Source organism: Streptomyces sp. NPDC002018 (genome assembly GCF_042890865.1).
Classification (GTDB): domain Bacteria; phylum Actinomycetota; class Actinomycetes; order Streptomycetales; family Streptomycetaceae; genus Streptomyces.
On sequence record NZ_JBIASO010000004.1, the window covers coordinates 286,647 to 400,833 of the forward strand.

Here is a 114,187-nt window from a genome sequence, read left to right on the forward strand (position 1 = left end):
TGCGACCGCGTCGTGGCTGGCGTCGGTGAGCAGGTCCACCGGGGTGCGGTCGGCGGGTGAGGCGAGCCAGGCCAGGACGTCGGTGATCGGGCGGTGGTGGCCGGCGGCGGCCAGGAACAGCGCGCCGAGGGTATTGCTGGCGGCGGTCGACCAGAAGTCGGAGCCGCTGGACTCGTCCACACTGGCCGCGACAAAGTGCCCGGCCAGACGCTTCGCCCCGGCGAGATCCTGGGCGTCGGCCAGGATGTCCCACCACATCTCCCGTGGATGGTGGGCGATCTGCTGCGGATCGAGCGTCCACACCGTGCCGACCTCGGCGCGGGCGTCGACCGTGGCGGTGAAGGCGTCGTTGGCTGCCTTGTTTGAGGTCAGCAGGACCGGGCCGGGCGCGGCGAGGATTGCGGGGATCGCGAGACCGGAGGTCTTGCCGGAACGCGGCGCCATGATCGCGACAAGAACGTCCTCCCAGGAGGCGCGGACCTCGGCGCGTCCCGGCGAGAGAGTCCCGACGAGGATCCCCCGGTCCGCCGGGGCGATCTCCTTTGTCTTGAGCTTGGCCAGGGTCGGCCGCAGGCTCTTTGCCTTGGCGGTGATCTCTTTGTCCAGCAGTGGCGCGAGATCCGCCTTGCGGGCAAGGCCGTTGCGTGGACCCCGCCACCGTGCCCACAGGACCAGCCCGGTGACGGTGAGGGAGAGGGCGAGTAGACCGGGGACGATCCGGGCGCCGATCAGTAGAGCACCGGGGCTCAGGTGGGGCCACAGCTCGTGGGGGTGCAGTAGTGCGTCGGTGGCTGCGAAGGGCACCCAGGGGCCCGTACCGGCAAGGGAGTTGGTGAGGTTGCCGGTCAGCCAGGCGAGCGAGCCGACGGCCATGGCGGCGCCGAGAACGCCGAAGAGGAGGTAGAGGAGCGCGTCGGTCCCGGTGGTGGCCGAGGGCGCGCGGGTACGCGGAGCGGGCATGGCAGATCCAGGAGTTGGCGGCGGGCAGCGGACGGGGGCGGTGCGCGCGGCGCTCTTGTACTGGTCATCACGGGTGTCTCCTGTTCAGGCGGGTCGGGCAGAGGGGCTATCGGGTCCGGGGAGGCCGGATCGGTGAAGCCGCCGGCGGCTGGGCTTCGGTACGCACAGCGGCGGAGGGAGTGACACCCTGGGCGGCGGACCTGGGGGAGGCGGCGTCGGCGGCTCGCTGCTGATTGGGCTCGGCGTGTGGGCGCCCGACAGCAGTTGACTCGGCAGGGGCGCCGGGTGCCGGGAAGGTGTCGTCGTTGCCTTCCCGGGTGCGCAGGATGTGGACCATGTCCTGGTGTTTCGGGTCGCTGAGGGCGGCCGGGCACGCGGCGATTCCGGCGTAGGCGTCGTCCAGTTCCTCTGCCGCTTCCCGCAGCAACTGGGTGCAGACGGCGAGGCGTTGCCACACCTCGAAGACCGGGTTGTGGAAGGGGTTGTCGAAGTTCAGCCGCGACCGGGTCCAGTCAGCGGTGGTGGCGACGAGTTCCGTTACCTGGGGGAGGGCTCCGAAGAGAGGGCTGGTGATCTCCTCGACCATCCGTGCCACATCGGCGGGTGCGGTGGTCTCGGTGAGACGGATGAGCATTCCCGGCACGGAGTATGGGGCGGGCCTGTTGGGTGGTGAGGCTGTGGTGGGTTCATTGCTGTGGGCGAGCCGGATGTTGTGGGCCATGGCGGCGCCGATCGCGTCGCCGATAGTCGGGTGAAACTCGGGCACGGGTCCTCCTTGGTCGGTACGGGCTGTGGGTGTGGGGGTAATGCCGAGAGGGTGAGGAGCGCGGCGGAGCCCTCCTGGCCCGGGGCGGTTGCGGGCCGGCGGCGGTTCAGGCGGCGTGGGGCTCGACGGCCAGGGTGAGCTGTTCGGTGATGGACGCCAAGCGGCTGCGTGCGTCACCGGGACTGTCGGCGGTGACGATGAGGAACCCGATGCGGGCGGCGCCGGGGAGTGCGGTGGGCGGGAGACATACCTGGTCGCCGATGTCGCGCAGCCAGGTCACCTGGTGCAGCCACGGATGTGACGGGCCCGGTACGGCCGGGAGATGGCGGGCGGTGAGGGTGCCGGCGACGGGGGGATAGAGCAGTGTGATCGCGGCGGTGGTGTGCGCGGTAGGGGTGAGGTCAGGGGCGTTTCCGCAGGCGATGTCGGCGGCGATGCGGGGCAGGTCGAGGCCGGCGGCGAGACGGACGAGTTCGCCGATCATGTCGCCGCCGATACGCGCGTTGACCTCGACGATCCTCGGCCCGGTCGCGGTCAGGCGCATCTCCACATGCTGCACCCCGTCCGTCACACCGAGGGCCCGCAGCGCGCGGGCGGCGACCGGGGCGACGTCGGGCAGGAGCGGGTCGCCGGCGGTGACGGTGTGACCGACTTCCTCGAAGTACGGCGCGAAGCCAACGTCCTTACGGGTGACCGCGATGACGGTGGTCACGCCGTGCTGGGTGACGCACTCCACGGATATCTCCGGCCCGTCCAGATACTCCTCGACCAGTACGCCGCTGCCCTCCCGCCCCTGCTCCCCGGCCCCGGATACAGCGAACTCCCACCCGGCCGTGAGGTCTTCGGGGCTGTCGATACGGATGACGCCGATGCTCCCCGCGTGGGAAGAAGGCTTGAGCACGACAGGGAAGCCTGTGCGGTGCGCGGCGGCGGTCGCCTCCGGCAGGGTATGCACGCGGGTGGATGTCGCGGACGGCACGTTGTGCTGGGCGAAGTGACGGCGGCTGGCCGCTTTGTCCCGGGAGGCGTTCATCGACGCGACCGTGTTGCCCGGCAGCCCGAGCCGGGCGGTGAGGTGCGCGGTCGCGACGAGGGCGTATTCGTCCCAGGTCAGGACTCCGGCGATGGTGTGGCGTTCAGCGAGCGCGAGTCCGGCGGCGATCACCGATGTGGGGTCGCGGGGGTCGGCGACCTCGTGGTCGACGACCAGGTCCTGCTGCCAGGTCGGCGGCTTGGCGTCGATCAGCGCGACCGGGTACGCGGCGGCAGTCTGTTCCATGCAGTAGCCGCGCAGCACCGGGTCCGTACCACCGACCACGATCAGAACCGGATCAGCGACAAGGGTGGACCGTGACATGGAAAGGCCTCCGTGGAAGGGGAGTTGGGCAGGAAGGTGAAGGAGGACCGGCCGGGGGCGCGGTCGTGTGAGGGTGTTCACGGGGTATCGACCGGTACGGCGGGATCGCTGGCCTGCGTATCGGCCGGAGCCGTGTGAGCTGGGGCCGGGCCGGATGCGCGGACCGGCGACGGCGGTGGATTGCCCTCGGCGCGGTGTCGGCGCAGGCCGGCGAAGCACGCGCCCAGCACGACGCCCTGGACCACGGCGCACGCCAGCAGCAGGTGAGGAAGGCCGGCGGCGGGCACGGCGGCAATGAGGATTCCGGCGGCGGGGAAAGGCAGGAGGAGCAGGATGATCGTGACCGCAAGGGTGGAGCCGAACGCGCGGGCGGGGATGAGACGGCCGCGCAGCGTGCGCAGGACCACGGTCAGCACACCGTCGGCGGCCATCAGCACCGCGACCACCACGGTGTAAGAACGGAAGCCGGGCACGAAAGCGATGGCCAGGCACGCCGCGGTGGAGAGGGCGGCGGCTGCCGCGCCGACCGGCCACACCTGCCAGCGGCCGATGGCACGGTGGGCGGCCCAGACGGCGATCAGGGACGCAACGGCCGCCAGACTCCACATCCAACCCACGTCCACAGCGGACCGGTGGTACTGGTGAATCACGGTGATGGGTGTGGCGGCCTGGAGGACGCCGAGGGAGAGGTTGGAGGCGGCCAGACCGCCCACCAGCCAGGCCAGCGCCGGGATGTGGCGCAGGGTCCGCCAGCCGGTCAGCAGGCTGCTGGGAACCGGACGGTGATCCACCGGAACACCGTGACCCCGCGCACCGACCGCCGCGGTCACGGCCAGGGCGGCGATGACCGCCATCAGCACGGGCGGACCGGCCAGCAGCACCAGACCACCCAGGAGCGGTCCGAGCAGCAGGGCACCCTGGTCGATACCCGTCTGCACCGCCTGAACCCGGTGCGCCCGCTCACCGGGCCGGCGGCCGGCTGCGGCGCCGAGGGTCTCGACCGCGACGAAGGACACCTCCGCCACCAGCCCCCACACAGACCCGAAGGTCATGACGACCCAGGTGGTCGCCGTACCGGTCGCGGGCAGTGCCAGCAGCACCCCGCCGACCACCACGACCACGGCGGCCCGGACGAGGTTGGCGGTACGGAAGGCCCGGCCGGCACCCCACCGGTCCACGAGCGACCCGGCGAACGAGAAGGACACCAGGCGCGGTACCCACTGCACAACGAACGCGACGCCCGTCAGCGTGGTCGAGTTCGTGGTGAGGAGCACCAGAAGCGGGATCGCGTACGAGGTAGTCATGCTCGCCAGGCCATCAGCGGCACGGATGAGGTAGGTACGCGTCAGGCCCGGTGAAGAGGAACGGGAGGAGAGCATCACGGTTCACCGGGTCCGCGGGCTGGGGCCCTGCGAGGGCGACGCGGGCGTGATGGACGCGGGCACCGACGCGCAAAGCGTGGGCGGCACGTTGGCCGAAGCGGGTGACGTGGCGCGGGCCGCGCCGGCGACGGCGCCCGCGCTGTGGGCGGCGGTCCTGGACCGGTCGCTGCTCTCCCGTTGCGGCGGGCTGTCGAGGATGCGTATCTCCGCAGCCGTTCCGGCCAGTTCCTCGCCGACGCTGGCGAGTTGCTCCGAGGCGGCGGTCAAGCGGTCGGCGAGTTCCCAGGCATCGTCGTCAAGGTCGGTGACCTGTTCCCCGGCGGCTTCGAGGGCCTCCTGAAGCCGGACCAGAACACCGTCGGCCGAATCGAGGAGCTGGTCGACCGCATGGGCGGCCTCGGCAGCGTTCGCGGCACCACGGATGTTGTCCGTCAGCCGCAGGACCTGCGCTCCGGCGACATAGGCCCCGTACGGGTCGGCCGGGGTGGTCAGTCGGCTGGTGTCGAGGGCGGGATCCAGCTCGACGCTGTACCGGGCAGCGCGGAGCATCTCAGCCGCGTGGGAGGCGACGGAGGCGCGGTCAGTTTGGGGTGTGGTGGTCTGCAGCCGGTGGCGACGGCCGTACCAGTCCTCGATCTGGCGGAAGCCGGCGTGGGTGAGGAGCGCGGCGGACAGGTTGTCGCTGGCGCCCTTGGCCGTGACGCTGCCGCTGGGCTCGATGCTGAAGGTGATATTGGGGGCAGGCACGCGCAACTCCTGGAAGCGGGGTGTTGGGTGTGGGGATGGGGGCAGGTGGCCGAGTTCGGTGGCGATGCGGTGGCATTCGGCCTGGACGCGGAAGGCGTCGCGGTAGGTGTTGTGGAGGCTGCCGTCCTCGCGGGCGAGGGTGGCCACGACGTAGACCCGGTGGGGCTGGTTGCGCAGGGCGATCCAGCGGCAGGCGTCGGGATCGCCGTGCGGGGCGATGCCGGTGGTGATCACCATGCGGTGAGCGACCTTGGCCCACTGGGTGTCGGTCAGGTCGGGGTGGCGGGGGTCGGCACGGACCGAGCAGACCCACACCGGGTGCCCGGGTGCCCGGGTGCCGAGGCGTTCGACGGGCGCGTCGAGGGCGCGGGCCAGGTACGGCAGAGCGTCGCCTTGCGCGGGGACCTCGACCGGGGTGTCGTGGCAGTCACCCGTGATCAGGCGAGGGTTGATGTGCTGGCCGCGCTCGCCCGGCCTGTACAGATAGGCGAGCAGGCCGGCGGTGTGGCCATAGCGCTGCAGGCGTGCGAGCACGGCGTCTACCTCGAACGGTGAGTAACGGGCGCGAGCCCGGTGGTCGGACGGTCAGGAAGAGGATCCGGAGGTTCCGCGGTTTGGCCCGGCCGGAGATGAGTGGTAGACGCCCGCGGTCAGGGCCGCCCGCCGAGGCGGTGGTCGTAGGCAAACCTCGTGCAGGCGGAGCGCGCGGAGAGGGCGTCGTTGTGCAGGCGGGCCCAGCGGCCGTCCGCGCGGATGACGGTGGCGACGATGTCGAGCCCGTCGGCGGTGTTACGCAGGGCGACGGGCCCTCCCGGGGCGGGGCACCGGGCGGTGTCAGAAGTGGGGGTTCTCGGCGGACCGGTCCCGGTCGGTGGCCGCCTGGAGCAGTCTCAGCGTGTCCTGCGGATGGCGTCTGTGGCCGCCGTGGCGATGGCGGCGGGAGCGCTGGAGGGCTGGGGCAGGTGCAGCAAGGTGGTTCCCGGCAAGTGGTGGGACTTGGCGGTGAGGGTGAGCTGGAGTACGGCGCAGCCGGCGGTCGTGAGCTGCTTGACGCGGGTGACGGCTTGAGCGGTTTCGTCGCTGCCGTACCGGGCGTCGGTGACGATCACGAGGAGGCGGCCGGCGCCGGGGCGGCTGAGTGCGAGGCCGTGGTCGAGTGCGTCGATGGCGTCGCCGAGGTTGTGGTGGCCGCCGTTGGCATCGAACGTGGTCACGCGCTCTGGTGCCCGGTGGGTGGGTCGGGTCAGTGCGGTCAGGTGCCTGTCGTAGGCGATGGTGGCGGTGAAAGAGTCGGGGCCGGTCAGGGCTGCTGCGCGTGCCACGATCCAGGCGGCGGACGCGACGGGCGCGCAGGCGGCACGCATGGAGCCGGAGACGTCGACGGCGATACCCACACGCAGCGGTGGGGTGGGGGAGTTCCGGCGGCGGGTGTGGGTGAACGGTTCCGCGGTGGGGACCGACCCGGCCGCGCGCTGAGCGTCGCGGGCGAGGGCCGCGCGCATGTTGAGGCGGCCGGGCGGGGTGGGGCTGGTGGTCCGCTCCTCGGTCCGCTCGCGGTAGGCGGCGGCGCGCAGGGCGCGGCTCAGGCGCGCGGCGGCACTCTGCTCGGCGGCGGTGGGCCTGCGGGTGCCGGTGACCGGGTTGCTGCCGTAGGGCGCCGGTGTGCCGTCGGGAGCGACGGTGGTGCCACGGGCGTTGAAGACCGACTTGGCGGTGGCGGCGGCTTTGCGTCGCTGGCCGGCCCGCTGGGCGCGGTCCTGAGCCTGCGTCTTGGACTGCGCGGCCATGGCGTTGGCCGCTGCGGCCTGTGCCGCGAGGTCGGCGGCGTCGGTGGCTGCCGTGCTGTCCATGACGACCCCCACGGCGCCGGACAGCAGATCGGTGAGGTTCTCCGGCACGGGCAGGGCGGGGGCTGCGGCGTCCAGAGCGTCGCACCATTGTTGAGCGTGCGCGAGCATGGTCGTGGCGTCGTGGTCGGCGCACTGATGGGCTGCGGTCCAGATGCGGGTGAGTGTGGCCAGCAGGTCTGCGCCCAGCACCTTTTCGCACAGATCGGCGACGGCCCGGGTCTCGCCGGCGTCCAGGATGCCGACGTCACGGCGGCCGAGGATCAGGGCCGCCACGGCGGCGGCGTGCTCGATGCCCTGGAGGGTGGGGTGGGCGATGTCGGGCATGACCAGGGTTCGGGTACTGGTGCGCAGGTACGTGCGGTCCGTGGGCCGCGTGATCAGGTGTGCGCCTTCGACGCGGCTCTCCTCCAGCAGGAGCGCGGCCTCGACGACACGGGGGTCCGCTCCGGCAGGCTGTGTCCAGACGGAGTGGGCCGCGTGCGCGGCCTCGTGGACGAACACTCCCCAGGCGGCGGGATACCGCTCCTCGTCGCCCACGATCCGCGGATTGATCTCGTGGGGCTGGAGCGGGGCGAACAGGCCGGCGTCGAACTCGACCTCGCCCAGAGTGGGGAAGAACGCGGCCGGTGCGCCGCTGCGCGTGCCGGGGCGGCAGGTGACGAGGAGGTCCTGGCGGCCGGAGAGGGCGACCAGCCGGTCGCCGAGTTCGGCTCCCACGCGCAGCCACAAGTGCGGGGAGGAACGGGGTCGCGCGGGCGGGGCGCCGTCGTCGTCCCAGCGCGCGAGGTCGGCGTCGTCGTCCGGCGTGGTGGCGGGGGACTGGACGTGGTGGTGGGCGCTCATCGCGAGCGGCCCGGGTGTGCGGAGCCGGCGTGGCCCGGGGGCTGCCGGGCGGCTGAGGCGGGGAGCTGCTTGCCGAGGGTGAGGGGCGCGACCTCCTTGACGCCGACAGTCTTGATGACGGCGGCGGCGACGGCGTCGCGATCCTCCACAGGAGCGATGCCGACCAGGTTCGCGAGCGCGGCGTTGGTGCCGAGGACGGCCTCGGTCTTCTGGTAGCTGAGCAGTTCACGCAGTTGGGGGGCCCAGCCCAGCTCGCCGAGTTCGACCTGGTGGGCGAGGTGTCGGGCGACCCGGACCACCCGTGCATCGATCCTCAAGGCCAGGGCGAGGTCATAGTCCGTGCCGATCTGGATCTGCACGCTGAACCGGCTCGCGAGCGCCTCCGTCAACACCGCGCCGTGGACGCCGGGATTGTGGCCCGCCACCACGTAGAAGCCCGGCTCGGCCTTGATGGTCTCGCCCTTGTGGGCCTTGACCTGGATCTGCCTGCGCCCGTCCATCGCGGGATACAGCGCCGCCAGGACCTTCGGTGAGATCAAGGTGGCATCGTCGATCAGCAGGGCTCGGCCCTCGGTCATCGCGGTGACCAGCGGACCGTACTGGAAGACGTAGGCCCCCGCGTCGTCCTGCGTGTACTCGCCGATCAAATCGCCGACCGTGGTGTCGCCGTCACCGGCGACGGTGAGCAGGTCCGGGAACGCCGCCTCGACCAGACTCGTCTTGCCGGTGCCCGGAGGGCCGTAGAGCAGCACCGGCACCTCCGCGTCGCGCAAGCGATTCAACGCCTCGACGTCGGGCAGATCGGCCAGCTCCCGGGGGTGGTAGACCTGGCCCCCCGCGCGGCGGATCGGGCCGGCCTGCCTGGGCGTGGCTGCTGCGGGAATGGTCGTGCGGGCCGTGGCCGCCTGGGCGCGGGAAGAGTGGGTGCCCGGCGGGCTGATCACAGCGGTCTGCGCGGCTGCGGCGGTTTTCGCGTTCGCGCGGAACTCCGGTTGTCCGGTTCCGCTTTGGTCGGCCTCGCCGCGTCGCACCAGGGTGAGGGCGGCGTTGCGGACGGCGCCGTGGGAGTGGCCCAGCTGCCTGGCCATGTCCCCGATGGTGAGCGTGTCCGCCGGCCGGTCGGCCAGCAGCCGGGCCACCTTGGCCCGTAGTTCGCCGCCCTTGGTGCGCACTGGACTGGTAGGCGTTCCGGGTGTGGTCAAAACGGGCTCCCTTCAACAGGTGCGGGTGCGGGTGCGGGCGGGGCTGGCGACGTGCTGGAGAGGCCGGCCGCTCTCGGCGCGGATCACAGACTGTGCCGACATCGGCGACCGGGCCAACCGGGGCATACCGTCGGCGCTCACCGGCCGACCGAGGGCTCGGTCCAGGTGCAGGGGATGGCCGGCGACGAGCAGCTCGCCGGCTGCCGAGCAGGCCCGTGCGTCCGCTCCGTACCGGGTTCCGTCGCTCGGCATGCGCAGCCTGGTGTCTCTTCGAAGCCGGCCTGGAGCAGGATCCGCCGGGCGGCGGCGTTGTAGCCGGTGGTGGTGATCTCGCCGGTGATGGCGTGCCGGATCGTCATGAACGCCTCTGCTGGTGCCTCGGACAAGGCGGATCTCCTATCGGTGGTGGCGGGAAAGCGGTGGGGTGTTGGGCGAAGCCGAGCGGGCCCGGAGCTTCCAGCACATCGACGGTGCGTGGCTGGACCACGAACGATGGGCAATGACTGCCGACATGCCCAGGGCGGGCCTCACCGCCCCGCAGCTACCTGACTCGCCTCTCCGCACGTTCTGATAGCCGGGTGTACCAACAACGGCCATGGGAACGTCCCCATAAGGGAGTTGAAAGTCAGCGGTTGCGGGTGAACGCGATGCGCGGATCCACCGGGCGCGCCGCCGGGGCAGGGACGCCGGGTGCGGGGAGCGGCGGCTTGGCGGGCAGACCGGCGCGAGTGGGGCCGGCGGCGCGCGCGGCAGTGCTGACGCGGGACGTGGTGCCGACGAAGCCCTGGCCGCGCTCGTTGTGCGCTGCCGTCGTGGGCACGGACGGCCGACGCGCGGCTATCTCCTGGGCGAGCCGGGGGTGCAGGGCCACCTGGAGGCCGGCGCGTTGCATCGCCACGGTGGCCTGGGTGACCTTGCCGAGTGCTTCGCTGCGGTCGGTGGTGGCGGGCAGGGTGTAGATGTCGAGGCGGGTGTTGTGGCGCCATCCGTGTTCTTCGAGGGGCTGGCCGCCGATGCGGGCGTCGTCGTCGGCGGTGGCGGCGATGATGCCGAGCTGGGGATGTTCGGCGAAGGCGACGTCGGGCTCGACGCGCGCGGGCCGATCGTGCCGGGGAGCGGGGCGACGGTCCGTCAGGGGTTCGAACGCGGCGTCCGCGTCGACCCGGTAGCCGGCCCTGCGCAGATAGGCGACGGCTCGTGTGGCGCGGTCCTGCCCCCAGCGGGCCTGGTCGGTGAGGACATACAGGGTGGGGTGGCCGGGGACGGGGCGGAAGTCGAGGCGTTCGAGCATCCACTGGCCGGCAGGCAGGCGCTTGGGGTTGGCGGCGGTGATGCCGTACTGGGGGTGGTGCCCGATCGCGATGTCGGGAAGGGGGTGGTGCTCGGTGGCGGGCATGGCGGATCCATCCGGGACGGGCGGGAACGAGGGGACAGTCAGGCGCGGTCCCGGATCTGCGGGCAGAGGTCATCGGGGGTCTCCTGAGAGGCGGCGGTCAGCGGGAGCGCCGGGACGCCGACGGTGTGGCCAGGGCCGTGGCGGCGGACGGCGTGAGCACGGTGGCCGGGGCGCCTGCGTTTTGTGGCGGGGCGGTTTCGCGATAGGCGGTGAGCTGGGCCTGCCAGTTCGGTACGACGGGCGGGCCGAGGGCGCGCAGCCGCTCACTGGCGACGTGGAGGTCCTCGCTGATCTCGGTGACCCGCCTGGCGGCATCGGTGAAACGGCCGCCCAGATCCAAGCCGTCCTCGTCGTCGGCGGCGCTGGCCTGTTCGGCGGCGGCGTCGAAGAACTCGCTCAGCCTCGCCAGTACACCATCGATCGGATCGAGGACCTGCTCGGTGAGGGACGCCACCGTGTCGTACGTGTCCGCCGCCTTGAGCTGCTCGGTCAGGGACAGGACGTGCTGGCCGTGCACGCGGGCGCCGCGCGGATCGCTGGGGGCGGTGACGGGTGAGGCATCGAGGCGGGGGTCGAGATCGACCTGGTAACCGACTGCGGTGAGCATCCGGGCGGCGTGGCTCGCCATCTGGTTCTCGCGTTCTTCGCCCATGTCCCACGGCAGCCGGTACCACGGTGCGAAGCGGGGCGCGGTCTGGACATCGAACCCCGCCCGTTGGAGAAGGGCGGCGGCCAGTTCGTCACCGCCTTCAGCAGTGACGTTTCCGCTCTGCTGACGTGCGATCACGACATCAGGAAGCGCAGACATGGAGGGCCTCCAAAGGGCAGAGGGCCGATGATTCAGCCCGTGGCCTTGAGGATCCGGAGTTCTGGCGGTTTGGCTGCGCCGGGAACTGGTGGTAGGGACGGTCAGCGCGAGCGGTGCGCCGCAGGGGACACTGACGGTGGCGGCCTCGCCGGTCGGGTCTGGAGCGCATCGTGCTACCGGGTCGTGGACCCGTTCACCGGGCGCGGGCGGGGATGCGCGGGCAGGCACTCGTCGGCGTGGCGCCAGTGCCCGGCCGCTGAAGCTCAGCTCGTCGGCATAGTGCCAGTCTTCGACGTTGTGAAGCTCCACTGCTTGTTCCTAGTGGATTTCCCGCACGCGGGGCGGCTAGACAGTCAGGAGCCCGGCGACCTGTTTCCCAACGCTCACCTGTAGTTGAGCGTTGGTGCGCATCCTCGTTGTGTCACGACTGACGTGCCCCAAACGAGGCGTGACCCTAAGTGCCAGACAGTGAGTCATTGAGTGCCAATTCGTCGGCCGGTGAGACAACCTGTACGCGTACAGGACATACTTGACCACCACGTCCCAAAACTCTAGGCGCAGCGGGGGATCCTATGCATGCCAGTCCGGGCATTCACCTATTGGAACAATTGGTTTTCCCTGCTCGATATGAGGCTCTGTCTGCAAGGCTTGGGGCCGACCTTGCCTCACTGCTCGTGACTCCCGAGATTGAAACCCAAAACCTACTGGAGGATGCTGCGCGCGGACTTATGGCCAGAGGAGAAGGCCTTTTCCTTCCCATCTATGCTCCATCGGGAACCGGTAAAACAACTCTCGCTAATAATCTCGACAAATTCCTCCCTGGCCTTTTCCTGTCGACTATCGCTTTTTCTGGTAGTGTCAATGCGGAGGCTCTCCAGCGCGAAACCGTGCAGCATCTCAGCAAGTTTGCGGCAAATGACCAGCGTATCGTTCCGATTAATATCGACCACAGGGAAGGAAGCCCGCCGACCGGCGAGGAGCTTGCAGAGATTAAGAGGTTCCTGCGGCACCCCGGGAGTGGGGAGAAGTCTCTGATCCTGTGGCCCGATACACGGCAAGCTCTTTCCGATTCTATGTCCCGCGCGTACACGGACATCGCAGGAAAGCCGCCAGTCGAGTTGCCCGTAGCCATCTCAGGCCCTCCGAAGGAGACTTGGCGTGACATCGCCAAGACAACGCTCCGTCTTGTGAACGCCATCGACTCCCTCGAAGATCTTGGTGTTGAGCCCAACGACTACGACCCCAACGCGTTTACTTCTCTCGGAGGTTTCCTGCGGGAGATATCCGATGACTTTGCAAAGCTTGTAACCAGTATGCGCAGAGAAATGCGCAAGTCCCTTCGCCTGGCGATCCTATTTGCCAGCGAAAGTTCTGATGCCGGCATCCTCACCCATCTGACTAGCAGCAATCAGTTCGGCCTTCTCGATGGAAGTGCACTACTGGACTCTTCCCCCGACAGTGAGGTCGGAAAGTGGTGGAAGAGCAGAAGAGGTCTTCTCACAAGCACAATCGTAAGGCTAGATGCGCGAGCCTTCAGCCTACCGCCAAGCGCCTCTGTTGGAATTCTGCGCCGATATGGGTCGGATGAAATCAAGGATAGCTTGGCAAAGCTTGGCGTGCGACTTTCGGGGGAATCGACAGTAAAGCGCAACATTGAGCGCTGCGATCTAGGGAAATACCTACTGGGGCAGTCGAAGGCTATCCTGGAAACGAAAGGAACACCTACTACCACTTCGCTTCTGGCCTTCCAGTACCTCGCCGAGGCGGGCTTCACGTCGGGACGCGATAAGGTCCTGAACCACGCGATGGCGGATGCCCTAACCGACTTCTCCTCGGCGCTAGGACTCGGCTATACAACGAAATCGGAGAAGCAGCTCGACTTTTGTCCACTAATTCCCGACAATTCACTCAACTTCGAAAGGGAGGCGATTTGCCTGGAGTATACCTGGCGTGCCAGCGATTTCATGATCGCCAAAAATAGAGGGAATATCGCAGCTTATTGCTTGCGGAAGCTGCGGAACTACAGCCGAGAGCTTGGGTGGGCTCCTGAGTAGCGGTCAAGTGCGCTGTCGAGGCGTTGCGCCGTACTCCTTGGTACTGGCGGGTGTGCGGCTCGGGTGGCCATACGGGCGTCGGTGTCGAAGAGGTGGCGCTCGGCGGGGTGGAGGATGTGCTGGGTGATGAAGGAGCGGCCGGCGACTTTCCAGAGGCCGCGGCCTTTGGTGAGGGCGGAGACGGCCTGGGTTTCGACGCCGGTCAGGCCGAGGAGGGTTGCGGCGGCTGCGAGTTGGTCGGGTTCCTGGCGGTAGATGACGCGGGTGGAGCAGTCGGCGAGGAGGCCCTCGGCGAGGACCCGGCCGCGTGATCCGGCGTCGCCTGCGGAGAGCAGGTCGCTGAGGCGGTGGATGATCATGAGGTTGGCGATGCCCAGGCCGCGCGACAACTTCCACTGGTTCTGCATGCGTTCCAGCAGGCCGAGGTGGCGCATGACGCGCCATGCTTCGTCGTAGATGACCCAGCGCCTGCCCCCGTCGGGATCGGCGAGCGCCGATTCCATCCATGCGCTCGCGCAAGTCATCGCCAGCACCAGAGCGGTGTCATCGCCCGCCCCGCCCAGGCGGGACAGGTCGATGGACAGCATGGGCGTGGTGGGATCGAACGCGACGGTCGACGGTGCGTCGAACATGCCGGACAGGTCACCGTGCACGAGGCGCCTCAGGGCGTGCGCCAGATCCTGGGCAGCAGGCCCCATCCGTCCGGCCTGGTCGCCGAGGGCCCGGTCGAGGCGTTCGGGTGAGCCGAGGGTGTGCGCGATCTCGCCGAGCAGCGGCTCGGTGCCGCGCGCTTGGGCGTCGGCGACCACCAGGTCCAGGGCGAGGTCGAGGGCGGTGTGTTCCATGGGCTGCAGGTCGCGGGTGAGGACGGTGCGGGCGAGGGCGGCCAGGAGCAGGAGGCGTCGCTTGCGGACTTCGGTGGCCCAGTCGTCCTCGCTGACCGAGGCGGGGCGGGCGGGGGCGTCGAGGGGGTTGAGCCTGCCGGGCAGGCCGGGGCCGAGCGCGATGGTGTATCCGCCGAGCGCCCGCGCGACCGAGGTCCACTCGCCCTTGGGGTCGCAGGGGACGTAAACCCGGTAGCCGTGCGCGATCGACCTGGTCGCGATGGACTTGGCGAGCGCGGACTTGCCCATGCCGATGATGCCGGCCAGCACCGCGTTGGGGTTGGTGAAGCCCTCGATTCGGCCGCTGCCGTACAGCGAGAACGGGTCGTAGCAGAACGCCGCCTCCGCATGGACGTCACGGCCGATGAAGATCCCCTCCGCACCCAGGCCGCCCTCGGCGAGGAAGGGGTAGGCGCCGGACACGGTGGCGGTCGTCATCCGGTGCGCGGGCATGCGGAGCCGGCCGCCGCGCGCCGAGGCCGGTCCGGGGCGGCCTGATAGCGGATACGCCGGCCGCAGCTCTGATGCGTCGGCCTCCTCGTTGCTGCGCTTCGGCGTTACTCCGGCGAAACGGGCCTGCCGACGAGCCTCGGCGAATCCGGCACGCGCGGCCCGTTGCTCGGCGCGGGAGGTCTTGCGGGGGACGAAGAGGCGAGTGGCGGTGGCTCGGATCCTGGGCATGACGGACTCTCCAGTCGATGGCAGGGGTCAGTGGCGGATGAGGCCGGTGAACGGGGCGTGCAGGTCGGCGGGGGTGGTGCGGCGGCGTACCAGGTGGGCGGCGGCTTGGTGGCGCTGGCAGATCGTCAGCTCGGGGGCGCCTTCGGGCAGGCCGGACTGGCATTCCTCGCGGTCGGGGATCTCACCGGATCCCCTACGAGGGGCTGTGTGGTAGGCGGTGTGGAGGTGGTCGGCGGCCTGCCAGATCCGGGTGCGGGCGGCACGGAGCAGATCACCTTCGACCGGTATGAGCGTGCCCGTACGGACGGCGTGGGCGTCGAGCAGTCCGTGCAGAGTGATGAGGTGGGCGTGGAGGGAGTCCAGCTCGGCGCGGGAGGTGACCAGTGGGCCGCCGGGGATGTTGAGTGCGCGGTGGAAGTCGAGGGCGGCGGTGGCGAAGGGCACGAAGTCCTGCGCTGCTGAAGAAGCGGGGCTGCGGGACATGGCGGTCCTCTTTCAGACGGGGCGAGGGCCGGCATCAGGCGGCGAGGGCGAGCGGCATGGCAGCAGCGGTGAACGCCTCGGCCTGCTGCCAGGTCAGCGGCCGGACATCGAGCTGCGCGCCGACCGCCGCGGTCTCCACCACCGCACATGCCGTCCGCAGCTCCTCCTCGGAGTCGGCCGAGACGGTCAGCAGGCCGGTCATTGCCACATCGGCGTGGCCGGCGATGAGCTGGCGCTCGCGGGATTTGATGTCCTGGTACTCGATCGCGTCGGCCTCGGAGTCGACCTGGCCGCGCCGTGCACGCTCGGCAGCGTCCGCGATTACGGACGCCTTCTTGCGCTGGACATCCCGCAGGGCGGCATCGAGTCCCTTCGGCTCGAAGGACAGCGACAGGGTCCGCCTGACTCCGGCGGTGAACAGAAGCTGGTGCAGGAAACCCGCCGAGGTTTCGGTGCGGGGCCAGTTCTCGATCCAGTACGTGGTGTGGAAGGCGGAGTCGGTGGCGATGTGGTCCGATTTCTCCACAACCACAACCGGGCCGGCGGCGGCAGGATCGGCCTCGGGGCGGCTGGACGAGGCCCAGCGGTCCAGCGCTGCGAGGGACTTGGGGTCGTAGGCGGTCCGTACGACGGCCGCGATCTCGGTGGCGGAGAGCCAGCCGGTGGGAGTGAGGCCGGCGGTACGCGCGGACTGGTCAAAGGTGGAGGTGAGCTGACCCAGGACACTGAATGACCCGGTGAGGCCGCCTCCGGCCTGACTGACCAGCCGACGGGCCGCCCTGGCATCCAGCGACACCGCCACATACGCCTCGTGCGGAGCAGCAGCCGGTCCGGCGGAAGCGATCAGCTCGCTGTAGACCGCGCCCGCGAGCGGGGTGTCGGGATGGCCGTGGGTTTCCCAGTAGCGGCGCAGGGCATCGCCGGAGTCCGGGACCGTCCGCTCGATCACCTGGATCCGGGCCACCTGCCCCGTACGGGCCAGCGCGGCGAGCGCGCGTCCCCACCCGGCAACGTTGGCATTCTGCGTGCCGGGGTCGAGGAGGGCGTAGGCGCGGCTGCTGACCTTGACGACGGCGGTGAGTGTGCCGGTGTGCGGGTTGTGTACCGCGCCGTAGCGGCCGTCTGGGGCGGTGATTACGCGCAGGCTGGCGGCGGTGCCGGGAAGATGCAGCAGCCCTTCACGGACCGGCCGCTGGGAGGGGTGGGTGAGCCAGAGCAACTGACCGCGTATACGTCGGTGTGCGTAGCGGGTGACGATGGGTGTCCAGTCGGCCAGGGACCGGCCCCGGTGACGGACGAAGACGAGCAGTACGAGGGCGGCCCACGCCGGTATGAGTTCGAGGGCGCCGACGACACCGCGGGTGAGGATTACGGCGAGCAGGAGCAGGCCGGTGAGGGCGGCGGTGATCAGTTGCGGGGCTGTCAGGCCGAGGAGGATGCCGCGCTTGGAGCGGTGCGGGAATTTCACCGTGGCGGCGGCTTCGGCCTGGGGGATGTCGGACATGATCGTTCCGTTCACGTAGATCAGGGATGGCAGCGGGATACGGGGCGGGATGTGCACCGGCAGGAGGCACATCCCGCCCCGGCCTGATGGGTGCTCAGGACCCTGACGGTGGCTTGCCGGGGTAGACCCAGCGCGTCGGGCCCGCCGAGCCGGTCGGCGCCGGCCCCGTAGCGGTCGGCGCCGGCCCGGAGGGCACAGCCGGTCCGTCCTTGGCCAAGCTGCCGCTGGGGGCCACGGCGCTGGCGGCTGGAGCGGCGGAGCTGTCCGACCTGTCCTCGGTGGGGCGGGTGATCAGCGGGGGGATGCCGGGGCGCTGGATCAGGGCGCGGCCCTTGTCGCCGGTAGCGTTCGGGTCCTCGCCGTACCGGAAACTGGTCTGGGGCCTGGCGGGTCCGGGGTCGATGCCCTCCTTGCTCAACCGGCCGCCGGTGGGGTCGATGCCGGTGGCGACGCCGTCCGGGCCCGCTCCGGGGACCTGACTGGGGCCTTGCGGAGCGCGGCCACCGGTGCCCACCTGCATGGCCAGGCTGCCCGCGGTCTTCACCGCGCCCGCGGTGACGGCGAGTCCGGCGATGCCGGTGCGGTGGAGGTCGTCCTGGCCGCCGTTGTCCGAGGCCCAGCGCACGAACCGGTACGTCGCGTACGGGCAGAGGAGGACGAGGATCATGATGACGATGCCGGCCAGGGCGTCGGAGAGGGCGGCCATGCCGTCCTGGGGGTCGGACTTGCCCATGGCGCTGACGCCGATGAGGAAGACCACGGTCATCAGGAGTTTGCTGACGACCAGGGTGGCGGTGGCCTCGATCCAGCCCCGCCGCCACCGCTTGGCCACCTCCCACCCGCCGCCGGAACCGGCGAAGACCGCGAGCGCGACGAGGATCAGGACGCCGACTTTGCGGGCGACCATGACGCCCCAGTACAGGAACGCGCCGATCGCGCAGCCCAGGGAGACGAAGGCTGGCACGCCCCAGCCGAGCCCGTACATGGCGCCGAGTTCGTTGACGCTGATGACGCGGCGGATGGCGTCGTCCACCGAGGAGTTGGCCGCCTGGAACAGTCCGGCGGACAGCGCGTCGACGACGGTGAGGGCGACGGTGGTGAAGGCGACGGCGCAGAAGGAGAACAGGATGCCGGTCATGGTGCCGATGGCGGCCTGGGCGAGGGCGCGTTCGTCGCGCCGCCAGGCTGCTGTGATGAGCTGGAGGCAGAACGTGCCGACGGTGATCGCCAGACCGATGGGGAGCAGCAGCTCGTAGTTCGACCGGAACCAGGAGGCGTTGAGGTCGATGGCGGTGGTGGTGTTGACGGCGTCGGCGGCCAGGTCGGCCGCGGTGGCGGCGACCTCGCCCATCGACTTGGCGATCCATGCGCCGATGCCGTCCGTGACGGCGCCCCCGGGATTGGTGACGAAGTCGACGGTGTCACAGACGCTGCCCATCAGCGGAAGGTCACAGACATCCATGGCAGTACCTCCTATTCTGGTGGGTTGGGGTCAGGGCGCGACGGCGGGCAGGACACCGGCCAGAGCGCAGGGCCGGGACGGGCGGCACTGGACGGCGAGGGTGACGGTGCGGGCCTCGGCGCCTCCGCGTGGAGCGCCGGTCCAGGCGATGGACTGCTTGCCCGAGACCGTGACCGCGTAGATGTACGCGGTGGTGATCGCGCCGGGGTCGGCCTGCAGGGCACGGGTGAACGAGTCGGGGAAGTGAGCCTCGTTCACGGTGGCCGTGGCGTACTGGCCGTAGTCGGCCATCCGCCCCCACAACACCGGCGACGGCACCAGCGCATCGACCGAGCCCGGATCCGCATACCTTGACTCGCCGGTGAGCCACGTGTGCAGGGCGGCCAGCCACTCCGGCTGGGAGGAGGCCCGGGTGTCGTAGGACCACAGCGCTGCGGCTGCCGCCCTCCCGAAGGCGATCGGATCGTGCGTGGAAGGGTGAACGGGAAGGGCGCTGTGGCTTCCTCCCGGTGGCGAGGCGGAAGCCGAAGCGGTCGGGGAGGGAGGGGATGCCGGACTCGCCTGCGGTGTGGGAACCTTGGCGGATGTCCTGTCGTCGCGAGTGAGGTAGGCGGTCAGGCCGGCGAGGGCGACGAGCACGGCCAGGACGGCGGCGCCGATCAGTGCCCGGTGGCGCAGGGGCGAGGCGCCGCCGGGGTTCGAGGAACGGGGAGCCATTAGTGGACCTGCGTTCCCAGCGTCGAGAAGAACGCGACCACACCGTTGGCCGCACCCAGCAGCAGAGCGGCGCCGGCGGAGACGAGTACGCCCTTCTTGCCGTTGGCTTCGGCCTGGTGTCCGCCGGAGTGGTGGCCCCAGGCCCACACACCCGCGCTCACCGCGAGCGCGCCGACCACGGCCACGATGCCGAACAGGTTGATTGAGCCGATCACCTGCTTGAGGACCTCAAGGCCCGGCAGCCCGCCCTCGTTCGGCTTGATTCCGGGGTCGTAGGCGAGAGGGACAAGCTTGTCGGCGAGAAACACGTGAACTCCAGTTCGGTTCTGGGTACGTGGAAGTGCGCACGGAGGAGGGCGGGAACAAGGGGGAAGATGCTGGAGGGGAGGGGCCGGTCAGAGGACTCGGCGGGCCGCGAGGATCTGCGGTTTCCAGTCGGCGAGGGTCGCGATACGGACCACGTCGCCGGTGTGCGGGGCGTGGACGATCAGCCCCTGGCCGATGACCATCCCGACGTGCTCCGGGACTTCGGCGGTGCCCCCGGTGAATACCAGATCACCGGGTGCGAGGGCGTCGGCCGGGACCGGCTTGCCCTCCTTGACCTGCGTGGAGGTGGTCCGCGTCAGGGTGACCCCGGCGGCCTTGTACGCCTGCTGCATCAGCGAGGAGCAGTCGCAGCGACCCATCGGATCCGGCCCGTGGGAGTCCGTACAGTTCCCGCCCCACTGATACGGGGTGCCGAGCTGGCCCAGCGCCCACCGGATCGCGGTCCGCACCTTCAGCGGAGCGCCGGCCGGGATCGTGTACCCGGCAGGCAGGGCACCGGCCGGGATCGTCCCGAAGCCGCTACCGTCGCCACCGGCCGCACAGCCGCCCACAGTGCCCGGCGACGAACCGCCAGTGCTGCCAGTGCCGGACGGGCCGGCGCTGGGCGACGTGCCGCCGTCTGTGAGCAGCGGCTCGATCGCCCTCTGCAGGACTATGGCCAGCGGCTCCCACCTGGCATAGGCCTCGGGGAAGCCCGAACGCTGTACCGCCTGGGCGGCCTGGGTGACCGTCAACGACTCCCAGCCCGACACCTTACGCAGCGCCTCGTAGAACTTCGTCGCCGCGTACACCGGCCGCATGATCTGCTCGGCGCTCCCCCAGCCCTGGGAGGGCCGCTGCTGGAACAGGCCCAGCGAATCACGGTCGCCGTAGGCCAGGTTCCGCAGACCGCTCTCCTGAAGGGCGGTCGCCAGTGCCACGACCTGTCCCCGGACCGGGATGTGCATGGCGACGCCGGTGGCCTGGATGGTCCGGGCGTTGGGCACCTGCTCGGCCGGATCGTCCAGCCCCGGTATGGAGACCGGGCTGTTGCCGCCGCCGTCCAGGATTGCCTTCACCTGCGCGGCGACGGCCGCGGTATCCACAGCCTGTGTGCCGCCGGTGGAGCAGGAGGCCGAGGCGCTCGCGGTTGTGACGACCAGGAGCGGGGAGGCCAGCAGCAGTGCTCCGGCGGAGACGAGCCCGACGATGGCACCGGTGGTTTTCTTCACCGCCGACGCCGTTCGCCAGGGCGGACGGCCAGGCAGGGCAACGGGGTTGGGCCGGGGCGTGGGCGTATCAGGGCATGCTGCATCGCAGCGGCTCCTCGGGGTTTGTAGGAGGCGCGGTGCCGGTTCCTCGTGGAAAGCCGCCGGCACCGCGCCGATATGACATCCGCCCCTCGTGGAGGCGGGCCCAGGTCAGGGGAGTTGGTAGCTCCCGGACGCCGGTCTCGGGTTATGCGCGGCAGCCAGCCGCGCTCGTAATCTCAGGCAATACACAAGGGGCCTCCACGCGTCCTCCGGAACAGGGTCAACATGCCTTCCCCGCACCGTGTTTGGACACGACAACACGGATCGGCACAGGTCAGCAGGGGTGGAGCGGGACTCCGCCTCGGTGACTTGGCGAGACAGTAGACGCGAAGTCCGGCCACGCCAAACGACCTGCGAACCGGAAAACCGAGCACGGCTTCGGGCCTGTTGGGTGCGGCCGGAAAACGCGTCTACCCTCCCGCGTATCCCCCTCTGACCGGTCTCCGCCGACCGCCGAGCGGAGCGGGCGGGCCCAGTCCCGCCGCGCCCAGAATGAAGAGGCACCGCGTATGAGCTACATGCTGCACCGAGGCGACGCCCTCACGGTGCTGAAGACCCTCCCGGACGAGAGCGTCAACGCCGTCATCACCGACCCCCCGTACAACAGCGGCGGGCGCACCAGCTCCGACCGCACCGGCCGCACCGCCCGAGCCAAGTACGTCACCACCGGATCGGCCCACGACCTGCAGAACTTCCCCGGAGAGAACCGCGACCAGCGCTCCTATCGGAGCTGGCTGACCGCCCTGCTCACCGAGGCGTACCGGGCCGCGACCAAACACTCCGTCGCCATGGTGTTCGCTGACTGGCGCCAGGAACCGACCACGTCCGACGCCCTGCAGATGGCCGGCTGGACCTGGTCCGGCACGATCCCCTGGATCAAGCCCGCCAGCCGTCCCCGCAAGGGCGGATTCAAGCAGGCCTCCGAGTTCATCACCTGGGGCGTCAAGGGCACCCTCGACCACAGCCGGAACCTGTACCTGCCCGGCTACTTCGTCGCCTCCCAGCCCCGCAAGGACCGCGTCCACATCACCCAGAAGCCGGTCGAGATCATGCAACAGCTCGTACAGATCTGCCCCGAAGGCGGCACGGTCCTCGACCCGTTCACCGGCAGCGGCTCCACCGGAGTGGCCGCACTGCGCGAAGGACGCCAATTCATCGGCATCGAACTCTCCAACCACTACGCCGACGTCGCCGAAGGCAGGCTCCGGGCGGAGCTGACCCAGGACGACTTCGTCCTGGCCGGACCGGAGTGATCATGAGAACAGCGCCGCCGGACCCGGCGGACCGCAGATGCCAAAGGGCGGCAGGCGCACCGGGAAACCAATGCGCCTGCCGCCCTTAACTACGGGTCATGCCGCTTCGAACGCCCTCCGGATCAGCGGCTCGGCTCTGTCCAGGTCAGCGGCGCGCGCGATCCGTACCTCCAAGTCGCCCGTCCCCAGATGACCGATACCGCGCATGTCGCGCGTGAAGCCCTCCTCCAGCGTGACGGTGTCCGGATCAAGGGTCAGGTAGACCAGGATCACCTGGTGCGCGGGACGGAAGAGGACCGACGCACGGTTCACCATCAGCCGGTAGGCCACGTAGTGCCGCAGCCTCCGCACCTCGACCTCACCCCAGGCGGTGAGCAGCTCGTCCAACTCCGCGTAGAGGTCGCGCAGACAGGTCGGTGCCGACCCGGCGGTCGTCTCTGCCGTTTCCTGCCCCCTCGTGTCGCCCGAGCTGCGAGGGGCCATTCGCGACCCTTTCTGGAGCGGCGCCGAACCGGCCGATCCGCTTGCGGACTCGACCAGCGTCAAGCTGAGCAACCCTCCGTCGAAGACGCGGTAGCGCACCAGGTCGACGGGCCGGGGGCTGTCGAGAGCCGCCACCCTGTCGTGGTGGGAGAAGCCGGCGGCGATGCAGACGGCTCGCGGGTTGCGCCAGTCGATCGATTCGACCGCCCCGGACCCCAACCTCTGTCTGACCAGCGCCTCGAACTCGAAGCGCGCGGAGGACAGCCAGGTGAGATAGGAAAGGGCCTGGGAGAGAACTCCGCTGTCTGAGCCCTTCTTGAACTCGATCACCACCGGGATGTTGTTTTCGTCGAGACCCAGCGTGTCGATCCGACCCCGGTGCCACGGTCCCGTCGGGTACTCCGACGCAAGGAAACGGATACCGAGCATCGCCTCCATGCCGGCCTCGACCCGACGCTGAAGCTGAGCCTCCAACGCAACCCTCGAACCGACCAGCTCCACGTCGCGACCGTCATCAGCCTGCCGAAACAACTTCAGGTCCGTCACCGCGCAAGTCCCCTCCCTCGACGCCACAGGGAAGCCAATCGAAATTACCCCAGCGGTATTCCGCACACAGCGGCTCCCGAACCGACGGTGTGCGCACCCGCCACAGGCCATGAACAGCACGTAGATGCTGGCGGCGCGTTCCAGGGTGTCCCAGGGAGACCTAGGCGAAAGGCCCCCTCCTGGCGCTGAGGAGGCCATCGATCGGGTATCCGTGGACGTGCGATGACCGTCGCGAGAGCCGGTCGCCCTACAGACAGGTGCCCACCATGGTTCACGTCGTACGCTCGATGACCGTCAACAGGCCGCTCGGCCCGGTCGTCGCCTATCTCGCCGACTTCTCCAACGCCCTGGAATGGGATCCGGGCACGCGTGAGTGCACGCGCCAGGACCAAGGTCCGCTGCAGGTAGGCTCCCTCTGGCGCAACGTCTCCGAGCTACGCGGCCGGCGCACCTCCTTGACCTACCGGCTCACCCGGATGGACTCGAACCGGCTGACGTTCGTCGGCACCAACGACACGGCGACCTCCACCGACGACCTCACCTTCAAGGACCAGGGAGCGACAACCTTGGTGGTCTACGAGGCCACCGTGACGTTCAACGGTTTCGCCAAGCTCGCCGACCCCTTCATGCGCCGTGTGTTCGAAGGCCTGGGGGACGAACTCGTCCACTCCCTGCCCGCCGCGGTCGAAGCGCGCGCGACCCCTGCCTGAGAACCGCGCCCTCGCGCTGCCACCTGCATGCCCTCCTGGGGATACCGGCCGTCCCCCGGGATCACCCAGCCCTCCCGCGACGCCTGATGGCTCAATGGCACGTCTGAGGTGGAGGTTGAGAGGGCTGTAGCGCTGGTATGGCCGCTTTGAGAGGTGCCGCGGATCTCTATAGCCGTGCTCATCGTTCGGTCCCTATTGGTGTGCATGACAGATGGTGCGTAAGCCTTCTCCGCCAGTGCCTTGCCGGGGTTTACGTTCCTTTGACGGCACTGATGCGAGTAGCGATTGCCGCGTGCAGTTCGGGACGTTTCTTTTCCAACTGATTGTCGAAGCGGCAGAAGAGCATTTCGAGGACTCCGGTTTTGCTCTGGTCCTGCAGTCGGACGCGGGTGCCGCCCTCTTCGGGGGTGCGATGTTGGCGTTGGGAAGGGTTCGGGGCGAAGGGGAGGCCGAAGACGGGATCGGTCAATGCCTCAAGCAACTCGTCGACGCGGTAACTGCTGGCGGGCAAGTGGTCGAGTTCCATCTTCCAGTGGGCGGTGCCTGGCCCGAGGCCGTGCCAGGCGGAAACCGCTTGCGGTACCGCGACAGTGTGGAAGAGGGGGAGTCGTCGGAGCAGTCCGCTGGTCAGCCAGCCGCCTTCCCTGAATCGGGCCGTCCAGGAGTCGCTGCCCCACGTGGCTTTATGCAGGAGTTCTTCCTCGGTCCAGTCGGGGCACCGCCAGCACGGCTTGCAGCCGATTTCGGTGACGTGCAACAGTCTTGCGGCCTCAATACGGCGCCAGGCGGTTTCGGGCGGACCGGTCATCCAGAGCGAGCACGACCGTCCAGGCTGGTGGAATTCGATACCGTCGCGGGAATGGTTCCGAATGCGCAGCCCGCAGACTCCACCAACTTCCTCCTCCGGTCCGTGGACGGGCAACATGAAGGTGAGCATGAGTTCGGCCTGACGTTCGCTCTCGACCTTCAGGCGCAGTGTGTGCGCATCGGGGACGGTACTTCGAATCCCGAAAGGAAACTCGCGGTAGTCAGCACCGCGGTGCACCTCGAGGAAGACATCAGACTCAAATTCTTCTTGGGCGCGACTGCCCGCAGCCGGAAGCGGGCTGCTGCCGTACGGCAGCGCCGCGAGGGCCTGGTGAGCCTGTTCGAAGGTCTCACCGGTGTAGATCTTGCGCCGATGTGCGAGACGGGCGAGCACGGTCTTGGACATGGACTACCCTTCCTCACCGCATGCCGCCGACCCGTCGGCACGGTGAGCGGAGGAAGCAGTCGCAGTCCGTGCCTGTACTTGTGAACGTGGAGTGAGAGCAGGGCTCCACCGTCTCCTCCTTGAGACATCCGCATTTTCGGGCCGGGGACGCCGAGGAGACACGACCACTCCTCAGGCCGCTGGAGGAGATCGTAAGGACAGTTCACTCAGGAGAGCCGAAACGACACGCGACATTCTCGCCGCTCCCGGCGAGCCGACACTGGCCGCTGCGTTCGGATCATCAGCCGACTGCATCGACGCGGCGGGCGTCCGAGCAGGTAGGGATGGTTGGGCGGCTTTCAGCGCGGCCTGGCGGCTGCGCCAAGCGGTACGTCGGGAGTGAAAGATCCACTGCGTTCGAGCCAACGATCGACCCATGCGGGCACGCGGAGGGCGAGCTGCTGCTGGGCCGCGTAGAGCGTCGGGTCGTACTCCTGAATCCACTTCAGGCGGTTGCCGTGGCGCTGAATGGTGCGAACTTCCAGCACTCCGGGCCGGTCGCCGATCCCGCCGGTTACGGTGATGCACTGGTCGCCGTAGCCGGGCGGCAGATGGCAGTTGCAGTGTTCGTCCAGCGTCGTGACGGGCAGACCCCACCCGGGTGCCGCGAGCAGCGCCATCAGCCGCCGATGTCCGACGGCGCCATAACCTTCCGCGAACGTGGGGTCGATGATCCAGCGCTCACCACCAGCGCTTTCGTAGTGGCCAAACCAGCCCGTCACGTTCAGCGGCACCCCCAAGGTGCGGATCAGGCCGACCCTGCGCAGCAGCCCGCTGGTCAGCCAGGCGGATGCCGCGGTGCCCCGGCGACCCGGCCGCCGGTAGGGACGCTCGGCCGGATGCCACTGTGCCGGCATGTCGCGATGGCACAGCGTCATTCCATAGCTGGCCATTCGCTGGTCCTGGATATCGACCGCGCGCAGCCACTCCTCGGGGTCAAGACCCAGCAGGGTGACGGACGCGGACGTGTCCAGCACACGCAGCACCACCTGCCCGTCCTCAATGTAGCTACGGGCGCCGGGCACTCCCTTGACATCGCCGTACTCCTCGGCGCGCGGTAGCAGCACCTCGGCCAGGTCCAGGGCCTGAGTCTCGTCCGGGTCGGGCCGCTCGGCGTGGTCGGCCTCGAAACGGATCAAGAGGCGATCGAAGCGCGGGTCGACGTACTCGATTCCCCAGGGGTACAAAGTGGTGATCCCACGCCACGCAAGTGCCGCCATCATCCTGGCCTCCAGCAGCAACTGGTCGGCGTCCGGCTGCAGGATCAGCGTGGAACCAGGCGCAGCGGCCTCAACCCGGCGCCGGGCAGACTGCCAGGGCAGCCCGGTGTACAAACCAAACAGTTCGGCGCGACGTTCGATGACACTTGACTTCATGACTCGGAGCCCCTCTTCACCGCGGAGCTGTCCCGACACAGCGCGCGGCAGAGAGCCACGAGGAACGTATGGACCGTACTGCGGTGCCGGCCAAGTTGGCTTCTCCACGGCGCGCTCGATGTCGGGTCGAGCACGGGGCAGGGGCCCCGCCGGGCCCACCGACCAAATTGAACCACATCGATCGGGAGGGGATCCAGACACCAGAGTGACGCGCTGCCGCGTCCCGCACAAGCCGCGCGCTACCAAACCAGCCGACGAACTCACCTGGCGGCCAGCCCGGGTGATGCGCGGCCTGGCCGCGCCCGTCGTACGGACCTGAACCCGGCCACCCGCCCCACCGGAACCCCCGCGACCCGGAGAACACCCCGATGGACAGCAGCCACGACCCCGTGGTGGTGACCGAGCCGCGCCCCGGCGTTCTCTCTCTTCTCCCCCCCCCGGGCGCACCGGCCGGAATCGGCGGGCCGGTGCGCGCGGCGCGTGCAACCGAGACAGCGGCCACGGTCGCGAACTTGCCTGCGCTCCAGAAATCCGCGCGAGTTGTCCGGCGGATCCCGGCGTCCTTTCCGGCCAATCCGCCGGACAGGCGTCCAGTTTAGCAACCGGGCAGGCGTACGAATCGCCCCTGAGCTGCACAGACACCTCGCGGACGCGTCAGGCTCGAAAGAGTCCGCTGCTCGCTGCTGGTTGGCGATCATGAACTGCGATGCAAGCACCCTGTGGACCCCTTGCAGCAGGGAAGGAAGGGGCCCACAAGGTCTTAGACCAGCCTCAGCACCGGTCGGCTGTCCCGCATGCCCAGCAGCTCCCTCACATGCGCCGGCGTCCACGCCAGCTCCTGCGCCAACTCCCGAACCCCCAGACCCGTTTCCCGTTCCGCGAGCTCGAACGCTTGGGAGAGCAAAATTGGTTGTTCGCCTGGGAAGCCGGACACAGGTTCCGCAGAGAATCCCGGCTGGCCATCCAGGGTCCGGAGCTTCTGATAGGTCCTGCTCGCCGTGGCATCAGAGATCAGCCCCAGCTCCCGGCACCGGTAGACCAGCGACTGCACGGAAACGCCCCACGTCCGCCGCAGACCGGCGAGATGCCCGAGGTCCATTCGCCGTGGAAGCAACGGCGCGATGCTCGCCTGAGGGGTGAGGAACTCCGCGGCGAAGGCATCAGCCTCACGCTCCTGCCGACTGTCACCAGTAGAGTCATTGTGCAGGACCAAGTGCCCCAGCTCGTGCGCTGCGGTGAACCGGTGCCGGTAAACATCGTTGGCACGGTTGCGCGTGAGCACGACCAGAGGCCGTGCGGAGCGCGAGGAAAACGCATCAACGGTGGTGGCGGCTGCATTTGCTCCCGCAGGCAGGACCACGACAATGCCGTGCGTTTCCATGCGTCGGACCAGATGAGTCACGGGGCCGTCACCAAGGCCCCATTGACGCCGCAGCTCCTGAGCGGCAGCTTTCGGCTCCGCTGGGAGTGCCTCACCGGGATGTACTTCACCGCCGAGGAACCCTGGCAGGCTCACCGGCGGCAGCTGCACTCTGCGCTCCAGGGCGTGGGTCAGCTCCCACACCTGCTCGGCGAAAGCCAGGGCCCGCTCCCGTTGGGCTTTAGGAGTGCTTCGCAGACTCCGGAAGTGGGCCATCGATGCATCGATCTGCTGACCAGGGCGACCGGCGAGGAAGAACTCCACAGGGACGTCGAGCACCTTCGCCAGTTGCGGCATCAAGTCTGGCCTCGGACGGGACACGCCCGTCTCGTATTGGCCTACCGCCGCAGGACTCACACCTAGTTCTTCAGCGATGTCCTTCTTTGTCAGCCCGGCTAGACGCCTGGCTTGAGTGAGTCGGATGGGATCGAACGCTGAAGCCACTGCCCGAGGGGGGACTCCGCCGCGCTCCAGTCCGGGAAGAACTGGATGATCAGTTTTCATGGTTCTCGCTTGCCCTGGGTAGAGGGGGACGACCGCGCTGACCGAAGCAACGTCTAGCTTCCGCTCTTCGGCTCCTCACGGGGCGCCAGCAGGACGATGGGCTCTTCGCCCTGGTCAAAGCCCGGATGGCTTGCGACCTGCTTCGGGATGGTGAGCTTAGGCGTCGGGCTGTCAGCCAGTGGCAGCGGCTCCGGATCGACGGTCCATTCGAGCGTGCCGCTCTCGTCCGCGAGCGCCGCAACACCCCAGTAGGGCTTGAGGAGCCCGGCGGCGTTACAAGCGAAGGGGACCAAGACCAGCCGGGTGTCCTCAGGAAGAGCGGCCAGCCTCGGCCTCAGTTCGACTGCGCTTGGATCGAACGCGTAGTTCCCGAACAGATCTGCTTGCTCCGAAGGTGGGGCGAAGGCGAACAACTCCCGGATTACGGACCAAACGTTCTGAATCTTGGCGTTTTTGACGTTGCTGTTCTGCTTAGAAAAGCAGAACGGGTAGATCAGCCCGTTGCCGATGCGCACCAGGTCGAACTGGAAGCCGTTCGGCTTCACCAGTTCGGCCCCCTCAATGGTCTTCAGTTCCGAGCTGACCCGCTCGAACGCCCCGCGGTACCGCGCGACGCCATGGACCTGAGTGGAAGAAACCTCGGCATCCTCCTGCGAGGAGCGCGCGTTCTCCTGCATGTCGACGAGCGCCTGCCCGAGTCCATTTCGCACCTGGAGAGCTCGCCCCTGGAGGGACTCCTCTTCACCGTTGAACAGCGTGCTTGCCCAGCCGGAAACGGGCACATCCATGTAGCTGACCCTCCTGGTTCGGCGCTTCACAGCGAAGCGGATTCGCGTTGTTGGCACTTTAGTTGATCTCATCCAACTTGCGCATGCGCTTGCGTAAAGAATCTTGAAGTCTGTCGGCTTGGTCATCGGGGAGAACTGATCGGCTGCATCGACGTAGGCGGGGCAGTCCCGCACCTGAGTGTCGGAGGGCTGATCCAAGGGCAGGGGCGACTGGGAGGAGGTCCTGGCCAAGGTGCTACAGGGCGGGCGGTCCGACCCGCTGGCCATGCACCGTGGTTGAGTGCCCGGACCACTTGGGGAGGGGAAAGCGATGAAGGAAGCCGGACCGGAGTTTCCCGCAGCGTTCGACCAGGAGTTCGTCCTGCAGGATGGAAACCACGGCTACTTCGGCAGGAACGTGCTGAAGGGGCTGGTGGACGGGATGGAGGGCTTCCTGGAGGAGAAGCGGCGCACGCCAGGGTTCCGGAGTATGGGGCCAGTGGCGCTGGGCGCATTCCTCTGGCTCGACGACCCGGAGCTGGCTGCCTGCCTCGCGCAGTTCTCCCACACCTGTGTGGTCGTCTCCAAGCAGGGGCGCAGCAAGCGCGACCTGGAGAAGCTGGGCAAGATCAAGGCGCTTGCCGACGGCGACAACGGAATGTTGGCCAGTGCCTTCGCCGAGTTGACCGGCCTGGACTGGCTGGAGAACGACCGCGCCAGGATGGTAGGACCAGGCTCGTCGATGCCTGACCTGGTGATCCCACCGCTGCGGACCATCGGGTTCCGCCGTCAGCCAAAGGGGGACATGGTGCCCTTCCTCCACACAAAGATCATGTTGCTCGGCGAGATGTGGTGGCACGACGAGGACGCACTGGGCGGCGTCGCCGATGTCATCGGTTTCCGCCCGGAGCGGCTGTGGGTGGGCAGCGCGAATGCCACCCACCGTTCCAGGAGCAGCCTGGAATTCGGTATGTGGCTCGACGACCCGCAGGCCCTGAAAGCCGCCCAGACGTTCGTGGTCCAGCTGATGGCGCACTCCGAAGCGCTCGACCCGGACAGTGACCTGTTCCAGCCCGAGCTGCTGCCTGTGGACTACGACGACCAGGCATTCGCCGAGTATGCCGCGGAATATGGGTTTGGCGACCCCGACGCCTGAACGGTGACCTCTACCCGCAGCACGGCGCCAGGCGACTGACCGCCTGAGGCCGTGCGCCGTCCATCTGTGTGGAGCCCGGAGCATCCGCCCGCCGGTGGCGGCAGGAGGCCCGTTGTGGCCGGGAGCGGAGTCGCCTCACCGTTGGCCTACGACTTCTCGTAGAACACGGTGGTGGTGGGGCAGTCCTGCGCGACGTTGAGGAGTGCTTGGCGTTCGGCGTCGTCGAGGGCCAGGTCCCAGCGCAGCTTGGTGCCGACCCAGGTGGCGGCGTAGGTGCAGTGGTACGAGCGGTCCGAGGGGAGCCAGTCCGTGGGGTCCTTGTCGCTCTTGGAGCGGTTGGAGGCAGCGGAGACCGCGATCAGGGTGTCCGGGCTGCCTTGGTCGTTGGCGTAGGCCTCGCGGCGGGCCGCGCTCCAGGGGGTGGGTTCGGAGTCGTAGACCTCGGCGAGCGGTACGAAGTGGTCGACGTCGAGGCGGCCGGAGTCGGTAACGACTTGGTCGTCGTAGGCGCTGTGCCAGGAGCCCCCCGCCAGTTTGCAGCCCGCCGACACATCCGGGGCGACGACGGCTTCGGCCAGGATGACCTCTCGCCGGGTGTCGCACCCGTCGGCCGGGTTCAGGCCTTTGTTCCAGTGTTTGTACAACTCCCGCTTGTAGCCGGCCCGGTGCTCGACGGCGACCGGGAGCTGCTCGATCGCCTCGAACAGCCCCAGCTGGACGCGGGACGCGGGTGCTGCGGTGGTACCGGCCGCGCGAGTGGCGGCCGTCTGCGCGGGGGCCGCGTGTACGGCGGGCGTGGCGGCAAGAAAGGGGAGAGCGGTCAGGGTGGCGAGGGCGAGCGCGGGCAGGCCGCGCCGCATCAGGGTGTTGATCACGCCCTGTTGATATTGTCCGGGCGCCGTCAGTGGGGCAGGGTTCGAGGGCAGGTTCGTCCGTGTGGGTGGCGGGGTTCACCGGAGAAACGATCAGCTGCCTCGGCTGCTAGCCGGCGCGGCGCCTTCGGGCTGGAAGGCGATCTCGTCGATTCGGTGGCTCTCTCACGGCCTAATGCCCGGCACCTCCGGTTCGGAGTGCGGGGGAGGTTCGTCCGGTGGGGGCGGTTCAGCGCGCGTGGCCGTATCACCGGGTGGATCAAGGGCCCCTGATGCATGGGGACGCTTGCCGACGCCCCGTCACGTCGCCCGCGCATAGGCGTTTTGTCGGGTTGTCGGTGACAAGGTCCGGGCCGGTCGGACCATTCGGCCGGAGGGGCGCGTGGGGGGTGGAGGAAGGCCGACGGGCCGTACGCGGGGTGGCGTTCCCTGGCGCTCAGGATGCCGAAGCCTGAATACGGTCGCGATGGCAATGTTTCCGACCGCTTTTGGTCGTGGGTGACAGAGCTGCGTGCAACGGTGATCGCGGGTGAGGGAGCGGTGGGATCGGTCGTCCTTGACCATCACGCTGAGCACCAATGGCGCCACGGTGCGTAAAACGGTTAATGTCCGCTGACCGACGAGAGTCGGGACGACAGAGACCCTGGCGATAGGGCTTCCAACCAATCCGCCAGGGCCTGTCGATCACTTCAATCACTCATCAGCGACCAGCAGGGGAGACCCCTATGCCGCTACATCGCCGATCGCGGTGCCGGGCTGGCCACCCGGACTGCGAAAGTATCATCCCGCCCCTTCGGGAGGATGAAACTCCCTCACGGCGCAATGCCATGACGGTGACCGTGCACGGCACCTTCGTCATGGCCGCCGCCGCGGCGCCTTTCATCCTGCTCGCCGGTGGCGCGACCCAGTGGTCGGCCGCGACCGCCGCCGCGCTTGTCGCGGCCGGTCGCGGCACATATGCCGTCTACCGGCGCATCGGCAAGAACTGACCCCGGTCACACCCCCGCCCCGCCTGTCCGGCTCCGGCCGGGCGCGAGTACGGCCCCGCCGGGCCCCCGCTCCCCGCCCGGCCGGGCCGTGCGCGGCGACTTCGGTCATATGTGACCACCCCCACCGGGCCCGCTTCCCCCGAATGAGGCATCCATGAACACACCCGTACGTATCGGACCGCCTGTACCACCTCGACCGCCGCGAAACGCTGCGGCCCGCTACCACAGCGCCACGCAGGACACCGCCGACCACATCAGTGACTTCAGCGACCGGCTCACTGCGCTGGTCGCTCAGCAGACCTACGATCCTGGTGAGATCCTGACCATCAGCGAGCAGTTGGCGAACCTGGCAGAGGATCTCGCGGCCTCCGGCGTCGGCTACGGCCGTGCCATGGGCATGAGGAACGGGTACCTGTACGCGCACCTGAACCTCAGCCCGGAACGCCTGCGCAAGAAGTACTCCGCCTCCGAGGTCGACCGCCGTCTCGCCGACCACGCGCCGGTCTGTGACGCCGTCGCCCGCAGCGCCACCGCGGGGCAGAGCCACACCGCCTCCGGCGGTGACGACCCGCGCTCCCCGAGCCGGCGACTGATCGCCGCACTCCTCCACCTGCACGCCACCAGCGGCCACACGCAGGCGGCTCTGGCCAAGGCCCTCAGCGTGCACCCCTCCTACGTCTCACGCCTCCTGCGCGGCCAGCGCCCCGTCTCCTGGAACCACGTCAAAGCGATCTGCGCCCAGAGCGGCATCACGGCCGACACCCTCCAACCGCTCTACCAGACGGCCATGGGAAGCCTCAACCCCTCCCTCCTGAGCCCCGGGAACGCCCCGACCAACTTCCGCCACTACCTCGAAGGACTGCGCCTGGCGAGCGGGAACCCGCACGACGAGGCGCTCCTCGCGCTCGTCAAAGGAACGGTGACCGACACCGACCTGCGCGCGGCGTTCCACGGGCCGGCCCTGCCGGAATGGACGGTCACCCGCAGACTGGCCGCCGCACTCACCAGCCACCCCGAAGACATCAAACCGCTCTGGGACGCCGCCCGCGCCGCCCCCCGCACCCAGGCCTCCACCGTCCGCGCCGAAGCGTTCGGCTGACCGTCACAGGAAGGACCCATGAGACGCCCCCATCGCCTGGCCACCCTGTCCACCGCGTTCAGCGCCTTCTGCGACCTCCACCGGCCCGGATATCTCGCCTACGCCGAAGCACGCCTGCCCACCGCCGAAGCCGAGATAGCCGTCACCCACGTCCTCGGCCTCATCGCCACCGAATGGGCAGCAACCATGAGAAGGCCGAGCCCCGCCGCGTACGCGTGGGAACGGCTCACCGCCTTCGTCGCCATGCGCGCCGGCGAACACCCCAGCCGCACAGAAGACGCCGGGTTCATGTACGACAACCTCGACTTCACCATCGACAAGATCGCCACCCTCACCGGCACGGACCCCGGGAAAGTCACAGCCATGATCGCGGCGCGCCACCCGACGACCGCACGGACAAAACACGCCACCCACCGCTCATGAAACACGGCCGCGTCATCGATCGCCGCGCACGGCGGCTCGGGGCCTGGAAGCGTTATCACGTCGGCAGTGTCATGCGAGAGGAGCGCGAGAAGTTCGGCGACTGCGGCCGACGCGGTAGGGATCCGCACGGCCTGCGGGCGGAGCCAGAGTGGCGCCGAGGCCGGTGCATCGAAGGACAGCAGGGGAGCGCAAGGGGAGCGCGGACGCCTTTGGACGGTACGGCACGGGGCACCACGGCTCACTCGGCGGCAGGTGTGCTGATCAGGCAGAACAGCATCTGACAGCAGGAGCCAGAACGAACCGACACGATTGCTCGCGTACTCGTAATGCGTAGGTCTCGGGTTCGAATCCCGAAGGCGGCTCTGTAGAAGCCTCAGGACTCACTCGCCGTGACCTGGGGCTTTTGCTTTTCCTTCCTGCGTCGCGGCCCTGCCGTAGTGCTGACGCGCGGCGTCGAGGTCGAACCGGTGGCCGAGGTGGTGGGTCAGGAAGGTGATGCTGCGGGTGACGAGGGGGGTGACGTCGGCGTTGAGGAAGATGTGCTCCGCGCCCGGGACGGCGAGGACGTCGGCCTCGTTGCCGGCGGCGTGGAGGAGGGTGGCCAGGCGTTCGGTCTGGGTGAAGGGGACCAGGGTGTCGTGGGTGCCGTGGATCAGGAGGAAGGGCGGCGCCGGGGTGTGCGCGTAGGTGACGGGGCTGGCCGCCGCGGCGAGGCGGGGGCGGTCGGCCGGGGTGCCGCCGAGGAGGGTCACGGCGGGGTGGTCCGGGGCGGGGTCGTCCCGTAGCAGTGCGTCGAGGTCGCTGATGCCGTACCAGTCGACGACCGCCGCGACCGTGCTGTCGCCCTCCGCGATTCCCTCCGTGCCTTCGAGCGCGGGGCCGGCCGTGCCGGTCAGTCCGGCCAGCGCGGCCAGATGACCGCCGGCCGACTCGCCCCAGACGCCGATCCGCGTTCCGTCGATCCCGAGCGGCTCCGCGTAGTGGCGCAGATAGCGGATCGCGGCCTTGATGTCGTGGAGCTGGGCGGGGAACGGCGCCTCGCGGGCGTGGCGGTAGTCGACGGTGGCGACGGCCAGTCCGGCCCGCAGCAGGGAGCCGAAGAGAAGGTCGGCGCTCACGGTCGGCGGCGGGTACCGCCGGTCGCCCTCCATCCACGCGCCGCCGTGGATCCACACCACCACGGCGGCGGGTCCGGTCCCCGCCGGCACGGACAGGTCGAGCAGACGCGGCCGGTAGCCGGAGTTGGTGGCGTAGCTCAGCCCGTCGTAACGGCGCACCCCGTCGGTGCCGGTGGCCGGGGCGGTCGGTGGCAGGTGTACGGGCGCCACGGCCAGCTCGGGCGGCGGCCAGGTGATGTGGCCGGGTTCGGATTCCACGGCTCCTCCAGAGGTCGGGCGGGACGCTGTTCAGGCCCGGACCAGGACGACGTCCAGGGTCCGGGGGCCGTGCACGCCTTCGACGCGTTCGAGTTCGATGTCGCTGGTGGCGGAGGGGCCGGAGATCCAGGTGAGCGGGCGGGTGGGGACCAGCCTCGCCACGGCTGCCGGTACCGAGGCGACGATCTGGTCCGGAGCGCGCACCACACAGAGATGGTGGTCGGGGACCAGGCTCAGCGCCCGGCGGCCCTGCCCCGGCCCGCCGTCCAGCACGATCGTGCCCGTCTCCGCGACGGCCAGCGCGCAGCCGGTCACCACACTGTCCGCCTCCTCACAGGCCCGGGGGCTCAGCGGCGGTGTGTCGGTGAGCCGGGTGACCGCGGCCCCGGCGAGCCAGGGCGCGGGCAGTCCCTCCGGGACGATCACCGTACGCGCCCCGCGCCGGGCCAGCACCGCGGCCACCGTGGCGGGCAGGGCGGCGGGGTCGCACCGGTGCACGGTGGCCCGGTACTCGGTGAGACGGTCCTGGAGCAGATCCAGCAGCGCGGCGGGGTCGTCCGGGGCGTGCGCGGCCCGGTAGCCGCGGGGGACGGGCACGTCCTCGGGCCGCTCCTGGCCGGGAACGTCGCCCAGGGCGGCGCGGATACGGCCGAACACCAGGTCACGGCTGCTCATGGCGCTCCTCGGGTGTCCGGTCGGCGCGGGCGCGCCACCAGTCGCGGAAGGGTTCGGCGGGCATCCGGGGCAGATCGCGGGACGCGCCCCAGGCCCCGGCGCCGGGGCCTGGCAGCCGACGGGGATGCAGCCGCCGGGTGCGGGAGGCGGCGCGCTCGGCCGCCGCGAGCACGCCGGGGCGGTCGAGGACCCAGCCCGCGGCGCGGACGGCCGCCCTCTCCAGCCGGTGCCCCGCACCGCCCTGGTCCGCCACCCGTTCGCGCAGATGGACGAGGACCTCGGGGATGTCGATGGCCACGGGGCAGACCTCGTAACAGGCGCCGCACAGCGAGGAGGCGTAGGGCAGCGACGCGTCCAGCTCGGTGCCGGTGCCCCGGAGCTGGGGTGTGAGGATGGCGCCGATGGGACCGGGGTAGGGCGATCCGTACGCGTGGCCCCCGGCACGTTCGTACACCGGACAGACATTGAGACAGGCCGAGCAGCGGATGCAGCGCAGCGCCTGACGGCCCACGGTGTCGGCCAGGGTGTCCGTGCGGCCGTTGTCGAGCAGCACCAGATGGAAGACGCGCGGGCCGTCGCCGTCCGTGGTGCCGGTCCACATGCTGGTGTACGGGTTCATCCGCTCGGCGGTCGAGGACCGCGGCAGCGTCTGGAGGAAGACCTCCAGATCCCGCCAGGTCGGTATGACCTTCTCGATGCCCACCACGGAGATCAGGGTCTCGGGCAGCGTCAGGCACATCCGGCCGTTGCCCTCGGACTCCACCACCACCAGCGTGCCCGTCTCGGCGACCATGAAGTTCCCGCCGGAGACGGCCACCTTGGCGCTCAGGAACTTCTCCCGGAGATGGAGCCGCGCCGCCTCGGCCAGTTCGCCGGGGGTGTCGGAGAGCCCCTCGGGAGCCGCCCGGCCCCAGGCGGCCATGCGATCACGGAAGATGTCCCGGATCTCGGCGCGGTTCTTGTGGATCGCCGGGACCAGGATGTGGGAGGGACGGTCGTCGCCCAACTGCACGATCAGTTCGGCGAGATCGGTCTCGTAGGCGGTGATGCCCTCGGCGGCCAGCGCCTCGTTGAGCCCGGTCTCCTGGGTGGCCATCGACTTGACCTTGACGACCTCCGACTCGCCGGTGGCCTTCACCAGGTCCGCCACGATCCGGTTCGCCTCGGCCGCGTCGGCCGCCCAGTGCACCACCCCGCCGGCCCGGGTGACCGCCGTTTCCAACTGCTCCAGATAGTGGTCGAGATGGCGCAGCGTACGGTCCTTGATCGCCGCTCCGGCGGCGCGCAGCTCCGCCCAGTCGTCCAGTTCGGCGACGGCCTGCGCGCGCTTGGCGCGGATGGTGTGGGTGGCGTGGCGCAGATTCGCCCGCAGTGTCTCGTCGCCCACGGCCTCCTTGGCCGCGGCGGGGAACGCCGGCATCCCCAGATACGTGCCGGTCATGACCAGGGCTCCTCTTCCGTCGACGCGAGGATCTCGGCGAGGTGCAGCGGGCGCAGTCCACTGCCCCGGCGGCGCAGCATCCCGTCGAGGTGCAGCAGACAGGAGTTGTCCGCGCCGCACAGCACGCGGGCTCCGGTGGACTCGGCGTTGCGGATCTTGTCGGCGCCCATGGCCGCCGAGACATCGGGGTTCTTGACCGCGAAGGTGCCGCCGAAGCCGCAGCACTCCTCCGCGCCGGGCAGTTCCACCAGGTCCAGGCCCTCGACCGCTTCCAGCAGCCGCCGGGGCCGGTCCCCGAGCCCCAGTGCCCGCAGTCCGTGACAGGACGGGTGGTAGGTGACGGTGTGGGGGAAGTACGCGCCGACATCGGTCACGCCCAGCACGTCGACGAGGAACTCGGTGAACTCGCGCACGCGGCCCGCCAGCGAACCGGCCCGGCCGGCGAGGTCGTCGCCCCGCCCCTCGGCGGCGGCGCGCGCGCCGATCCGGGGATAGTGGTCGCGGATCATGGCCACGCAGGAGCCCGAGGGCGACACCACATGGTCGTATCCGTCGAACGCCTCGGCCGTCCGCCGTACCAGCGGCTCGGTCGCGCGGCGGTAGCCGGTGTTGTACTGGGGCTGGCCGCAGCAGGTCTGCTCGAAGGGGAAGTCCACCTGGACGCCGAGCCGTTCGAGAACGGTGACGGTGGCGATGGCCGTGGACGGATGGACGGCGTCGTTGACACAGGTGGGGAACAGGGCGACGCGCATGGCGGTCATTCCTTGGTCGCTCCGGCGAGCATCCCGGACACCAGCGTGCGCTGCGAGAACAGGAAGAGCACCAGAACGGGCAGGATGGCGACGAGAATCGCCAGGGACAGCTCGGGGATGGTGATGTTCAGACCGGCGCCGGCCACGGGGTTGAACGACGGGGTCGAGGTCAGTAGCTGGTTCAGTCCGACCTGGACGGGGAACTGCTCGCTGTTCGGCAGCACGAGGTACGGCAGGAAGAAGTTGTTCCAGTTGCCCACGAAGCTGAAGAACGCGACCAGCCCGACCACGGGCTTCGCCAGCGGCAGCGCGATACGGGAGAAGAGCTGCCACTCCGTGCAGCCGTCGATCCGCGCGGCCGACAGCAGATCCCTGGGCAGGCTGCTGCCGAAGTAGATGTACACCAGGTACACGCCGAAGGGGTAGAAGGAGAAGGGCAGGATCACCGACCAGACGGTGCCGATCAGATGGAAGCGGTTCAGCTCCAGGAAGACCGGCAGGACGAGGGTGGCCTGCGGCATGATCATCGTGACCAGGGTGATGGTCAGCAGCGTCTTGCGGCCCCGGAACCTCGTCAGCGCCAGCGCGTAGCCGGCCGGCACACTGACCGCCAGCGTCAGGATCAGTGATCCGCCGGAGTAGACGGCCGAGTTGCGCAGCCAGGTCGCCATCGCGCCGTCCTGGAAGGCGAACAGGTGCTCCCAGGCGGTGCCGATCTGCCGGAACGAGCCGAAGGACAGCGGGTTGTCGTGCACCACCTGGCCGGCGGTCTTCGACGGCGCCAGCAGCAGCCAGATCACCGGCAGCACGAAGAACACCAGCAGGGCGGCCAGCAGCAGGCCCACGATCAGGAAGGAAGCGGCCCGGGAGGGCCGTACGCGCCGGCCGGCGGGCGCCGGGGGAAGAGCGGTCTGTGTCATTTCTCGTCCAACGTGAACAGGTTCGACCGGGCGACCAGCAGACCCGCGGCGATGAGCCCCAGGGCCAGCAGGAAGACGGAGATGGCGGCGGCGCCGTTGAAGTCGCCCTGCTGGAAGGCGTAGACATAGGCGAGCTGGTTCGGGGACCAACTGGGGCTCACCCGGCCCAGACTCGCGGTCTGGAGGAGCTGGGGCTCGACGAAGAGCTGGGTGCCGGTGGCGAAGGCCATGATGGTCATATAGACGATCCACTGCCGGATCATCGGGATCTGGATGTGCCAGGCGGTGCGCCAGGGGCCCGCGCCGTCCACCCGGGCCGCTTCCAGCACCTCGTCCGGGATGTTGTTCAGCGCCCCGTACATCACGACCATCCAGCCGCCGGCGCCGGTCCAGAAGGCGATCAGCATCAGGATCAGCGGCAGATTGCCGGGTGCGAGCACGGCCGCGAAGCTGTGCATGCCCAGGCTGTTGAGCAGCCAGGAGACCGGGCTGACATCCGGGTCGAGCATGAAGAGCCAGACCAGGACGCTGGCGACTCCGGCGAGGGCGCCGGGAATGTAGTAGAGGAAGCGGAAGAGCGCCGAGGTGCCCGGCCGCACCCGGCCGCGCAGGACCACCGCGACGAGGACGACCAGCACGACCAGGACGACCAGCCACATGACCAGGTAGACCAGCATATGGGTGAAGGCCGGGACGAAACGGTAGTCCTGGGCGACCTTCACGAACTGGTTGAACCCGGTGAACTGGCCCCGGTCGTTGGTGAGCGCCAGATAGAACGAGTAGGCGGTCGGGAAGACGCCGAACGCGAGGAGCAGCACCGCGTACCCCGCGACGAAGAGGTAGCCCGCGAGGCCGGGGCCCCTCCGCCGCGGCGCGGTGCCGCGGCGGAGGGTGGAGACGGCGACGCGCTCGGTCTCCAGCAGTGTCATTCGTCGACCACCTGGTATCCCACGGCCTTCGCCTGGTTGCTGATCTCCTCCTGCCAGGCGGGCAGGGTGGCGACCAGGCTCTTGCCCGAGGTCAGGGCGGGCAGGACGATGCTCGACCAGGCGGTGGCGTCCGAGAACCTGGTGTTCGACCAGCCGGTCCACACCTCGTCCGCGGCCTCCTGGAAGGGCTTGCTCACGTCGTTGGCGAAGTAGTCGCTGTTCGCCGGGTTGGCCAGCCACGCCTGCGCGGCCTTGGTGTAGGCCGGGTAGGTGGGCGCGGACGCCTGGTTCTCGTCGGAGGTGGTCAGCCAGGTGGCCAGATCCGTGGACGCCTTGAGGTTGGCGCTGTGCGAGGACACCATCCACACCCCGCCGCCGACATTGCCGGTGGTCGGCGTGGTCTCACCCGGCCAGGTCAGCGGGGACCCCACGGCGATCTGCTTGGCGGGGGTCTTGAAGGCGGTCTTGAACAGGTACTGGCCGTACCAGGACGGGCCGTACGCCATCAGTACCTTGCCGCCGCTGTCCTTGGCGAAGCCCTGGCTGAAGAAGCCCTTGGTGGTGACGGCCTTGGCGGAGATCAGGCCGTCCAGCAGCGTCGCCATCCGGACGCACTTCTCGTCCTTCAGATCGCTGCGCAGGGTGTCCGGCTTCACCAGGCTGAACGCCGGGCACTGGGAGGACCAGAAGTACGACTCGTGGGAGTTGGTGTCGCCGACCGAGCCGACGAGATAGCCGGGGTGCTCCTCGGCGACCCGCTTGCCCAGGGCCGCGTACTGCTCCCAGGTGGTGGGGACCTCGTACCCCCACTTGTCCATGAGCGACTTGTTGTACCAGAGGACCACCTGCGCGATGTCGTTGCGCACGCAGTAGGTGTGGCCGTTGAACTGGCAGGGCGCGAGGGAGCCCTTGGCGAAGCCGTCCAGGACGCTCCGGGGGACGAGCTTGTCGTCCAGGGGCGCGGCGAACGGCTGCGCGCCGGGCTTGGTGGGCTCGGACGCCCAGGTCATGTCGGTGGGCGAGCCGAACACCACGTCCGGCCAGCCGCTGCCGGTCCGGTCGAAGAGCTGCACCTTCGACTGGAGATAGGTGGAGCCGTCGGCGCCGCCGTCGTAGGTGACGATCTCCATCTTCACGTCCGGGTGTGACTTCTGGTACGCCTGCACCGAGGGCAGCCGGGTGGAGTCCGCCCACACCGTGATCTTCGATCCGTCCTTCTGCGCGGCCGGCTCGAACGCCGTCCCCGCGGAGGGGGAGGAATCGGTGGAGGTGTCGGCGCTGGCACAGCCCGCCAGCACGGCCGCCGTGGCCAGGGAGAGCGCGGCGGCGGCGGTGCGTATCGCGGTGCGGCGCCGGCCGGCTCTCGGAGATCCGGAAGACCTCATCGTCTTGCCTCTTTCTTGTACTCGCGCTCGTTCACGCGTGGGACAGGTAACGCGCCGGATGGGGGCGCCGGGTGCGGCGGCCGGGCGGACGACTGCCGCCCGGCCGCCGCCCGGTCAGCGCGGCTGCTCGACGAAGCGCTGGAGTTCGCTTCCGTAACCGAAGTCGAGCGGGAGGGCTATGCCCGGCGCCGTGGGGGCGTGGACCAGGCCCTGTGCGTCCACATGGCGCTCGCGGACGACTTTCGCCGCGGTCACCAGGGACTCGTAGTAGGTGGTGTTGGAGATGGCCATGCACAGGTGGTGGTTCGGGATGTCCGAACCGTGCACCTCGGCCCGGAGCCGGTAGGCGTCGGCGAGGTGTGCGGTGCGCATGGCGCCGGTGATCCCGCCCCGCAGGGTGGTGCCGGCCCGTACGCCGAAGGTGGCGGCGCCGGCCCTGATGAAGTCCGCGGAGTTCATATGCGCTCCGTCGGACGTCTCGGCGACCAGCAGCGGTACGTCCACGGCGGACGCGAGCCGCTGGTACGCGGAGATGCTGAACTCGCGCATCGGCTCCTCGTACCAGAGGTAGTCCGCCTCGGACAGCGCCCGCCCCAGCCGGATCGCGTCGGGCAGGTCGAAACCGGCCGACCCGTCGTACATGAGCGGGACCGAGGGGCCGACGTGGTCGCGCAGCGCCAGACACAGCTCGGCGTCACGGCGGGCGTCGCCCCAGGCGTGCAGCTTGATCCCGCGGTAGCCCAGTTCCAGGCACTGGTCCGCCACGTCGAGGAACTCCGCGACGCTGGAGAACGTCGAGGTGGAGGCGTACGCGGGGATCGACTCCCGGAAGCCGCCGAGCAGCCGCCAGACCGGCTGGCCGTGGTAGCGGCCCGCCAGGTCCCACAGGGCGGTGTCGATCAGACCGAGGGTGGGGAGCGGGAGTTCGTGGATACGGTCCAGCTCCCACACCCGGTGCCACAGCCATTCCCGCTGGAACGGATCGGCCCCGACCAGCTCGTCACGGAAGACCAGGTCGACGAGGTCCCGCAGGGTGGCGAAGGCTCCCGGCCTGGCGAACGCGGCCACTCCCTCGGCTCCCTCGTCGGTCCCGATGCGCAGGACCGCGCCGTCGCCCACCGGAGCGCTTCCGCTCAGCCCGTCCCTCCAGCGGAAGGGCGGGCTGGCCGCCGGAACGTCGATCCGGTGTACTTCGACATGGGTGATCTTCATCCTGGCTTTCGTTTCTGTGTGAGCGTGCCGGCCCGGTGGGGGGCGTGTACGGCCCTGGGCGGGCGTACGGGTGACGGGTCAGAACTCGCCGTACACCTGGAGCCCGTAGACACTGCCGCCGTTCCAGCTGGAGCCGGTGACGGTCAGCCGCAGATGGCGGGCGGTGACGGGCCGGCCGGCGAAGGAGTAGTTGGCCGCCGACACGGTGTTCGTGGCGGTGTGGTCCTCGAACGTGGACCACCGGGTGCCGTCGGTCGAGTACTCCAGCCGGTACTGGTAGCCGCTGGACTTCTCGAAGGTGGTCACCACGCCGGAGATCTCGGTGTCCCTGCCCAGGTCCACCTGGATCCAGGAGGGGTCGGGCAGGCCGAGGCCCTGGGCCCAGCGGGTGGAGAGATCGCCGTCGACCGCCTTCTCGGGGGTGTTGTCCTCGGAGTACGACGAGGCGGTGACGGGCTTGCGCAGCGCCAGATCGTGGTCGGCGGGCGTGGTGGTGACCGCCGCCGCACTGGGCTCCGAGGTGTTCAGCACGGCGTCGCGGGCCACGACGGTGAAGGTGTACTCCTTCTCCGGGGTCAGACCGGAGACCCGCAGCGTGGTGGCGTCGGTGAGGGCGATCCGCTTGCCGTCCTGGTAGACGGCGTAGCCGGTCACGCCGGTGTCGTCGGTCGCGGCGGACCAGTCGAGGTCGACCAGGCTGGGCAGCAGCGGGGTGACGCGCGGCTGTCCGGGGGCCGAGGGGGGCGTACGGTCCCCGCCGGGCGCCCGGGGCGCGCCGTAGACCTGGAGGTCGAAGACGCTGCCGCCGTTGCCGCGCGATCCGGTGACCGTCAGCCGTACGAAGCGGCCGGCGACCGGCTCGGCGGTGTGGAAGTAGTTCGTCATCGCCGAGGTGTCACCGGCGGTGTGGTCCTCCAGCGTCCGCCAGGTGATCTCGTCCGCCGACACCTCGACGCGGTACCGGTAGCCACTGCTCTTCTCGAAGGTGGTGATGGCGCCGTTCACGTCGTACTGGGCGCCCAGGTCCACCTGGATCCAGGAGGGGTCGGGCAGGCCGAGGCCCTGGGCCCAGCGGGTGGAGAGATCGCCGTCCACCGCCTTCTCGGCGGTGTTCTCCTCGGAGTACGAGGAGTAGGTGACGGGCTTCTTCAGCGCCAGGTCGCGGCCGGTGGGCATGGTGACCCGCACCTCGCGGCTCGGGCGGGACTCGTTGCCCGCCGCGTCGCGCGCGGTGATCCGGAAGGTGTAGGCCGTGCCCGCCGTCAGACCGGGGATGCGCACCGCGTTGGTGCCGGTGGCGTTGACGAGCCTGCCGTCGCGGTAGACGGAGTAGCCCGTGACGCCCTTGGCGTCGGTGGACGCCGCCCAGCTCAGGTCCGCGACGGTCGGGAAGTCGGTGACCGCGGCCGGGGTGCCGGGCGCGGTGGGCGCCTCGCGGTCGGTGACGGCCGGGCCCGGGTCGAGGTGGCGGTAGCGCGGCTGGAGGCCGGCGTTGTTCACGATCGAGGCCGGGAGCTGGTCGCAGGAGCCGACGGTGATGTTGCCGTTGACCTGGTTGTTCCTGCTCAGGTACTGGACGCTGAAGGCGGGGTTGCTGGTGTAGTTGCCACTGGCGGTGTTCTCCTCCGCGTGGTTCATCAGCAGCCACTGGAAGGACACGTCGCAGAAGGCGTTGCCGGTGTTCCGCCAGTGGCGGCTGCCCTCGTCGTGGTAGACCGCGCCGTACGCGTGCTCCGGAACGCCGTGGATGTAGTTGCCGGAGACCTCACCGCCCGGGTTGGAGCTGAGGGTGTAGACACCGCCGCCGTCGGCCTGCGACTTCATGATGTCGGCGATCTCGTTGTTCGTGACGAGGGTGTCACGGCTGGTGGTGGGGGTGTCCCAGACGGGGACGCCCGCGTTGTCCGGGTAGGCGCTGTTGCCGCCCTGGTCGGTCAGCCCCCAGCCCCAGCCCACGGAGATACCGCTGTACGGCAGGTCGTAGACCTTGTTGTGGGTGATCACCGTGTGGTCGGTGTAGCCGGCCAGGATGCCCAGCGAGCCGTTGTACTGGTCGGCGACCTTGGTGACGACGTTGTTGTCGACCGTCACGTCCTTGGTGATGTCACGCCGGTCCTCGGGATGGGCGTCCCCGGCCTCGACCCCGCCGATCTGGATGCCGGTGGCGGCGATCTGCCGGAAGACATTGCCCGTGACGCCGGTGTCCTGGGTCCCGGTGTTGAGGTTCAGTCCGACGGCACCGAGGTGGGTGAAGGTGTTGCCGCTGAAGCCGATCCGGTGGCCGTGCGTCACATTGACCGCGCCGGGTGTCTTCTGCCAGTTCAGCCGGGTGGAGTCGAAGTCGGGGTTGTTCTCGCCGACCATCCGGAAGCCCGCCTGGCCCTCGATGTGGCCGTCGGACGAACTGGGCGCGAGCCAGGTCGAGTAGGAGAAGGTGATGCCCTCGAAGGAGACGTCGGTGACCGGCTTGGCCCTGGTGCCGTTCAGATCGACCAGATCCTGTACGAGCGGCACCGTGACGGTGGCCGCGGCCAGGTCCTGACCGTCCTTGGGCTGGTAGTAGACCTCGCCCGCGCTCTTGTCGAGATACCACTCGCCGGGGGAGTCCAGCAGCTCGCGGGCGTTCTCCAGCCAGGTCGGGTTCTGGATCTCCTGGCCCGACTGGAGGTTGGCGTTGTGCCAGCAGGGCTGGCGCATCGTCATCGTGGTGCCGGAGATCGACTCCACGGGGCAGCGCATCAGCTTCCAGCCCCACTGGCTGGCCACTTCCAGGTCCTTGGGGTTGCGGTAGCCGCTGAGGGCGGGGTCGGTGAAGGTGTAGCCGGTGGACGTCTTGCGGAAGCCGGGCGGGTTCTTCTCGCCGCGCGCCCGGGTCTGGAGCTCGCCGTTCACATAGAGCTGACGGGTGTCGAGATCGCCGACGGACGCCTTGTAGACCTTCCCCGACGCGTCGGCCGGGGTCCAGCCGGTGATCCGCTTGCCGCCGCTGATCACCGGCCGTGCGCCGGGCGCGGCCTCGTAGATCACCCGCTGCCCGTCCTTGCCGGAGTCCTGGGCGGTGAGGGTGAAGGTACGGCTGAGCTGGTACGTACCGGACAGCAGCCGTACGCGGACATCGCCGCGGACCTTCTTCCTGGCCCCGCGCACATAGTCCCGCGCGTGTTCCAGTGTTCTGAAGGGATGTGCGGCGGAGCCGGAGCCGGAGTCCCGGCCGGACGGCGAGACATAGACGTCCAGGCCCGGCGCGCGCGCCGGGGACGCCTGCGCCGGTACGGCCGTGGCCAGGGGCGCCGCCACCGCGGCCAGGGACAGGGCGGCCACCAGTGTTCTTCGGAGCGGTATGCGCATGCTTCTGCGTACGGACGGTACAGACACGGAAATCCAATCGCCTGAAATGAAGTGACATGGGGGAGCCCGGTCGTCCTCCGGGCTCCCCCGGCGTTGGGCGGCTCCTCACGTGAGCCGTGGCACCGGCGTGCCGCGCTGCCGGGTACGGGGCCGGTGTGCCGCCGGTCTACGAGGCGGACGTCTCCGGGGACAGCGGTTCGTCCCCGGTACCGGCGTTCCTCGCGGGCCGTGCGGGCGCCCCGGGGGCGGCACGGCCGTCGAGGTTGAACAGCCGGTCACGGATCTTTCGTTCGAACTGGCTCTGTGTGGTGGCGATGTGCTCCACCATCAGCTCCCCGGCGAGATCGGCCTCCCCCGCGGCGACCGCCTCGGCAATGGCGAGGTGCTGGCGTGCGGCGACTTCCAGCGACCCGGGGGCGTCCCCGTGGAAGAGCAGCACATCGGACTGTGACGCCAGGCGCCGCACACCGGCGACGCTCGACCTCAGGAACACGTTGTGCGCGGCGGCACCCACCGCGTCGTGGAACGCCTCGTCGGCCTTGGTGAAGGCGTGCGCGTCGGCCGCCCGGCCCGCCACCAGCGAGGTCTCGGCACACTCCCGGACGGCCCTGACCTCGATCGGTGTGGCGAGGGTGGCGGCCCGGCGGGCCGTCTCCGACTCGATCACCGTCCGGTAGTCGAGGAGCATGAGGACGTCCTCCATGCTCGTCGGCCGGAAGTGCGCGAGATGGTCGTCCACCAGTCCGCCGGCCGAGTCGGCGACGAAGATGCCCGCGCCGCGCCGCACGCTCAGCCGGCCGATGGCGGCCAGGACCTTCACGGCCTCGCGGGTGACATTGCGGGAGGCGCCCAGGATCTGCGCCAGGCCCTGTTCGGTGGGCAGCCGGTCCCCCGAGCGCAGGTTCTGCTCGGTGATGTAGTTCAGCAACTGCTCGGCGACCAGTTCGTACCCCGGCCGGTACGGACGCGACGCGTCGTCATCCCCTTCGCCAGGGACCTGTGGTGCTGCCACGGCGAAACCCCCCTCGTACACATTCGGATTAATCAGGTTCATCGGCGGGGGCAACTATGACATCCGTGTTTCGTGTTGAGAAGAGTTCGGGCGAAACTTCGTTCACCGCCTCCCTGAAGTGTTGCTAAACCCATCAAAAGGGATGTCCCGCTCAGAAGTATTGCGCGGAAAGGATCCGATCCTTATGGTCCTGCCTGTCGGATGAAGCAGATCCTTGGTGAGGGAGAGAGCGGCGGCGCCGGGACGGGCGGCCGGCGCGGACACCACCAGGACCCGCACTCCGGCGCGAGCCGCGGCCGGAGCGCGGGGCCGTGCGGCCCCGCGCCGCCCACGCGGCGGGACGTCCGAGCGCACACCCGTGGGGAGAGACCGCGATGAGACTGGCACGGCACGGCAGGCCGGGAGCCGAACAACCCCTGATATCCGGAGCCGGCGGGGTGTGGCGCGACCCGCGCCCCGTCGTCGGCGATCTGACGCCCGCCACCCTTCCCGCCGTCCTGGCCGGTGCCGGCCTCGACGCGCTGCCGGCGGCCGGGACGCGCGAGCGGTTCGGACCGCCGCCGGCCGGTATCGGAAAGATCGTCCGCGTCGGGCTCAACCACCGGGAGCACGCGGCCGAGACGGGCGCCGCCGTCCCCGGGGCGCCGATCGTCTTCCTCAGGTCACCGGACACGGTGGTCGGTCCCGACGACCCGGTCCTGATCCCGCGCCGCTCCGTGAAGACCGACCACGAGGCCGAACTCGCCGTCGTCATCGGCCGCCGGCGGCAGACCTTCGGGCAGACCTTCGGGCAGGCCTGACATGGGTGCTTTCGACGGACTCAAGGCCCTGGTCACCGGCGGCGCCTCGGGCATCGGCCTGGCCACCGCCCGGCTGCTCGCCGCCGAGGGGGCGAGGGTGGCCGTGCTCGATCTGACGGAGGCGGCGCCCGAGGGGTTCGCCGCCTCCGTCCGCGCCGACATCGGTGACGACGCGTCGGTCGTGGCCGGTGTGGGGCAGGCCCTCGCGGCCCTCGGCGGGCTGGACGTCCTGGTCAACAACGCCGGGATCGGCGCACAGGGCGGTATCGAGGACAACGGCGACGACGAGTGGCACCGCGTGCTCGACATCAATGTCGTCGGGCTGGTGCGGGTCACCCGAGCCGCGCTGCCCGCACTCCGCGCCTCCGCCCACGCGGCGGTCGTCAACATCGGCTCGATTGCGGCGACGGCCGGCCTGCCGCAGCGCGCGGTGTACTCGGCCAGCAAGGGCGCGGTGGTCTCGCTGACCCGGGCGATGGCCGCCGATCTGCTGCCGGACGGCATCAGGGTCAACGCCGTCAACCCCGGCACCGCCGACACCCCGTGGGTGGGCCGGCTGCTGGAGCGGGCCGACGACCCCGCCGCCGAGTACGCGGCACTGGCCGCCCGGCAGCCGCACGGCCGTCTGGTCGCCGCCGACGAGATCGCCGCCGCCGTCGCCCATCTCGCCTCCCCGGCCGCCGCCTCCACGACGGGCAGTGTCCTCGCGGTGGACGGCGGCATGGACGCACTGCGCCCGCGGAAGGAGGGCTGAGCCGTGCGGCGCTTCGCCGCCGTGATCCGGCTGCGGCCCGAGAAGGAGCAGGAGTACCGCGCCCTGCACGCCGCCGCGTGGCCGGGCGTGCTCGCGGCCCTCAAGCGGGCCCACATCGGCAACTACTCCATCTTCCTCCGCGACGGCCTGCTGTTCAGCTATCTGGAGTACACGGGGACCGACTACGCCGCCGACACCGCGGCGATCGCCGCCGATCCGGTCTCGCGCGAGTGGTGGGCGCTGACCGACCCGTGCCAGCGGCCGCTGGACGGTGCGGCGGAGGGGGAGTGGTGGGCCCCGGCCGAGGAGATCTTCCACCTCGACTGAGGGCGGGGCCCTGAGCGGGGCCCTGCTGAGCGCGGCCCCGCCGAACCCCTCCCGCGCCCCACCGAAGACCACCGACCCGGAGACCACCGACCCGAAGGATCGAACGGTGCGTATCGACGCTCATCACCATCTGTGGGACCTCGACGTGCGCGACCAGCCGTGGACGCGCGACGTGCCCGCCCTGCGCCGGACCTTCACCGCGGAGGAACTGCGGCCCGCGCTCGACCGGAACGCCATCGACGCCACCGTCGTCGTCCAGACCATCGCCGTACCCGAGGAGACCCCGGAACTGCTCGCCCTCGCGTCCTCGGACCCGTATGTCCGGGCGGTCGTCGGCTGGACGAGCCTGACCGCCCCCGATGTCACCGACCGGCTCGCGGAACTGCGCGAACTGCCCGGGGGCGCCGCCCTCGTCGGCATCCGGCACGGCATCCAGGACGAGGCCGACCCCCGGTGGCCGGAGCGCCCCGAGGTCCGCCGCGGCATCGAGGCCGTCGGCGCCGCGGGCCTCGTGTACGACCTGCTGGTCCGGCCCGACCAACTGCCCGCCGCCGTCAGGACCGTACGCGAGTTGCCCGATGTCCGCTTCGTCCTGGACCACGCGGGCAATCCGGTCGTCGGCCCGGACGGACTGGAGCCGTGGACCGCGCTGCTCACCGCTCTCGCCGACTGCCCCAATGTGGCCGTGAAACTGTCCGGCCTGGTCACCAGGGCCGGCGCGGCCCCCGCCCATCCCCCGCGCCCCTACACGGACATCCTGCACACGGACGCCCTGCACACGGACATCCTGCACACGGACACCCTGCGTCCCTACACGGATGTACTGCTCGCGACGGTGGGCCCCGGCCGTCTCCTGTACGGCTCCGACTGGCCGGTCTGTCTGCTCGCGGCCGGTTACGACGATGTCCTGGCCACCGCCCAGGCACTCACCGGCGACCTCGGCGCGGACGAGCGCGAGGCGGTCTTCGGCGGAACGGCCGCGCGCTGGTACGGGATCGCCGCGTGACGGCCCGCCGGCTCGGCCGTACCGATGTCCGCGTCAGCCCCCTGGGCTTCGGCGGCGCCCCCCTCGGCAATCTCTACACGCCGCTCGACGACGACCGGGCGCGGTCCGCGCTCGACGCCGCCTGGGACGTCGGTGTGCGCTCCTACGACACCGCCCCGCACTACGGCCTCGGTCTGTCGGAGCGGCGGCTCGGCGCGGCGCTCGCCCAGCGGCCCCGGGCGGAGTTCACCGTCTCCACCAAGGTCGGCCGGCTGCTGGAGCCCCACCCGGCGCCCACCGGATCCGACCTGGCCGCCGGGGGCTTCGCCGTACCGGACACACTGATCCGCCGCCCCGACTACTCGCGGGACGGGGTGCTGCGGAGCCTGGAGAGCAGTCTGGCCCGGCTGGGTCTGGACCGGGTCGACATCGTCTATGTCCATGACCCCGACGACCATCTGGACACCGCTCTCGGCCAGGCGCTGCCCGCGCTGGCCGACCTGCGCGACCAGGGCGTCGTCGGCGCCGTCGGTGTCGGTATGAACACCGTCGCCCCGCTGCTGCGGATCGTCGCGGAGGCGGACGTGGACACCGTGATGGTGGCCGGCCGGTGGACCCTGATCGACCGGACCGCCCGCCCGCTGCTCGACGCGTGCGCGCGGCGGGGTGTCTCGGTGGTCGCCGCGGCACCGTTCAACTCCGGTCTGCTCAGCAGGCCCCGCCCCTCGGACGACGCCTCCTTCGACTACGGCCCCGCCTCCGGCGCGCTGCTGCGCCGGGCCCGGCGTCTCGCCGGCGTCTGCGCCCGGCACGGCACCGTCCTGCCGCACGCCGCCCTCCGCTTCCCGCTGCGCGACCCCGTCGTGGCCGGTGTGGTCGCGGGCTTCCGCTCCGCCCACGAGGTCACCTCCGCCGCCCGCTGGATCGGTACGGACCTGAGCGAGGAGGCGTGGTCGGACCTCGACGAGGCCGCCGCAGAGGCCCCCGCTCCCGGTGGCGTCCAGCCCCGCGTTCACCCGTGACGCGCGGACATTGTCACGGTCGCGTCCTGGGACGGTACGGGTCGAACAGGGCCCGGACCAGGGCCGTAGCTCCTGGTGTGAAACGCTTCGGACCGGCCGGAGCGTCCGTGCCATCCTTCGGGGGTTGTTCTCCATGTTCCGTACACGTGCCACCGCGCTCGCCTCTCTCGCGGCAGTGGGAGCACTGCTGCTCTCCGCCTGCGGCGGCAATGACAGCGCCGCCGACACCGCCGCCTCCGCCATCGGGTCCAGCGCCAGCGGCTTCTCCTTCCTCCTCGGTACCGCGAAGGAGAACAAGGCGGACCTGAGCACCGGCGACCTGGCGCCCGACGCCGCGCCCGCGGTCGCGTCCACGGTGCGCAAGCCGGTGATCCGCAAGTGGGTGCAGCTCTCCTCGGGCAAGGCCGGGGATCTGGACCCCGTGGTGGTCAACGGGGCGGGGTTCACCCTGTACCGGTTCGACAAGGACACCGCGGACCCCTCGGTCTCCAACTGCACCGGTGAGTGCGCCACGACCTGGCCGCCGTACCTGGTGGCGTCGGGCGGACGGGTCTTCATCGACGGGGTGGACAAGTCCGCGATCGGCTTCATCAAGCGCGACGGCGCGTTCCAGGTCACGGTCGGCGGCTGGCCGGTCTATCTCTTCAGCAAGGACACCACGGCCGGGGACACCAACGGCCAGGGTGTGGGCGGCACCTGGTTCGGTGTCAGGCCCGACGGGGGGAAGGCCGGCCAGAGCGATGGCGGCGCCGGCGACCAGCCCGCCGGGAGCGCCGACCCGACATCCCCGCCCGCGCACAGCGCCACCTTCTTCGACGGTGCGGACTTCGCGGATCCCGCCCAGGGCGTGGCCGGGCCCGGCTGCCAGAACGTCCGCTTCTCCGGATCGCTCCGGATGAGCGGCTCCGCCAAGATCTGGGACGGCCCGGACTGCACCGGCAAGTCGCTGACCGTCGAGGGTGATGTGCCGGACCTCGCGGCCCGCGGATTCACGACGGTGAAGTCCGTCCGCTTCTCCGACTGACCCCGGCCCCTGGGCGGACGGCGGGACGGGCCCCCCTCCTCCCGCTCCCGCCCGCCCAGGGCCGTTCTCGTACGAGGAGAGCCTGGGCTACGAGGAGAGACCGGGCTACGAGGAGAGACCGGACCGCGAGGGGAGCCCCGGCGGTGGAACAGCGCTGTGGCGGCCCCCCTCCGCGAAGGAAGGGGACCGCCACACCGGTTCGGTGTTACGTCCACGCGGCCGTGCCTGCGGCCACGCCCGCGGAGGTGCCCGCGGACGGTGCCGGCCGGACGGTCACTTCAGGGCGCGTTCCGCCCCGTTGGGTGCCTTGGACCTCGCCGCCGCGGCCCCGCCCGTGATCACGAAGCTCGATCCCGGCTGGGTGACGATGTTCCCGTCGGCCGAATTGGTGATGGTCACATTGGACAGTGTCGCGTTGCCGCGGGCACCGCTCATGGCCAGGATGCCGGCGCCGTTGTTGGACTTGTCGATCTTCACATTGCTGATCACGACGTTCGGCATATTGCCGCCGCCCGTCTTGAACTGGATGCCGTCGTACGTCGAGTCGAAGATGTCGGTGTCGCGGATCGTGACCCCGGGGATGTCTCTGGCCTGCGGGAAGAGGGTGATGGCGCCGAACTCCTGATCCTCGTTCCAGAAGGCGCCGCCGGTGCGGTGGAGGGCGTTGTTGGCGATCAGGGTCTGCCCGGAGAAGGGCAGCGGATCGTGGTCGGTCGCCAGCATGATGCCCGGGTAGTTCGCCGTGTCGTAGATCAGGTTGTTCTCGATCTTGTTGCCGTAGCCGCCGTAGACCGCGATACCGGTCGCCCGCCAGGGCAACTGCACGGTGTTGTTGACGAACTGGTTGTCGTGCGCGATGTCCACCGACGGGTTCTTCACATACCGGTTGGCCCAGACCGCCAGCGAGTCGTCACCGGTGGTGCGGAACGAGGAGTTGAACACCCGCGAGTTGCTTGTGCCGTTGGTGAAGTTGATGCCGTCGGCATAGGTGTTGCGGATGCGCATCCCGCTGAACTCCACCCCGTCGCCGGGCCCCCAGAGGTCGGGGATGTTGTCGTAGTCACGGCCCACCCAGACACCCACGTTGGCGTGCTCGATCCACACGTTGGAGATCTTGGTGTCCTTGCCGAAGCGCCCGTTCAGACCGACGCCGCCCTCGGCGCCGCCCGGTCCGCCGCGGATGGTGCCGGAGCCGAAGATGGCGATGTCGGAGATCTGGGTGTTGTTGTCGATGTCGAAGCCGAAGTTGCCCTCGTGCGGGTGGTTGATGCTGCCGACGGCCTGGTGCGGCTCGGTCAGCGTGTAGAGCTGGGAGTGCCACATGCCCGCGCCGCGGATGGTGACATTGCTGATGCCCACCTGGTTGTACTGGCCGCGGTTCAGCGGGTCGTCGGTCAGGATCTTCTTCTCCTGCCGCCACTGGCCCGCCGGGATCCACACGCAGGAGATGGCGCCCTCCTGGTCGGCCGTCACGGCCCGCTGGATGGCGTCCGTGTCGTCGTTCCCGTCGTCGGGCACGGCACCGTACGCCGTGATCGAGGTGCACTCGGCCGGCTTGCTCGCCGGCGGGGCGACCTGCTCCAGGTCGACCAGGTCGATGATGTAGAACGGCGCCGAGTCGTTGGCGTCGCGCTGGAGCCTGAACTTGGTGCCGGCCGGATACGTGGACGACAGGAGCGCGTGCGACTCGTCGAACAGCCGCCGGGCGTCGGCCTGCGGCGTGTTCGTCAGCGCCTCGGGACCGTCGGTGTCGCCGTAGAGCCAGCTGTGCTTGGACGAGAGCGTCAGCTTACGGACGAAGGTGTTGTTGGCGTAGAGGCTGATCGTGGCCTCCGTGCCGCCGCCGTTCGGGGCGTCCGGAATGGAGTTGCGCACCACGATCGAGTTCGCCGGGTTGGTCGAGGTGAACTCCACGAACTGCCCGGTGCTGTTGAGCCGCACCGACTTCCGGCCGGAGGACTCGGAGGCGAAGTTGGTGTGCCCGAAGGTGCGCAGCGGGTCGGCCTCCAGCAGGGTGCCCTGGTACGTGCCGGACTCGGCCTCGTACTCGGTGTACGGGACCGCCGCCCCGCGTCCGACCACGATCGAGCGCGTGAAGGTGTTGTTGGTCTCGTTGGTCTCGGTGACGGTGTTGGTCGCGTCGGCGGTGGCGACGATGGTGGCTCCGCCGTTGGTGGCGGTCCAGGTCCCGCTGACGCTCACGTCGGCCGTCGCGCCCGCGGCGACCGAGGCCGTGTTGGTGTTGAGCGTGGTGCCGCCCACCGCCACCCGGGTGACCGTCGGGGCACCGGTCGCGGTGGTGCCGCGGTTCTTCACCGCGACGGTGAAGCGGACCGCCGCGCCCACGGCCGGGTTCTGCGGGGTGTACTCGATACCGAGCACCTGGAGGTCGGGGCCGGGGCTCTGCGCGACCACGAGCTGCGAGGTCGCGGTGAAGCTGTTGTTGGCGTTGTCCTGCTCGACGATCGTGTCGGTCGGGTCGACGATCGCGGTCACCGCGTAGCTGCCCATGGCGCGCCGTCCCACATCGACGGCGACGGTGGTCGAGGCACCCGCGGCGAGCGCGCCCACCGGGGCGCTGCCGGCCACCACTCCGCCCAGGCTGACGTTCACCGTCGTCGCGCCCGCGGCGGCCGTTCCCGCGTTGCGCACGGTCGCGTTCACCCTGATCGTGTCGTTCTCCACGGGGGAGGCGGGGGTCCAGGACAGTGCCGAGACGGTCAGATCCGGGTTGGGCGCCGGGGTACCGATGACCTGGACCTCCGCGACCTGCCCACCGGACGCACCGGTGTTGCTGAAGATCTGGAGCTGTACGTCGGCGGCGCGTCCGGTGACCGGGATGGTCACGGAGTTCTGGTTCGACGCCGGGTTGAAGGTGTAGTTGGCGCGGGCCGACAGCGAGGTGAAGCCGGTGGCGGCCTGGTCGCGGCCGAGGACCTGGATGTTCTGGGTCCTGGTCCCCCACACCCCGTCGGGGTTGAGCTTGACGACGACCGCGGTGACATCGGCGTTGGCGCCGAGCTTCACCGTCAGCGTCGAGGGGTGTCCGGCGGACTCCCAGTAGGTGCCGGTGTTGTTGTCGTTGGCGTTGCGCGCCACGAAGGTGAAGACCGACGACGACGCCTCGATCGGCTTGCCCACGGCGAGGTTGGTGCCGTCGGCCTCACCGCCGCCGCCTTCCTCACCGCCGCCGCCGTCGTCCTCCGGGCCGTAGACCTCGAACTCGGAGACCTGCGCGGCGGGCCAGCCCGTGTTGCCGGTGATGTTCAGCCGGACGTACCGCACGCTCGCCACCGGGAAGTCGATGGTGACGGTGTTGCCCGAGGTCTGGGCGAACGCCCGCCCCTGCGCGGCGGAGAGGGTGCTGAAGATGTTCCCGTCGGTGCTGCCCTGCACGCTGAGGGCCTGGGTACGGGATTCCCACGAGGTCGGCAGTTTGAGCACCACCTGGTCGACCTCGGTGGCGCTGCCCAGGTCGACCCTGATCCACGCCGGGAACGAGTTGGCCGGGCCCTCCCAGTACGTCGCCTGGTTGCCGTCCGTGACATTGGGGGCGGGATGGCTTCCCTCGGAGCCGCTCGCCGACGCCGGTCTGCCCTGGGCGAGATTGGGGCCGTCGGCCGCGGAGGCGGAGACGGGCAGGAGCCCGACCGAGATCATCGCGGCTATGACCGCGCTGATGATCAGCCGCCAGCGGAGCTGTTTCCGTTTCATGGTGTCCTCTGTTCGTCGGAACTCGTCGGAACGAGAGAGCGGGCGGCCCGCGGGGCCGGGCCGGCCGTGTGACGCGCGGGACCCGCGTCACGCGTCGGGAGGGTGCGTGGTGCGTGCGGGGCGTGCGGTGCGGGCGTGCGGTGCGGGGCGCTGGTGCGTACGGAGCGTGCGGTGCGTGGGGCGTGCGTGCGGGCGTACGTGGGGCGAGGCGCGCGGAGGCCGAGGGGTGCGGCCGCAGCAGGCGAGTCGGGCCCTGCCGCGAAGTTGCAGGATGAGTGCAAAAAATTGAGCTAGTTATCCATGTTTTTGCGAGTCAAAGGTTCCAATCATGTCACCGGTTTGTCAACGGTTCTCGCACGACGGGCGGGCTGTTGGCGCGTCCCGGTTGATTCACGGGGCAACGGGCGCCGGAAATAAGGGGGGTTGGGCTCTACGCGGCGTTCGGCGTCATGAGGGGACGCATCTCGGCCCGGGAGCTTCGACCGGAGCGGCGGTCCGGGAGCGGCGATCCGGGAGCCTCGACCGGATGACGGTCCGGGGGCTCGACCGGGGGCGCTGCCGGGGTGACGTGTTCACCCGACGTGACGCGCGGGCCCGTCGGGGCCCCGGACCGTCCTGCTTCAAGGACGACGGGCGGGGCGCACCGGGGCGGCGGGGGAGGGGGCTCGGAGCGACGAGGCTCGGGGCGACGAGGCTCGGAGCGGCGGCGGCTCGGAGCGACGAGGGTCGGGGCGACGGGGTGCGTCGGGTGTTGCCGCGGGGGATCTCGCGCGGTCAGTGCGAGGACGGGGCCGGCTCGTCCGCCCCTGCCTGGTCCGTTCCGTCGGCGGAATCGGCGTCCTCGTCCCTCAGCAGGGCCGACACCGCGTCGGTGAGCACCCGGCGGCGGTGGTCGCGGGAGTTCCTTTTGAGATGGCCCTGGAGCTCCGGAAACACGAAGGCCCACAGGAAGGACAGATGGAGCACCAGATTCAGCAGATCGGCCGGGCGGTATCGGGCGGGCAGGGTGCCGGCCACCTGGGCCTGGCGGATCTGCTCCAGTTCGTCGTGGATCGTGTCCGCCAGGACCTCGATCTGATCTGCCGCGACCGTCCGCTCCAGCCGGTACCAGGTGGCGAGCCGGGCGATCTGCGGGCTGTCCTCGTAGCGGTCGAAGAGCCGGCCCGCGTATCCGGGCAGATCGCCGACGTCGATGGGGACGGCGCTCGCCGTGCTGCTCACGATCGCGTCCATGACGGCGTCGAACAGGCGTTCCTTGCTGCCGAAGTAGTGGTAGATCTGGGCCTTGTTGCTCTGGGCGGCGGCGGCGATCCTGTCCACCCGCGCCCCCGCGATGCCGTACTCGGAGAACTCCTCGGCGGCGGCCTCCAGCAGTCGCCGCTGGGTGGCCTGAGCATCTCGTTTCATCCTCCCAGCGTAACCTACTAACCGGATGGATGACATGAAAGGTGCCCCCTTTCCCCTTGTCGGCGCCGGATAAGTCCTGGTGGGGGCGGCCCGTCGGGTGTCGGGTGGATGAGCGGCGCGCCAGAAGTGACTAACCATATAGTTACTTTCATGGTAAGCCCGGGGGGTCGCCCAGGCCCGGGAAGTCGCGGGAGCCGCGTGCGGATCGCCGGAGCGCGAAATCTTCGGCGGGACCGCCGTGCCGCCGGAGTCCTTTCGGTCCGTCTCGACCGTCCGGTCAGGAGGATGGAAGCATCGGGATTCTCTGATGTCAACTGTACGGTTAGTTGATTGAGAGATCGTTGACTGTCTCCGATGTGGTGTTCACCTGGCCTGTGTGCGGGGAGGTGGCCCCTGTCCCGCCGGGTGCGCTGAGTTCTACTAACTGGGTAGTTGACGCATTGGTGGATGCGCTGCTTCACTTCAACTATCCGGTTGGTCGACAGCGACCGACCGTCTGAGAAGGGGTTTCTCTGTCATGCGGAGGTTTACGGGCAAGGTGGCGCTGGTGACCGGCGCCGGGAGCGGTATCGGCGCGGCCACGGCGGAGCAACTGGCGCGGGAAGGCGCGGCGGTGGCTCTGGTGGGGCGTCGGCCGGGGGTGCTGAAGGAGGTCGCCGTTCGTATACGGGAGGCGGGCGGGCGCGCGCTGGAGATCCCGGCCGACGTCAGCGACGCGGAACAGGTCCGCGCGGCGGTCGAGGCGACGGTCACCGAGTGGGGAGCACTGCATCTCGCGGTGAACAACGCGGCGGTGTCGGGTGGCAACAGCGAACTGGTCGACCTCGGTGTGGAGGACTGGAACGCCACGGTCGCGGTCAACCTGTCGGCGGTCTTCTACGGGCTGAAGTACCAGATCCCCGCCATCACGGCCGCGGGCGGCGGGGCGATCGTGAATGTCTCCAGCGTCTATGGGGACCGGGGGCTCACCCACTACGCCGCCTACACCGCCAGCAAGCACGGCGTGCGTGGTCTGACGCGGTCGGCCGCCGTCGACTACGCGGAGCGCGGTGTGCGGATCAACGAACTCCAGCCCGGGGTGATCGCGACCCCGATGTCGGCCACCGATCCCGAGTCGACCCGCACGATCGAGCAGGGCATTCCCGCCCGGCGTGCCGGGCTGCCCGCCGAGACGGCCGAGGCGGTCTGCTTCCTTCTCTCGGACGCGGCGTCCTACATCACCGGGACGCACTTCTCCGTGGACGGCGGCCTCCTCGCCTGACCCCGGCCCCGCCGTCTCGCGGCCGTGGTTCCCGCCGCGGCCGTGGTTCCCGCCGGGCCCGGCCCGTTATCCCACCGGTTCGTGCCGCTACGGCCGTTCAGGTCCCCGTCGTGCCTCTCACATGCGTCCCATGTCCGTCCCACGTGCGTCCGTCCCGCTGTCCCCAACCGTCCGGAAAGGGCGATCCGTCATGTTCTCCTCCTGCACCTCCCCAGCCTCCCCCACGTCCACCGCTTCCTCCTCCACGTCCACCGCCACCGCTCCTTCCCCGGTCTCCTTCACCGGCGGTGTGGTCACCGGTCTGGATCCCGAGCTGCTCGACGCGCAGCGCGAGGCCAATCTCGTACTCGCCCAGATGCCCCAACCCGATGTGACCACCCCCGAGGGACTGGCCGTGCTGCGCGCGCTGACCTCGCCGGTTCAGCCCTCGTCCGCGCTGACCCCCGAGGACATCACCGTCCCCGGCCCCGGTGGCGATCTGCGGCTGCGGGTGTTCGTCCCCGACGGTCCCGTACGGGGGGTGTTCCTGCGTCTGCACGGCGGCGGCTGGGCGGCGGGCACCCCGGAGGACGACGAGTCGTTCAACGACCGGATCGCCCGCCACTGCCGGGTGGCCGTGGTGAGCCCGGAGTACCGGCTCGTCCCCGAGGCGGGCATCGCCGACCAGATCGAGGACTGCCTGGCCGCGGCCCGCTGGGCGGCCGCCCAGGCGCGCGACCGCTTCGGCACGGACAGCCTCCTCATCGGCGGCATCTCCGCGGGCGGCCATCTCGCCGCCACCGTCACCCTGCGCCTGCGCGACGCGGACGAGCCCGCCTTCGCCCTGCTCGACGGGGCGCTGCTCGACTGCGGCGCCTACGACCTGTCGTTCACCCCCAGCGTGCGCGCCGCGGACGACACCACCCTCGTCCTGCCGCGCACCTGGCTCGACGGGCTGACCGCCCTCGGCCTGCCCGGTCTGGACACCGCCGCCCGCAAGGACCCGGCCCTCTCCCCGCTCTACGCCGATCTGACCGGGCTGCCGCCCGCGCTGTTCACGGTCGGGGCGCTCGACCCCCTGCGCGACGACTCCGTCTTCCTGTCCGCGCTGTGGCGGCTCGCCGGGAACCGCGCCGACCTCGACATCTGGCCCGAGGCGGCCCATGCCTTCACCAACATGGGCACCCCGCTCGCCGAGGCCGCCTTCCGGCGCACGACGTCCTGGATCGACGCCCTCTACGACGGCGACGCACCCCGCCCCTGACAACTCCCGGGGCCCGCTCCTGACAACTCCCGGTGCCCGCCGCTGACAACTCCCGGGGCCGGACCGTCCCCGTGCCGGGGATCCCGTCCCCGTGCCGGGGATCAGGGGCGGCCCAGGGCGCGGTACTCCCAGCCCGCCGCGCGCCACTGCACCGGGTCGAGGGCATGGCGGCCGTCGACGATCCGGCGCCGGGCCACCACCGCGCCCATGGCCCGCGGGTCGATCTCGCGGAACTGGGACCACTCGGTGAGCAGCAGGACCACATCCGCGCCGGCGGCGGCGGTGATCGCGTCCGTCGCGTAGTCGAGTTCCGGGAAGGCGCGCCGGGCGTTCTCGACGGCCGCCGGGTCGACGACCGTGACCCGGGCGCCCGCCTGGTGGAGGGTTCTGGCGACGTCCAGCGCCGGGGCGTCGCGTATGTCGTCGGAGTCGGGCTTGAACGCCGCTCCCAGCGCGGTCACCCGGACGCCGGTGAGTTCACCGCCGGTCAGTTCGCGTACCAGGTCGACGGTACGGGCGCGGCGGCGCTGGTTGATGCCGTCCACCTCGCGCAGGAAGGCGACGGCCTGCCCGACGCCCAGTTCCTCGGCGCGGTGGGTGAAGGCCCTGATGTCCTTGGGCAGGCATCCGCCGCCGAAACCGAGCCCCGGCTTCAGGAACCGGCCGCCGATCCGGTCGTCGTACGCCAGGGCGGTGGCGAGACCCGTGACATCGGCGCCGGTGGCCTCGCAGACCTCCGCCATCGCGTTGATGTACGAGATCTTCGTGGCGAGGAAGGAGTTGGCCGCGACCTTGACCAGCTCCGCCGTCGGCAGATCGGTGACCACCACCGGGGTGTCCTGGGCGATGACCGGCGCGAAGGCGGCCCGGAGCTGCTGCTCGGCCCACTCCGATTCCGTGCCGAAGACCAGCCGGTCGGGCCTCAGGGTGTCCTCCACCGCATAGCCCTCGCGCAGGAACTCCGGGTTCCAGGCGAGTTCGACCTCCGCCCCGGCCGGGGCCACCCGCCGTACCAGCTCGGTCAGCCGGGCCGCGGTGCCCACCGGCACGGTGGACTTGCCGACCACCAGCGCGCGTCGGCGCAGATGCCGGGCGAGCGAGGTGACCGCGCTGTCGACATGGGTCAGGTCGGCCGCGTAGGAGCCCTGCTGCTGCGGGGTCCCCACACAGATGAAGTGGATGTCGCCGAACTCGGCGGCCTCCTCGGAACTCGTGGTGAAGCGGAGTCGGCCGGAGTCCAGGGCCTTGGCGAGCAGTTCCGGCAGACCGGGCTCGAAGAAGGGCACCTCGCCCGAGCGCAGCCGCTCGATCTTGACGGGGTCCACATCCACGCCCAGGACCTCGAAGCCCAGGACAGCCATGCAGATGGCGTGGGTGGCTCCGAGATAGCCGGTGCCGATGACGGTGAGACGGGGGGACGGGGTGGTCATGCTGGCCTCCAGGAGCGCGGGGACGGTCGGGTGAGCGGGGGGACGGTGGGGTGAGCGGGGTGAGCGCGGGGACGGGCGGGTGCGGCGGAGAAGGAGCGGACGCCGGTGCCGGGTACGCGCCGGTCAGGAGGCGCAGTCGACATTCGCGAGTCCCCGGGCGGCGCCGGTCACCTTGTTGTCGCAGGCGACCTTGTTGCCGTCCGAGGTGAGATGGAAGCCGTAGCCGGGCCCGTCCACCTGTGCGGTGTTGCCCCGGAAGGTGTTGCGGGTGCCCCAGCCCTTGATGATCTGATGGGTCTGGAAGCCGTCCTCCAGGGCATGGCGCCCGGTGTTGTCCTGGATCAGCCAGCCGTTGCCCTTCACATCGACCCAGGAGTCGCTGTGGGAGCCGCTCAGCTTCGAGCCGTCGAAGGTGTTGCCGACGACCTTGCCGCCGGTGGTGCCTTCCTTGATGTCGATGGACTCGGCCGTGGTGCCGCTGATGCGGTTGCCGATCACCGCGTTGCGGTCGCTCGCGTCCGGCCGGCAGTCGGTGACCGTGCACCAGTTGGACTTGGCGGTGCCGATGTAGACGCCCTCGCCGAAGTTGTCCTTGCGCAGCCCGGTGGAGCGGACGGTGTTGTCCCTGACCACGTTGTCGGAGCTGAAGTTGCGCAGATGGATGGCCTCGTCACCGATCTGTTCGACGGTGAGGCCCTGGATGACCGCTCCCTGTACCCGGTCCGCCATCACGCCCTTCTGGCCGTTGCGCACGGTGAAGCCGACCAGCCGCCAGTAGCCCGCGCCGTCGAGGTGGAGGGCGTAACCGCCCTTGACGCCGTCGCCGTCGATGACCGCGCCGGGGCCCCCGCACAGGAACACGGGCCGCTCGGCGGTCCCGGGGGTCTTCGCGGTGAACTCCCCCCGGTAGACCCCGTCGGACAGGAGGATGCTGTCCCCGGGCCGCGCCTGGTCGAGTGCCTCCTCCAGGGAGCGGGCGTCGTTCACCGTGACCGAGGCGGGCGGGCACTGGACCTGCCCCGAGGGCGCGGGGGAGGCCGCGCCACCCGTGCCGGGGGAGGCGGCGGGGTCGTCGGTGACCACCGGGTCGGGCTCGGCCGGGTCGGGGGGCAGGCTGCCGGGCCGGGTGGAATAGGTGGCGTTGGGTCCCGCCGTGGTGGCCCCGGCGCTCACCTCGCCCCCCGGGCCGTCGTCGCCCCCGGTGAGGGCCACGGCGAGGGCGACCAGGGCGACCACGAGCGCGGCCCCGGAGAGCCAGACGGCCGGTCCGCCGGACAGCCAGGTCCTGTGGGGCGGCTGCGGTGGGTCCGGCGGCCCGGCCGGCGGCGGGGCCTGGGGCGGGGGCGGCGTGGATGACATCGTCGGTGACTCCGGCTTCGCGGTGACGTGGTGGGCACGGGGGCTCGATGGGCCCGGAGCCCCGGGGGGACGGGGACCCGAGTACGGGGGCGGGCCCCGAGAGGGACGGGGCGGGCGGAACGCGGACCCGACAGGGCCGGGACCCCGGCCGGACCCCGGCCCCGGGCGGGACCAGGTGCGGCCCCGCCGGGACCGGTCACGGCCCCGGCGGACCGGTCGCTAGGTGGGACCGGGGCCGGCCGTCATCGCCGGAACCCGGTGGCGCCCCCTCGGCCTGGTCGCGTCGGCCTCCGTACCCACCTCCGTGGCGGGTGCGCTGGGCAGCGGCTTCTTGTCGGCGTACGGATGGACACCCAGCGCCTCCACACCGCCGCGCCGGTTGCCGCGCCGGGCGCCGAGCAGCGCGGAGACCAGGATGAGCAGCAGGATGGAGACCCAGAGCAGGGTCATCGGACTGGCGTAGTGGCGGAACTTCACCCAGAAGGCGCTGGTGTCGTGCCAGGCGAACGTCTGGTTCTCCTTCACCGTGACCTTGCCGTGCGCCCGGCTGGTGTCCAGCGCGCTCGGCCCGACCCCGGCGACCACGTTGTACGAGACGGTGGACTTGTCGATGGCGCCCACCAGGGAGATGCCGTGGTTCGTGGCGTCCTGCACGGTGTTGCCGCGGACCTCGGCCTGCGAGTCGCGCACATAGACACCCGTTTCCGTGCCCTCGACGATATTGCCGGTGACGGTGGCCGCCGACACCCCGTCGCGCACCGAGATCCCCTGCCGTGTCTGGCCGGTGAGACGGTTGCCGGTGATGGCCACCTTGGTGGCGTCCTCGCGGGCCACGATGCCCATGTCGCCGCCGTCGACCTCGTTGTTCTGCACGCCGACGTTCACACCGCCGAAGACCTCGATGCCGTACCGGCCGTTGTCGCGCGCGGTGCTGTCCGACACCGAGTTGGAGCCGTAGCTGCTGATGGACTCACCGGAGGCGGAGGGACCGCCGGCCAGTGGGCGGCCGCTGAGCGTGAAGCCGTTGCCGCCGTTGGACAGCGCCTTGGAACCGGTGACCCGGACCTGCTGGGTGGCGCGGGACAGGACGAAGCCGTCGCCGCCGTTGCCCTGGGAGACGGTGCGGTCGACGACCACATTGGTGACACCGCGGTGCAGCACCACCCCGTCCTCCAGGCTGTTGCTGACCCGCGTCCTGATGATGTTGGCTCCGGTGGCGCCGGAGAGGAACAGTCCGAACAGGTTGCCCGTGATGGTCGAGTTGGTGATCTCGGCGGACACATAGGACAGATCGGGTACCGAGAACCGGCTGTCCGGCGCCGCCAGTTCACCCGCGGGCTGGGCGATCACCCCGCCCGCGTGGGGCGTCTGCTCCGACTCCCGCTCCGCCTTGTCGTCGGCCTCCGCCAGTTCGCGCCGGTTGAGGTCCTGGTCGCCGTCCGCGTACTTGATGTTGCCGGTGTCGGGCCGGTCGGTGCCGGTGAGGCTGAGACCGCCGGTGCGTCCGCTCCAGAACCCCAGATCGGAGACCTGGGCATGGGTCATGGAGAACTGGCCGCCGATGGCGCGCACATAGGCCCGCCCGTCCCGTACGTCCGTGTCGGGCTTGTTGGCGCTGGGGTCCCAGCTGCTGATCCGCATCGGCGCCTGCGGGGTGCCCTCCAGGGTGAGCCGGCCGCCGAACGAGACGATGGAGACAAAGCCCCTGCTGTTGCTCGCCAGCCGCAGTGTCAGTCCGCCGGGGCTGGACAGCTTCAGCTTCGCCCCGGCGAGCAGATAGATGTTCTCGGTCAGCAGGTACGAGCCGTCGCGCTTGCTGCGGACGAAGGTCTGCGGGGCGAACCTGAGCAGGTCGGAGACGCCGTACGGCTGGGTGCGCGGGGTGAACACCAGCGTGTATCCGCCCGCGGTCTCCAGCCGGTAGGGCCGGGTCCACTTCTTGCCCTTGAGCGGGGCCACGGCGGCCACCGCGCGCACCTGGTCGAGCCGGTGGTCCTCCGCGGCGACGAGCGCCGTCTCGTTCTCCGCGTCCTCGGCGGTGGTGACCGGCCGGCCGTCCTTCCCGTCCCCGCCGTCGCCGGGCGCGGCGAAGGCCGCGGGCGCCGGGGCACCGAGGAAGAGGGCCAGGGCGAGGGGCAGTACGGTCATGAGCCGCGCGGTACGCGGGCTCCGCCGGGCGAACCGTCCGTACCCGCCCGCGCCGTGCTCATATCTGTGCTGATCAGTCATCTCTGGGCCACCCCTGCCCGGGACACCGCGTCGGAGGAACCCGCGTCGGCCGAAGCCTGGCCGGGCACGGAGGCCGCGCCGGGGACCGCGCCCGCACGCTCCGACCCCAGCAGGGACGCGGCGTCCTGCCCCTGGCCGCCCACGCTGGTGCTGGTGCGGGTCAGCCAGCCCTGCTTGTTCATGGTGAGGAAGGCGTACAGCTTGATCGGCAGCGAGATCATGATGACCACCAGCGCCAGCAGCGGCAGCAGGAACAGGTCCTGCGGATACCGGCGCAGATGGGAGTAGCCGCGGATGCCGCGGCCCGCGACGAGCCAGATCACGACGAGCAGCACACCGCGCCCGTTCAGCTCCAGCCGGCTGAAGAGCAGATAGCCCAGCGCCATGCCCATCGTCACCGGCGTCAGCAGGATCTGGAGCACGGTGATCTTGGTGACCAGGGGGACCCGCCACAGCCAGCCCTTGTAGAGGGCGGTCAGATAGCAGCGGTAGGAGTTCCGGCTCCAGCGCACCCGCTGCTTGACGAAGGCGGAGAACGACGACGGGAACATCGACAGCGCCCGCGCGGAGGACTGGTGCACGGTCCTGTATCCGGAGGCCAGCACCAGCCAGGTCAGCCGGCCGTCGTCGCCGGCGACACAGCGGCGGCCGAGGAAGAACTCGTTCTCCAGGTTCTCCAGCACCGGCTCGACCGCCGAGCGCCGGTACGCCGCCGTACGGCCGGACAGACACGCCACCGCGCCCGCGCGGCCCATGGCCGGAACGTAGTCGTAGTAGCGGAGGTTGACCAGCCAGTCGGCCACCCGCCGCCAGACGCTGGTGCCCCGGAGGTAGACGTTCTGCTGGGTGCCGACGCCGCCGACCTCGGGGTCCACGAACGGCATCTGGACCGCGGCCAGCAGCCCCGGCTGCCAGCGGGTGTCCGAGTCGACCAGGACGACGAGTTCGCTCGTCGCCGCCCGGATGCCCACCCCCAGCGCCGACCGCTTGCCGCGGTGCTCGAACGCGAGCACCCGCACCCGGGGGTCCTCCACCTGCGCCAGCCTGCGCAGTACCTCCGTGTCCTCCACGTCCGGCACGATGATGATCTCGGCCGGGTCCTGGTTCAGCCAGGTCTCCAGACAGTCCATCAGGATGTCCGGGTCCTCCCGGTAGGCCGGGACCACCACCGAGACCGTGGTGCGGTAGTCGTTCACCACCGGCCGGGCGAAACGGGAGAGCACCGCCCGGTAGAGCCACAGGGCCCACACGAAGGCACCGGCGAGGCCGAGCGGCATCACCTCGCGCCACGAGGTCTCGCCCGCCGCCGTGACGATCCACGACCATATCTCGTCGAAAAAGCCCGACACCTAACCCGGCCCCCCACCCCACATGGCTACTGACGTTTTGGTCAGCTATGCGCGTGACGCGCAACTGTACGAGAAAATGTAGGGCCAGTGTGAGTGTCTCTTCACACCGGAAACGCAGGATTCACTCACTCTTCTCCGTAAACCCCCACACCTCGGTCACCGTTGGTGAGCGTGGCACCGGGGAAACCGGGTCCGGATTCCGCCCGTCGGGGCCTCAGGCGACCTCGTCGAGGCCGGGCACCGGCGGCATCGCGGTCTCCGGCAGGACCAGCGGCTGCTCGGTCCAGATGCACTTCCCCGTGGCGGTGTACCGGGTGCCCCAGTGCTCGGAGAGCGCGGCGACCATCTGGAGGCCCCGGCCGCCCTCGTCGGTCTCGGTGGCACGCCGGATGCGGGGGGTGGTGGGGCTGCCGTCGTAGACCTCGCAGACCAGTGTCGTGCTGTGCAGCAGACGCAGCCGTACGGGGCCCCTGGCGTGCCGCACCACATTGGCGATCAGCTCGCTGACCAGCAGCTCGGTGGTCGCCGCGAGGTCCTCCAGATCCCAGGCGGCGAGCTGTTCGCCGACGAACTTCCGGGCGGTGCCCGCCGACTGCGGGTCGTCGGGCAGGGACCAGGTGGCGACGTCGTCGGGGGCCAGCCGGTGGGCGCGTACGACGAGCAGCGCCGTGTCGTCGGCGTTCTGCTGGTCGGCGGGGAGCAGATCGGAGGTGAGGGCGTCACAGAGGGTGTCCAGATCCGCGCCCGGCCGGTCGCCCAGGAGTTCGGCGAGCCGGGACATCCCGGCGTCGATGTCACGGCAGGCGGATTCGACCAGACCGTCGGTGTAGAAGACGAGGAGCCCGTCCTCGGGCACCGCCAGTTCCACGGTCTCGAAGGGCGGTTCGGCCACCCCGAGCGGCGGATCGGGGGCCGACGCGGGGAAGGACACGGTGCCGTCCGGGCCGACGACGGCGGGCGGCGGATGGCCGGCGCGGGCGAAGGTGCAGATACCGCTGGTGGGGTCGTACACCGCGTAGAGGCAGGTGGCGAAGGAGTCGTCGCCGAGCCCGGAGATCAGGTCGTTGAGATGGTTCAGGATCTCGTCGGGCGGCAGTTCGAGGTCGGTGAGGGTCCGTACGGCGGTGCGCAGCCGCCCCATGGTGACCGCCTCCGGCAGCCCGTGCCCCATGACATCGCCGATGACGAGGGCGACGCGGCAGCCGGAGACCGGTATGACGTCGTACCAGTCGCCGCCGACGTCCATGCTCTGCCCCGCGGGCAGATAGCGGGCCGCGGCGGTGACGGCGGGCAGCGACGGCAGCGCCCGTGGCAGCAGCGTGCGCTGGAGCTGCTGGGCCCGGCTGTGCTCGGCGTCGTACAGCCGGGCCCGTTCCAGCGCGTGCGAGACCAGACCGCTGACCGCCATCAGCAGCGTCTGTTCCTCGTCGGTGAAGTGGTGCGGCTGGTCGAAGGCGATCACACAGACGCCGATCGCCCGCCCGGAGACGATCAGCGGCAGGAACGCCCAGGCCTGCTTGCCGATCGCGTCGGGCCGCTCGGCGTGCTCCGGGTAGGTCCGTACGTACTCCTCCACCGAGGCGCAGAACCAGGGGGCACGGGTGCGCAGACGGTCGGCGCCCGGGGATCTCTGCGATGTGGAGGAGCCGTCGACCTTGTCGAGGAACGCCTTCGGATAGCCGACGCTTCCGACGATCCACATCCGGTCGTCCTCGTTGACCTGGATGATCAGCCCGGAGGCGCCGAACGGCGGCAGCACCCCCTGGGCGACGGCGTCGGTCACGTCCTGGGTGGTGATCGCCTCGGCCAGGCCGGCGGTCAGCTCCTGGATCCGGGTCGCCCGCTCGGCGGCCTGCCGCTCGGCCGTCGCCCGGTCCACCTCGCGCTGTCTGCGGTCCGTGATGTCGGCGAAGTAGCAGGCCAGACCGTCCGGGACGGGGACGAGCCGGATATGGAACCAGCGGCCGGTGTCCGGCCACTCCGCGTCGAACCCGATGGCCGTCGTGCCCGCGGCGGTCTCGCGGCAGCGGGACTCCAGGCCGGGGACCCGGCGTACCACCGGCAGCTCCCACAGCACCGTGCCGACCAGCCGGCGGGAGGAGGAGCCGAGCAGCCGCTCCGCCTCCACATTGACGAAGGTGATCCGCCAGGCGCCGTCCACGGACAGGAATCCGTCGCTCATGAAGCGCAGGGCGCGGCGGATGGCGTCCCGCCCGATGCCCGACTCGGTGCTGTCCCACGCCGTGCCCACGACGCGGTACGGCCGTCCGTTCCCGTCCGACTCCGCGCGCCCCCGGACATGGGCCCACATGAGGCTTCCGTCGTCGGGGCGGCGTACCCGGTACTCCAGGTCGATCAGGCCGGAGGTGCTCACGGCCTGGTTCCACTCGTTGGCCACCCAGGGCTGGTCGTCCGGATGGATGATGCTCATCCAGGTCTCGGTCCTGCCGTCGTAGGTGTCCGGATCGATACCGAACATCTCCAGAAGGGATTCGTCGACCTGGAGGAGCCCGGTGGGCGCGTGCAGCTCCCAGGAGCCGACGCGGGTCGCCCTGAGGACGTCCTGCGCCCCCGACACGTCCTCCACCCCCGGCCCGCCCGGGGTGGAGGGCGTGTCGGGGGTGGACTGCCCTTCCGCCGCGTTCCGTTCCGCCGCGTTCTGGGGCGACGGCAGATCCGGTGCCCCGGGTCCGCGCGGGTCCGGTGCCCCCGGTATGGAGAGGGCCTCGGGCGCGCCCTCCGCACCCGTGACGTCGTGCGCCCCCGGCACGGCCTGCTGATCCGGGGGCGTGGCGACGGGTTTCTCGGCGCGTCGGAGGCGTTCGGCGGCCCAGTCCGCGACGGCCCGCAGCGTGTCCCGCTGTACGGCGGTCGGCTCGGCCGGGGCGGTCGTCACCACGGAGAGCGCTCCGAAGGGTCCGTTCCGGGACATGAGGGGTACGGACACCATCCCCGTACCGGGCCCCGCGGGGTCGGGCAGCCAGAGGGTGACGGCCTTGCGCACGGCCAGGACCGGGGCCTCGGGCGCGCCGTCAGCGATCCCGTCCCACGACCGGGTGAACGTCCGGGGCAGCCCGCTGGCGGCCACCAGATACATGCGCTGGGGATTGGCCGACCCACGGACATGGACCACCCCGCCGAGGCCGTTCAGCTCCGCGACCGCCTGCTGTAGAGCGAGCCGCAGCACCTCGGTCTCCGGAAGAACGGCGTCCACGGCATTCAGCAAAGCCAGCCGCTCGTTCATATGCACCCATCATATACAAATAGGGTGAGAACCGTGCTTGTGGGTCCATGGTGTCCCCAGTCCCGCGCGCGCACCACTCCTCTTCCGCCCACTGCCTGTCGGCCGAGGTCAGCGGGGTGATTTCGCCCGGTCCGGCCGACCCGGCCAGGCCGGGCGGGCCCGCGCGGCCTGGCCTTCGGGCACCCGCCCTTCCGGCACCGCCCTTCCGGCACCGCCCTTCCGGCACCCGGCCGGGGTCGGTGCCGACCAGGGGCGGGGTCGAGCAGGGTCGGGGCCGACCAGGGCCTCGGCCCAGGGCCCTGTCCTAGCTGATCAGCTCCCGGCCCGACTGCACGGCGTCGGTGCTGCCCTTGACGACGCCCTTGGCGGCGTCCACCTTCTTGTTCACCTTGTCGCCGATGACTCCCTCCACCACCGGGCCGGCCTCTCCACCCACGGCCGACGCGGTCTTGGCCGTGCCGCTCAGGGTGGTGCCGAGATCGGCCGCCTGGGCGGCCGAGGGGACGAGGGCGGAGAGGAGGGCGGAGCCCGCCGCGGCGGCGAGGAGAAAACGATGCGTGTTCATGATCGGTACAACGCGCGCGTGCTCCGGAGGGCACGCGGATGGCGGACAGCGGGCGGTGCCCACCCTTCTGAGCTGGATGGTTTCCGATGGATACCAATGGCCCTTGCGGGAAACCACAGGGCCCCTCCTAGCGTGGACATGTGGACACGAACGCGAAGAAGAACACGAACACGAACCGCCAGGACGCCGGCACGGGTACGGCCACGGATACGGTCACGGGCCCGGCCAGGGATACGGCCACGGGTACGGGCCCGGCCAGGGGCGCGACGATGCCCGCCGTCGCGTACCGCGCGAGCCTGCCCGTCGACGATCCCCGCAGCCTGGAGGACATCGAGCTGCCCGTGCCGGAGCCCGGCCCGCGCGATCTGCTCGTCCGGGTGGAGGCCGTCGCGCTCAATCCGGTGGACTACAAGATCCGTCAGAACGTCGACCCCGGCGGTGAGCCCAAGGTCCTCGGCTGGGACGCGGCCGGTACGGTCGTCGCGGTCGGTGACGAGGTGGAGCTGTTCCGGGTCGGGGACGAGGTCTACTACGCCGGCGCGCTCGACCGCCCCGGGGCCAACTCCCGCTTCCACGCGGTGGACGAGCGTCTGGTCGGTCCCAAGCCCGCCACCCTCGGCTTCACCGAGGCCGCCGCGCTCCCGCTGACCGCGCTCACCGCGTGGGAGGGGCTCTTCGACCGGATGGGCCTGCGCACCGGCGCCCTGGAGCAGACCGGGGCGCTGCTGGTCACGGCGGCGTCGGGCGGGGTCGGCTCGATGGTCGTACAGCTCACCCGGGCGCTCACCAGTCTCACGGTGATCGGTACCGCCTCGCGGCCGGAGACGGTCGCGTTCGCCCGCACCATGGGCGCCCACCAGGTGATCAACCACCATGAGCCGCTCGTCGGGCAGATCGAGGCGGTGGCGCCGGACGGGATCGACTACATCTTCGGTACGACGGCCACCGACCGGAACATCACGGCGTACGCCGAGGTGCTCAAGCCCTTCGGACACATCGTCTCGATCGACGACTACGCGTCGCTGGACATCGGCGTGCTCAAGCGGAAGAGCGTGTCCTTCCACTGGGAGTTCATGTTCACCCGCTCGATGTTCCGCACCCCCGACCGGCACATGCAGCATCACATCCTCACGCAGATCGCCCGGCTCGTGGACCAGGGAGCGCTCAGGACCACCGCCCACCGTGACCTCGGCCCCGTCAACGCGGCCAACCTGCGCGAGGCCCACCGGATCCAGGAGTCGGGCACCGCGATCGGCAAGATCACCCTCACCGGCTTCTGACCCTCACCGGCCTCTGCCCCGCCGCCCCGTCCTCCCCTCGCCTCACTTCGCCTCACGTCGCCTCACCTCGTCTCACCGCGTCTCACTTCGCGTCGGCGTACCGCTACTTGGCGTCGGAGTACCGCTCCACCGTCGCCGTCGTGAACGGGAACCGCACCGGCGTCTCCCCGAAGGCGATCCGCCCGGCCAGCTCACCGGCCGCGCGGATCGCCGCCGCCACCTCCTCGGACTCCTCCTGCGGACAGTGCACGATCACCTCGTCGTGCTGGAAGAAGACCAGCTCCGCCCGCATCCCGGCGGTCGCCCGGCGCAGCGCCGCCAGCATCAGCAGGGCCCAGTCGGCCGCGCTGCCCTGGACGACGAAGTTACGGGTGAAACGGCCGCGCGCCCGGCCGTCCGAGGACGCGTATCCCGGGGTGAACTCACCGCCGCCGCCCGCCGTGTCCTCCGCTCCCCGTCCCGTCCGTCCCGGCCCCTGCCCCGCTCCCGCCGGGGTCTCCTGCGGGATCCCTGCCTCGCCGTCGTCCTCCGCCCCGGCCGCCCGGGGGCTCGTGCGGCCCAGCCACGTCCGTACGAGCCTGCCCTCCTCGCCCGCCCGCGCGGCGTCGTCCACATACGCCACGGCCAGCGGGAACCTCCGGCGCAGCGCGGCCAGGTTCTTCAGCCCGTCGCCGGAGGTCTGTCCGTAGACCGCCCCCAGCAGCGCGAGCTTCGCATGGGCGCGGTCGCCGGAGAAGGCGCGGTCGGAGAGCGCCGTGTACAGATCGCCGTCGTGGGCGGCGACCTCCATCAGCCCCGGATCACGGGAGATCGCGGCCAGCACCCGGGGCTCCATCTGATCGGCGTCCGCCACCACCAGCCGCCAGCCCTCGTCCGCCACGACCGCGCGCCGGATCACCCGGGGGATCTGGAGCGCCCCGCCGCCATTGGTCGTCCAGCGGCCCGAGACCGTACCGCCCGGCAGATACTCCGGCCGGAACCGGCCGTCCCGCACCCAGTCCTGGAGCCAGCTCCAGCCGTGCGCCGTCCAGATGCGGTAGAGCTTCTTGTACTGGATGAGCGGCTCCACCGCCGGATGGTCGATCTCCTCCAGCTCCCAGCGCCGCGTCGACCGGACCGCGATACCGGCCTGGGCGAAGGCCTTCACCACATCCGCCGGCAGATCCGGCCGCACCCGTCGTCCGAACGCCCGCGACACCTCGTCCGCCAGCTCGGCCAGCCGCCTGGGCTCTCCTCCGCCCGCATAGCGCTCGCCGAGCAGCTCACCCAGCACCTCCCGGTGCACATCGGCCCGCCAGGGCAGCCCCGCCCGGTGCATCTCGGCGGCGACCAGCATCCCCGCCGACTCGGACGCCGTGAGCAGCCGCATCCGGCCGGGGTGCTCGGCGGCCAGATGTCTGCGCTGCTGTTCCGCGTACACATCGAGCAGCGCCTCGAACGGGATCTCCGCCCCCGCCTGCGGCTCGAACAGCGAGGACTGCGAGCCCGGCTCCGCCGAGCGCGCCGGCGGATCGGGCGGCACCGGCCCGTTCCGCAGCCGGGCCCAGGCCGCCGCGGCCGAGCGGGGCTCCCCGAGCCGCCCCTCATGGCCGAGCAGCAGCAGCTCCGCCGCCTCGATGTCGTAGCACCGCTCGATCCGCACCCCCGCCGCGAGCAGCCGCGGATACACCTCGGCGGTGGACCGCCACACCCACCGCCCCGCCTCGGGCAGCCGTGCGCGCACCGCCGCCACGAGATCGGGCTCGCGCAGCACGGGCCCCGCCGCCCGGCCGTCCTCGCCCAGCGGAGCCAGCAGCGCACCGCCGCCGTCCGCCGGTGCCAGAGCCCATCTCCCGGTCATACGCCGAGTCTCGCAGCCGGGTACGACATCGCCCCGGCACAGACACCGGCACGGACAGCGGCAGGGACACCGGCACGGACAGCGGCACGGACAGCGGCACGGGCGTCCGCGTGAAGGCCCTCCACCGCGCGCGCCGCTCGGCGGGCGGGCCGGAGCGTACGACGGGAGGATCGGACATACGGCCATGACCACGGCCCGCACGGAGGCCCGCGCGGAAGGGGTGCTGACATGCAAGCGGCTGTGTTCGAGACGTTCGGCGGCCCGGACGTCCTGCGCACCAGGAACGTCGACGAACCGCACGCCGGTCCCGGCGAGGTCCGGGTGACGGTCCGGGCGGCCGGCGTCAACCCGATGGACTGCAAGATCCGCCACGGATGGATGGAACCGCTCTTCACCACCCGGCTGCCCGCCATCCCCGGCCTGGAATTCGCCGGAGTGGTGGACGAGACGGGGGAGGGCGTCACCGGTCTCGCGGTCGGCGACGACGTGGTGGGGTGGACCGCCACCGGCGCCTACGCGCAGTACGCCCTCGCCGAGACCGTCGTCCCCAAGCCCCCCTCCCTGGGCTGGGAGGAGGCCGCGGCCCTGCCCGTCGCGGGCGAGACGGCCCGCCGGGTGCTCGACCAGCTCGCGGTGCACAGGGGCGAGACCCTGCTGGTCCACGGCGCGGCGGGCGGGGTCGGCTCCGTCGCCGTACAGCTCGCGGTCGCACGGGGCGCCACCGTGATCGGCACGGCGTCTCCCCCCAACCACGACTACCTCCGCTCGCTGGGCGCGGTCCCCGTGGCCTATGGCGAGGGCCTGGTCGAGCGCGTGCGCGCGGCGGCGCCCCGGGGGGTGGACGCGGTCTTCGACGTGGCCGGCCGAGGGGCGCTGCCGGACTCGATCGAGCTGCGCGGCGGCACGACGGACCGGATCATCACCATCGCCGACCCGCACGCGGCCGACCACGGGGTCGCCTTCTCCTCCGGCGTCACCGCGCCCGGCAGGAAGCACGCCGCCCTGGCCGAGAACGTCCGGCTGGCGGCGCGGGGCGGGCTGCGTCTGCGGATCGCCAGGACCTTTCCGCTCACGGAGGCGGCGAAGGCGCAGGAGACGAGCGAGAAGGGCCATGCGCGCGGAAAACTGGTGATCACGCCCTGAGTTCCGGAACGGCCGACGTGGCACGGCGCTCTCCTCTCGTGCACCATGGGTTGCTTTCCGTAACCTTTGATGTCCGAGAGTAACGATGCCCACTGACAGTGGACCGGCGCACGGCGTCTCCGACCCCGGCCGGTCCTGGCTGCCCCTGACCCGTATGCCGCTTCCCCACAAGCCGGAGGCGGCCCCCAGGGCGCGCCGCCATACCCGCGAGGTGCTCACGCTGCGCAGGGTGGACGCCGAGCTGACCGCCACCGTCGAACTGGCGGTGAGCGAACTCGTCACCAACGCGGTGCGCCACGGCCTCTGTCTGTGCGGCTGCACCCGGGGCCCGGTCTCCCTCGCCATCCTGCGCACGGAGAAGCGGCTGCGCGTCGAGGTCGCCGACCCGTCCCGGACGCCCCCGCGATGGCCCGCCGGGACCGGGTCGGCCGGCCAGGACGCCTGGGATCTGGCGGAGGGCCGCGGCCTGCTGCTGGTCACGGCCCTGGCGGCGGACTGGGGCGACCACGCGGGCCCGGTACGGGGAAAGGTGGTGTGGTGCGAGTTCACCGGCTGCTAGCCGGCCCCCGGGCCGCCACCGGTCTCCAGGGCGCGGACCACCCGCGCCGGGCCGCCCACCGCCAGCACCCCCGCCGGGAGGTCCTTCGTCACCACCGATCCCGCGCCCACCACCGTGTTCTCGCCGATCGTCACCCCCGGACAGACGATCACCCCGCCGCCCAGCCAGACGTTGTCGCCGATCGTCACCGGAGCGGCACGCTCCCAGCCCGCGCGACGGCGCTCCGCGTCCAGCTCGTGGGCCGGGGTGAGCAGTTGTACGTTCGGACCGATCTGGACGTCGGAGCCGATGGTGATCGGGGCCGCGTCCAGGAAGACCGCGTTGAAGTTGACGAACGTACGGGCGCCGATGCTGATGTACGCGCCGTAGTCGCAGTGGAACGGCGGACGGATCCGCACGTCCTCACCCACCGAACCGAGCAGCTCCGCGAGTATCCTGGCGCGCTCGTCCGGCGCGGCGCCGCCGTTCGCGTTGTAGGCCGCGCAGAGCGCGAAGCGGCGCTCGGTGTCCGCGCCGAGCTCCTCGTCGTCCGGGATGTACCACTCCCCGGCCAGCATGCGCCGTTTGTTCTCGCCCATGGATTCCTCTCCCACGCCGGACGTGCCTCGCAGACAGCCACGGTAGCCCTGCGGTCCCGCCAGGGAGTTCGATATCCACAGCCTGTGGACAGAGCGGTCCGCCCCGGCCGGGCACCGGGCGCACCTGGGATCATCGGGAGCATGAGTGACACCGATGCGGACGGCGGGGGCGCCCGGACCGTCGAGCGGGCCCTGCGCGCCGTGCTCTCCACCGGGAGCGGGAAGCCGGGCGACGGGCTCGACACCGCTGCCTCGCTCCTCGCCGCCGACCCGGCGGCCGACGCCGAGCTGCGCCTGCGGGGCCTCGGCTTCCTGAGGCTGGCCTGGGAGCGCGGCTGGCAGCCCGCCGATGTGGCGCGGCTCGTGCGGCGCGACCTCGCCGGTCCGCATCTGCGGCTGCTCGCCGAGCTGACGGCGGCGGAGGCGCGGCGGTACGACCGGCTGGCGCCACGCTGGGCCGCGCAGCTCGCGGAACTCGCGGAACTCGACGGGGAGGCGGGCTCCCGGCCCCACCGGGCGGACCGCTTCTCGTACGCCACCGCCGTGCTGGAGCTGTATCTGCTGCTCGTACGGCTCCCCGCGATCGAGCCGGTGGGGCCCGTGCCCGGTACGCCCGTCCATCTGCCGGCGGCGGAGGGGGAGCCGCGCATGCTCACCCGGATCAGGGCGCTGCTCGCCAAGGCCGAGGCGACCGGCTATCCGCAGGAGGCGGAGGCGCTCACCGCCAAGGCGCAGGAGCTGATGGCGCGGCACAGCATCGACGAGGCGGTCCTCGCCGACCGGACCCACCGGGGCGATGTGCCGGGCGCCTGCCGGATCGGGGTGGACGCCCCGTACGAGACGGCGAAGGCGATCCTGCTCGACGCCGTCGCCTCGGCGAACCGCTGTCGCGCCGTCTGGAACAGCGCGTACGGTTTCTCGACGGTCGTCGGGTTCGAACCCGACCTGGAGGCCGTCGAACTGCTCCACACCTCCCTGCTGGTGCAGGGGACGGCGGCGATGACCCGGGCGGAGGCCGAGCAGCGGGCGGGAGGACGCAAGCGGACGAAGACGTTCCGTCAGTCGTTCCTGATGGCGTACGCCCACCGTGTCGGTGAACGCCTGGCCGAGGCGACGGCGCGGACGACGGAAGAGGCGACCGGGACCACCGGGGGCATGGACGGCGGCGCGCTGCTGCCGGTGCTCGCCGCCCGGGACGTCGCGGTGGCCGACCGTACGGACCGGATGTTCCCGCAGACGGTGGCGACCCGGGTCCGGGGGGTGACGGACGCCGAGGGCTGGCGCCACGGGACCTCGGCGGCGGACGCGGCACGCGTCCCGGGAGGCCGCAGACCACAGGTGCGCGGCGGCACGGCACCTCGCTGAAGCCGCGTGCTGCCCGGCGCGCGCTGCCGGGGCGACGGTACGCGTACCGGTGGAAGGCCGACGGCAGGGCGGTCTCCGGAGCCACCGCGTCCTGTTACACCGTGTCCGCCTCGCTCGCCGGGAAGAAGCTCACGGCCAAGGTGACCGCCCAAGGTCACCGCCCACCGCGGCGGGCACACCAGCGGCTCGGCGCTCAGCGGGGCGACGGGCGCCGTCGCCCGCTGATCCCTCCGCACCACCCCACCACCCCACCACCCGGTGAACAGACTCGGCCGGCCCTGTCACAGGGCCGGCCGAGCTGTGGCACGGGGCGTGCCGCCGGGCGGACCGGCGCACGGGGTGTGCCGAGGCGCACCGCGGGATCTCGAACCTCCGGGCCAGGGTCTCGTGTTCTCGTGGGGCCAGAGGCCCAGGGCCCTACGACCCCGGCAGATCCGTAGGCAGATCCGTGGGGAGGTCCGTGGGGAGGTCCGTCGGCAGTCCCTCGGGCAGCGCCCCGCCCTCGGTCTTGGCCAGCGTGTCCTTCTTGCCCTTGTCCCAGGCGATCACCAGCGTCTTGCCGTCGTTGGACTCGATCGACCCCATCGTGCGGTCGGTGTTCCCGTCGGCGCAGGTGAGGGAGAACATCGGCTCGCCCATGTCCTCCACCGAGCCCTGGCAGACATGGCTGTCGGCGACGAGCGCGACCTTGCCGCCCTTCACCGACAGCGCGACGGCCTTGCCGTCGGTCAGCCCGGCCCAGGTGCCCTCGACACCGCTCGCGGCGTCCCCGCCGGAGCCCGCCGTGTCCGAGCCGGGGTCCGAACCGCCGGCCGTCGCGCTCGGCGCGCCGGTGGCCTTGTCGTTGCCGGAGCCACCGCCGCTGTCACCGCCGCAGCCCGTGAGCGCGAGTGCGAGTGCGGCGACGAGGCCGGCCGTGGTGGCGCTGGTGCGTACGAGCTTCTGCACGTTCGAGTCCCCCTTGTACGGTTTCCGGACCGCGCCAAGCTACCAGGACGACTTGCGCACCCCGGGGAGGTATCCGGCGTGTGCCTGGGCGCGCAGCCGGACCCGCGACAGCCCGAACTTCCGCAGATGTCCGCGCGGCCGGCCGTCCACACTGTCCCGGTTGCGCACCCGGGTGGCACTCGCGTCGCGCGGCTGACGTCGCAACTCCCGCCAGGCCTCGGCCCGTTGCTCCTCGGAGGTGCCGGGGTGCCGCAGGATCTCCTTGAGTTCGGCGCGCCGCGCGGCATACCGCTCGACGATCACCTTCCGCCGCTCATTGCGGACGATCTTGCTCTTCTTGGCCATCAGACCTTCACCCCCCGGGCACGGATACGGGCGACGGCGGCCTCGACGCCGATGGTGTCGACGGTCTTGATCGCCTTCGCACTGAGCGTCAGCCGTACATACCGGCCCTCGCTCGGCAGCCAGTACCGCTTGCGCTGGATGTTGGGGTCGAAACGGCGGGGGCTGCGCCGGTGAGAGTGGGAGATCCGGCGGCCGAATCCGGGCTCGGCGCCGGTGAGCTGGCAGTGGGCGGACAAGGTCACACACCGTTCTCTTTGGTAATGGGAATCATTTCCATATACTAGCCCCATGGCACGCAACGAACTACGACCGGTCATCAGGCTCCGGTCCACGGCCGGTACCGGATTCACCTATGTGACCCGCAAGAACCGCCGCAACGACCCCGACCGCATGACGCTCCGCAAGTACGACCCGCTCGTCCGTCGGCACGTCGACTTCCGTGAGGAGCGCTGACCGCGCGATGAAGCCCGGAATCCACCCCGCCTACCGCCCCGTCGTCTTCCGTGACAAGGCGGGCGACTTCGCCTTTCTGACCCGCTCCACCGCGACCAGCGCGAAGACGGTCGTCTGGGAGGACGGCGTCACGTATCCCGTCATCGACGTGGAGATCTCCTCGGCGAGCCATCCCTTCTACACGGGCAACGCCCGCGTGCTGGACACCGCCGGCCGCGTGGAGCGCTTCGAGCGCCGCTACGGGCATCGACCCGGGGCCCGTTAGTGGCGGGCGTCGACAACAGGCTCCCCGTCGCGATCGTCTGCGGACTGCACGCGGACGCCCGCGAGGCGGCCGTGCGCCGGCTCCTCGCCACCGTGCCCGGCAGCGTCGCGCTCCACCACGATCTGTCGACGGCCGCGCGGGGCACGGTCGTACGGACGGTCCGTGACGCCACGGGCACGCTCTCCACGGGCGAGGCGCCGCTGGTCAACGACTGCGCCTGCTGCGCGCTGCGGGAGGATCTCGTACCGGAGCTGGAGCGGCTCGCCGACGGCGGGCTGACCCGGCTCGCCGTCGTCGAACTGTGGGACTCGGTCGAGCCCCGGGCGATGGCCGAGGTCGTGGCGGCGCACGGCGGGGAGCGGCTCGTCGTCAGCTCCGTGCTGACCGCGGTCGACCCGGCGCTGCTGCTGCCGTATCTCGGCAATGGCGACGACCTCGCCGACGCCGGGCTGGCGGCGGCCGCCTCCGACCGGCGGACGGTCGCGGACACCTGGGCGCGTCAGTTGGAGTACGCGCCGGTGCTCGCCCTGGCCGACAACCCGCTCGCGGACGACGAGGACCGCGCGCTGCTGGCCCAGTTGCACCCGACCGCACGGCGGATACGGATCGACGGCGAGGGGGCGTCGGCCGGGGAGCTGGCCGCCGCGGCCCTCGCCGGGTTCGACATCGAGGCCGCCGCCGCCCGTCAGCACCCGGCCTGCGCGCTGCTGCCGCAGGAGGCGGACGAGTGCGGTGTCGGTACGTATGTCTGGCACCGCGCCAGGCCCTTCCACCCGGAGCGGCTCTATCAGGCGCTGGAGGAACTGACCTGTGCCGCGGCCCGCAGCCGTGGCCGTTTCTGGCTCGCCGACCGTCCCGACACCCTGCTGGCCTGGGACGCGGCGGGCGGCGCGCTCTGTGTGGAGAGCGCGGGGCCCTGGCTGGCGTCGCTGCCGGACGCCGCCTGGGAGTCGGTGCCGCCGCCGCGGCGGGCCGCCGCCGCCCTGGACTGGGATCCGCCGCACGGCGACCGCTGCCAGCACCTGGTGTTCACCTCGCCCGGACTCGACCGGGAAGGGATCGAGCGCCTTCTCGAATCCTGTCTGCTCACCGATACCGAGTACGCCGCGGGCCACGCGGCCTGGAAGCGACTCCCGCCCGCCTTCGACTCCCTGCTGGAGGTCTGATGTCCGCCCGTCGTGGGGAACGCAAACCGTCCGTGTCCCGGCCCAATCCTCTGGACCGCGCGGGTATCACCTATATCGACTACAAGGACACAGATCTGTTGCGGAAATTCATCTCGGACCGCGGCAAGATTCGCAGCCGCCGGGTGACTCGTGTGAGCGCTCAGCAGCAGCGCGCACTGGCGCGCGCGGTCAAGAACGCCCGGGAAATGGGGTTGCTGCCGTACCGCCCGGCGTGACACCGATCCCACCGGGGCCCCTCCTGAGCAGGTCAGGAGGGGCCCCGGTGCGTCGTACGGGTCTCATACGTGGAGACTGGAGCGGGGAATTGGGATCCGAATGACCGGGAAACGCGTCTCTTCCTAGAGCGCGGGGGATTCGCTCCGGACGGCCGTCTCGGTGCGGTGTCTGTAATCAAAGCACCACCCCGCGTGCACGTGCATTTGCTCATGCATCAGCACATGAAACACAGCTATGATCCGAGACAGTTGACACCTGCACCTTGCAACTCGGGGAGCGACCTGTGCACCACGTGTACAACGGCATAACGGCCACAGAGCTTCACGGAGTCGTCTGGCAGAAGAGCATGCACAGCAACTCCCAGGGGTCCTGTGTGGAGTTCGCCAAACTGCCGGGCGGGGAGGTGGCGGTGCGTAACTCGCGCTTCCCCGACGGACCCGCGCTCGTATACACGCCCGCGGAAATCGAGGCCCTGCTGCTGGGGGTCAAGGACGGGGAATTCGATCATCTGACGGCCGACGCCTGAGGCAGCGGCCGAGGCGGGCTTCGAGGTCCGCGCAGGAACGATCCTGCGTGGGCCGGGCCCGGCGGCCGGCGCCGCGGGCATCCACGGGTGCGCCGTTACGTCAACGGCGTGATTCGGCCACCGCGCCCGACCGGGTGATCCTGGGGTGATCGCGGCCGGCCTCGTGGCGGGCTTCGCGGCGGGCTTGGTGGCGTCCTGGTGGCGGCTTCGTGGCGCGCCGATCCTGACGGCGGCCCGCTCGGTCCGTCCGGCGCACGACAGCGCACGAGCCCGTCCGCGGCCGGACGGGCTCGTTCCGCGACCGGAGGCGCTCAGTCCTTCCGCAGCTGGAACAGCGCCCAGACGACCTTGCCGTGCAGCGAGCCCGCCAGCGGGTGCCAGCCCCAGGTGTCGCTGAACGACTCCACCAGGAAGAGTCCGCGCCCGGACTCCGCCGCGCCGTCCTCCTCCGTGTTCCGCGTCGTCGGCCCGGCGTGGCTGGGGTCCCGTACCGCGCACACGAGCCGTGAGGTCCAGCGCATCAGATGCAGCCGTACGGGCGGGTCCTGCGGCTCCCGCGGGGTGTCCGCGGGCAGGGCGTGGCGCAGCGCGTTGGTGACGAGTTCCGAGACGACCAGCGCGACATCGTCGAAGCGGTGGTCCAGCTCCCACTGGCTCAGTGTGGCGCGTGTGAAGTGCCGCGCCCCGCGCACCGCCTCATAGCGGGCGGGCAGAGCGCACGACGCCGAACCGGCGGCCCCCGCGGGATCGATCGGGGGGAGCCCCTGCCTTAACGGCTCGAGCATGGTCGATCCATTCATCCCCATGCGAGGCACTCCCGAGATTCGCGGCCGTAGCGATACTGCGGTGGTCCAGCGTCACATCACGTCAATCACGAACGAGCACGCGCAGGTGCGCGGGGACCATGGTTCCGAATGCGTAGGGCAGATGCAAGGGCAGATGCACGTGCACGCGCCGGACTTGATCAGATCCGTACCGTTTCTGGCGCATTTCTCCTCGTGACCAGTTTTGCTCTCTCCGCAAAGCCTTCTTATTTCCGTAATCGAATGAGTACGGGCTGAAGCGTTTTGATGGCAGAATCCGGCACTTGGAGTTCGGGGGTGCTCCGGGGAGAACCACATGCGATGGGGAGGGTTGGGACGTGACCGCAGCCGAATCGGGCGGTTCCGTGGTGCGACGCATCCTGCTTGGCTCACAGCTCAGGCGGTTGCGCGAGACGCGCGGCATCACACGTGAAGCCGCCGGCTACTCGATCCGCGCTTCCGAGTCCAAGATCAGCCGTATGGAGTTGGGACGGGTGAGCTTCAAGGCAAGAGACATCGAGGACCTGCTGACCCTCTACGGCGTCGCCGACGAGGGCGAGCGTGCCGCCCTTCTCGGCCTCGCCAGGGAGGCCAATGTCGCGGGGTGGTGGCACAGCTTCGGTGATGTGCTGCCCGGCTGGTTCCAGACCTATATCGGCCTGGAGGGCGCCGCCTCACTGATCCGCATCTACGAGGTGCAGTTCGTGCACGGTCTGCTCCAGACCGAGGCGTACGCGCACGCCGTCGTCACACGCGGTCAGCCGGAGGCACCCCGCAGCGAGGTCGACCGCCGGGTCGCGCTCCGTCTGGAGCGGCAGAAGGTCCTCGTCTCCGAGCGGGCACCGCGTTTCCACGCCATTCTCGACGAGGCCGCGCTGCGCCGCCCGTACGGCGACCGCTCCGTGATGCAGGGCCAGTTGAAACATCTCATCGAGATCTCCGAGCAGCCCAACATCACGCTCCAGGTGATGCCGTTCAGCTTCGGCGGGCACGCGGGCGAGAGCGGCGCTTTCACCATGCTGAGTTTTCCCGAGTCGGATCTCTCCGATGTCGTTTTCCTGGAGCAGCTCACCAGCGCGCTCTATCTGGACAAGAGGGAAGAGGTCGCTCAGTACGAACGGGTGATGGGGCGACTACAGGTCGACAGCCCGGGTCCGGAGGAGAGCCGGGATGTCCTTCGCGGCCTGCTCCAACTGATCTGAGACATCAGTACGATGACCTCACATCAGGAGTTTGCACCTGCAGTAAGGGATCGCATGTCCTACTTCACCGATCTGGCCCACCAGTACATCGACGGCGAGTGGCGGACGGGCAGCGGCTCGTGGGACATCATCGACTTCAACCCGTACAACGGGGAGAAACTCGCCGCCATCACCATCGCCACGGTGGAGGAGGTCGATGAGGCGTACCGCGCCGCCGAGCGCGCGCAGCGCGGCTGGGCCGAGACGAACCCCTACGCCCGCAGACTGGTCTTCGAGCGGGTCCTGAGGCTTGTCGAGGAGCGCAAGGACGACATCGTCGAGGCGATCATCGACGAGCTGGGCGGGACGCGCGTCAAGGCGGAGTACGAGGTCCGCACCGCGCAGGAGTTCCTCCGCGAGGCCATCCAGATCGCCCTGCGCCCCGAGGGCCGGATCCTGCCGTCCCCGGTCGACGGCCGGGAGAACCGTGTCTACCGGCTGCCCGTGGGCGTCGTCGGAGTGATAGGCCCCTTCAACTACCCGTTCCTGGTGACGATCAAGTCCGTGGCACCGGCGCTGGCGCTCGGCAACGCCGTGGTGATCAAGCCCAACCAGAACGCGCCCATGGTCGGCGGCGGACTCATAGCCAAGCTCTTCGAGGACGCGGAACTGCCGGCCGGACTGCTCAACGTCCTGGTGACGGACATCGCCGAGGTCGGCGACGCGCTGATAGAGCACCCCGTCCCCAAGGTGATCTCCTTCGCCGGCTCCGACCGGGTCGGCCGCCATGTCGGCGCCGTCGCCGGCGCCAACTTCAAGCGGGCCATCCTCGAACTGAGCGGCAACAGCGCGCTGGTCGTCCTCGACGATCTCGACGAGGCGGGGCTCGACTACGCGGTGGACGCGGCGGTCGCCAGCAGGTTCGTCTACCAGGGCCAGGTCTGTATGGCCGCCAACCGCATCCTGGTGGACCGCAGTGTCGAGCGGGAGTTCACCGAGAAGTTCGTGGCGAAGGTGACCGCGCTCAGGACCGGTGACCCGCGCGACAGCGAGACCCAGATCGGCCCGGTCATCAACACCTTCCAGGCGGACGCCCTGACGGCGCTGGTGGAGCAGGCGCTCGCGGAGGGCGCCACGGCGCTGGTACGGGGGCGTACGCGCGGCAATCTGGTGGAGCCGACGGTCCTCGCGGGTCTGCCGGAGGACTCGCCGCTGATGCAGCAGGAGATCTTCGGCCCGGTGGTGCTGCTGGTCCCCTTCGACGGTGAGGAGGAGGCGGTACGGCTCGCCAACGACACCCCGTACGGACTGAGCGGGGCGGTGCACACCTCGAATCTGGAGCGCGGGGTCGCGTTTGCCAAGCGGATCGTCACCGGCATGATGCACGTCAATGACTCGACCGTGCAGGACGAGCCGATGGTGGCGTTCGGCGGGGAGAAGTTCTCGGGGCTCGGCCGGCTGAACGGGGACTCGACGGTCGAGGCGTTCACGACACAGAAGTGGATCTCGGTGCAGCACGGCCGTACGGAGTTCCCGCTCTGACGGCGTGACGGGCGTGACGGGCATGGCGGGCGTAACGGCGCCAGGGGCTCCGGCGGTGCTGGCGGCTCCGGAACGGCGCTGACGCGCTGGTCATAACCTGGAGCCATGTCAGCGATCCGTTTGCTCGTACTCTTCGCGGTCCGTCAGCACGGGCGGGCCCACGGCTATCAGGTGCGCAACGACCTGGAGTACTGGGGCGCCCACGAGTGGTCCACCGCCAAGCCCGGCTCGATCTACCACGCCCTCAAGCAGATGGCGAAACAGGGCATGCTGCTGGCGCACGAGGTGGCGCCGAGCACGGCGGGCGGGCCGCCGCGTACCGAGTACGAGATCACGGACGCGGGCCGTGAGGAGTACTTCCGGCTGCTGCGCGAATCGCTGACCTCGTACGACCAGAAAATGGACGTCCTGTCGGCCGGGATCGGCTCCATCGTCGACCTGCCCCGCGCCGAGGTCGTGGAACTGCTCAAGGAGCGGGTGGCCGGGATCGAGGCGTGGCGGGCCGCGGTGACCGAGCACTATGTGCCCGAGGACGGCCCGGAACAGCTCGGGCACATCGGCGAGATCATGAACCTCTGGGTGCACTCGGCGGACTCGGGGGCGGAGTGGACCCGGGGGCTGATCAAGCGCATCGAGGGCGGTGCGTACACCTTCGCCGGTGAGGGCGAGCCCTTTGTGGGAGTGCTCTCCGAGGGCCAGGTGAACCCGTACGCGACGGGGATTCCCGACGACGGAGATCCTCACTAATCAAGTTTGACCAATCGGGCGTGAGGGCCTACTCTTCCGGCTCGGTAGTCAAGTTTGATTACTGTAGCGGGAGGCGAAGACATTGACCGACGTGATCGTCGTGAGGGGCGCGCGGAAGCGGTACGGCGAGAAGCCGGCCCTGGACGGGTTCGATCTGACGGTGGGACGGGGCACGGTGCACGGCGTGCTCGGCCCGAACGGGGCGGGCAAGACCACGGCCGTACGGATCCTGACCACGCTGCTGCGGCATGACGAGGGCCTGGTGCGGGTGGCCGGCTTCGACGTACGGACGCAGGGGCGGGAGGTACGGCGCAGGATCGGGCTGCTGGGGCAGCACGCGGCGCTCGACGAGGACCTGAGCGGCCGGCAGAACCTGGAGATGTTCGGGCGGCTGTACCACCTCGGCGCGCGACGGGCGGGGACGCGGGCGGACGAGCTGCTGGAGCGGTTCGGCCTCGCGGACACCGGCCGCAAGCCGGTGAAGCAGTACAGCGGCGGTATGCGGCGCCGGCTCGATCTGGCCGCGTCCCTGATCACCGATCCGGAGGTGCTCTTCCTGGACGAGCCGACGACCGGGCTCGATCCGCGCGGCCGGGCGGAGGTGTGGAGCGCGGTGCGCTCCCTGGTCGGCGGCGGTACGACCGTCCTGCTGACCACGCAGTATCTGGAGGAGGCCGACCAACTGGCGCACCGCGTCTCGGTGGTGGACAGCGGCCGGGTCATCGCCGAGGGCACGCCGGACGGACTCAAGGCCAGGACCGGCGGCGACCGGATCGATGTCGTCCTGCGCGACGCGGACCGGCTGGCGGACGGCGCGCGGACCCTGGCGCGTACGGCGGGGACGCACGCGGTCAGCACCGATGTGGACCGGCGGCTGCTCAGCGCCCCGGTGACCGACCGGATGGGGGCGCTGACGGAGACCGTGCGGGCCCTGCACGGGGAGGGGATCGAGGCGGAGGACATCGCGCTGCGCCGGCCCACGCTGGACGAGGTCTTCCTCCAGCTCACCGGCAAGGAGAAAGAAAGGGAGAAGGAAACGGAGAAGGAAGAGGGGAAGGAAGAGGGGAAGGAAGAGGGGAAGGAAAAGGAAAGGGAGAAGCGGGACCGCGCCGTTCCCCAGGAGGAGCGGGAGGTGCCGGCATGGCGACGGTGAGCGCGGGGACGCCGGCGGTTACGGGCGACGGGGGCAGCGGGGGCACCGGGGGCGGTGGGCTCGGCTGGGCACTCGCCGACTCCTGGACCATGACCCGGCGCGAACTCGCCCGCTGGGCACGGCAGCCGGTCCAGGTCGTCGTCGGGCTGGTCTTCCCGGTGATGCTGCTGCTGATGTTCGGCTATCTGATCGGCGGCGGCCGGGGGATCGAGGGGGAGTACGTCGCGTTCCTCGTCCCGGGCATGCTCGCCCTGACCATGGCCTTCGGTCTGGAGGCCACGATGCTCGCCATCACCCAGGATCTGGACAAGGGGGTGGTGGACCGGTTCCGTTCGATGCCCATGGCGTCCTCCGCGGTGCTGGTGGGCCGGAGCGTCGCGGACATGCTCCAGTCGGCGGTCGGCCTGGCGGTGATGATCGGTGTCGGCCGGCTCCTCGGCTGGCGCTGGCACGACGGGGCCGTGTCCTTCCTCGGCGCCGTGGGGCTGCTGCTCCTGTTCCGGTTCGCGATGCTCTGGCTCGGTATCCATCTCGCGATGGTGGCGGGGCGGCCCGAGATGGTGCAGGCGGTGCAGATCCTGGTGTGGCCGATCGGCTTCCTCTCCAACGCGTTCGCGGCCCCGGAGTCCATGCCGGGCTGGCTGGGCACGGTCGTGGAGTGGAACCCGATGTCGGCGACGGCCACCGCGGTCCGCGATCTCTTCGGCAACCCGGCGGCGACCGGGGGCTCCTGGGCGGCCGAGCACGCCGGGCTGCTGGCCGTCCTCTGGCCGCTGGTGCTGCTCGCGGTCTTCTTCCCGCTGGCCGTACGGAGGTACGCCCGGCTCAGCCGCTGACCGGCCCGCGGCGAACGGCCGGGGCCGGTGGGCACACGGCCGGGGCCGGCGGGCGAACGGCCGGGGCCGGCGGGCGGAAGGCCGGGACCGGTGGTGGAAGGCCGTGGTGAGGCGGGTGGGGGCAGGCCGCGGTCAGTGGTGGAAGGCCGTCGCCGCGGCCTTGTCCCGCTCCAGGGGGTGCGCCTGGCGGCGCAGTTCCGGGAGCACCTGCTCCAGATCGTCCATGAGCAGCCCGGCCAGATCGGCGGAGAAGCCGTTGCGGCACACGATCCGCAGCACGGAGAGATCCTCGCGGTTGGCCGGGAAGGTGTACGCGGGCACGAGCCACCCGTGCTGGCGCAGCCGGGCCGAGACGTCGAAGACATCGAAGTTCTCGATGCCCGGGGCGGTGGTGAAGGCGAACACGGGCAGTTCGTCGCCCCGGGAGAGCAGCCGGAAGTCGCCGAGGCCCTCGATCCGCCCGGCCAGTTTGGTGGCGATGTCCCGGGCCGTCTGCTGGACGGCGCGGTAGCCGTCGCGGCCCAGCCGCAGGAAGGTGTAGTACTGCGCGACCACCTGGGCGCCCGGCCGGGAGAAGTTCAGCGCGAAGGTCGGCATGTCGCCGCCCAGATAGTTCACCCGGAAGACCAGTTCCTCGGGCAGGTCCTCGCGTGAGCGCCACAGCGCCCAGCCGACGCCCGGGTAGACGAGCCCGTACTTGTGCCCGGAGGTGTTGATGGAGGCGACGCGCGGCAGCCGGAAGTCCCAGATCAGGTCCTCGTCGAGGAAGGGCGCGATCATGCCGCCCGACGCCCCGTCGACATGGACGGGGATGTCCAGGCCCGTACGCTCCTGGAGGGCGTCCAGCGCCGCGCACACCTCGGTGACCGGTTCGTACGAGCCGTCGAAGGTGGAGCCCAGCACGGCCACGACGCCGATGGTGTTCTCGTCGCAGAGATCGACCGCGGCCTGCGGATCGAGATGGAAGCGGTCCCCCTCCATGGGCACCGTGCGCGCCTCGACCTCCCAGAAGTCGCAGAACTTCTCCCAGCAGACCTGGACATTGACGCCCATGACGAGATTGGGCCGGGCGTGCGCGGGATAGCGCTCCGCGTTGCGCTGCGCCCAGCGGCGCTTGAACGCCATTCCGGCGAGCATGCAGGCCTCGCTGGACCCGGTCGTCGAGCAGCCGACGGCCGCCGCGGGGTCGGGCGCGTTCCAGAGGTCGGCGAGCATCGCCACACAGCGCCGCTCCAGCTCGGCCGTGCGCGGGTACTCGTCCTTGTCGATCATGTTCTTGTCCCGGCACTCCGAGAGCAGCACCGTGGCCTGCGGCTCCATCCAGGTGGTGACGAAGGTGGCGAGGTTGAGCCGGGAGTTGCCGTCGAGCATCAGCTCGTCGTGGACGAGCTGATAGGCGACAGTGGGCGGGATCGGTCCGTCGGGCAGCCGGTGGACGGGCGGGGCCGAGGTCATCCCGCTGATCGGATCGGCCTCCCCGTAGAAGGGGTTGAGCGACAGCCGCCGCAGCTCGGCGCGCTCGGCCTCGGGCAGGCCGGCTCCTCGGTCCGCGCCTCGGTGGAGTGGCATCGGCGATCTCCTCGGGGTGGTAACGGGCCCCTTCGTGAGAATACGAACGATCACCGGGAACCGCCCGCCGGAGCCGGAGCCGGAGCCGGAGCCGGAGCCGGCGCCGGAGCCGGCGCCGGAACCGCCCGCCGGAGCCCGGCCGCGAGGTGTGCGCGGAGCGCCACGGGGAACACGCTCACCGTCACCGGAAGCCCACCGCGGGTCCGGTGTTTTGTCCGGCTCTGCCCGGAGTGGCTCCACCGGGCGGAGGCACCGCATGTCAAGGGCCCCGGGTGGAACCTGGAAGAGTGGACGGGCGTTGATAACTTGTGCGCGGCCGACCACGCCGAATTGACGATCGACCGACTATCTACACAGGAGTCCGGAACCCGTGACCACCCTTGCGCTCGGACCAAGCTGGCTGGACCCGGACTATCTGATCGGGACCTTCGGGCTCATCGGTGTTCTGGTCATCGTCTTCGCCGAGTCCGGCCTACTCATCGGCTTCTTCCTGCCGGGTGACTCGCTGCTCTTCACCACGGGCCTGCTGGTGACCTCCGGCACGCTCGACACCCCGCTCTGGCTGGTCTGCACGCTGGTGGTGGTCGCCGCGATCGTCGGTGACCAGGTCGGCTATCTCTTCGGCAGGAAGGTCGGTCCCGCGCTCTTCAAGCGCCCGGACTCACGGCTCTTCAAGCAGGAGAACGTCGAGAAGGCGCACGAGTTCTTCGAGAAGTACGGCCCCAAGTCGCTGGTCCTGGCGCGCTTCGTGCCCGTCGTGCGTACGTTCACGCCGATCATCGCCGGTGTGAGCCGGATGAACTACCGCTCGTTCATCATCTTCAATGTCATCGGCGGCACCCTCTGGGGCGCGGGCGTCACGCTGCTCGGGGCCGCGCTCGGCAAGATCGAGTTCGTCCACAAGAACATCGAGATGATCCTGATCGCCATCGTGCTGCTCTCGGTGCTGCCGATCGTGATCGAGTTCCTGCGGGCCCGCTCCAAGTCCAAGAAGGCCGGTCCGGCGGCCGAGCGGGATTCCGGCGCCCCCGGTCCTGACGACCTCCCCGGCGCCCCCGGCACCGGCCAGCGCGGCCGTCACGCCAAGCGCTGACCGAGCCGCTCGCGACAGACCGAGCCGCTCGCGACAGACCGAGCCGCTCGCGCCAGACCCAGCCGCTCGCGCCAGACCCAGCCGCTCGCGACGGAGCCCAGGCCCTGTCCGGCCGGAGAGCACTCAGAAGCCGCGCGTCCGCTTGGCCGCGCGGCGGCTCGACGCCCGGCCCGCTCCCGGCACGGTGAGGAACAGCCGGGAGATCTCCCCACCGAGATTGACCCCGATCGCGATCGCCAGGGCCAGCGCCGCCGCCTTGGAGAGCGAGGTCAGCCCGCGGTCCGGATTGTTCTGCGCGATGCCCAGCAGTCCGAAGTACGTCGCGGAGCCCGGCAGCAGCGGCCCGATCGCCGCCGTGACGTACGGCAGCGCCGAGGCGAACTGGTAGCGCGAGAAGAGCTGACCGAAGAGCCCCACCAGACCGGCCGCCACCGCCGTCGCGGCCACCGGCGAGATCCCGCCGGTGTCGTGCAGCGCCGCGTAGACGACCCAGGCGATACCGCCGTTGAGGGACACCATCAGTACGGTCGACCGCTCCTGCTGGAGCAGGATCGCGAAGGTGAAGCTCAGCACCACGGCGGCGATGATCTGCACCACCGGGCGTTCCGCGGTGTGCGGCGCGGCGTCCGGGTTGAGCTGCGCGTCGAGCTGCACCCCGAGATAGAGCACGGTCAGCACACCGATGATGATCGCGATGAAGAAGTACATCACCTCCAGCAGCCGTGCCGACGCGGTGATGTAGTAGCCCGTCAGTCCGTCCTGCACCCCCGCCACCAGCGCGCGTCCCGGCAGCAGCGCGAAGAGACCACCCGTGATCACGGCGGACGGCCGCACCTCCCACTGCGCGGCCGAGCCCACCAGGGTCAGCGCCACCCCCATCGCGGCGGGCGGCATCGCGGCCACCACGAACTGGTAGAACTCCGGCAGCCCCCGCCCTGCGCACAGCCAGGCCAGCCGGTCCCCGAGCATCGCGCCCAGCGCCGCCGCCACGAACACCAGCAGCCCGCCGCCGACCAGCACGGACGCGGAACCGGCCAGCACCCCGCTCGCCACGGTCAGCACCCACCCGGGGTACGGATGACGGTTGCGCCGGATCTCCGCGAGGCGCCGGTACGCCTCCTCCAGCGTGATCTCCGTGTCCCCGCTGGTGATGTCGTCGATGAGCGTGAAGACGGCGGAGAGGCGGGTGTAGTCGGTGCCCCGCCGCCGTACGGTCCGACTGGCCGTCACGGGATCCTCCACCAGCGACGGCTGATGGGAGATCGACAGCAGGGTGAAGGTGACGTTCGGTTCGCAGCGGTCGAGTCCGTACGCGCGGCTCACCGCGAACATCGCGGCCTCGACGTCCTCGGCGCCCTCGCCGCCGGCCAGCAGCAGTTCGCCGATACGGAGCGTCAGGTCCAGCACGCGCGGTACGGCGGGTCCGTTCTCGTCGTGCCGCTGCACCGTCTCCGGTACGGGCCGGTCGCCGGCCGGCATCCGCAGCAGTGTGCGCATCCGGTCCTGCCAGGGCGCCCCCTTGGCCAGCAGGACCGCGGGTACCCCGGCGGGGGCGGCCGCGGGGGACGGCCTGCGGGCGCTACGGCCGCCCGGCCCGCCGCCCACTCCGCCGCCCGGTCCGCCGTCCGGCGTGCCGAAGGCCGAGCCGCCGGGCGCGGTCTGCTGCTCGGTGCTCAGCCCCTCGGGAAGCGCGAACTCCGAGGTCGGGTGGTCGTCCTCGGGAGGAGCCGGCCGCTCCGTCCCCTGTGGCGGGGTGAAGGCACTGTGCGCCTCGTCCGGCTGGGGCTTCCGCTCCTCGGGACCGTCCGGTTCGGCCACCGCTGTCCACGCCCTCACTCACTGGCTCCCTGTCGTACTCGCTCTCGTATTCCGCTTCCGCCGATGTGCTCGTAGCCCCGCGTCTGCCCAGTATGGGCACGGACATGAGAGGCCACACCCGCACCCGGGCACCCATCCGTCCGTCATGCACACGCCCGCGCGCAGGTCACGGGCGTATCTCCCGCACGCGTCCCGCGCATCCCGCGCACATCCCGCGCGAGGCACGCGCCCCACAGACGGACGGGCGGCGCACCTCCGGAGAGATGCGCCGCCCGTCGTCCGGTCCGGCCGTCCGGCCGGTCACACGGGGGAGGAGTGCGCGGTCAGTGCGCGCCGCCCTGCGCCTCAAGTCGCTTGTACGAGGCCTCGATCTCGGCCTCGGCCTCGGCGCGGCCGACCCACTCTGCGCCCTCGACCGACTTGCCGGGCTCCAGGTCCTTGTAGACCTCGAAGAAGTGCTGGATCTCCAGCCGGTCGAACTCCGAGACATGGTGGATGTCGCGCAGGTGCTCCACCCGGGGGTCCGACGCCGGGACGCAGAGCAGCTTGTCGTCCCCGCCGGCCTCGTCCGTCATCCGGAACATACCGATCGTGCGGCACTTGATGAGGCAGCCCGGGAAGGTCGGCTCGTCCAGGATGACCAGCGCGTCCAGCGGGTCGCCGTCCTCACCGAGGGTGTTCTCCACGAAGCCGTAGTCGGCCGGGTAGCTGGTCGAGGTGAAGAGACGACGGTCGAGGCGGATCCGACCGGTCTCGTGATCCACCTCGTACTTGTTCCGCGAACCCTTAGGGATCTCGATGGTGACGTCGAACTCCACGGGTGGCTCCTCCATGATCAACACATATGTCCGGTGATACTGCGTCTTCGCGCAGGAGGGCTCCCCGGACCGGCGGTCTGACAGGCCGTATCTGGCCGGGGTGCCATGCTCGTGGCAAGGCGCAGTGATTAAGTGTCCCCCACGCAGCAGTGTGATCGCGAAAGGGGCTGGTCAGCCGTGCTTGAGCCGAAAGTGTGGCAGCTCACGGCAGGTTCCGTGGTGCTCGGCCTGACGCTCGCGGCGGTCGCGGTGGCCGTGGCGGGCCCCTGGGACTCGGGTCAGCGTAAGGCCGAGCGGGAGTGGGCCGCAGCCCAGGACCGAACGGGTGGCGCACATCACGACCCGAGCGCCCCCCGCACGCCCTCGCCCGCCCCCAGCGCCCCCGACGTGCTCTCCGTGCTCACCGACGGGACCGCCGCGCCCGCGGAGCTGCAAGCGGACCTCGGCAGAACCCTCAAGCCCCTGCTCGACGCCAAGGCCCTCGGCCCCCTGCGCACGGCGTCCGTCGTCGACGCCACCACCGGCGAGCCGCTGTACGGGAAGGGCGCGGACACCCCCATGACCCCGGCCTCCACTGTCAAGATCGCCACCACGGTCGCCGCGCTCTCCGCGCTCGGCCCCGACCACCGCATCGCCACCACGGTCATGGCGACCCGGGACGGGAGGACGGTCACCCTCGTCGGCGGCGGGGACGCCACCCTCGACCGGACCGGACTGGGCGCCCTGGCCGAGGACACCGCCCGCGCGCTGCGCGACCGGGGGGTCACCGAGGTCCGGGTGCGCTACGACGCCTCCCTCTACTCGGGCCCCCGGGCCCACCCCATCGGCCCCAACGACAACATCGCCCCCGTCGACGCGCTGATGGCCGGACAGGGCCGTCTCGACACGTCCGCCGACACGTCCGCCGGCGGACCCGCGCCCCGCAGCGGCGACCCGGCGGGCGACGCCGCCGATCTCTTCGCCCAGCTGCTGCGCGACCGGGGTGTCCGCACCACCGCGGCCCCCACCGCCGGCAAGCCCGCCAAGGGCGCGGCACCCGTCGCCAAGACCTACTCCCGGCCGCTGTCCGCGCTGGTCGAACGCGCCCTGACCGAGAGCGACAACGACATCGCGGAGTCCCTGGCCCGCCAGACCGCGATCGCCACGGGCCGGCCGGCGAGCTTCGCGGGCGCCGGCCAGGCCGTCCACGACCGGCTCAAGAAGCTCGAACTGCCCCTCACCGGGGCCCGCTTCGCCGACGGCAGCGGCCTGGACCGCAGGGACAGGGCCTCCGCCGCACTGCTCACCGCCCTGCTGGCACGCGCCGCCGACCCGGCCCACCCGGAGCTGCGTCCCGTCCTGACCGGGCTGCCCGTCGCCCGGTTCACCGGCACGCTCAGGAGCCGGTACGGGAACGCCGCGCCCGCCGCCGGGCTCGTCCGCGCCAAGACCGGCACGCTCACCGGGGTGAACACCCTGGCCGGCACGGTCGTCGACGCCCGGGGCCGGCTGCTGGCCTTCGCCTTCATGGCGGGCTCCACCACGGCGCCCGCGGGAGCGCAGGCGGCCCTGGACCGGCTCTCCGCCGCCCTGGTCCGCTGAGCCCCGGCCCCCGCGCCCGCCCGGCCCCCGCGCCCGCCGCCGCCCGCCCGGCCCACTCAGCCTCTGCCCCGGCCTCTGCCCGACCCCCGCCTGGCCCCGCCCGGCCCCCACCGGGCCCCCGGTCAGCCCCGGCCCCGCCCGGCCCGTACCGGGTCCCCGGTCAGCCCCTGCCCGGCCCCGCCGGGCCCCGTACGGCCCTCCGACGGCCCAACCGGCCCCCGGGCCCCCGCCCCGGCCGCTCTCCCGGCCTGATTCCGGGCCGCGCGGGAGCCCGCCGAGGGCCGTACAAGGGAAGAACCCGGCCACTGACACCTCACCGCTCCGCGGGCCGAGCACGTACGGTTGACGCATGACGAGCATCGGTGGTGCCGAGATGGTCGACTGGAATCTCGCGGTGGCGACCGCGACCCGCCTCGTGCGGCCGGGACCGGAAGTGACCAGGGACGAGGCGCGCGAGATCGTCGCCGAGCTGCGCAGGCATGCCAAGGCCTCGGAGGAGCATGTCCGCGCGTACACGCGGATGATCCCCGACGGCCACGAGCCACCGGACACCCCCGTGCTGGTCGTCGACCGGGCCGGCTGGGTGAAGGCGAACGTCGCGGGATTCCGTGAGCTGCTCAAGCCCCTGTTCGACAAGATGCTGGAGCGCCGCTCCGCCACCCCCGGCGGCGCCGTGCTCGGCGCGGTCGGCGGCAAGGTGACCGGCGTCGAACTGGGCATGCTGCTGTCGTTCATGGCCTCCCGGGTCCTCGGCCAGTACGAGACGTTCGCCCCCGCCACCCGCGATCTCCCGGCGGGCGAGCAGAGCGCGGGACGACTGCTCCTCGTCGCCCCCAACATCGTCCACGTCGAGCGCGAACTGGACGTGGATCCCCATGACTTCAGGCTCTGGGTGGCGCTCCACGAGGAGACCCACCGCACCCAGTTCACCGGGGTGCCCTGGCTGCGGGACCATCTCCAGGACGAGATCCAGTCCTTCCTCGACGAGACCGAGGTCGACCCGATGACCGTGCTGGAACGGCTGCGCGAGGCCGCCCAGTCGCTCTCCGGCGGCCGTCCCGAGGGCGAGGAGGACGAGCACGGCAGAAGCATCGTCGAACTGGTGCAGACCCCCGGACAGCGCGAGATCCTCGGCAGACTGACCGCCGTGATGTCCCTGCTCGAAGGCCACGCGGATTATGTGATGGACGGCGTAGGACCCGATGTCGTGGCCTCCGTCGCCGAGATCCGCGAGAAGTTCCAGCAGCGCAGGGCCCGCGGCGCCAGCCGGCTCGACCAGGCGCTGCGCAAGCTGCTCGGCCTCGACGCCAAGCTGCGCCAGTACCGGGACGGCGAGCGGTTCGTACGGGCCGTCGTCGAGGAGGTCGGCATGGCCGGCTTCAACCGGGTCTGGACCTCCCCGAACACACTCCCCACCAAGGCGGAGATCGCCAAACCGGCGGACTGGGTCGCGCGGGTGCACCGTAGGACGGATCCATAGGCCCGATCCGGCTCATGGCAGAAGGACGCCCCAGCTATCACCCATCCGAGGGACCGTGAGTGAGGGATAGGCGTGCAATGCTCGGGTAATGGCTCGGTTCTGTCACCATCGACGCACTCTGAGTGACGCTCTCCGTCCTTACTCCGACCGAGGCACCCCCCAAATAACATCACGAAGGGCACCGGATATGGGTCCCCATCCTGCGGTCGCGGCGATACGCCTGGCGGTCCGCCGCGTACTCCACGACGTCCTGACCGACCGCGCGCAGCACGCCCCCACCACCCCCGCCTCCGCCGCCCCGCCCCCCGGCGGCGGACGACCGCTCGTGCTGGTCGCCTGCTCCGGCGGCGCCGACTCCATGGCGCTCGCCTCCGCCCTCGCCTTCGAGGCCCCCAAGCTCTCCGTACGGGCCGGCGCCGTCACCGTCGACCACGGCCTCCAAGCGGGCTCCGACCTCCGCGCCGCCGAGGTCGTGGCCCGGCTCAGCGCCATGCGGCTCGACCCCGTCGAGTCCGTCGCGGTGACCGTGGGCCGCGAGGGCGGGCCCGAGGCCGCCGCGCGCGACGCGCGCTACGCCGCCCTGGACGCCGCGGCCGAGCGCCACGGCGCCGCCGCCGTCCTGCTCGGCCACACCCGCGACGACCAGGCCGAGACCGTGCTGCTGGGCCTCGCCCGCGGCTCCGGCACCCGTTCCCTCTCCGGCATGGCGGCCGTCTCGGGAACGGCCGGCCGCTACCGGCGCCCCTTCCTCCAGCTCGACCGCCAGACCGCGCGCAAGGCCTGTCTGGTCCAGTCGATCCCGGTCTGGGACGACCCGCACAACAGCGACCCCGCGTACACCCGTTCACGGCTGCGCCACGAAGGACTGCCCGCGCTGGAGAAATGCCTCGGCAAAGGCGTCGTCGAGGCCCTCGCCCGTACCGCGCAGCTCTCCCGCGACGACGCGGACGCCCTCGACGCCTGGGCCGCCGAGGCGGAGGGTGTCGTACGGGACGACGCGGGACTGCTGGATTGCGCCAAGTTGTACGCGCTCCCGCCCGCCGTCCGCCGCCGTGTCCTGCGCCGGGCGGTCATCGCCGCGGGCGCCCCCGCCGGATCACTGTTCGCCCGTCACATCGAAGAGGTCGACCGCCTGATCACGGGCTGGCGCGGCCAGGGAGCCATCAACCTGCCCGGCCGCGTGGAGGCCAGGAGGCAGGGTGGCAGACTGGTCGTCCGGCAGGGCTGAAGCGCGGAAGCACTACGGCTGTGTCTCCCGGGGCGCGAGTCCCGGACCCCCGGCCGACAACGAAAGTGATACGGGTGGACGACAAGGACATGGGCAACGACCTCCAGTCGGTGCTCATCACCAAGGAAGAGATCGACGCGAAGCTGGCCGACCTGGCCGCGAAGATCGACGCGGAGTACGCAGGCAAGGATCTGCTTCTCGTCGGGGTCCTCAAGGGCGCCGTGATGGCCATGGCGGACCTGGCGCGCGCGCTGTCCACCCCCGTGACGATGGACTGGATGGCCGTCTCCTCGTACGGAGCCGGCACCCAGTCCTCCGGTGTGGTCCGGATCCTCAAGGACCTGGACACCGACATCAAGGGCAAGCACGTCCTGATCGTCGAGGACATCATCGACTCGGGACTGACGCTGTCGTGGCTGCTCTCCAACCTCGGTTCACGGGAGCCCGCCTCGCTGGAGGTGTGCACCCTGCTCCGTAAGCCGGATGCCGCAAAGGTCGCGATCGACGTGAAATGGATCGGCTTCGACATTCCCAATGAGTTTGTCGTCGGATATGGCCTGGATTATGCGGAAAAGTACCGCAACATGCCTTTTGTCGGCACACTCGCACCACACGTCTACGGCGGCTAGATCCCGGTCCGGCGCGGAAAGGCTCCGTCGCCACCGGGAACCCCAGCGCTTCTCGCGCCGTTGGAGCAGGGGAAGACGGGTTTGTCAGCCGTCCCGTGCCATCGCGGGCCACAATGCTGGGGTACCGTCCGAAGAACAGTCTTTTCTCACAGCAGCATTTACCTACGGGCAGGAGGGACGGGGCGACTTCGCTCCGTATGGATGGACGTGAAGCGATACTTCCGTGGGCCGGTCATGTGGATCGTGCTGGCCGTCCTCGCCGTGGTCGTGTTGATGCAGGTCGTCGGCTCGTCGGGCGGCTACAAGACGGTGGACACCGGTGAGGTTGTCCAGGCGATCGACAAGAACCAGGCCGAGCAGGTCAAACTGACCACCGGCGACGAACAGATCATCAAGGTCGACCTCAAGAACGGGGTGAAGGTCAAGGGCAGCGACAAGATCCAGGCCAGCTATATCGGCAGCCAGGGTTCGACGCTCGCCAAGACACTTCAGACCAAGTTCCAGAACGGCGACATCAGCAAGGGCTATACGGTCTCGCCCTCGAAGCAGAGCCCGTTCGTCTCGGTGCTGCTGTCTCTGCTGCCCTTCGTGCTGATCGTCGTGGTGTTCCTGTTCCTGATGAATCAGATGCAGGGCGGCGGCTCCCGGGTCATGCAGTTCGGGAAGTCCAAGGCCAAGCTCATCACCAAGGACACCCCCAAGACGACCTTCGCCGACGTGGCGGGATCCGACGAGGCGGTCGAGGAACTCCACGAGATCAAGGAGTTCCTCCAGGAGCCGGCGAAGTTCCAGGCGGTCGGCGCCAAGATCCCGAAGGGTGTGCTGCTCTACGGCCCGCCCGGTACGGGCAAGACGCTGCTCGCCCGCGCGGTCGCGGGTGAGGCCGGGGTGCCGTTCTACTCGATCTCCGGGTCCGACTTCGTCGAGATGTTCGTCGGTGTCGGTGCCTCCCGGGTGCGCGACCTCTTCGAGCAGGCCAAGGCGAACGCCCCGGCGATCGTCTTCGTCGACGAGATCGACGCCGTCGGCCGGCACCGCGGCGCGGGCCTCGGCGGCGGACACGACGAGCGCGAACAGACCCTGAACCAGCTCCTCGTCGAGATGGACGGCTTCGACGTGAAGGGCGGCGTCATCCTGATCGCCGCCACGAACCGGCCCGACATCCTCGACCCGGCGCTGCTGCGGCCCGGCCGCTTCGACCGGCAGATCGCCGTCGACCGCCCGGACATGCAGGGCCGGCTGGAGATCCTCAAGGTCCACCAGAAGGGCAAGCCGGTCGCACCGGACGTCGATCTGGGCGCCGTCGCCCGTCGTACGCCCGGCTTCACCGGCGCGGACCTGGCGAACGTGCTGAACGAAGCGGCGCTCCTGACGGCGCGCAGCGACAAGAAGCTCGTCGACAACCACTCCCTGGACGAGGCGATCGACCGCGTCGTGGCGGGCCCGCAGAAGCGGACCCGGATCATGTCCGAGAAGGAGAAGAAGATCACCGCGTACCACGAGGGCGGACACGCCCTGGTCGCCGCGGCGTCTCCGAACTCCGACCCGGTGCACAAGATCACGATCCTCTCCCGCGGCCGGGCCCTGGGCTACACCATGGTCCTGCCCGACGAGGACAAGTACTCGACCACGCGCAACGAGATGCTCGACCAGCTCGCGTACATGCTGGGCGGGCGCGCGGCCGAGGAACTGGTCTTCCACGACCCGACCACCGGCGCGGCCAACGACATCGAGAAGGCCACCGCCACGGCCCGCGCGATGGTCACGCAGTACGGCATGACCGAGCGGCTCGGCGCGATCAAGTTCGGCGGCGACAACACCGAACCGTTCCTCGGCCGGGAGATGGCGCATCAGCGCGACTACTCGGAAGAGGTCGCGGCGCTGGTCGACGAAGAGGTCAAGAAGCTCATCGAGACCGCGCACAACGAGGCGTGGGAGATCCTCGTCGAGAACCGCGACGTCCTCGACAATCTGGTCCTCGCACTCCTGGAGAAGGAGACGCTCAACAAGGACCAGATCGCCGAGATCTTCGCGACCGTCGTGAAGCGGCCGGCCCGCCCGGCATGGACCGGCTCCTCGCGCCGTACACCCTCGACGCGGCCCCCGGTCCTCTCACCGAAGGAGCTGGCGCTGACCAACGGCGCGGCCGGTGCGAACGGCGGAATGCCCGCCGGGACCAACGGCGACACCTCCACCGAGGCACTCCCCGAGGAACGCCCCGAGAGCTGACCCCGGACCCTGACCGGCCCGGAATGGATGCCGCGCCCCCCAGGTTTTAGCCTGTGGGAGCGCGGCATTCGTATGCCCGCCCACAAGGACGGCACAGGAACGAGGCACACATGACCGACCCGGTGACGCTGGAGGGCGAGAGCCCGGTGCGTGAATTCGACGAGAAGCGGGCCGAGAACGCGGTGCGCGAGCTACTGATCGCCGTCGGCGAAGACCCCGACCGCGAGGGCCTCCGAGCCACCCCGGGCCGGGTGGCCCGCGCGTACAGGGAGATATTCGCCGGGCTCTGGCAGACCCCCGAGGACGTCCTCACCACCACGTTCGACCTCGGCCACGACGAATTGGTGCTGGTGAAGGACATCGAAGTGATGTCGTCCTGTGAACATCATCTGGTCCCCTTCGTGGGCGTCGCTCATGTCGGCTATATCCCGTCGGTGGACGGGAAGATCACCGGTCTGTCGAAGCTGGCCCGGCTGGTGGACGTCTATGCCCGTCGGCCTCAGGTCCAGGAGCGGCTGACGACTCAGATCGCCGACTCCCTGATGAAGATCCTGGATCCGCGCGGGGTGATCGTGGTCGTCGAGTGCGAGCACATGTGCATGACGATGCGGGGAGTCCGTAAGCCCGGTGCCAAGACAATCACTTCGGCGGTGCGCGGCCAGTTGCGCGTTCCCGCGACCCGGGCGGAGGCCATGAGCCTGATCATGGCCCACTGAGCGGCCGCGTTCACCGCGGCCGCTCAACGGGTGCGACCGGGCCCGGTCAGGCGGGGCCTGCGGGGGCTGTGCCGTGTTTGTCGTGGTCGTCGTGGTCGTCCGGGCCCTCGGGGAGTTTGCAGACGCGCTCCAGGAAGAAGGCCGCGATGATCACCGCGAGGCCCGCCAGTACGGAGAAGCCGGCGTAGAAGGCCTGGTCGCGGCGGGAGGGGATGTCGAGATGGCCGAGCAGATAGACGCCCGTGCCGCCGTAGATTCCCGAGACCAGCGCCGCCACCAGGGCGCTGGCCTGGCCGAAGACCACCGCGCGGGCCGCCATCAGGGGGTCGACGCCCTTGGCGTCGGGGCGCCGCTCGCGCTGGGCGCGTAGCCGGGAGCGCAGGGAGAGCGCGGTCGCGGTGAGCACGACGGCGATCACGGCGAGGACGATGGGTGCCGCGAGCGGCACGCTCGGCAGGGTGCCGAGCGAGTCCCAGAGGCGGGCCCCGGCCCAGGAGAGCACGCCGGCCACCACGAACAGCCCGGCCAGGACGCCGATCCGCAACTGCTTCACCGAGAGAGCCGCCCTTCGCCTTGCTGTACCGACCCGCTGAGCCTAACGACTACTCGGGCAGGCGGAGTTCCAGATCGTCCCGGGTCCGTACCCCGCCGCGGCCGACGGCCGCGAGCAGTTCGGCGACCGCGCCACGGCCCGGCACCTGGGCCTCCGGCTCCACGTCGTGCCACGGGGCGAGGACGAACGCGCGCTCATGGGCCCGGGGGTGAGGGAGGGTGAGCCCCGGGTCGTCCGAGACGACGTCCGCGTACGCGAGGATGTCCACGTCGATGGTGCGCGGCCCCCAGCGCTCGTCGCGCACCCGGTCGAAGGCCTCCTCGATGGCCTGGCCGCGCTCCAGCAGGGACGACGGCGGCAGGGTCGTTTTGATGAGGACCACGGCGTTGAAGTAGGAGGGCTGCGAGCCCTGTTCCACCCCCCATGGCTCGGTCTCGTACACCGGGGAGACGGCCTTGACCCGTAGTCCCGGGGTGTCCTCCAGGGCGTCGATGGCGCCCTGGAGCGTCTCCAGCCGGTTGCCGAGATTGGAACCGAGGGAGACCACGGCCCGTTGTGGATTGGAGAGGGTGGTGTCCGCCGCGTCGACCCGCGCGACCACGGAGGCGGGTACGGGCTGCACGGTCGGGTCGCTCTGCGACCCGTTGGTGGAGAACAGGGTCATACTCGGCTCCGGGTGATGGTGATGGTCACATCGTCGAAGGGGACGGTGATCGGGGCGTCGGGCTTGTGGACGATCACCTCGACCTCCTGGACGCCGTTGTGCTTCAGGCACCGCTGCGCGATGCGCTCGGCCAGGGTCTCGATCAGGTCGACCGGTTCTCCCCGGACGATCTCCACGACCTCCTCGGCCACGATGCCGTAGTGCACGGTCTTCGCCAGGTCGTCGTCGGCGGCCGCGGGGCGGGTGTCGAGGCCCAGCACCAGATCCACGATGAAGGTCTGCCCCTCTTCGCGCTCCCGGGGGAAGACGCCATGGTGCCCACGGGCCTTGAGGCCGCGCAGCGCGACACGATCCACGCGAATCACTCCTGCTGTCGTTGGTCTCGGGGCACCTGTCCCGGTACGGGCGGCACCGTGCCCTCGTTTGAATCTACCCGCGAGCGCCGTCGCCGTTCCCCCGTGGGGGGAGGGCGGTGTGTCACACGGACCGCGGTCCCCCCTGTCCGCCGGCCCCGGCATCTCGTTCACAGGGGCGGCCTACCCACTTACGCGGCTGTCTCGTCGTCCGGTTCGTCATCGGTTTCGGTCAGAACGGGTGAACCGTGGTGCGCCCAGAGTTTCCAGCCCTCGGGGGTGCGCCGGAAGACATTGGTGGCGACGACGAGCTGGCCGACGAGGGGTCCCAGCTCGCCGCTCTCCTCGGCCGGACCGCCGCTGAGGATGTTCTCCGTGCAGGTCACCAGGGCGGTGTCGGCGGAGACGGAGACGGTGACATCGGTGAGGAAGAACTGGATGTACTCGGTGTTCGCCATGATCAGGGCGTAGGAGCGCAGGACGTCGCCGCGGCCGGTGAGGACCGGCCAGCCCGGGTGGACACAGGAGATCTCGTCGCCCGTGCTCTCCAGCCAGAGCCCGGACAGCGAGTCGAGGTCGCCGCGCTCCATGGCCTCGTAGAAGGTGGTGTTGGCCTGTTCGACCTGCTCGTTGTCCGTGAGCGCGGTCACCGGGCGGCGCCCTCGACCGCGCGGGCCACGCGGACCGCGTCGGCCGTCGCCCGTACCTCGTGGACCCGGACCGCCCAGGCGCCCTGGTGTGCGGCGATGGCGGAGACGGCCGCGGTGGCCGCGTCGCGTTCGCGGGCGGGGGGCGGGGAGCCCTCGCCGCCGGCGAGAACATGGCCGAGGAACCGCTTGCGGGAGGCGGCGACCAGCAGCGGGCGGCCCAGGGCGCGCAGCTCGGGCAGATGGGCGAGGAGCGCCAGGTCGTGTCCGGCCTGTTTGGCGAAGCCGAGGCCGGGGTCGATGACGAGATGCTCGGGGGCGATACCGCCGGCGATCACGGCGTCCATCCGGGCGCGCAGCTCGGCGGTGACCTCGGCGACGACGTCCTCGTAGACGGCGCGGCTGTTCATGTCCCGGCTGAAGCCGCGCCAGTGCATCACCACGAAGGGCACCCGGGCGGCGGCGACCGTGGGCACCATGGCGGGGTCGGCGAGTCCGCCGCTGACGTCGTTGACCAGGACGGCGCCGGCCGCGACGGACCGTTCGGCGACGGAGGCGCGCATGGTGTCGACGGAGACGCGGACGCCTTCGGCGGCCAGGCCCCGTACGACGGGGACGACGCGCCTCAGCTCCTCGTCCTCGTCGACCCGGGTGGCGCCGGGCCGGGTCGATTCGCCGCCGACGTCGATCAGATCGGCGCCCTCGGCGACGAGATCGAGGCCGTGCTTGACGGCGGCGGTGGTGTCGAACCAGCGACCGCCGTCGGAGAAGGAGTCGGGTGTCACATTGACGACGCCCATGACCGCGCAGCGGTCCCACCCCGGCAGGCCCTCGACGGTGCCTCGTCCACGCAACGTACTCATACGCCCACCCTAAGGGCTGTCCTGTGATCCCCGGCGGGCGCGCGACGACAGCCAGGGCCTCTCGCCGCGTTGTCGGAACGTCCCCGTACGCCCGGTATGGGGATGCGCACTGTCGGGCGACGCGCCGCATCCGGTGCCGCGCGGTGCCGTCCGTGCTCCCGGGCCCCGGGGTGGTGACCGGCGCGGGGCGCGGGCCGCGGAACGGTCCGGGCGCGCGGCGGGGCGGACGGCCCGTCAGCCGATCGGGGGGTATTCCGGGGGTGTGCCCCGGCCGGGTCGGCACCGATTCCGTTTTGTCCCCATCTAGCGTCACAGACATCACTTCCCGTGGCTCCGCGGGAAGGGTTGGGGTCCGTGTCCGCCGCTTCCTCGCGGCAGCGGACGTGTCGCGACCTCCAGGACGGAGCTTTCGGGGGGAGGGTTCCTCCGCGTTCCGGAAAATCTCTCGGGAGAAAGCTCGGTGGACATGGGTCTTACCAGCCGTAAAGTCCTCGCCCTGGCCGTCCTGCTGGCCGTGCTGCTGTTCGTCGCCACGGTCTGGCTGTGGCCGCGGCTGGCGGTGCGTTCGCCGCGTGCCGTGTGCGGCCGGGTGGGTCTGCTGTTCGCCACCCAGGTGTCCCTCTTCGTGGCCGTCGCCCTGGTGGCGAACCAGTACTTCCTCTTCTACGGTTCCTGGCGGGACCTCCTCGGCCAGGAGCAGGAGCTGGGGGCGGTCGTCGGCCGGGCGGGCGACGGCAAGAACATCACGCTCATGGACACCCAGCGGTCGCCCGTGCCGGGCAGCAAGCAGCCCACGGTGGCCGGCCAGATCCAGAAGATCGCCATCGGCGGCCCGAGGTCGGGGATCGACAGCACCGCGTACGTCTATCTGCCGCCGGAGTACTTCCAGCACCACTTCTCGCGGCTGTCCTTCCCCGCCACGGTGGTGCTCACCGGCTATCCCGGGGTGGCGGAGAACCTGATCAAGGGGCTGAACTATCCGAGGACCGCCTGGGAACTGGCCAGGAAGGGCAAGATGCAGCCGATGGTCCTGGTGATGCTGCGGCCCACCGTGGCGCCGCCGCGGGACACCGAGTGCGTGGACGTGCCCGGCGGGCCGCAGACCGAGACCTTCTTCGCCAGGGACCTGCCGCTGGCGGTGTCACGGACGTACCGCGTCAAGGCCGAGCCGCGGAACTGGGGCATCATCGGCAACTCCACCGGCGGCTACTGCGCGCTGAAGATCGCCCTGCACCATCCGGAGCGCTACTCGGTGGGCGCGGGGCTCTCCGCGGACTACAAGGCGGCCGAGGACCCGACGACCGGTGATCTCTTCCACGGTGACCAGCGGCTGCGGAACCGGGCCGATCTGCTGTGGAGCCTGGAGCACCTCCCGCAGGGCAATTCCTCCCTGCTCGTCACCAGCTCCAGGAAGGGCGAGCGCAATCTCCGGGCCACCCGGGAGTTCATCCGCAAGGTCAGGCCGCCCGCGCAGGTGTCGTCGATCATCCTCGACAGCGGCGCGCACAACTTCAACACCTGGCGCCGTGAGATCCCGTCGGCCCTGGAGTGGATGAGCGGCCGGCTCAGCGCGGACTGAGGCTGACGCTCTCCAGCGCCACCTCGGTACGGGGGATGTCCTGCGCGTCCGCGTCGATGGAGCGGCGCAGCGCCTCGTGGAGCCGCGCGGGGGTGAGGACCCCCAGGAACCGTCCCGTCTCCTCCTTGTCGATGACCGCGATCCATCCGGCGTCGTGCTGGAGCATCGTGGCGAAGGCCTGCTTGAGGGAGGCGCCGACGGGCAGCCATGCCTCCATCCGGCGGGCGTGTTCGCGTACGGTCCCCGACGCCGACGAGCCGGTCCGGTCGGTGGAGATCCAGCCGTGGAGGTTGTCCTCGGAGTCCAGGACGACGGCCCAGCGGGCGCCCTCCTCGGCGAGCTTCGCCGCGGCCCGCTGGAGCGGGTCGTCGAGATGGAGTACGGGCGGCTGTTCGAGATCGCCTTCCTCGATGGGGGTGACGGAGAGCCGCTTGAGGCCGCGGTCGGCGCCGACGAAGTCCGCGACATACGGGGTGGCGGGGGTGCCGAGCACGGCGGCGGGGGCGTCGAACTGTTCGATCCTGCCCTGTCCGTAGACGGCGATACGGTCGCCGAGCCGGACGGCCTCCTCGATGTCGTGTGTGACGAAGAGCACGGTCTTGCGGACGGCGGCCTGGAGCTTGAGGAACTCGCTCTGGAGGTGGTCGCGTACGACGGGGTCGACCGCGCCGAACGGCTCGTCCATCAGCAGGACGGGCGGGTCGGCGGCGAGGGCGCGGGCCACGCCGACGCGCTGGCGCTGGCCGCCGGAGAGCTGCTCGGGATAGCGGTCGCCGTAGACGGACGGGTCGAGACCGACCAGGTCGAGGAGTTCGGCGGCGCGCTTGCGGCCCTTGTCGCGCTGCCAGCCGAGGAGATGCGGAACGGTCGCGGTGTTCTCCAGGACCGTCTTGTGCGGGAAGAGGCCGACCTGCTGGATGACATAGCCGATACGGCGCCTGAGCTGCACCGGGTCGATGGCCGAGATGTCGTCCCCGTCGAGGAATATCCGTCCTTCGGTCGGCTCGATGAGCCGGTTGACCATTTTCATGGTGGTGGTCTTGCCGCAGCCGGAGGGTCCGACGAGCGTGACCAGTTCGCCCTGGGAGACCTCGAAGGAGAGGTCGTCGACGGCGCTGGTGCCGTCCGCGTACCGCTTGGTGACGTGCTCGAATCGGATCATGGTTCCCCATTGTGCGGCGTGTTGTGTGAAGGCCATGTTGCTGGAATGTGGCGGGCTTCCGCGAATGTCCGTGGTCGGGGATAGGGTCGCCAGACAGCAGGAACCAGCCATACGTTCGGACGGACGGGGGAGGTGGAACGCATGAAGACGCAGAGTTGCCTGGCGGCGAACGACTGGATCTGCGGGGAATATCTCCGGTCGCGCAGCCAGGAGCTGATCGACGCCACGGTCCAGCATGTGTGGATCACCGCGGTCTCCGTCGTGATCGGACTGCTGGTGGCTTTTCCCCTGGCGCTGCTGGCGCGGAGCAGGCCCTCTTTCGCCGGACCGGTGCTGGGGCTGACCACGCTGCTCTACACGATTCCCTCGCTGGCGATGTTCTCGCTGCTGCTTCCGGTCTTCGGGCTCTCCGCCGGTCTGGTGATCACGGGACTGGTCCTCTATTCGCTGACCATTCTCGTGCGGAACATCATCGCGGGGCTGGATTCGGTGCCCGAAGAGGCACGGGAGGCGGCGCGCGGGATGGGGTACGGCCCGGGGCGGATGCTCTGGGAGGTCGAGCTGCCGCTGGCGCTGCCCGCGCTGATGGCCGGTCTGCGGATCGCCACGGTGTCGACGATCGCCCTGACCACGGTCGGCTCGATCATCGGCAGGGGCGGTCTGGGCAATCTGATCGAGGACGCGCTGCCGAGCTTCTTCAAGGCGCAGGTGCTGACGGCCTCCGTGCTCTGTGTGCTGCTGGCGGTCGTGGCGGATCTGCTGCTGCTCGGGGCGCAGCGGCTGCTGACGCCCTGGACGCGGATACGGACGGCCGCGCCGCGCGTGCCGGGTCCCGCCCGCCATGAGACCGCCGGCGCGGGCGCGGCCGATATGAGCGACCCGGCGAAGGCGGTGGGCTGACCATGGGTGTGCTGGGTGACGCCTGGAGCTGGCTGACGACCGGCGCCAACTGGGAGGGCGAGAGCGGTGTGTGGCACCGGCTGGCGGAGCATGTGTTCGTCAGCGGGGTCTCGTTGGCGGTGGCCTGCGCGATAGCCCTGCCGCTGGCGCTGTATCTGGGCCATATCGGCAAGGGCGGCGCGCTCGCGATCAATATCTCCAATGTGGGCCGGGCGATTCCCGTCTTCGCGGTGCTGGCCCTGTTCATGGTCTCGCCGCTGCGCAACGCGGGCTCGGTGCCCACGGTCATCGCGCTGGTGCTCTTCGCCGTACCGCCCCTGCTGACCAACGCCTATGTGGGGATGCGGGAGGTGGACAGCGCGGTCGTCGAGGCCGCCCGGGGGATGGGTATGTCCGGGCGCCAGCTCTTCGTACGGGTGGAGCTGCCCCTCGCGTATCCGCTGGTCATGACCGGTCTGCGGTCCGCCTCCGTCCAGGTGGTGGCCACCGCCACCATCGCCGCGATGGTGGGCCAGGGCGGGCTCGGCCGGATCATCACCGCCGGCTTCAACACCTACAACACCGCGCAGGTGGTCGCGGGCGCACTCCTCGTGGCGCTGCTCGCGCTGTTCGTCGAGGGCGTGCTGGTGGCGCTGGACCGGGTGATCGACCCGGCCCCGTCCGTCGCCACCGGACCCTCAGGACCCACCGGACCCTCAGGACCCGCCGTGCCTTCGGGACCCGACGGGCCGTCCCGATCCTCCGGCGGCAGGACCCCGTCCCGCACGACCGCGTGACGACCGACCTCATTGGCTTCTTGGAGATGGTGAACCTCATGAGCAAGACCTCGCGCATCGCGGGTGCGGTACTGGGAGCGGTGGCTCTGACCACGTCGCTCGCCGCATGCGGCGGCGACAGCCTGGAGAACGACAAGGCGGGCTCCGCCGCCACGCCCGGTTCCGGGGAGAAGGGCTCGCTCGTCGTCGGCGCGGCGGCCTTCACGGAGTCCAAGGTGCTGGCGGAGCTGTACGCCCAGATCCTGGGCGACGCCGGGTACTCGACGTCCGTGACCACGGTGAAGAACCGTGAGCTCTACGAACCGTCCCTGGAGAAGGGCGAGATCGACGTCGTTCCCGAATACGCGGCGACGATCACGGAATTCCTCAACGCGAAGGTGAACGGCGCCGACGCGGCCCAGGCGAAGCCGCTCGCCTCCAGCGACGCGGACGCCACCGTCGCCGAGCTGAAGAAGCTCGCGGAGCCGCTCGGGCTGAAGGTGCTGCCGGTCGGCCAGGCCGTCGACCAGAATGCCTTCGCGGTCACCAAGGAATTCGCCGAGAAGAACAACCTCAAGACGCTTTCCGATCTTGGAAAGTCCAAGATCAAAGTGAAGATCGCGGCGGGTGACGAGTGCGAGGTGCGGCCGTTCTGCGCGCCGGGCCTGAAGAAGACGTACGGCATCGATGTCGCGGGCATCGACCCCAAGGGCGTCGGCACTCCGCAGTCCAAGCAGGCCGTCAAGGACGGTGTGGACCAGGTGGTTCTCAGTTCCACCACGGATGGCACGCTCGACAGCTTCGGGCTGGTTGTTCTGGAGGACGACAAGAAGCTCCAGAACGCCGACAACGTACTGCCGGTGGTCAATGCCAAGGACGCGGGTTCGCAGGAGATAGCCGATGTCCTGGGCAAGCTGACCGCCGCCCTCACGACCGACGATCTCGCGCGGTTGAACCTCAAGGTCGACGCCGAGCGCGCGAAGCCCGAGGATGTCGCGAAGGAGTATCTGGAGTCCAAAGGTCTGGTCAAGAAGTAGCCGCCGGCCGGCGGCCGGGAGGCCGCCGGAAGGTAAAGCGCGGCAGGCAAAACGGAGTTCTGTAGAGGAAAGAGGGGAAAGGGATCGGCGCCCCGTGTAAGTGGGGTTGGGCCGATTGTTCGACCGGCCCCCCAATCGGTCTCCGTACGCGGTAAATTTCAGGCCATGCCACGTGGACGCCACCGCCATTCCCCACCCCTCCACAAGATTCTGCCGCCCGCGGCGGTCGCCGGAGCCGCGGTTCTCTGCGCCACGGGCGCCTGGCTCTTCACGGAGCCCGTGGTGCTCCGGGGTCTGGTCGCGGCGACGGCGGCCGTGGCCGTCGGCGGCGCGGTCCTGATGCGCGCCTGGGACCGCGGCGCGGGCCGCACGGTCGCCGAGCTGACGCGCGCGCGGGAGAGCGACCAGTGGCGGACCGAGGAGCGCACGGCCGAGCTGGAGGCCGATGTCGAGGAGGCACGCGAGCTGCGCCTCAAGCTGGAGGCCAAGCTGCGCTCCAAGCGGGTCGAGCTGGCCAAGCTGCGCGGTGAGCACGCGGCGCTGCTGCGCCGGTACGCGACCGCGGAGACCGAGCGCGCCACCGCGCTGGAAGGACGGCGTCAGCTCGCCATCGAGGCCGCGACCCCGCCCAAGGCCCTGACCGCGGCGGGCGCCACGCCGGCCGCGGCGGCGTTCCTGAGCGCGGCGCGGGCCCTGGACGAGCTGTCGCGCAACGGCGAGGCCCAGCGGGCGCGGCAGGAGGCCGAAGCGGCCGCCCACGAGAGCGAGCGCGCCGAGGAGACCGGCGGGACGGAGCCGGAGAGCGGGGCGGTGGCAGCCGGGGCCGAGCAGCACACCCGCCCGTCGTCCGCCCTTCCCGCCACCCGGGCGGCGACCCCCTCGGCGATCGTGCCGTACTCCTCGCAGCGCGGCCCGGTGCGCCGGCCCGAGGGCGGTTTCGACTTCTTCGGGACCCAGGCCGGGCACGGGCACGGACAGCAGGGCGCGCCCGCCGCCCGGGGCGCGCGCGACGGCGGCCAGCACAAGAAGACGGCGGAGGGAGCGGGCGACGACACCGCGTCCGCGGCCGACTCCGACCGGCCCGCACCGGTCGCCGCACCGGCGCGGGTGGAGGCCGAGGACCTCGCCGATGTGGTGGGCGAGGAGGCCCTCGCCGAACGGCGCGGCGAGGAGCGGGCCGTCGGCCAGGTCATCGATCTGACCGAGCACGACGAGCACGACGAGAGCGAACCCGTCGAGGACGGGAGCGAGTCCCTCGAAGCGGGCTCGCTCCGCAGCGCCGTCAGCTCCTGACCCCGCGGGCGGCGGGCGGCTACTTGTCGATGTCGCCGACGACGAAGAAGAGCGAGCCCAGGATCGCCACCATGTCGGCGACCTGGGTGCCCGGCAGCAGCTCGGTCAGCGCCTGGATGTTGTTGAACGAGGCCGACCTGAGCTTGAGCCGGTACGGAGTCTTCTCGCCCTTCGAGACCAGGTAGTAGCCGTTGATGCCGAGAGGGTTCTCGGTCCAGGCGTAGGTGTGGCCCTCGGGCGCCTTGAGCACCTTGGGCAGCCGCTGGTTGATCGGACCGGGCGGCAGCTCCGCGATCCGGTCCAGACAGGCGTCCGCCAGGGCCAGCGCGTTGTGCGTCTGCTCCAGCAGGCATTCGAAGCGGGCCAGACAGTCCCCGTCCTCCCGGGTGACGACCCTGAGCGTGTCCTGGAGTTCGCCGTACGCGAGATACGGCTCGTCCCTGCGCAGATCGAAGTCGACGCCCGAGGCACGGGCGATCGGCCCGGACACCCCGTACCCGTGGACGGCCTCCCGGGACAGCACACCGACCCCCCGGGTACGGCCCCGGAAGATCTCGTTGCCGAGGACCAGCCGGTCGTACACGTCCATCCGTGAACGGACCTCGGCGACCGCGTGCCTGGCCCGGCCCAGCCAGCCGGCCGGCAGGTCCTCCTTGAGGCCGCCGACCCGGTTGAACATGTAGTGCATCCGGCCGCCGGAGACCTCCTCCATCACGGCCTGAAGCTCCTCGCGCTCCCGGAACGCGTAGAACACCGGGGTGATACCGCCCAGTTCGAGGGGGTAGGAGCCGATGAACATCAGATGGTTCAGCACCCGGTTCAGCTCGGCCAGCAGCGTCCTGGTCCACACGGCGCGCTCGGGCACCTCCATGCCGAGCATCCGCTCGACGGCCATCACCACACCCAGCTCGTTGGAGAACGCCGAGAGCCAGTCGTGACGGTTGGCGAGCACCACGATCTGCCGGTAGTCACGCGCCTCGAAGAGCTTCTCCGCGCCGCGGTGCATATAGCCGACGACCGGCTCCGCGCTGCGGATCACCTCGCCGTCGAGCACCAGACGGAGGCGGAGCACACCGTGTGTCGAGGGGTGCTGCGGCCCGATGTTGAGCACCATGTCGGTGCTCTCCGCGGCGCCGCCGATGCCGACCGTCGTGCGGGTGGTCTCCGTCATGGCCGACAGTCTCTCAGAGGTCCCGTGCGGGCCGTCGGAGCGGTACCCGCCTCCCCGGAGCCGAGTTCCGGCGCTTCGACACCGACGGGCTGGATCAGCCAGCCGAAGTCCCCGAGACCGCCGCGCGCCGTCAGCTCCGCCGCCTCCCCGGCCGCCGCGAGCGCCCGTACATAGGCGGCGGGGTCGGTGCCCGCCAGGGACAGCGGCGGCCGGGCGCCGCTCACCCCGAGACCGCGCAGCGCCTCGCGCTGGTTGAGCAGCACGGCACCGGGCAACGCGCAGGCGTCCAGCGCCACATGGGCGGTCAGATCGCGGCTGCCGTCCGGTACGGGGCGCACCTCGCGGCCCCCGAGGAAGCCGGTCAGCGTGCCGAAGGGCGGCCGGGCGTCCCGGACGTGCGCGTAGTCGACGGCGACCGCGAGCCCCCGCTCCAGCGTGGCGACGGCCGCCGCCCACGCCTCGTCGCGCGGCCGGCCGATCTCGGCCCGGGTGCCGGGTCCGGCCGGCGGCCACCAGCGCGCCAGCCACCGCGCGTCCCGGCCCCCGACCGGCTCGCCCGGCTCCTCGGAGCCGTCCGGCCGTACCAGGACATACCGTACGGTCCCGTCGTCGGCGGTCTCCGCGATGTCGACGGGGACGTTGTCCAGCCACTCGTTCGCGAAGACCAGCCCGCTCACCCCGGCCGGCGGCTCGGCGCACCACTCGATACGCGGATCCAGACCCGCCGGGCGCGGGGCGCGCTCGACCGCGTACGGCCGTACCGCGAGCCCGCCCGGGAGCGCGGCCAGGACTCCGGTCAGCAGCTCACCACGGCCCGCGCCGATGTCGACGAGCGCCACCTCGTCCGTGCCGAGCCGCTCGGCGGTCAGCAGGAGCAGCCGGGCGACGGCGGAGGCGAAGAGCGGGGAGGCGTGCACCGAGGTGCGGAAGTGCCCGGCCGGGCCCTCGGGCCGCAGATAGAAGCCGCCGGGGCCGTAGAGCGCGTCCTGCGCGGCCACCCGCCAGCGCCGTGCGCGGGGCCCGTACCGTATGCCCCGGACCCCCTGCGACTTACACGTCTCATCCGTCACGGAGCCAAGTCTCCACCTTGGGGAGTACGCTTCCGCCGACCGGATCGACCCTCCGGTTGACCCGTCCGCCGTTTCCGCATACCTACGCTGGGTTACGTGCAGCGCTTCTACGACTTTCTCCGCAGACACCCGACGGGCGTCGACAGCTTCTGGGCTGTCCTGCTCTTCGGGTTCTCTCTGCTGTGGGTGGTCCAGCAGACCGCCGGGGTGGTGCCGCGGCTGGTGGCCATCGTGGTGGTCGCGCTGCTGTGCCTGTCCCTGGCGCTGCGCCGCCGGGCCCCCGAGAAGACGCTGCTGCTCGTGCTGGGCCTGGGGCTCGCCCAGGTGGTGCTGGACGTCCAGGTCAACCCGGCCGACTTCGCGATGCTGGTGGTCATCTACACCGTCTCCGCGCAGGGCGGCCCGCGCTGGGCCTCCCAGCTCGCGCTGACGGGGGGGCTGCTCGCCGCCCCGATCTCGCAGGTGCGCTGGCCCGAGGAGCAGGCCGGCACCACGGGCCGGGTCGTCGTGGCCGTCATCATGAGCGTGCCGTTCGCCCTGGCCTGGGTGCTGGGCGACTCCGCCCGTACCCGCCGCGCCTACTTCGACCAACTGGAGGAGCGCGCCACCCGGCTGGAGAAGGAGCGCGAGGCGCAGGCGAAGGTGGCGGTGGCCGCCGAGCGCGCCCGTATCGCCCGTGAGCTGCACGATGTCGTCGCGCACAACGTGTCGGTGATGGTGGTTCAGGCGGACGGCGCCGCCTATGTGCTGGACGCCGCTCCCGGCCAGGCCAAGGAGGCACTGGAGACCATTTCGAGCACCGGCCGCCAGGCGCTGGCGGAGATGCGCAGACTGCTCGGGGTGCTGCGGACCGGCGACACCAAGGAGGGCGGCGAGTACGTACCGCAGCCCGACGTCGGACAGATAGAGGATCTGGTCGAGAAGGTGCGGGGCGCGGGCCTCGCCGTGGACTTCAAGATCGAGGGCACCCCCCGGCCGCTGCCCAGCGGGGTGGAGCTGACGGCATACCGCATCGTGCAGGAGGCCCTCACCAACAGCCGCAAGCACGGCGGACCCGATGTCGGTGCCAGCGTGCGTCTGGTCTACTTCGACGACGGGCTCGGGCTGCTCGTCGAGGACGACGGCCGGGGCGCGGCGCACGAGCTGTACGAGGACGGCGGGGCCGACGGGCGCGGACACGGTCTGATCGGGATGCGGGAGCGGGTCGGGATGGTGGGGGGCACGCTCGACGCCGGGCCGCGGCCGGGCGGCGGCTTCCGGATCAGCGCACTGCTCCCGCTGAAGCCCGCACACTAGCGAAACCCGAGCACCCCGGCCGAAACCCGAGCACCCCGGCCGGAGCCCGCATCCCGGCCGGGGCCCGCGCACCGGCCGGAGCCCGCACCCCGGCCGGGGCCCGCGCACCGGCCGCCCCGGGGCACGCGCTTTCGTCTTCTCCCCCTACCGGACAAGGAACCCGCAGATGTCGATCCGCGTGATGCTCGTCGACGACCAGGTGCTGCTGCGCACCGGTTTCCGTATGGTGCTGGCCGCGCAGCCGGACATGGAGGTCGTCGCGGAGGCCGGCGACGGCGCGGAGGCGATCGAGAACCTCCGTTCCACCACCGTGGACGTGGTGCTGATGGACGTCCGGATGCCCCGGCTCGACGGGGTCGAGGCGACCCGGCGGATCTGCGCGGAGCCGGGCGCCCCGAAGGTGCTCATCCTGACCACCTTCGACCTGGACGAGTACGCCTTCTCCGGGCTGAAGGCGGGGGCGAGCGGCTTCATGCTGAAGGACGTGCCCCCCGGTGAGCTGCTGAGCGCGATCCGCTCGGTGCACAGCGGTGACGCGGTGGTCGCCCCGTCCACGACACGACGGCTGCTCGACCGCTTCGCGCCGATGCTGCCGACGAGCACCAAGCCGCAGCACAAGGAGCTGGAACGGCTCACCGAACGCGAGCGCGAAGTGATGCTGCTGGTGGCCCAGGGGCTGTCGAACGGCGAGATCGCGGGGCGGCTGGTGCTCTCGGAGGCGACGGTGAAGACCCATGTCGGCCGGATCCTCACGAAGCTGGGACTGCGGGACCGGGTGCAGGTGGTGGTGCTGGCGTACGAAACGGGCCTGGTCCGCGCGGGATCGCCGCCCGGCGCAGGGGCGTAGTCCCCGGGGGCGGCTTGTAGCCCCCGGAGGCGGGTCGTAGTCCCTGGGGGCGGGGCGTAGTCCCCGGGGACGGGGGTGCGCCGCGGGCCGGTGGTGGTGCGCCGGTGCGTACGCCCGCCGGGAAGCGCACCGCACGGTCCACCGGCCCCGCGCCTCCGGGGTTATGACGACTGCCGGCCGGACTCCTCCGTCAGGCGGGTCATGAACTCGGCCACCGCCGACCGCACATCCTCCGCCGTCCACTCCAGCCCCGGTTCCGTCACCGTGATCTCCGTGAAGGAGAGGCCGGGCGGGCCGGACGGCGCGGCCGACCAGACGCGGAAGAGCGCCGTCTTCGTCTCCTCCGCCTGGCGCACCGACGCCTCGTTCAGCACGTCCGGCGGGTACGGCAGCCAGACCTGGAACTGGTGCGTGTGCGGCGGCTCCGGATGGACGCGGAACCAGGGCGCCCCGGACTCCGCGAACCCCTCGGACAGCGCCGCCGCCACGACGCGCGCGTGGGCGACGTACGACGGCAGCCTCGGCAGCTCGCGCTCCAGGC

102 protein-coding genes (2 of these 102 only partly in view) are annotated in these 114,187 nt (G+C 70.6%); 43 read left to right on the forward strand and 59 right to left on the reverse strand.

Annotated features, from left to right (window positions below):
* The 10 genes from ACFYYH_RS08855 to ACFYYH_RS08900 all read right to left on the reverse strand — a co-directional run.
* Positions 1–960, reverse strand: the 5' portion of a protein-coding gene (locus ACFYYH_RS08855) for a type IV secretory system conjugative DNA transfer family protein (RefSeq protein WP_388547787.1). It extends 828 nt beyond the left edge of the window; the window shows 960 of its 1,788 coding nt (coding positions 1–960); the start codon lies at positions 958–960; its stop codon lies off the left edge, out of view.
* Positions 961–1,066: 106 nt separating this feature from the next.
* On the reverse strand, positions 1,067–1,726 hold the full coding sequence (locus tag ACFYYH_RS08860; RefSeq protein ID WP_388547790.1) for a hypothetical protein: 660 nt from the start codon (positions 1,724–1,726) through the stop codon (positions 1,067–1,069).
* Between the two features lie 106 nt (positions 1,727–1,832).
* A complete protein-coding gene (locus tag ACFYYH_RS08865) occupies positions 1,833–3,083 on the reverse strand; it encodes an ATP-grasp domain-containing protein (RefSeq protein ID WP_388547792.1) in 1,251 nt (416 codons plus the stop codon).
* Positions 3,084–3,160: 77 nt separating this feature from the next.
* Positions 3,161–4,462, reverse strand: a complete 1,302-nt coding sequence (locus tag ACFYYH_RS08870; protein ID WP_388547795.1) for an MFS transporter — start codon at positions 4,460–4,462, stop codon at positions 3,161–3,163.
* A gap of 6 nt (positions 4,463–4,468) precedes the next feature.
* The gene (locus ACFYYH_RS08875) at positions 4,469–5,746 is read right to left on the reverse strand and encodes a hypothetical protein (RefSeq protein WP_388547797.1); all 1,278 of its coding nucleotides are present in this window, start codon (positions 5,744–5,746) and stop codon (positions 4,469–4,471) included.
* A gap of 356 nt (positions 5,747–6,102) precedes the next feature.
* Positions 6,103–7,905 carry a hypothetical protein gene (locus ACFYYH_RS08880; protein WP_388547799.1) on the reverse strand — a complete coding sequence of 601 codons (1,803 nt, stop codon included), beginning with the start codon at positions 7,903–7,905 and terminating at the stop codon, positions 6,103–6,105.
* A complete protein-coding gene (locus ACFYYH_RS08885) occupies positions 7,902–9,044 on the reverse strand; it encodes an AAA family ATPase (protein ID WP_388548115.1) in 1,143 nt (380 codons plus the stop codon). The genes ACFYYH_RS08880 and ACFYYH_RS08885 overlap by 4 nt, the downstream gene beginning before the upstream one ends.
* A gap of 200 nt (positions 9,045–9,244) precedes the next feature.
* Positions 9,245–9,466 carry a hypothetical protein gene (locus ACFYYH_RS08890; RefSeq protein WP_384080023.1) on the reverse strand — a complete coding sequence of 74 codons (222 nt, stop codon included), beginning with the start codon at positions 9,464–9,466 and terminating at the stop codon, positions 9,245–9,247.
* A 266-nt stretch (positions 9,467–9,732) separates the two neighbouring features.
* Positions 9,733–10,503, reverse strand: a complete 771-nt coding sequence (locus ACFYYH_RS08895) for a hypothetical protein (RefSeq protein ID WP_388547801.1) — start codon at positions 10,501–10,503, stop codon at positions 9,733–9,735.
* 97 nt (positions 10,504–10,600) lie between these two features.
* The gene (locus tag ACFYYH_RS08900) at positions 10,601–11,311 is read right to left on the reverse strand and encodes a hypothetical protein (protein WP_388547803.1); all 711 of its coding nucleotides are present in this window, start codon (positions 11,309–11,311) and stop codon (positions 10,601–10,603) included.
* A gap of 674 nt (positions 11,312–11,985) precedes the next feature.
* Here ACFYYH_RS08900 and ACFYYH_RS08905 point away from each other — a divergent pair.
* Positions 11,986–13,365 carry a hypothetical protein gene (locus tag ACFYYH_RS08905; RefSeq protein WP_388547805.1) on the forward strand — a complete coding sequence of 460 codons (1,380 nt, stop codon included), beginning with the start codon at positions 11,986–11,988 and terminating at the stop codon, positions 13,363–13,365.
* Here ACFYYH_RS08905 and ACFYYH_RS08910 read toward each other — a convergent pair.
* From ACFYYH_RS08910 to ACFYYH_RS08940, 7 genes are all read right to left on the reverse strand, one after another.
* Positions 13,332–14,930 (reverse strand): ATP-binding protein, encoded by a 1,599-nt coding sequence (locus tag ACFYYH_RS08910; RefSeq protein WP_388547807.1) that lies wholly within the window; start codon positions 14,928–14,930, stop codon positions 13,332–13,334. The two genes, ACFYYH_RS08905 and ACFYYH_RS08910, sit on opposite strands and share 34 nt — an antisense overlap.
* A 27-nt stretch (positions 14,931–14,957) precedes the next feature.
* Positions 14,958–15,413 (reverse strand): DUF6238 family protein, encoded by a 456-nt coding sequence (locus ACFYYH_RS08915; RefSeq protein ID WP_388547810.1) that lies wholly within the window; start codon positions 15,411–15,413, stop codon positions 14,958–14,960.
* A 34-nt stretch (positions 15,414–15,447) separates the two neighbouring features.
* On the reverse strand, positions 15,448–16,917 hold the full coding sequence (locus tag ACFYYH_RS08920; RefSeq protein WP_388547812.1) for an SCO6880 family protein: 1,470 nt from the start codon (positions 16,915–16,917) through the stop codon (positions 15,448–15,450).
* A gap of 94 nt (positions 16,918–17,011) precedes the next feature.
* Complete coding sequence (locus tag ACFYYH_RS08925) at positions 17,012–18,379, reverse strand: ATP-binding protein (RefSeq protein ID WP_388547815.1); 1,368 nt, start codon at positions 18,377–18,379, stop codon at positions 17,012–17,014.
* A gap of 30 nt (positions 18,380–18,409) precedes the next feature.
* Entirely contained in the window at positions 18,410–19,096 is a 687-nt protein-coding gene (locus tag ACFYYH_RS08930; protein WP_388547817.1) for a hypothetical protein, read from the reverse strand.
* The gene (locus ACFYYH_RS08935; RefSeq protein WP_388547820.1) at positions 19,096–19,404 is read right to left on the reverse strand and encodes a DUF6112 family protein; all 309 of its coding nucleotides are present in this window, start codon (positions 19,402–19,404) and stop codon (positions 19,096–19,098) included. The genes ACFYYH_RS08930 and ACFYYH_RS08935 overlap by 1 nt, the downstream gene beginning before the upstream one ends.
* An 87-nt stretch (positions 19,405–19,491) precedes the next feature.
* On the reverse strand, positions 19,492–20,634 hold the full coding sequence (locus tag ACFYYH_RS08940) for a C40 family peptidase (RefSeq protein WP_388547822.1): 1,143 nt from the start codon (positions 20,632–20,634) through the stop codon (positions 19,492–19,494).
* A gap of 590 nt (positions 20,635–21,224) precedes the next feature.
* Between ACFYYH_RS08940 and ACFYYH_RS08945 the strand changes: the two genes are divergently transcribed.
* Positions 21,225–21,968 carry a DNA-methyltransferase gene (locus ACFYYH_RS08945; RefSeq protein ID WP_388547825.1) on the forward strand — a complete coding sequence of 248 codons (744 nt, stop codon included), beginning with the start codon at positions 21,225–21,227 and terminating at the stop codon, positions 21,966–21,968.
* 96 nt (positions 21,969–22,064) lie between these two features.
* Here the strand turns inward: ACFYYH_RS08945 and ACFYYH_RS08950 are convergent, their stop codons facing one another.
* Positions 22,065–22,997: a hypothetical protein gene (locus ACFYYH_RS08950; RefSeq protein ID WP_388547827.1), complete on the reverse strand. Its 933-nt coding sequence runs from the start codon at positions 22,995–22,997 to the stop codon at positions 22,065–22,067.
* Positions 22,998–23,263: 266 nt separating this feature from the next.
* Between ACFYYH_RS08950 and ACFYYH_RS08955 the strand changes: the two genes are divergently transcribed.
* Positions 23,264–23,707, forward strand: a complete 444-nt coding sequence (locus ACFYYH_RS08955; RefSeq protein ID WP_388547829.1) for an SRPBCC family protein — start codon at positions 23,264–23,266, stop codon at positions 23,705–23,707.
* Between the two features lie 250 nt (positions 23,708–23,957).
* Here the strand turns inward: ACFYYH_RS08955 and ACFYYH_RS08960 are convergent, their stop codons facing one another.
* The 4 genes from ACFYYH_RS08960 to ACFYYH_RS08975 form a co-directional block, all read right to left on the reverse strand.
* Entirely contained in the window at positions 23,958–24,920 is a 963-nt protein-coding gene (locus ACFYYH_RS08960) for a hypothetical protein (RefSeq protein ID WP_388547831.1), read from the reverse strand.
* Positions 24,921–25,258: 338 nt separating this feature from the next.
* Positions 25,259–26,335, reverse strand: coding sequence for a hypothetical protein (locus ACFYYH_RS08965; protein ID WP_388547833.1), 1,077 nt, complete (start codon positions 26,333–26,335; stop codon positions 25,259–25,261).
* A gap of 760 nt (positions 26,336–27,095) precedes the next feature.
* Positions 27,096–28,259, reverse strand: a complete 1,164-nt coding sequence (locus tag ACFYYH_RS08970) for a helix-turn-helix domain-containing protein (protein WP_388547836.1) — start codon at positions 28,257–28,259, stop codon at positions 27,096–27,098.
* 53 nt (positions 28,260–28,312) lie between these two features.
* Positions 28,313–29,047 carry a hypothetical protein gene (locus tag ACFYYH_RS08975; RefSeq protein ID WP_388547838.1) on the reverse strand — a complete coding sequence of 245 codons (735 nt, stop codon included), beginning with the start codon at positions 29,045–29,047 and terminating at the stop codon, positions 28,313–28,315.
* A 310-nt stretch (positions 29,048–29,357) separates the two neighbouring features.
* Between ACFYYH_RS08975 and ACFYYH_RS08980 the strand changes: the two genes are divergently transcribed.
* Positions 29,358–30,182, forward strand: a complete 825-nt coding sequence (locus tag ACFYYH_RS08980) for a hypothetical protein (RefSeq protein WP_388547841.1) — start codon at positions 29,358–29,360, stop codon at positions 30,180–30,182.
* A gap of 146 nt (positions 30,183–30,328) precedes the next feature.
* On the opposite strand, the gene ACFYYH_RS08985 is transcribed toward ACFYYH_RS08980, so the two are convergent.
* Positions 30,329–31,042 (reverse strand): HNH endonuclease family protein, encoded by a 714-nt coding sequence (locus tag ACFYYH_RS08985; protein WP_388548117.1) that lies wholly within the window; start codon positions 31,040–31,042, stop codon positions 30,329–30,331.
* 839 nt (positions 31,043–31,881) lie between these two features.
* Between ACFYYH_RS08985 and ACFYYH_RS08990 the strand changes: the two genes are divergently transcribed.
* The 3 genes from ACFYYH_RS08990 (at position 31,882) to ACFYYH_RS09000 (ending at position 33,565) form a co-directional block, all read left to right on the forward strand.
* A complete protein-coding gene (locus ACFYYH_RS08990) occupies positions 31,882–32,043 on the forward strand; it encodes a hypothetical protein (RefSeq protein ID WP_388547844.1) in 162 nt (53 codons plus the stop codon).
* Between the two features lie 154 nt (positions 32,044–32,197).
* Positions 32,198–33,142 (forward strand): helix-turn-helix domain-containing protein, encoded by a 945-nt coding sequence (locus tag ACFYYH_RS08995; RefSeq protein ID WP_388547846.1) that lies wholly within the window; start codon positions 32,198–32,200, stop codon positions 33,140–33,142.
* Positions 33,143–33,160: 18 nt separating this feature from the next.
* Entirely contained in the window at positions 33,161–33,565 is a 405-nt protein-coding gene (locus ACFYYH_RS09000; RefSeq protein ID WP_388547848.1) for a hypothetical protein, read from the forward strand.
* Between the two features lie 380 nt (positions 33,566–33,945).
* Here ACFYYH_RS09000 and ACFYYH_RS09005 read toward each other — a convergent pair whose 3' ends face one another.
* The 10 genes from ACFYYH_RS09005 to ACFYYH_RS09050 all read right to left on the reverse strand — a co-directional run bounded on the left by ACFYYH_RS09005 (position 33,946) and on the right by ACFYYH_RS09050 (position 46,615).
* On the reverse strand, positions 33,946–34,941 hold the full coding sequence (locus ACFYYH_RS09005; protein WP_388547851.1) for an alpha/beta hydrolase fold domain-containing protein: 996 nt from the start codon (positions 34,939–34,941) through the stop codon (positions 33,946–33,948).
* A gap of 30 nt (positions 34,942–34,971) precedes the next feature.
* Entirely contained in the window at positions 34,972–35,616 is a 645-nt protein-coding gene (locus ACFYYH_RS09010) for a lactate utilization protein C (RefSeq protein ID WP_388547853.1), read from the reverse strand.
* Complete coding sequence (locus ACFYYH_RS09015; protein ID WP_388547856.1) at positions 35,603–37,057, reverse strand: lactate utilization protein B; 1,455 nt, start codon at positions 37,055–37,057, stop codon at positions 35,603–35,605. The genes ACFYYH_RS09010 and ACFYYH_RS09015 overlap by 14 nt, the downstream gene beginning before the upstream one ends.
* Positions 37,054–37,809: a (Fe-S)-binding protein gene (locus ACFYYH_RS09020; RefSeq protein ID WP_388547858.1), complete on the reverse strand. Its 756-nt coding sequence runs from the start codon at positions 37,807–37,809 to the stop codon at positions 37,054–37,056. The genes ACFYYH_RS09015 and ACFYYH_RS09020 overlap by 4 nt, the downstream gene beginning before the upstream one ends.
* A 5-nt stretch (positions 37,810–37,814) precedes the next feature.
* Entirely contained in the window at positions 37,815–38,729 is a 915-nt protein-coding gene (locus tag ACFYYH_RS09025) for a carbohydrate ABC transporter permease (RefSeq protein WP_388547860.1), read from the reverse strand.
* Positions 38,726–39,658, reverse strand: a complete 933-nt coding sequence (locus ACFYYH_RS09030) for a carbohydrate ABC transporter permease (protein ID WP_388547863.1) — start codon at positions 39,656–39,658, stop codon at positions 38,726–38,728. The genes ACFYYH_RS09025 and ACFYYH_RS09030 overlap by 4 nt, the downstream gene beginning before the upstream one ends.
* Positions 39,655–41,043, reverse strand: coding sequence for an ABC transporter substrate-binding protein (locus tag ACFYYH_RS09035; protein ID WP_388547866.1), 1,389 nt, complete (start codon positions 41,041–41,043; stop codon positions 39,655–39,657). The genes ACFYYH_RS09030 and ACFYYH_RS09035 overlap by 4 nt, the downstream gene beginning before the upstream one ends.
* A gap of 114 nt (positions 41,044–41,157) precedes the next feature.
* Positions 41,158–42,255 carry an enolase C-terminal domain-like protein gene (locus ACFYYH_RS09040; RefSeq protein ID WP_388547868.1) on the reverse strand — a complete coding sequence of 366 codons (1,098 nt, stop codon included), beginning with the start codon at positions 42,253–42,255 and terminating at the stop codon, positions 41,158–41,160.
* A gap of 78 nt (positions 42,256–42,333) precedes the next feature.
* Entirely contained in the window at positions 42,334–45,603 is a 3,270-nt protein-coding gene (locus ACFYYH_RS09045) for a discoidin domain-containing protein (RefSeq protein WP_388547871.1), read from the reverse strand.
* A 166-nt stretch (positions 45,604–45,769) separates the two neighbouring features.
* A complete protein-coding gene (locus ACFYYH_RS09050) occupies positions 45,770–46,615 on the reverse strand; it encodes a FadR/GntR family transcriptional regulator (RefSeq protein ID WP_388547873.1) in 846 nt (281 codons plus the stop codon).
* 374 nt (positions 46,616–46,989) lie between these two features.
* On the opposite strand from ACFYYH_RS09050, the gene ACFYYH_RS09055 reads away from it, so the two are divergent.
* The 6 genes from ACFYYH_RS09055 (at position 46,990) to ACFYYH_RS09080 (ending at position 51,527) form a co-directional block, all read left to right on the forward strand.
* The gene (locus tag ACFYYH_RS09055; protein ID WP_388547875.1) at positions 46,990–47,415 is read left to right on the forward strand and encodes a fumarylacetoacetate hydrolase family protein; all 426 of its coding nucleotides are present in this window, start codon (positions 46,990–46,992) and stop codon (positions 47,413–47,415) included.
* A gap of 1 nt (position 47,416) precedes the next feature.
* Positions 47,417–48,169, forward strand: coding sequence for an SDR family NAD(P)-dependent oxidoreductase (locus ACFYYH_RS09060; protein WP_388547878.1), 753 nt, complete (start codon positions 47,417–47,419; stop codon positions 48,167–48,169).
* A gap of 3 nt (positions 48,170–48,172) precedes the next feature.
* On the forward strand, positions 48,173–48,496 hold the full coding sequence (locus ACFYYH_RS09065; protein ID WP_388547881.1) for an L-rhamnose mutarotase: 324 nt from the start codon (positions 48,173–48,175) through the stop codon (positions 48,494–48,496).
* A 106-nt stretch (positions 48,497–48,602) separates the two neighbouring features.
* On the forward strand, positions 48,603–49,502 hold the full coding sequence (locus ACFYYH_RS09070; protein ID WP_388547883.1) for an amidohydrolase family protein: 900 nt from the start codon (positions 48,603–48,605) through the stop codon (positions 49,500–49,502).
* Positions 49,499–50,503, forward strand: coding sequence for an aldo/keto reductase (locus ACFYYH_RS09075; protein ID WP_388547885.1), 1,005 nt, complete (start codon positions 49,499–49,501; stop codon positions 50,501–50,503). The genes ACFYYH_RS09070 and ACFYYH_RS09075 overlap by 4 nt, the downstream gene beginning before the upstream one ends.
* A gap of 133 nt (positions 50,504–50,636) precedes the next feature.
* Positions 50,637–51,527 carry a hypothetical protein gene (locus ACFYYH_RS09080; protein WP_388547888.1) on the forward strand — a complete coding sequence of 297 codons (891 nt, stop codon included), beginning with the start codon at positions 50,637–50,639 and terminating at the stop codon, positions 51,525–51,527.
* Positions 51,528–51,800: 273 nt separating this feature from the next.
* Here ACFYYH_RS09080 and ACFYYH_RS09085 read toward each other — a convergent pair whose 3' ends face one another.
* Positions 51,801–55,241 (reverse strand): CARDB domain-containing protein, encoded by a 3,441-nt coding sequence (locus ACFYYH_RS09085; RefSeq protein WP_388547890.1) that lies wholly within the window; start codon positions 55,239–55,241, stop codon positions 51,801–51,803.
* Positions 55,242–56,015: 774 nt separating this feature from the next.
* Positions 56,016–56,648 carry a TetR family transcriptional regulator gene (locus ACFYYH_RS09090; RefSeq protein ID WP_388547892.1) on the reverse strand — a complete coding sequence of 211 codons (633 nt, stop codon included), beginning with the start codon at positions 56,646–56,648 and terminating at the stop codon, positions 56,016–56,018.
* A 517-nt stretch (positions 56,649–57,165) separates the two neighbouring features.
* Here ACFYYH_RS09090 and ACFYYH_RS09095 point away from each other — a divergent pair.
* Both ACFYYH_RS09095 and ACFYYH_RS09100 read left to right on the forward strand, forming a co-directional pair.
* Positions 57,166–57,909 carry an SDR family NAD(P)-dependent oxidoreductase gene (locus tag ACFYYH_RS09095; protein ID WP_388547894.1) on the forward strand — a complete coding sequence of 248 codons (744 nt, stop codon included), beginning with the start codon at positions 57,166–57,168 and terminating at the stop codon, positions 57,907–57,909.
* 190 nt (positions 57,910–58,099) lie between these two features.
* Positions 58,100–59,152, forward strand: a complete 1,053-nt coding sequence (locus ACFYYH_RS09100) for an alpha/beta hydrolase (protein WP_388547896.1) — start codon at positions 58,100–58,102, stop codon at positions 59,150–59,152.
* A 101-nt stretch (positions 59,153–59,253) separates the two neighbouring features.
* On the opposite strand, the gene ACFYYH_RS09105 is transcribed toward ACFYYH_RS09100, so the two are convergent.
* The 6 genes from ACFYYH_RS09105 to ACFYYH_RS09130 all read right to left on the reverse strand — a co-directional run bounded on the left by ACFYYH_RS09105 (position 59,254) and on the right by ACFYYH_RS09130 (position 69,328).
* Positions 59,254–60,582, reverse strand: a complete 1,329-nt coding sequence (locus ACFYYH_RS09105) for a UDP-glucose dehydrogenase family protein (RefSeq protein WP_388547898.1) — start codon at positions 60,580–60,582, stop codon at positions 59,254–59,256.
* Between the two features lie 123 nt (positions 60,583–60,705).
* Positions 60,706–61,941, reverse strand: coding sequence for a hypothetical protein (locus tag ACFYYH_RS09110; protein ID WP_388547900.1), 1,236 nt, complete (start codon positions 61,939–61,941; stop codon positions 60,706–60,708).
* 219 nt (positions 61,942–62,160) lie between these two features.
* Positions 62,161–64,170: a right-handed parallel beta-helix repeat-containing protein gene (locus tag ACFYYH_RS09115; protein WP_388547903.1), complete on the reverse strand. Its 2,010-nt coding sequence runs from the start codon at positions 64,168–64,170 to the stop codon at positions 62,161–62,163.
* Positions 64,167–65,519, reverse strand: coding sequence for a glycosyltransferase family 2 protein (locus ACFYYH_RS09120; RefSeq protein ID WP_388547905.1), 1,353 nt, complete (start codon positions 65,517–65,519; stop codon positions 64,167–64,169). Before ACFYYH_RS09120 ends, ACFYYH_RS09115 begins: the two co-directional genes overlap by 4 nt.
* 214 nt (positions 65,520–65,733) lie before the next feature.
* Positions 65,734–68,763 carry a SpoIIE family protein phosphatase gene (locus ACFYYH_RS09125; protein ID WP_388547908.1) on the reverse strand — a complete coding sequence of 1,010 codons (3,030 nt, stop codon included), beginning with the start codon at positions 68,761–68,763 and terminating at the stop codon, positions 65,734–65,736.
* A 304-nt stretch (positions 68,764–69,067) separates the two neighbouring features.
* Positions 69,068–69,328: a hypothetical protein gene (locus ACFYYH_RS09130; protein ID WP_388547911.1), complete on the reverse strand. Its 261-nt coding sequence runs from the start codon at positions 69,326–69,328 to the stop codon at positions 69,068–69,070.
* Positions 69,329–69,597: 269 nt separating this feature from the next.
* Between ACFYYH_RS09130 and ACFYYH_RS09135 the strand changes: the two genes are divergently transcribed.
* Entirely contained in the window at positions 69,598–70,608 is a 1,011-nt protein-coding gene (locus ACFYYH_RS09135) for a zinc-binding alcohol dehydrogenase family protein (RefSeq protein WP_388548118.1), read from the forward strand.
* A 103-nt stretch (positions 70,609–70,711) separates the two neighbouring features.
* Here the strand turns inward: ACFYYH_RS09135 and ACFYYH_RS09140 are convergent, their stop codons facing one another.
* Complete coding sequence (locus tag ACFYYH_RS09140; protein ID WP_388547913.1) at positions 70,712–72,448, reverse strand: bifunctional 3'-5' exonuclease/DNA polymerase; 1,737 nt, start codon at positions 72,446–72,448, stop codon at positions 70,712–70,714.
* A 228-nt stretch (positions 72,449–72,676) separates the two neighbouring features.
* Here ACFYYH_RS09140 and ACFYYH_RS09145 point away from each other — a divergent pair, with 228 nt between their 5' ends.
* Together ACFYYH_RS09145 and ACFYYH_RS09150 are read left to right on the forward strand one after the other, a co-directional pair.
* Positions 72,677–73,591 carry an NADP-dependent oxidoreductase gene (locus ACFYYH_RS09145; protein WP_388547915.1) on the forward strand — a complete coding sequence of 305 codons (915 nt, stop codon included), beginning with the start codon at positions 72,677–72,679 and terminating at the stop codon, positions 73,589–73,591.
* An 85-nt stretch (positions 73,592–73,676) separates the two neighbouring features.
* A complete protein-coding gene (locus ACFYYH_RS09150) occupies positions 73,677–74,150 on the forward strand; it encodes an ATP-binding protein (protein ID WP_388547917.1) in 474 nt (157 codons plus the stop codon).
* Here ACFYYH_RS09150 and ACFYYH_RS09155 read toward each other — a convergent pair.
* On the reverse strand, positions 74,147–74,728 hold the full coding sequence (locus ACFYYH_RS09155) for a sugar O-acetyltransferase (protein WP_388547920.1): 582 nt from the start codon (positions 74,726–74,728) through the stop codon (positions 74,147–74,149). The two genes, ACFYYH_RS09150 and ACFYYH_RS09155, sit on opposite strands and share 4 nt — an antisense overlap.
* 141 nt (positions 74,729–74,869) lie before the next feature.
* On the opposite strand from ACFYYH_RS09155, the gene ACFYYH_RS09160 reads away from it, so the two are divergent.
* Positions 74,870–76,093 carry a DUF2786 domain-containing protein gene (locus tag ACFYYH_RS09160; RefSeq protein WP_388547923.1) on the forward strand — a complete coding sequence of 408 codons (1,224 nt, stop codon included), beginning with the start codon at positions 74,870–74,872 and terminating at the stop codon, positions 76,091–76,093.
* Positions 76,094–76,510: 417 nt separating this feature from the next.
* Here ACFYYH_RS09160 and ACFYYH_RS09165 read toward each other — a convergent pair whose 3' ends face one another.
* Genes ACFYYH_RS09165 through rpmB form a run of 3 tightly spaced genes read right to left on the reverse strand, consistent with a single transcriptional unit; the run spans position 76,511 to position 77,622 of the window.
* Positions 76,511–77,041: a hypothetical protein gene (locus tag ACFYYH_RS09165; RefSeq protein WP_388547925.1), complete on the reverse strand. Its 531-nt coding sequence runs from the start codon at positions 77,039–77,041 to the stop codon at positions 76,511–76,513.
* A 39-nt stretch (positions 77,042–77,080) separates the two neighbouring features.
* Positions 77,081–77,386 (reverse strand): 30S ribosomal protein S14, encoded by a 306-nt coding sequence (gene rpsN, locus ACFYYH_RS09170; protein WP_388547928.1) that lies wholly within the window; start codon positions 77,384–77,386, stop codon positions 77,081–77,083.
* Positions 77,386–77,622 carry a 50S ribosomal protein L28 gene (rpmB, locus tag ACFYYH_RS09175; RefSeq protein ID WP_388548120.1) on the reverse strand — a complete coding sequence of 79 codons (237 nt, stop codon included), beginning with the start codon at positions 77,620–77,622 and terminating at the stop codon, positions 77,386–77,388. Before rpmB ends, rpsN begins: the two co-directional genes overlap by 1 nt.
* Before the next feature lie 52 nt (positions 77,623–77,674).
* Between rpmB and rpmG the strand changes: the two genes are divergently transcribed.
* From rpmG to ACFYYH_RS09200, 5 genes are all read left to right on the forward strand, one after another.
* Positions 77,675–77,839 (forward strand): 50S ribosomal protein L33, encoded by a 165-nt coding sequence (rpmG, locus tag ACFYYH_RS09180; RefSeq protein ID WP_388547930.1) that lies wholly within the window; start codon positions 77,675–77,677, stop codon positions 77,837–77,839.
* A gap of 7 nt (positions 77,840–77,846) precedes the next feature.
* Positions 77,847–78,104 carry a type B 50S ribosomal protein L31 gene (locus tag ACFYYH_RS09185; protein ID WP_388547932.1) on the forward strand — a complete coding sequence of 86 codons (258 nt, stop codon included), beginning with the start codon at positions 77,847–77,849 and terminating at the stop codon, positions 78,102–78,104.
* On the forward strand, positions 78,104–79,270 hold the full coding sequence (locus tag ACFYYH_RS09190) for a CobW family GTP-binding protein (protein ID WP_388547935.1): 1,167 nt from the start codon (positions 78,104–78,106) through the stop codon (positions 79,268–79,270). Before ACFYYH_RS09185 ends, ACFYYH_RS09190 begins: the two co-directional genes overlap by 1 nt.
* Complete coding sequence (gene rpsR, locus ACFYYH_RS09195; protein WP_388547938.1) at positions 79,270–79,506, forward strand: 30S ribosomal protein S18; 237 nt, start codon at positions 79,270–79,272, stop codon at positions 79,504–79,506. Before ACFYYH_RS09190 ends, rpsR begins: the two co-directional genes overlap by 1 nt.
* A gap of 284 nt (positions 79,507–79,790) precedes the next feature.
* Positions 79,791–80,033, forward strand: coding sequence for a DUF397 domain-containing protein (locus tag ACFYYH_RS09200; RefSeq protein ID WP_388547941.1), 243 nt, complete (start codon positions 79,791–79,793; stop codon positions 80,031–80,033).
* 311 nt (positions 80,034–80,344) lie between these two features.
* Here the strand turns inward: ACFYYH_RS09200 and ACFYYH_RS09205 are convergent, their stop codons facing one another.
* Positions 80,345–80,839: an ATP-binding protein gene (locus tag ACFYYH_RS09205; RefSeq protein WP_388547944.1), complete on the reverse strand. Its 495-nt coding sequence runs from the start codon at positions 80,837–80,839 to the stop codon at positions 80,345–80,347.
* A gap of 335 nt (positions 80,840–81,174) precedes the next feature.
* Here ACFYYH_RS09205 and ACFYYH_RS09210 point away from each other — a divergent pair, with 335 nt between their 5' ends.
* The 5 genes from ACFYYH_RS09210 to ACFYYH_RS09230 all read left to right on the forward strand — a co-directional run bounded on the left by ACFYYH_RS09210 (position 81,175) and on the right by ACFYYH_RS09230 (position 86,295).
* Positions 81,175–82,038: a helix-turn-helix domain-containing protein gene (locus ACFYYH_RS09210; protein WP_388547946.1), complete on the forward strand. Its 864-nt coding sequence runs from the start codon at positions 81,175–81,177 to the stop codon at positions 82,036–82,038.
* Positions 82,039–82,092: 54 nt separating this feature from the next.
* Positions 82,093–83,559, forward strand: coding sequence for an aldehyde dehydrogenase family protein (locus ACFYYH_RS09215; protein ID WP_388547949.1), 1,467 nt, complete (start codon positions 82,093–82,095; stop codon positions 83,557–83,559).
* A gap of 105 nt (positions 83,560–83,664) precedes the next feature.
* Positions 83,665–84,306 (forward strand): PadR family transcriptional regulator, encoded by a 642-nt coding sequence (locus tag ACFYYH_RS09220; protein ID WP_388547952.1) that lies wholly within the window; start codon positions 83,665–83,667, stop codon positions 84,304–84,306.
* A gap of 82 nt (positions 84,307–84,388) precedes the next feature.
* Positions 84,389–85,459, forward strand: a complete 1,071-nt coding sequence (locus tag ACFYYH_RS09225; protein WP_388547955.1) for an ATP-binding cassette domain-containing protein — start codon at positions 84,389–84,391, stop codon at positions 85,457–85,459.
* Positions 85,447–86,295, forward strand: coding sequence for an ABC transporter permease (locus tag ACFYYH_RS09230; protein WP_388547959.1), 849 nt, complete (start codon positions 85,447–85,449; stop codon positions 86,293–86,295). Before ACFYYH_RS09225 ends, ACFYYH_RS09230 begins: the two co-directional genes overlap by 13 nt.
* A gap of 132 nt (positions 86,296–86,427) precedes the next feature.
* On the opposite strand, the gene ACFYYH_RS09235 is transcribed toward ACFYYH_RS09230, so the two are convergent.
* Positions 86,428–87,864: a glutamate decarboxylase gene (locus ACFYYH_RS09235; protein ID WP_388547962.1), complete on the reverse strand. Its 1,437-nt coding sequence runs from the start codon at positions 87,862–87,864 to the stop codon at positions 86,428–86,430.
* 370 nt (positions 87,865–88,234) lie between these two features.
* Here ACFYYH_RS09235 and ACFYYH_RS09240 point away from each other — a divergent pair, with 370 nt between their 5' ends.
* A complete protein-coding gene (locus ACFYYH_RS09240) occupies positions 88,235–88,957 on the forward strand; it encodes a DedA family protein (protein ID WP_388547965.1) in 723 nt (240 codons plus the stop codon).
* Between the two features lie 123 nt (positions 88,958–89,080).
* Here the strand turns inward: ACFYYH_RS09240 and ACFYYH_RS09245 are convergent, their stop codons facing one another.
* Both ACFYYH_RS09245 and ACFYYH_RS09250 read right to left on the reverse strand, forming a co-directional pair.
* Complete coding sequence (locus tag ACFYYH_RS09245) at positions 89,081–90,775, reverse strand: threonine/serine exporter ThrE family protein (protein ID WP_388548123.1); 1,695 nt, start codon at positions 90,773–90,775, stop codon at positions 89,081–89,083.
* A 323-nt stretch (positions 90,776–91,098) separates the two neighbouring features.
* Entirely contained in the window at positions 91,099–91,593 is a 495-nt protein-coding gene (locus ACFYYH_RS09250; RefSeq protein WP_388548126.1) for an inorganic diphosphatase, read from the reverse strand.
* Between the two features lie 177 nt (positions 91,594–91,770).
* Between ACFYYH_RS09250 and dacB the strand changes: the two genes are divergently transcribed.
* The 6 genes from dacB to folE all read left to right on the forward strand — a co-directional run bounded on the left by dacB (position 91,771) and on the right by folE (position 99,456).
* Positions 91,771–93,174: a D-alanyl-D-alanine carboxypeptidase/D-alanyl-D-alanine-endopeptidase gene (gene dacB / locus ACFYYH_RS09255; protein WP_388547967.1), complete on the forward strand. Its 1,404-nt coding sequence runs from the start codon at positions 91,771–91,773 to the stop codon at positions 93,172–93,174.
* Between the two features lie 349 nt (positions 93,175–93,523).
* Positions 93,524–94,654, forward strand: coding sequence for a zinc-dependent metalloprotease (locus tag ACFYYH_RS09260; RefSeq protein ID WP_388547970.1), 1,131 nt, complete (start codon positions 93,524–93,526; stop codon positions 94,652–94,654).
* A 187-nt stretch (positions 94,655–94,841) separates the two neighbouring features.
* Positions 94,842–95,882, forward strand: a complete 1,041-nt coding sequence (gene tilS, locus ACFYYH_RS09265) for a tRNA lysidine(34) synthetase TilS (RefSeq protein ID WP_388547972.1) — start codon at positions 94,842–94,844, stop codon at positions 95,880–95,882.
* An 89-nt stretch (positions 95,883–95,971) separates the two neighbouring features.
* Positions 95,972–96,511 carry a hypoxanthine phosphoribosyltransferase gene (gene hpt / locus ACFYYH_RS09270; protein ID WP_388548128.1) on the forward strand — a complete coding sequence of 180 codons (540 nt, stop codon included), beginning with the start codon at positions 95,972–95,974 and terminating at the stop codon, positions 96,509–96,511.
* Between the two features lie 201 nt (positions 96,512–96,712).
* The gene (ftsH, locus tag ACFYYH_RS09275) at positions 96,713–98,740 is read left to right on the forward strand and encodes an ATP-dependent zinc metalloprotease FtsH (RefSeq protein WP_388547976.1); all 2,028 of its coding nucleotides are present in this window, start codon (positions 96,713–96,715) and stop codon (positions 98,738–98,740) included.
* A 110-nt stretch (positions 98,741–98,850) separates the two neighbouring features.
* On the forward strand, positions 98,851–99,456 hold the full coding sequence (gene folE / locus ACFYYH_RS09280; RefSeq protein WP_388547979.1) for a GTP cyclohydrolase I FolE: 606 nt from the start codon (positions 98,851–98,853) through the stop codon (positions 99,454–99,456).
* Between the two features lie 46 nt (positions 99,457–99,502).
* Here folE and ACFYYH_RS09285 read toward each other — a convergent pair whose 3' ends face one another.
* The 5 genes from ACFYYH_RS09285 to folP form a co-directional block, all read right to left on the reverse strand.
* Entirely contained in the window at positions 99,503–100,009 is a 507-nt protein-coding gene (locus tag ACFYYH_RS09285) for a DUF3180 domain-containing protein (RefSeq protein ID WP_388547982.1), read from the reverse strand.
* Between the two features lie 49 nt (positions 100,010–100,058).
* A complete protein-coding gene (gene folK / locus ACFYYH_RS09290) occupies positions 100,059–100,673 on the reverse strand; it encodes a 2-amino-4-hydroxy-6-hydroxymethyldihydropteridine diphosphokinase (protein ID WP_388547985.1) in 615 nt (204 codons plus the stop codon).
* Positions 100,670–101,029: a dihydroneopterin aldolase gene (gene folB, locus ACFYYH_RS09295; protein ID WP_388547988.1), complete on the reverse strand. Its 360-nt coding sequence runs from the start codon at positions 101,027–101,029 to the stop codon at positions 100,670–100,672. Before folB ends, folK begins: the two co-directional genes overlap by 4 nt.
* Before the next feature lie 188 nt (positions 101,030–101,217).
* Positions 101,218–101,676, reverse strand: coding sequence for a nuclear transport factor 2 family protein (locus ACFYYH_RS09300; RefSeq protein ID WP_388547990.1), 459 nt, complete (start codon positions 101,674–101,676; stop codon positions 101,218–101,220).
* On the reverse strand, positions 101,673–102,536 hold the full coding sequence (gene folP / locus ACFYYH_RS09305) for a dihydropteroate synthase (RefSeq protein ID WP_388547992.1): 864 nt from the start codon (positions 102,534–102,536) through the stop codon (positions 101,673–101,675). Before folP ends, ACFYYH_RS09300 begins: the two co-directional genes overlap by 4 nt.
* 466 nt (positions 102,537–103,002) lie before the next feature.
* Here folP and ACFYYH_RS09310 point away from each other — a divergent pair, with 466 nt between their 5' ends.
* The gene (locus ACFYYH_RS09310) at positions 103,003–104,115 is read left to right on the forward strand and encodes an alpha/beta hydrolase (protein WP_388547994.1); all 1,113 of its coding nucleotides are present in this window, start codon (positions 103,003–103,005) and stop codon (positions 104,113–104,115) included.
* Here ACFYYH_RS09310 and ACFYYH_RS09315 read toward each other — a convergent pair.
* Positions 104,102–105,277 (reverse strand): ABC transporter ATP-binding protein, encoded by a 1,176-nt coding sequence (locus ACFYYH_RS09315; RefSeq protein WP_388547996.1) that lies wholly within the window; start codon positions 105,275–105,277, stop codon positions 104,102–104,104. The two genes, ACFYYH_RS09310 and ACFYYH_RS09315, sit on opposite strands and share 14 nt — an antisense overlap.
* A gap of 141 nt (positions 105,278–105,418) precedes the next feature.
* On the opposite strand from ACFYYH_RS09315, the gene ACFYYH_RS09320 reads away from it, so the two are divergent.
* The 4 genes from ACFYYH_RS09320 (at position 105,419) to ACFYYH_RS09335 (ending at position 109,262) form a co-directional block, all read left to right on the forward strand.
* Positions 105,419–106,177 (forward strand): ABC transporter permease, encoded by a 759-nt coding sequence (locus ACFYYH_RS09320; RefSeq protein WP_388547999.1) that lies wholly within the window; start codon positions 105,419–105,421, stop codon positions 106,175–106,177.
* A gap of 2 nt (positions 106,178–106,179) precedes the next feature.
* Positions 106,180–106,953 carry an ABC transporter permease gene (locus ACFYYH_RS09325; RefSeq protein WP_388548002.1) on the forward strand — a complete coding sequence of 258 codons (774 nt, stop codon included), beginning with the start codon at positions 106,180–106,182 and terminating at the stop codon, positions 106,951–106,953.
* A 38-nt stretch (positions 106,954–106,991) separates the two neighbouring features.
* Positions 106,992–107,969, forward strand: coding sequence for an ABC transporter substrate-binding protein (locus ACFYYH_RS09330; protein ID WP_388548005.1), 978 nt, complete (start codon positions 106,992–106,994; stop codon positions 107,967–107,969).
* A 165-nt stretch (positions 107,970–108,134) separates the two neighbouring features.
* Complete coding sequence (locus ACFYYH_RS09335) at positions 108,135–109,262, forward strand: hypothetical protein (protein ID WP_388548008.1); 1,128 nt, start codon at positions 108,135–108,137, stop codon at positions 109,260–109,262.
* A 19-nt stretch (positions 109,263–109,281) separates the two neighbouring features.
* On the opposite strand, the gene ACFYYH_RS09340 is transcribed toward ACFYYH_RS09335, so the two are convergent.
* Both ACFYYH_RS09340 and ACFYYH_RS09345 read right to left on the reverse strand, forming a co-directional pair.
* On the reverse strand, positions 109,282–110,433 hold the full coding sequence (locus ACFYYH_RS09340) for an NADH-quinone oxidoreductase subunit D (RefSeq protein WP_388548010.1): 1,152 nt from the start codon (positions 110,431–110,433) through the stop codon (positions 109,282–109,284).
* Complete coding sequence (locus ACFYYH_RS09345; RefSeq protein ID WP_388548013.1) at positions 110,430–111,503, reverse strand: SAM-dependent methyltransferase; 1,074 nt, start codon at positions 111,501–111,503, stop codon at positions 110,430–110,432. Before ACFYYH_RS09345 ends, ACFYYH_RS09340 begins: the two co-directional genes overlap by 4 nt.
* A gap of 96 nt (positions 111,504–111,599) precedes the next feature.
* Between ACFYYH_RS09345 and ACFYYH_RS09350 the strand changes: the two genes are divergently transcribed.
* Complete coding sequence (locus ACFYYH_RS09350; RefSeq protein ID WP_388548016.1) at positions 111,600–112,799, forward strand: sensor histidine kinase; 1,200 nt, start codon at positions 111,600–111,602, stop codon at positions 112,797–112,799.
* A 166-nt stretch (positions 112,800–112,965) separates the two neighbouring features.
* Positions 112,966–113,646: a response regulator gene (locus ACFYYH_RS09355; protein ID WP_388548020.1), complete on the forward strand. Its 681-nt coding sequence runs from the start codon at positions 112,966–112,968 to the stop codon at positions 113,644–113,646.
* A gap of 161 nt (positions 113,647–113,807) precedes the next feature.
* Here the strand turns inward: ACFYYH_RS09355 and ACFYYH_RS09360 are convergent, their stop codons facing one another.
* A protein-coding gene (locus ACFYYH_RS09360; RefSeq protein WP_388548023.1) for a threonine aldolase family protein crosses the window boundary here: on the reverse strand, positions 113,808–114,187 show its 3' portion. Its footprint extends 841 nt past the window's final position; the window shows 380 of its 1,221 coding nt (coding positions 842–1,221); the start codon falls outside the window, past its right edge; its stop codon occupies positions 113,808–113,810.

Coding starts and splice junctions, on each gene's coding strand:
- ACFYYH_RS09160 (WP_388547923.1), top strand. CDS start 74,870: ATGAGTGACACCGATGCGGACGGCGGGGGCGCCCGGACCGTCGAGCGG.
- ACFYYH_RS09035 (WP_388547866.1), bottom strand. CDS start 41,043: ATGAGGTCTTCCGGATCTCCGAGAGCCGGCCGGCGCCGCACCGCGATA.
- ACFYYH_RS09015 (WP_388547856.1), bottom strand. CDS start 37,057: ATGACCGGCACGTATCTGGGGATGCCGGCGTTCCCCGCCGCGGCCAAG.
- ACFYYH_RS09355 (WP_388548020.1), top strand. CDS start 112,966: ATGTCGATCCGCGTGATGCTCGTCGACGACCAGGTGCTGCTGCGCACC.
- ACFYYH_RS09030 (WP_388547863.1), bottom strand. CDS start 39,658: ATGACACTGCTGGAGACCGAGCGCGTCGCCGTCTCCACCCTCCGCCGC.
- rpmG (WP_388547930.1), top strand. CDS start 77,675: ATGGCACGCAACGAACTACGACCGGTCATCAGGCTCCGGTCCACGGCC.
- ACFYYH_RS09095 (WP_388547894.1), top strand. CDS start 57,166: ATGCGGAGGTTTACGGGCAAGGTGGCGCTGGTGACCGGCGCCGGGAGC.
- ACFYYH_RS09340 (WP_388548010.1), bottom strand. CDS start 110,433: ATGACGGAGACCACCCGCACGACGGTCGGCATCGGCGGCGCCGCGGAG.
- ACFYYH_RS09140 (WP_388547913.1), bottom strand. CDS start 72,448: ATGACCGGGAGATGGGCTCTGGCACCGGCGGACGGCGGCGGTGCGCTG.
- ACFYYH_RS09260 (WP_388547970.1), top strand. CDS start 93,524: ATGACGAGCATCGGTGGTGCCGAGATGGTCGACTGGAATCTCGCGGTG.
- ACFYYH_RS09325 (WP_388548002.1), top strand. CDS start 106,180: ATGGGTGTGCTGGGTGACGCCTGGAGCTGGCTGACGACCGGCGCCAAC.
- ACFYYH_RS09000 (WP_388547848.1), top strand. CDS start 33,161: ATGAGACGCCCCCATCGCCTGGCCACCCTGTCCACCGCGTTCAGCGCC.
- ACFYYH_RS09150 (WP_388547917.1), top strand. CDS start 73,677: ATGCCCACTGACAGTGGACCGGCGCACGGCGTCTCCGACCCCGGCCGG.
- ACFYYH_RS09315 (WP_388547996.1), bottom strand. CDS start 105,277: ATGATCCGATTCGAGCACGTCACCAAGCGGTACGCGGACGGCACCAGC.
- ACFYYH_RS09220 (WP_388547952.1), top strand. CDS start 83,665: ATGTCAGCGATCCGTTTGCTCGTACTCTTCGCGGTCCGTCAGCACGGG.
- rpsR (WP_388547938.1), top strand. CDS start 79,270: ATGTCCGCCCGTCGTGGGGAACGCAAACCGTCCGTGTCCCGGCCCAAT.
- ACFYYH_RS09310 (WP_388547994.1), top strand. CDS start 103,003: ATGGGTCTTACCAGCCGTAAAGTCCTCGCCCTGGCCGTCCTGCTGGCC.
- ACFYYH_RS09080 (WP_388547888.1), top strand. CDS start 50,637: ATGTTCCGTACACGTGCCACCGCGCTCGCCTCTCTCGCGGCAGTGGGA.
- ACFYYH_RS08980 (WP_388547841.1), top strand. CDS start 29,358: ATGAAGGAAGCCGGACCGGAGTTTCCCGCAGCGTTCGACCAGGAGTTC.
- ACFYYH_RS09155 (WP_388547920.1), bottom strand. CDS start 74,728: ATGGGCGAGAACAAACGGCGCATGCTGGCCGGGGAGTGGTACATCCCG.
- ACFYYH_RS09320 (WP_388547999.1), top strand. CDS start 105,419: ATGAAGACGCAGAGTTGCCTGGCGGCGAACGACTGGATCTGCGGGGAA.
- ACFYYH_RS08970 (WP_388547836.1), bottom strand. CDS start 28,259: ATGAAAACTGATCATCCAGTTCTTCCCGGACTGGAGCGCGGCGGAGTC.
- ACFYYH_RS09090 (WP_388547892.1), bottom strand. CDS start 56,648: ATGAAACGAGATGCTCAGGCCACCCAGCGGCGACTGCTGGAGGCCGCC.
- tilS (WP_388547972.1), top strand. CDS start 94,842: ATGGGTCCCCATCCTGCGGTCGCGGCGATACGCCTGGCGGTCCGCCGC.
- ACFYYH_RS09125 (WP_388547908.1), bottom strand. CDS start 68,763: ATGAACGAGCGGCTGGCTTTGCTGAATGCCGTGGACGCCGTTCTTCCG.
- ACFYYH_RS08880 (WP_388547799.1), bottom strand. CDS start 7,905: ATGAGCGCCCACCACCACGTCCAGTCCCCCGCCACCACGCCGGACGAC.
- ACFYYH_RS09110 (WP_388547900.1), bottom strand. CDS start 61,941: ATGTCATCCACGCCGCCCCCGCCCCAGGCCCCGCCGCCGGCCGGGCCG.
- ACFYYH_RS08960 (WP_388547831.1), bottom strand. CDS start 24,920: ATGTCCAAGACCGTGCTCGCCCGTCTCGCACATCGGCGCAAGATCTAC.
- ACFYYH_RS08925 (WP_388547815.1), bottom strand. CDS start 18,379: ATGGATGTCTGTGACCTTCCGCTGATGGGCAGCGTCTGTGACACCGTC.
- ACFYYH_RS09135 (WP_388548118.1), top strand. CDS start 69,598: ATGCCCGCCGTCGCGTACCGCGCGAGCCTGCCCGTCGACGATCCCCGC.
- ACFYYH_RS08900 (WP_388547803.1), bottom strand. CDS start 11,311: ATGTCTGCGCTTCCTGATGTCGTGATCGCACGTCAGCAGAGCGGAAAC.
- ACFYYH_RS09330 (WP_388548005.1), top strand. CDS start 106,992: ATGAGCAAGACCTCGCGCATCGCGGGTGCGGTACTGGGAGCGGTGGCT.
- ACFYYH_RS09025 (WP_388547860.1), bottom strand. CDS start 38,729: ATGACACAGACCGCTCTTCCCCCGGCGCCCGCCGGCCGGCGCGTACGG.
- ACFYYH_RS08990 (WP_388547844.1), top strand. CDS start 31,882: ATGACGGTGACCGTGCACGGCACCTTCGTCATGGCCGCCGCCGCGGCG.
- ACFYYH_RS09185 (WP_388547932.1), top strand. CDS start 77,847: ATGAAGCCCGGAATCCACCCCGCCTACCGCCCCGTCGTCTTCCGTGAC.
- ACFYYH_RS08910 (WP_388547807.1), bottom strand. CDS start 14,930: ATGCCCAGGATCCGAGCCACCGCCACTCGCCTCTTCGTCCCCCGCAAG.
- ACFYYH_RS09335 (WP_388548008.1), top strand. CDS start 108,135: ATGCCACGTGGACGCCACCGCCATTCCCCACCCCTCCACAAGATTCTG.
- ACFYYH_RS08890 (WP_384080023.1), bottom strand. CDS start 9,466: ATGACGATCCGGCACGCCATCACCGGCGAGATCACCACCACCGGCTAC.
- rpsN (WP_388547928.1), bottom strand. CDS start 77,386: ATGGCCAAGAAGAGCAAGATCGTCCGCAATGAGCGGCGGAAGGTGATC.
- ACFYYH_RS08995 (WP_388547846.1), top strand. CDS start 32,198: ATGAACACACCCGTACGTATCGGACCGCCTGTACCACCTCGACCGCCG.
- ACFYYH_RS09100 (WP_388547896.1), top strand. CDS start 58,100: ATGTTCTCCTCCTGCACCTCCCCAGCCTCCCCCACGTCCACCGCTTCC.
- ACFYYH_RS09235 (WP_388547962.1), bottom strand. CDS start 87,864: ATGCCACTCCACCGAGGCGCGGACCGAGGAGCCGGCCTGCCCGAGGCC.
- ACFYYH_RS09045 (WP_388547871.1), bottom strand. CDS start 45,603: ATGCGCATACCGCTCCGAAGAACACTGGTGGCCGCCCTGTCCCTGGCC.
- ACFYYH_RS08955 (WP_388547829.1), top strand. CDS start 23,264: ATGGTTCACGTCGTACGCTCGATGACCGTCAACAGGCCGCTCGGCCCG.
- hpt (WP_388548128.1), top strand. CDS start 95,972: ATGGGCAACGACCTCCAGTCGGTGCTCATCACCAAGGAAGAGATCGAC.
- ACFYYH_RS08930 (WP_388547817.1), bottom strand. CDS start 19,096: ATGGCTCCCCGTTCCTCGAACCCCGGCGGCGCCTCGCCCCTGCGCCAC.
- ACFYYH_RS08865 (WP_388547792.1), bottom strand. CDS start 3,083: ATGTCACGGTCCACCCTTGTCGCTGATCCGGTTCTGATCGTGGTCGGT.
- ACFYYH_RS09145 (WP_388547915.1), top strand. CDS start 72,677: ATGCAAGCGGCTGTGTTCGAGACGTTCGGCGGCCCGGACGTCCTGCGC.
- ACFYYH_RS08920 (WP_388547812.1), bottom strand. CDS start 16,917: ATGTCCGACATCCCCCAGGCCGAAGCCGCCGCCACGGTGAAATTCCCG.
- ACFYYH_RS09215 (WP_388547949.1), top strand. CDS start 82,093: ATGTCCTACTTCACCGATCTGGCCCACCAGTACATCGACGGCGAGTGG.
- ACFYYH_RS08985 (WP_388548117.1), bottom strand. CDS start 31,042: ATGCGGCGCGGCCTGCCCGCGCTCGCCCTCGCCACCCTGACCGCTCTC.
- ACFYYH_RS08895 (WP_388547801.1), bottom strand. CDS start 10,503: ATGCCCGCCACCGAGCACCACCCCCTTCCCGACATCGCGATCGGGCAC.
- folP (WP_388547992.1), bottom strand. CDS start 102,536: ATGAGTACGTTGCGTGGACGAGGCACCGTCGAGGGCCTGCCGGGGTGG.
- ACFYYH_RS08870 (WP_388547795.1), bottom strand. CDS start 4,462: ATGCTCTCCTCCCGTTCCTCTTCACCGGGCCTGACGCGTACCTACCTC.
- ACFYYH_RS09060 (WP_388547878.1), top strand. CDS start 47,417: ATGGGTGCTTTCGACGGACTCAAGGCCCTGGTCACCGGCGGCGCCTCG.
- ftsH (WP_388547976.1), top strand. CDS start 96,713: ATGGACGTGAAGCGATACTTCCGTGGGCCGGTCATGTGGATCGTGCTG.
- ACFYYH_RS09020 (WP_388547858.1), bottom strand. CDS start 37,809: ATGCGCGTCGCCCTGTTCCCCACCTGTGTCAACGACGCCGTCCATCCG.
- ACFYYH_RS09105 (WP_388547898.1), bottom strand. CDS start 60,582: ATGACCACCCCGTCCCCCCGTCTCACCGTCATCGGCACCGGCTATCTC.
- ACFYYH_RS09040 (WP_388547868.1), bottom strand. CDS start 42,255: ATGAAGATCACCCATGTCGAAGTACACCGGATCGACGTTCCGGCGGCC.
- ACFYYH_RS09010 (WP_388547853.1), bottom strand. CDS start 35,616: ATGAGCAGCCGTGACCTGGTGTTCGGCCGTATCCGCGCCGCCCTGGGC.
- folE (WP_388547979.1), top strand. CDS start 98,851: ATGACCGACCCGGTGACGCTGGAGGGCGAGAGCCCGGTGCGTGAATTC.
- ACFYYH_RS08965 (WP_388547833.1), bottom strand. CDS start 26,335: ATGAAGTCAAGTGTCATCGAACGTCGCGCCGAACTGTTTGGTTTGTAC.
- ACFYYH_RS09115 (WP_388547903.1), bottom strand. CDS start 64,170: ATGACTGATCAGCACAGATATGAGCACGGCGCGGGCGGGTACGGACGG.
- folK (WP_388547985.1), bottom strand. CDS start 100,673: ATGACCCTGTTCTCCACCAACGGGTCGCAGAGCGACCCGACCGTGCAG.
- ACFYYH_RS09055 (WP_388547875.1), top strand. CDS start 46,990: ATGAGACTGGCACGGCACGGCAGGCCGGGAGCCGAACAACCCCTGATA.
- ACFYYH_RS09205 (WP_388547944.1), bottom strand. CDS start 80,839: ATGGGGATGAATGGATCGACCATGCTCGAGCCGTTAAGGCAGGGGCTC.
- ACFYYH_RS09085 (WP_388547890.1), bottom strand. CDS start 55,241: ATGAAACGGAAACAGCTCCGCTGGCGGCTGATCATCAGCGCGGTCATA.
- ACFYYH_RS08915 (WP_388547810.1), bottom strand. CDS start 15,413: ATGTCCCGCAGCCCCGCTTCTTCAGCAGCGCAGGACTTCGTGCCCTTC.
- ACFYYH_RS09130 (WP_388547911.1), bottom strand. CDS start 69,328: ATGAACACGCATCGTTTTCTCCTCGCCGCCGCGGCGGGCTCCGCCCTC.
- ACFYYH_RS08975 (WP_388547838.1), bottom strand. CDS start 29,047: ATGGATGTGCCCGTTTCCGGCTGGGCAAGCACGCTGTTCAACGGTGAA.
- ACFYYH_RS09230 (WP_388547959.1), top strand. CDS start 85,447: ATGGCGACGGTGAGCGCGGGGACGCCGGCGGTTACGGGCGACGGGGGC.
- ACFYYH_RS08945 (WP_388547825.1), top strand. CDS start 21,225: ATGAGCTACATGCTGCACCGAGGCGACGCCCTCACGGTGCTGAAGACC.